The 115,343-nt window shown below is 44.1% G+C and carries 97 protein-coding genes (2 of these 97 cut by a window edge); 43 read left to right on the top strand and 54 right to left on the bottom strand.

Features of this window, described 5'->3' with window-relative positions:
• The 3 genes from G3570_RS10720 to G3570_RS10730 form a co-directional block, all read right to left on the bottom strand.
• On the bottom strand, positions 1-656 hold the 5' portion of the coding sequence (locus tag G3570_RS10720; protein WP_165142134.1) for a PepSY-associated TM helix domain-containing protein. It extends 523 nt beyond the left edge of the window; 656 of the gene's 1,179 nt are visible here — the first part of the coding sequence; its start codon is at positions 654-656; its stop codon lies beyond the left edge, outside the window.
• A gap of 69 nt (positions 657-725) precedes the next feature.
• On the bottom strand, positions 726-3,083 hold the full coding sequence (locus G3570_RS10725) for a TonB-dependent siderophore receptor (protein WP_165142136.1): 2,358 nt from the start codon (positions 3,081-3,083) through the stop codon (positions 726-728).
• Between the two features lie 364 nt (positions 3,084-3,447).
• Positions 3,448-4,185 carry a hypothetical protein gene (locus G3570_RS10730; RefSeq protein WP_165142138.1) on the bottom strand — a complete coding sequence of 246 codons (738 nt, stop codon included), beginning with the start codon at positions 4,183-4,185 and terminating at the stop codon, positions 3,448-3,450.
• A gap of 470 nt (positions 4,186-4,655) precedes the next feature.
• Between G3570_RS10730 and G3570_RS10735 the strand changes: the two genes are divergently transcribed.
• Positions 4,656-6,989 carry a hybrid sensor histidine kinase/response regulator transcription factor gene (locus G3570_RS10735; RefSeq protein WP_165142140.1) on the top strand — a complete coding sequence of 778 codons (2,334 nt, stop codon included), beginning with the start codon at positions 4,656-4,658 and terminating at the stop codon, positions 6,987-6,989.
• 8 nt (positions 6,990-6,997) lie between these two features.
• Here G3570_RS10735 and G3570_RS10740 read toward each other — a convergent pair whose 3' ends face one another.
• Positions 6,998-7,660 carry a hypothetical protein gene (locus G3570_RS10740; RefSeq protein ID WP_165142142.1) on the bottom strand — a complete coding sequence of 221 codons (663 nt, stop codon included), beginning with the start codon at positions 7,658-7,660 and terminating at the stop codon, positions 6,998-7,000.
• A 682-nt stretch (positions 7,661-8,342) separates the two neighbouring features.
• On the opposite strand from G3570_RS10740, the gene G3570_RS10745 reads away from it, so the two are divergent.
• Entirely contained in the window at positions 8,343-8,564 is a 222-nt protein-coding gene (locus tag G3570_RS10745; RefSeq protein ID WP_165142144.1) for a hypothetical protein, read from the top strand.
• A gap of 152 nt (positions 8,565-8,716) precedes the next feature.
• Here the strand turns inward: G3570_RS10745 and G3570_RS10750 are convergent, their stop codons facing one another.
• Together G3570_RS10750 and G3570_RS10755 are read right to left on the bottom strand one after the other, a co-directional pair.
• Positions 8,717-9,301 (bottom strand): hypothetical protein, encoded by a 585-nt coding sequence (locus G3570_RS10750; protein ID WP_165142146.1) that lies wholly within the window; start codon positions 9,299-9,301, stop codon positions 8,717-8,719.
• Positions 9,302-9,469: 168 nt separating this feature from the next.
• A complete protein-coding gene (locus G3570_RS10755) occupies positions 9,470-10,612 on the bottom strand; it encodes a hypothetical protein (RefSeq protein WP_165142148.1) in 1,143 nt (380 codons plus the stop codon).
• Between the two features lie 195 nt (positions 10,613-10,807).
• Here G3570_RS10755 and G3570_RS10760 point away from each other — a divergent pair, with 195 nt between their 5' ends.
• Both G3570_RS10760 and G3570_RS10765 read left to right on the top strand, forming a co-directional pair.
• Positions 10,808-11,791: a hypothetical protein gene (locus G3570_RS10760; RefSeq protein ID WP_165142150.1), complete on the top strand. Its 984-nt coding sequence runs from the start codon at positions 10,808-10,810 to the stop codon at positions 11,789-11,791.
• Positions 11,792-11,794: 3 nt separating this feature from the next.
• Positions 11,795-12,655, top strand: a complete 861-nt coding sequence (locus G3570_RS10765; RefSeq protein WP_165142152.1) for a lipase family alpha/beta hydrolase — start codon at positions 11,795-11,797, stop codon at positions 12,653-12,655.
• Positions 12,656-12,690: 35 nt separating this feature from the next.
• Here G3570_RS10765 and surE read toward each other — a convergent pair whose 3' ends face one another.
• The 7 genes from surE to G3570_RS10800 form a co-directional block, all read right to left on the bottom strand.
• Positions 12,691-13,455 (bottom strand): 5'/3'-nucleotidase SurE, encoded by a 765-nt coding sequence (gene surE / locus G3570_RS10770; protein ID WP_165142154.1) that lies wholly within the window; start codon positions 13,453-13,455, stop codon positions 12,691-12,693.
• A 165-nt stretch (positions 13,456-13,620) separates the two neighbouring features.
• Positions 13,621-14,454 (bottom strand): 3-methyl-2-oxobutanoate hydroxymethyltransferase, encoded by an 834-nt coding sequence (gene panB / locus G3570_RS10775; protein ID WP_165142156.1) that lies wholly within the window; start codon positions 14,452-14,454, stop codon positions 13,621-13,623.
• Entirely contained in the window at positions 14,451-14,897 is a 447-nt protein-coding gene (gene fabZ / locus G3570_RS10780; RefSeq protein ID WP_249066971.1) for a 3-hydroxyacyl-ACP dehydratase FabZ, read from the bottom strand. The genes panB and fabZ overlap by 4 nt, the downstream gene beginning before the upstream one ends.
• Positions 14,898-14,932: 35 nt before the next feature.
• Positions 14,933-15,622: a bifunctional demethylmenaquinone methyltransferase/2-methoxy-6-polyprenyl-1,4-benzoquinol methylase UbiE gene (gene ubiE, locus G3570_RS10785; RefSeq protein WP_165142158.1), complete on the bottom strand. Its 690-nt coding sequence runs from the start codon at positions 15,620-15,622 to the stop codon at positions 14,933-14,935.
• Between the two features lie 135 nt (positions 15,623-15,757).
• The gene (locus G3570_RS10790) at positions 15,758-16,396 is read right to left on the bottom strand and encodes a histidine phosphatase family protein (protein WP_165142160.1); all 639 of its coding nucleotides are present in this window, start codon (positions 16,394-16,396) and stop codon (positions 15,758-15,760) included.
• 1 nt (position 16,397) lies between these two features.
• Complete coding sequence (locus tag G3570_RS10795) at positions 16,398-17,030, bottom strand: hypothetical protein (RefSeq protein WP_165142162.1); 633 nt, start codon at positions 17,028-17,030, stop codon at positions 16,398-16,400.
• Between the two features lie 136 nt (positions 17,031-17,166).
• On the bottom strand, positions 17,167-17,892 hold the full coding sequence (locus G3570_RS10800) for a ComF family protein (RefSeq protein ID WP_165142164.1): 726 nt from the start codon (positions 17,890-17,892) through the stop codon (positions 17,167-17,169).
• Positions 17,893-18,088: 196 nt separating this feature from the next.
• Here G3570_RS10800 and G3570_RS10805 point away from each other — a divergent pair, with 196 nt between their 5' ends.
• The 6 genes from G3570_RS10805 to mtnA all read left to right on the top strand — a co-directional run bounded on the left by G3570_RS10805 (position 18,089) and on the right by mtnA (position 27,752).
• Positions 18,089-19,174: a helix-turn-helix domain-containing protein gene (locus G3570_RS10805; RefSeq protein ID WP_165142166.1), complete on the top strand. Its 1,086-nt coding sequence runs from the start codon at positions 18,089-18,091 to the stop codon at positions 19,172-19,174.
• A 14-nt stretch (positions 19,175-19,188) separates the two neighbouring features.
• Positions 19,189-21,189: an NAD-dependent DNA ligase LigA gene (gene ligA, locus G3570_RS10810; protein WP_165142168.1), complete on the top strand. Its 2,001-nt coding sequence runs from the start codon at positions 19,189-19,191 to the stop codon at positions 21,187-21,189.
• 209 nt (positions 21,190-21,398) lie between these two features.
• A complete protein-coding gene (locus G3570_RS10815) occupies positions 21,399-23,840 on the top strand; it encodes an HD family phosphohydrolase (protein ID WP_165142170.1) in 2,442 nt (813 codons plus the stop codon).
• A gap of 13 nt (positions 23,841-23,853) precedes the next feature.
• Positions 23,854-24,762: a site-specific tyrosine recombinase XerD gene (gene xerD / locus G3570_RS10820; protein ID WP_165142172.1), complete on the top strand. Its 909-nt coding sequence runs from the start codon at positions 23,854-23,856 to the stop codon at positions 24,760-24,762.
• Between the two features lie 80 nt (positions 24,763-24,842).
• Positions 24,843-26,552 (top strand): gamma-glutamyltransferase, encoded by a 1,710-nt coding sequence (ggt, locus tag G3570_RS10825; protein ID WP_249066972.1) that lies wholly within the window; start codon positions 24,843-24,845, stop codon positions 26,550-26,552.
• A gap of 129 nt (positions 26,553-26,681) precedes the next feature.
• Complete coding sequence (mtnA, locus tag G3570_RS10830; RefSeq protein WP_165142174.1) at positions 26,682-27,752, top strand: S-methyl-5-thioribose-1-phosphate isomerase; 1,071 nt, start codon at positions 26,682-26,684, stop codon at positions 27,750-27,752.
• A gap of 46 nt (positions 27,753-27,798) precedes the next feature.
• Here mtnA and ytxJ read toward each other — a convergent pair whose 3' ends face one another.
• Genes ytxJ through G3570_RS10845 form a run of 3 tightly spaced genes read right to left on the bottom strand, consistent with a single transcriptional unit; the run spans position 27,799 to position 29,957 of the window.
• Positions 27,799-28,197: a bacillithiol system redox-active protein YtxJ gene (gene ytxJ / locus G3570_RS10835; protein ID WP_165142176.1), complete on the bottom strand. Its 399-nt coding sequence runs from the start codon at positions 28,195-28,197 to the stop codon at positions 27,799-27,801.
• Between the two features lie 9 nt (positions 28,198-28,206).
• A complete protein-coding gene (locus tag G3570_RS10840) occupies positions 28,207-29,283 on the bottom strand; it encodes a 6-phosphofructokinase (protein ID WP_165142177.1) in 1,077 nt (358 codons plus the stop codon).
• Positions 29,280-29,957 (bottom strand): L-threonylcarbamoyladenylate synthase, encoded by a 678-nt coding sequence (locus tag G3570_RS10845; protein WP_165142179.1) that lies wholly within the window; start codon positions 29,955-29,957, stop codon positions 29,280-29,282. Before G3570_RS10845 ends, G3570_RS10840 begins: the two co-directional genes overlap by 4 nt.
• 240 nt (positions 29,958-30,197) lie before the next feature.
• Here G3570_RS10845 and G3570_RS10850 point away from each other — a divergent pair, with 240 nt between their 5' ends.
• Complete coding sequence (locus G3570_RS10850; RefSeq protein ID WP_165142181.1) at positions 30,198-30,905, top strand: metal-dependent hydrolase; 708 nt, start codon at positions 30,198-30,200, stop codon at positions 30,903-30,905.
• Between the two features lie 165 nt (positions 30,906-31,070).
• Positions 31,071-33,473: a polyphosphate kinase 1 gene (gene ppk1, locus G3570_RS10855; protein WP_346267270.1), complete on the top strand. Its 2,403-nt coding sequence runs from the start codon at positions 31,071-31,073 to the stop codon at positions 33,471-33,473.
• Positions 33,474-33,838: 365 nt separating this feature from the next.
• Here ppk1 and G3570_RS10860 read toward each other — a convergent pair whose 3' ends face one another.
• Entirely contained in the window at positions 33,839-34,408 is a 570-nt protein-coding gene (locus tag G3570_RS10860; protein ID WP_165142183.1) for a DUF420 domain-containing protein, read from the bottom strand.
• 485 nt (positions 34,409-34,893) lie between these two features.
• On the opposite strand from G3570_RS10860, the gene G3570_RS10865 reads away from it, so the two are divergent.
• The 12 genes from G3570_RS10865 to G3570_RS10920 all read left to right on the top strand — a co-directional run bounded on the left by G3570_RS10865 (position 34,894) and on the right by G3570_RS10920 (position 48,155).
• On the top strand, positions 34,894-35,541 hold the full coding sequence (locus tag G3570_RS10865) for a cytochrome c3 family protein (protein ID WP_165142185.1): 648 nt from the start codon (positions 34,894-34,896) through the stop codon (positions 35,539-35,541).
• Positions 35,542-35,585: 44 nt separating this feature from the next.
• Complete coding sequence (locus G3570_RS10870) at positions 35,586-38,639, top strand: TAT-variant-translocated molybdopterin oxidoreductase (RefSeq protein ID WP_165142187.1); 3,054 nt, start codon at positions 35,586-35,588, stop codon at positions 38,637-38,639.
• An 18-nt stretch (positions 38,640-38,657) separates the two neighbouring features.
• Positions 38,658-40,088, top strand: coding sequence for an NrfD/PsrC family molybdoenzyme membrane anchor subunit (gene nrfD / locus G3570_RS10875; protein ID WP_165142189.1), 1,431 nt, complete (start codon positions 38,658-38,660; stop codon positions 40,086-40,088).
• 10 nt (positions 40,089-40,098) lie between these two features.
• Entirely contained in the window at positions 40,099-40,644 is a 546-nt protein-coding gene (locus G3570_RS10880; protein ID WP_165142191.1) for a DUF3341 domain-containing protein, read from the top strand.
• Between the two features lie 42 nt (positions 40,645-40,686).
• Positions 40,687-41,760, top strand: coding sequence for a c-type cytochrome (locus G3570_RS10885; protein WP_249066974.1), 1,074 nt, complete (start codon positions 40,687-40,689; stop codon positions 41,758-41,760).
• A 14-nt stretch (positions 41,761-41,774) separates the two neighbouring features.
• Positions 41,775-42,959 (top strand): hypothetical protein, encoded by a 1,185-nt coding sequence (locus tag G3570_RS10890; RefSeq protein ID WP_249066976.1) that lies wholly within the window; start codon positions 41,775-41,777, stop codon positions 42,957-42,959.
• 88 nt (positions 42,960-43,047) lie between these two features.
• Entirely contained in the window at positions 43,048-43,614 is a 567-nt protein-coding gene (locus G3570_RS10895; protein WP_165142193.1) for a hypothetical protein, read from the top strand.
• Between the two features lie 9 nt (positions 43,615-43,623).
• Complete coding sequence (locus G3570_RS10900) at positions 43,624-44,466, top strand: SCO family protein (protein ID WP_165142195.1); 843 nt, start codon at positions 43,624-43,626, stop codon at positions 44,464-44,466.
• On the top strand, positions 44,453-45,403 hold the full coding sequence (gene coxB, locus G3570_RS10905; RefSeq protein WP_165142197.1) for a cytochrome c oxidase subunit II: 951 nt from the start codon (positions 44,453-44,455) through the stop codon (positions 45,401-45,403). The genes G3570_RS10900 and coxB overlap by 14 nt, the downstream gene beginning before the upstream one ends.
• A gap of 1 nt (position 45,404) precedes the next feature.
• Positions 45,405-47,147, top strand: a complete 1,743-nt coding sequence (gene ctaD, locus G3570_RS10910) for a cytochrome c oxidase subunit I (RefSeq protein ID WP_165142199.1) — start codon at positions 45,405-45,407, stop codon at positions 47,145-47,147.
• Between the two features lie 27 nt (positions 47,148-47,174).
• Positions 47,175-47,831 (top strand): cytochrome c oxidase subunit 3 family protein, encoded by a 657-nt coding sequence (locus G3570_RS10915; RefSeq protein ID WP_165142201.1) that lies wholly within the window; start codon positions 47,175-47,177, stop codon positions 47,829-47,831.
• Between the two features lie 21 nt (positions 47,832-47,852).
• Entirely contained in the window at positions 47,853-48,155 is a 303-nt protein-coding gene (locus G3570_RS10920; RefSeq protein ID WP_165142203.1) for a cytochrome C oxidase subunit IV family protein, read from the top strand.
• Between the two features lie 106 nt (positions 48,156-48,261).
• Here G3570_RS10920 and G3570_RS10925 read toward each other — a convergent pair whose 3' ends face one another.
• Positions 48,262-49,179 (bottom strand): COX15/CtaA family protein, encoded by a 918-nt coding sequence (locus G3570_RS10925; RefSeq protein ID WP_165142205.1) that lies wholly within the window; start codon positions 49,177-49,179, stop codon positions 48,262-48,264.
• 174 nt (positions 49,180-49,353) lie between these two features.
• Between G3570_RS10925 and cyoE the strand changes: the two genes are divergently transcribed.
• The 3 genes from cyoE to G3570_RS10940 all read left to right on the top strand — a co-directional run bounded on the left by cyoE (position 49,354) and on the right by G3570_RS10940 (position 52,953).
• Complete coding sequence (cyoE, locus tag G3570_RS10930; RefSeq protein ID WP_165142207.1) at positions 49,354-50,256, top strand: heme o synthase; 903 nt, start codon at positions 49,354-49,356, stop codon at positions 50,254-50,256.
• Between the two features lie 226 nt (positions 50,257-50,482).
• Positions 50,483-51,661: a serine hydrolase domain-containing protein gene (locus G3570_RS10935; RefSeq protein ID WP_165142209.1), complete on the top strand. Its 1,179-nt coding sequence runs from the start codon at positions 50,483-50,485 to the stop codon at positions 51,659-51,661.
• A gap of 65 nt (positions 51,662-51,726) precedes the next feature.
• Positions 51,727-52,953: an FG-GAP repeat domain-containing protein gene (locus tag G3570_RS10940; protein ID WP_165142211.1), complete on the top strand. Its 1,227-nt coding sequence runs from the start codon at positions 51,727-51,729 to the stop codon at positions 52,951-52,953.
• A gap of 56 nt (positions 52,954-53,009) precedes the next feature.
• On the opposite strand, the gene G3570_RS10945 is transcribed toward G3570_RS10940, so the two are convergent.
• The 6 genes from G3570_RS10945 to G3570_RS10970 form a co-directional block, all read right to left on the bottom strand.
• On the bottom strand, positions 53,010-55,463 hold the full coding sequence (locus G3570_RS10945; protein WP_165142213.1) for an alpha-ketoacid dehydrogenase subunit alpha/beta: 2,454 nt from the start codon (positions 55,461-55,463) through the stop codon (positions 53,010-53,012).
• Positions 55,464-55,655: 192 nt separating this feature from the next.
• Positions 55,656-57,050: a class II fumarate hydratase gene (locus tag G3570_RS10950; RefSeq protein WP_165142215.1), complete on the bottom strand. Its 1,395-nt coding sequence runs from the start codon at positions 57,048-57,050 to the stop codon at positions 55,656-55,658.
• 231 nt (positions 57,051-57,281) lie between these two features.
• Positions 57,282-58,415 carry a GNAT family N-acetyltransferase gene (locus tag G3570_RS10955; protein ID WP_165142216.1) on the bottom strand — a complete coding sequence of 378 codons (1,134 nt, stop codon included), beginning with the start codon at positions 58,413-58,415 and terminating at the stop codon, positions 57,282-57,284.
• 5 nt (positions 58,416-58,420) lie between these two features.
• Complete coding sequence (locus G3570_RS10960) at positions 58,421-59,668, bottom strand: aminotransferase class I/II-fold pyridoxal phosphate-dependent enzyme (protein ID WP_165142218.1); 1,248 nt, start codon at positions 59,666-59,668, stop codon at positions 58,421-58,423.
• Positions 59,669-59,776: 108 nt separating this feature from the next.
• Positions 59,777-60,892 carry a glycosyltransferase family 4 protein gene (locus tag G3570_RS10965; RefSeq protein WP_249066978.1) on the bottom strand — a complete coding sequence of 372 codons (1,116 nt, stop codon included), beginning with the start codon at positions 60,890-60,892 and terminating at the stop codon, positions 59,777-59,779.
• Positions 60,893-60,895: 3 nt separating this feature from the next.
• Positions 60,896-62,041: a glycosyltransferase family 4 protein gene (locus G3570_RS10970; protein WP_165142220.1), complete on the bottom strand. Its 1,146-nt coding sequence runs from the start codon at positions 62,039-62,041 to the stop codon at positions 60,896-60,898.
• Positions 62,042-62,151: 110 nt separating this feature from the next.
• Between G3570_RS10970 and G3570_RS10975 the strand changes: the two genes are divergently transcribed.
• From G3570_RS10975 to rpsU, 5 genes are all read left to right on the top strand, one after another.
• On the top strand, positions 62,152-63,129 hold the full coding sequence (locus G3570_RS10975) for an NAD-dependent epimerase/dehydratase family protein (RefSeq protein WP_165142222.1): 978 nt from the start codon (positions 62,152-62,154) through the stop codon (positions 63,127-63,129).
• A gap of 16 nt (positions 63,130-63,145) precedes the next feature.
• Complete coding sequence (locus G3570_RS10980; RefSeq protein ID WP_165142224.1) at positions 63,146-64,699, top strand: putative Ig domain-containing protein; 1,554 nt, start codon at positions 63,146-63,148, stop codon at positions 64,697-64,699.
• Positions 64,700-64,767: 68 nt separating this feature from the next.
• Positions 64,768-65,856 carry an A/G-specific adenine glycosylase gene (mutY, locus tag G3570_RS10985; protein ID WP_249066980.1) on the top strand — a complete coding sequence of 363 codons (1,089 nt, stop codon included), beginning with the start codon at positions 64,768-64,770 and terminating at the stop codon, positions 65,854-65,856.
• A 4-nt stretch (positions 65,857-65,860) separates the two neighbouring features.
• Positions 65,861-66,703 carry a TIGR02757 family protein gene (locus G3570_RS10990; RefSeq protein WP_165142226.1) on the top strand — a complete coding sequence of 281 codons (843 nt, stop codon included), beginning with the start codon at positions 65,861-65,863 and terminating at the stop codon, positions 66,701-66,703.
• 133 nt (positions 66,704-66,836) lie between these two features.
• Positions 66,837-67,031, top strand: a complete 195-nt coding sequence (gene rpsU / locus G3570_RS10995; protein ID WP_165142228.1) for a 30S ribosomal protein S21 — start codon at positions 66,837-66,839, stop codon at positions 67,029-67,031.
• A 43-nt stretch (positions 67,032-67,074) separates the two neighbouring features.
• Here rpsU and radA read toward each other — a convergent pair whose 3' ends face one another.
• The 3 genes from radA to G3570_RS11010 all read right to left on the bottom strand — a co-directional run bounded on the left by radA (position 67,075) and on the right by G3570_RS11010 (position 70,782).
• Positions 67,075-68,439, bottom strand: a complete 1,365-nt coding sequence (radA, locus tag G3570_RS11000; RefSeq protein ID WP_165142230.1) for a DNA repair protein RadA — start codon at positions 68,437-68,439, stop codon at positions 67,075-67,077.
• Positions 68,440-68,441: 2 nt separating this feature from the next.
• Positions 68,442-69,536, bottom strand: a complete 1,095-nt coding sequence (locus tag G3570_RS11005; protein ID WP_249066981.1) for a lysylphosphatidylglycerol synthase transmembrane domain-containing protein — start codon at positions 69,534-69,536, stop codon at positions 68,442-68,444.
• A 169-nt stretch (positions 69,537-69,705) separates the two neighbouring features.
• A complete protein-coding gene (locus G3570_RS11010) occupies positions 69,706-70,782 on the bottom strand; it encodes a class I fructose-bisphosphate aldolase (protein WP_165142232.1) in 1,077 nt (358 codons plus the stop codon).
• A 160-nt stretch (positions 70,783-70,942) separates the two neighbouring features.
• Here G3570_RS11010 and dusB point away from each other — a divergent pair, with 160 nt between their 5' ends.
• From dusB to G3570_RS11025, 3 genes are all read left to right on the top strand, one after another.
• On the top strand, positions 70,943-71,935 hold the full coding sequence (gene dusB, locus G3570_RS11015; protein WP_165142234.1) for a tRNA dihydrouridine synthase DusB: 993 nt from the start codon (positions 70,943-70,945) through the stop codon (positions 71,933-71,935).
• Between the two features lie 84 nt (positions 71,936-72,019).
• Positions 72,020-72,949: a patatin-like phospholipase family protein gene (locus G3570_RS11020; RefSeq protein ID WP_165142236.1), complete on the top strand. Its 930-nt coding sequence runs from the start codon at positions 72,020-72,022 to the stop codon at positions 72,947-72,949.
• Between the two features lie 188 nt (positions 72,950-73,137).
• Positions 73,138-73,359 carry a hypothetical protein gene (locus G3570_RS11025; protein ID WP_165142238.1) on the top strand — a complete coding sequence of 74 codons (222 nt, stop codon included), beginning with the start codon at positions 73,138-73,140 and terminating at the stop codon, positions 73,357-73,359.
• A 214-nt stretch (positions 73,360-73,573) separates the two neighbouring features.
• Here G3570_RS11025 and serS read toward each other — a convergent pair whose 3' ends face one another.
• The gene (gene serS / locus G3570_RS11030) at positions 73,574-74,845 is read right to left on the bottom strand and encodes a serine--tRNA ligase (protein WP_165142240.1); all 1,272 of its coding nucleotides are present in this window, start codon (positions 74,843-74,845) and stop codon (positions 73,574-73,576) included.
• A gap of 256 nt (positions 74,846-75,101) precedes the next feature.
• Between serS and G3570_RS11035 the strand changes: the two genes are divergently transcribed.
• Both G3570_RS11035 and G3570_RS11040 read left to right on the top strand, forming a co-directional pair.
• Entirely contained in the window at positions 75,102-75,578 is a 477-nt protein-coding gene (locus tag G3570_RS11035; protein ID WP_165142242.1) for an Lrp/AsnC family transcriptional regulator, read from the top strand.
• An 85-nt stretch (positions 75,579-75,663) separates the two neighbouring features.
• Positions 75,664-77,118 (top strand): hypothetical protein, encoded by a 1,455-nt coding sequence (locus G3570_RS11040; protein WP_165142244.1) that lies wholly within the window; start codon positions 75,664-75,666, stop codon positions 77,116-77,118.
• 7 nt (positions 77,119-77,125) lie between these two features.
• On the opposite strand, the gene rpoN is transcribed toward G3570_RS11040, so the two are convergent.
• Positions 77,126-78,631: an RNA polymerase factor sigma-54 gene (rpoN, locus tag G3570_RS11045; RefSeq protein ID WP_249066983.1), complete on the bottom strand. Its 1,506-nt coding sequence runs from the start codon at positions 78,629-78,631 to the stop codon at positions 77,126-77,128.
• Positions 78,632-78,645: 14 nt separating this feature from the next.
• Positions 78,646-79,245, bottom strand: coding sequence for a DUF3109 family protein (locus G3570_RS11050; protein WP_165142248.1), 600 nt, complete (start codon positions 79,243-79,245; stop codon positions 78,646-78,648).
• Positions 79,246-79,414: 169 nt separating this feature from the next.
• Between G3570_RS11050 and G3570_RS11055 the strand changes: the two genes are divergently transcribed.
• Both G3570_RS11055 and G3570_RS11060 read left to right on the top strand, forming a co-directional pair.
• Positions 79,415-80,167 (top strand): MBL fold metallo-hydrolase, encoded by a 753-nt coding sequence (locus G3570_RS11055; RefSeq protein ID WP_165142250.1) that lies wholly within the window; start codon positions 79,415-79,417, stop codon positions 80,165-80,167.
• 71 nt (positions 80,168-80,238) lie between these two features.
• Complete coding sequence (locus tag G3570_RS11060; protein WP_165142252.1) at positions 80,239-81,765, top strand: aryl-sulfate sulfotransferase; 1,527 nt, start codon at positions 80,239-80,241, stop codon at positions 81,763-81,765.
• Between the two features lie 12 nt (positions 81,766-81,777).
• Here the strand turns inward: G3570_RS11060 and dprA are convergent, their stop codons facing one another.
• The 7 genes from dprA to G3570_RS11095 all read right to left on the bottom strand — a co-directional run bounded on the left by dprA (position 81,778) and on the right by G3570_RS11095 (position 91,348).
• Entirely contained in the window at positions 81,778-82,932 is a 1,155-nt protein-coding gene (dprA, locus tag G3570_RS11065) for a DNA-processing protein DprA (RefSeq protein WP_249066985.1), read from the bottom strand.
• Positions 82,892-83,902 carry a GTPase ObgE gene (gene obgE, locus G3570_RS11070; protein WP_165142254.1) on the bottom strand — a complete coding sequence of 337 codons (1,011 nt, stop codon included), beginning with the start codon at positions 83,900-83,902 and terminating at the stop codon, positions 82,892-82,894. The genes dprA and obgE overlap by 41 nt, the downstream gene beginning before the upstream one ends.
• Positions 83,903-83,955: 53 nt before the next feature.
• Positions 83,956-86,145 carry a S9 family peptidase gene (locus G3570_RS11075; RefSeq protein ID WP_165142256.1) on the bottom strand — a complete coding sequence of 730 codons (2,190 nt, stop codon included), beginning with the start codon at positions 86,143-86,145 and terminating at the stop codon, positions 83,956-83,958.
• A gap of 110 nt (positions 86,146-86,255) precedes the next feature.
• On the bottom strand, positions 86,256-87,107 hold the full coding sequence (gene accD, locus G3570_RS11080; RefSeq protein WP_165142258.1) for an acetyl-CoA carboxylase, carboxyltransferase subunit beta: 852 nt from the start codon (positions 87,105-87,107) through the stop codon (positions 86,256-86,258).
• 128 nt (positions 87,108-87,235) lie between these two features.
• Positions 87,236-87,895 carry a tRNA (adenosine(37)-N6)-threonylcarbamoyltransferase complex dimerization subunit type 1 TsaB gene (gene tsaB, locus G3570_RS11085; protein WP_165142260.1) on the bottom strand — a complete coding sequence of 220 codons (660 nt, stop codon included), beginning with the start codon at positions 87,893-87,895 and terminating at the stop codon, positions 87,236-87,238.
• Between the two features lie 103 nt (positions 87,896-87,998).
• Positions 87,999-89,948 carry a DUF3858 domain-containing protein gene (locus tag G3570_RS11090; RefSeq protein WP_165142262.1) on the bottom strand — a complete coding sequence of 650 codons (1,950 nt, stop codon included), beginning with the start codon at positions 89,946-89,948 and terminating at the stop codon, positions 87,999-88,001.
• A 107-nt stretch (positions 89,949-90,055) separates the two neighbouring features.
• Positions 90,056-91,348: a dihydroorotase gene (locus G3570_RS11095; protein ID WP_165142264.1), complete on the bottom strand. Its 1,293-nt coding sequence runs from the start codon at positions 91,346-91,348 to the stop codon at positions 90,056-90,058.
• Positions 91,349-91,499: 151 nt separating this feature from the next.
• On the opposite strand from G3570_RS11095, the gene xseA reads away from it, so the two are divergent.
• Positions 91,500-92,696 carry an exodeoxyribonuclease VII large subunit gene (xseA, locus tag G3570_RS11100; protein WP_165142266.1) on the top strand — a complete coding sequence of 399 codons (1,197 nt, stop codon included), beginning with the start codon at positions 91,500-91,502 and terminating at the stop codon, positions 92,694-92,696.
• A gap of 112 nt (positions 92,697-92,808) precedes the next feature.
• On the opposite strand, the gene G3570_RS11105 is transcribed toward xseA, so the two are convergent.
• The 17 genes from G3570_RS11105 to G3570_RS11185 all read right to left on the bottom strand — a co-directional run bounded on the left by G3570_RS11105 (position 92,809) and on the right by G3570_RS11185 (position 109,945).
• Positions 92,809-92,976 (bottom strand): zinc ribbon domain-containing protein, encoded by a 168-nt coding sequence (locus G3570_RS11105; protein ID WP_249066987.1) that lies wholly within the window; start codon positions 92,974-92,976, stop codon positions 92,809-92,811.
• Between the two features lie 291 nt (positions 92,977-93,267).
• Positions 93,268-94,422, bottom strand: coding sequence for a prephenate dehydratase (gene pheA / locus G3570_RS11110; protein ID WP_165142268.1), 1,155 nt, complete (start codon positions 94,420-94,422; stop codon positions 93,268-93,270).
• Between the two features lie 66 nt (positions 94,423-94,488).
• Entirely contained in the window at positions 94,489-95,607 is a 1,119-nt protein-coding gene (locus G3570_RS11115) for an ABC transporter permease (RefSeq protein ID WP_165142270.1), read from the bottom strand.
• Between the two features lie 233 nt (positions 95,608-95,840).
• Positions 95,841-96,950, bottom strand: coding sequence for an ABC transporter permease (locus tag G3570_RS11120; protein ID WP_165142272.1), 1,110 nt, complete (start codon positions 96,948-96,950; stop codon positions 95,841-95,843).
• A 183-nt stretch (positions 96,951-97,133) separates the two neighbouring features.
• The gene (locus G3570_RS11125; protein WP_165142652.1) at positions 97,134-97,877 is read right to left on the bottom strand and encodes an ABC transporter ATP-binding protein; all 744 of its coding nucleotides are present in this window, start codon (positions 97,875-97,877) and stop codon (positions 97,134-97,136) included.
• Positions 97,870-98,793: an ABC transporter ATP-binding protein gene (locus tag G3570_RS11130; RefSeq protein WP_165142274.1), complete on the bottom strand. Its 924-nt coding sequence runs from the start codon at positions 98,791-98,793 to the stop codon at positions 97,870-97,872. Before G3570_RS11130 ends, G3570_RS11125 begins: the two co-directional genes overlap by 8 nt.
• A gap of 65 nt (positions 98,794-98,858) precedes the next feature.
• Positions 98,859-99,767 carry an HlyD family secretion protein gene (locus G3570_RS11135; protein ID WP_165142276.1) on the bottom strand — a complete coding sequence of 303 codons (909 nt, stop codon included), beginning with the start codon at positions 99,765-99,767 and terminating at the stop codon, positions 98,859-98,861.
• Between the two features lie 7 nt (positions 99,768-99,774).
• The gene (locus G3570_RS11140; protein ID WP_165142278.1) at positions 99,775-101,070 is read right to left on the bottom strand and encodes a TolC family protein; all 1,296 of its coding nucleotides are present in this window, start codon (positions 101,068-101,070) and stop codon (positions 99,775-99,777) included.
• Between the two features lie 7 nt (positions 101,071-101,077).
• Positions 101,078-101,683: a TetR/AcrR family transcriptional regulator gene (locus G3570_RS11145; RefSeq protein ID WP_165142280.1), complete on the bottom strand. Its 606-nt coding sequence runs from the start codon at positions 101,681-101,683 to the stop codon at positions 101,078-101,080.
• A 164-nt stretch (positions 101,684-101,847) separates the two neighbouring features.
• A complete protein-coding gene (locus tag G3570_RS11150; RefSeq protein ID WP_165142282.1) occupies positions 101,848-103,560 on the bottom strand; it encodes an ATP-binding protein in 1,713 nt (570 codons plus the stop codon).
• Between the two features lie 134 nt (positions 103,561-103,694).
• A complete protein-coding gene (locus tag G3570_RS11155) occupies positions 103,695-104,969 on the bottom strand; it encodes a hemolysin family protein (RefSeq protein ID WP_165142284.1) in 1,275 nt (424 codons plus the stop codon).
• 65 nt (positions 104,970-105,034) lie between these two features.
• Positions 105,035-105,478: a four helix bundle protein gene (locus G3570_RS11160; protein WP_165142286.1), complete on the bottom strand. Its 444-nt coding sequence runs from the start codon at positions 105,476-105,478 to the stop codon at positions 105,035-105,037.
• A gap of 52 nt (positions 105,479-105,530) precedes the next feature.
• Entirely contained in the window at positions 105,531-106,307 is a 777-nt protein-coding gene (locus G3570_RS11165; RefSeq protein WP_165142288.1) for an enoyl-CoA hydratase/isomerase family protein, read from the bottom strand.
• A 9-nt stretch (positions 106,308-106,316) separates the two neighbouring features.
• Positions 106,317-107,201, bottom strand: coding sequence for a hypothetical protein (locus G3570_RS11170; protein WP_165142290.1), 885 nt, complete (start codon positions 107,199-107,201; stop codon positions 106,317-106,319).
• Positions 107,202-107,206: 5 nt separating this feature from the next.
• On the bottom strand, positions 107,207-107,683 hold the full coding sequence (locus G3570_RS11175) for a hypothetical protein (protein ID WP_165142292.1): 477 nt from the start codon (positions 107,681-107,683) through the stop codon (positions 107,207-107,209).
• 18 nt (positions 107,684-107,701) lie between these two features.
• The gene (locus G3570_RS11180) at positions 107,702-108,484 is read right to left on the bottom strand and encodes a PspA/IM30 family protein (RefSeq protein ID WP_165142294.1); all 783 of its coding nucleotides are present in this window, start codon (positions 108,482-108,484) and stop codon (positions 107,702-107,704) included.
• Positions 108,485-108,592: 108 nt separating this feature from the next.
• Positions 108,593-109,945 (bottom strand): thymidine phosphorylase, encoded by a 1,353-nt coding sequence (locus G3570_RS11185; protein ID WP_165142296.1) that lies wholly within the window; start codon positions 109,943-109,945, stop codon positions 108,593-108,595.
• Between the two features lie 84 nt (positions 109,946-110,029).
• Between G3570_RS11185 and G3570_RS11190 the strand changes: the two genes are divergently transcribed.
• From G3570_RS11190 to G3570_RS11200, 3 genes are all read left to right on the top strand, one after another.
• A complete protein-coding gene (locus tag G3570_RS11190; protein ID WP_165142298.1) occupies positions 110,030-111,151 on the top strand; it encodes a 4-phosphoerythronate dehydrogenase in 1,122 nt (373 codons plus the stop codon).
• A 297-nt stretch (positions 111,152-111,448) separates the two neighbouring features.
• On the top strand, positions 111,449-114,676 hold the full coding sequence (locus G3570_RS11195) for a SusC/RagA family TonB-linked outer membrane protein (protein WP_165142300.1): 3,228 nt from the start codon (positions 111,449-111,451) through the stop codon (positions 114,674-114,676).
• Between the two features lie 11 nt (positions 114,677-114,687).
• A protein-coding gene (locus tag G3570_RS11200) for a SusD/RagB family nutrient-binding outer membrane lipoprotein (protein WP_165142302.1) crosses the window boundary here: on the top strand, positions 114,688-115,343 show its start. It continues 811 nt past the right edge of the window; the window shows 656 of its 1,467 coding nt (coding positions 1-656); the start codon lies at positions 114,688-114,690; its stop codon lies beyond the right edge, outside the window.

Here is a 115,343-nt window from a genome sequence, read left to right on the forward strand (position 1 = left end):
TCGGCAAACCAGTTAAAGGCCATAACCAATCCGGTAATTGCAACAACAAGAGCTATAGCCGAAGCATAAAACCCAAGAATATTATGAAAGTCATAGTTTTTACGCTTCCATTTAGTCCGGTCGGCCCATGAAAATTTAACACGCTTTTTGGCGACTTTTTTATTTCTCGGCCACCAGAGTATCAAACCTGAAATCAGGATAAATAAGAAAATAAGTGTGGCGTAGGAAACAATGGTGTTCCCAAATTCTCCCATCCATAAATTGAGATGGCCATCCATCACAAAATGGAAGAAGCCTGATTCCTGGTCTACCGTTTTGATATGTTCACCTGAATAAGGGTTAATGTAAGCTATTTGGTAAAATTCAGGATCTACCTCATAGTATACAATCTGGACGGCTTCATTATTATCACCATAAATAGCGCCGTGCACGTGGCGTCCCGGCATGATCTCTTTGCCAATTTCCTGAACTTTTGATGGCGGTAGAAAAGCTTCATCCTGAGGTTCTACGTACTTATAATCATCATACAGTGATCGGATCTCTGATTCAAAGACCCACAAACAGCCGGTGAGTGCCACGATGAATACAACAAGTCCGGTTGCCAGACCGAGCCACAGGTGAATTTTTCCAATATATTTCTTCAGTTTACCTTTCATAAAATATTTTTATGAGTTTACCCTAATTTTGAATGCTGAAAATAGTTCTAAAAAGCTCTCTATAACTCATTACCAACGATAGCGAATACTTGCCTGCATGGATCGTACTGCTCCGTAGGTACCAAAATTTTGTGGCCCACTGGCAAAACCTGAGGCAACATATTTGTCATTAAATACATTATCCACGTTGACTTGCAGACGAAAGTTACTCCAATCGTAAAAGATCGCGGCATCGGCAAGAGTTACGGAAGGTATTTTCAACGTATTAGGCAGGTCACCATACATAGGGCCAAGATGCCGAACACCTGCACTAATACCGAAGCCTTCCAGGCTCCCCCGCTGAACCGCATAGTCAGCCCATAAAGAAGCCATAGTTTCACGTACCTGAGTCGGCCGATCTCCTACCTGTTCAGGTACAATGCTTTCGGTAATTTCAACATCCTGATAGGTAAAGCTTGCTGTAAGGTTCAGGCCGAAGTTAAATCCGGCTACCCCCTCAACTTCAATACCCTGAGAGTTCGCCTCACCGGTTTGTACTTGAGCAAAGGTTGCCGGGTCGGTTTGTAGGAAATTTTGACGTGTTAAATCATACAACGCTACCGTTATATAACTGCTGCTTCCTGCCGGCTCATATTTTATCCCTACCTCATATTGTTGGCCTGTTTCAGGATCAAATTCTACTCCTGATTGATCGGTACCGATGGCCGGGCTAAATGATTCCGAGTAACTCACATAGGGCGCTAAACCAAAATTCGTCTTATATATTAAACCTATACGTCCAGAAAATGCCTGATCGTCTTGCGAGCTTTCCGATTCGGCCAGGTTATTAAAGGTTTCAGTAAATGCCCAGTCATAACGCCCATTTAGTGTCAGGATAAGTTTTTCGTCAATGGACAGTTGATCCTGAAGATAGATCCCAGTCTGGCGTTGAGTTATATCATTATTTACAAATGAGGAAGGATCAGGTACTGCACTGCCATAATTGGGGTCATACAAATCTAAGGGCGGAGCTGCGCCAAAATTTTGCTCAGACTTTACACTAACATTCTGGTAATCAAAACCGACCAAAATCTTATGAGTAACCGGTCCCGTATCAGTATTTAGCTGTACTTGATTATCAATGGTAAGGCCATCCAACTCACCAAAGCTTTCAAATATTAACCGGTCCAAGGTTCGATTATCTGCTCGTAAAGCACTCCCAAAAATGGTGACATCATCCAAGTCAATAGCGTAATAGCGTAAATTCTGACGAAAAGTCCAGTCTCCGCTAGCATGCTGAAACTGATACCCGATTGAGCGCTGCAGTCGGTCGTACTGATCTACTTCAGGTTCTCCGGTAAACAGGTCAACCGGAATTGTTCCATTTGGATTGGAATCCAGTGTTCCGTCTTCCGGATACCGCTGTGAAGCCCGGCTGTCATCTGTTTGATAACGGCCTAAAATGGTAAGCGATGTTTGATTAGTCGGCTGCCAGGTAAATGACGGTGCAAGGAAAAAGCGATCATTATTTATGTAATCCACCTGCGTATCACTATTTCTGAAGAGTCCAATAAAACGGTAGGCGAAATTACCCTCAGCATCCAGCGGACCGCTAATATCAGTTTGGCCTTGCACCCGATTAAATGAACCGGTTTCCAATAGTATCTCGCCAAATGGTACCTGAGTTGGTTTCTTGGAAACAAAGTTAACCAAACCTCCCGGGCTTCCCGCTCCATAGAGCACAGAAGCAGGTCCTTTAGGCACTTCGATTCGCTCAGCCCCGTAAGGTTCAGGATTGTACCCTACAGCAAAATTGGGATTACGAAGTTGGAGTCCGTCGCGAAACAATCCGGAGGTAGTAGCATCAAAACCCCGGAAACGAACAAAGGTGGTTCGCGGTTCAAACCCAAAAGTTTCTCCTTGAACTCCCGATGAGTAGCGAAGCGCTTCCCCGAGGTCTTGAATATTTTGATTCTCGAGCTGTTGACCGGTAATAACCGATACCGATTGCGGTGTTTCAAGCAACGGTACACCAATTTTAGTGACCGAAGAAATCTCGCTGATCATATAACCGCTGCGTCGACCTGTTACGCTGATGTTTCCCAGTTCAACTGACTTTTGAGACAACAGTACTTCAAGTTTAGTTGTCTGATCGCTCTGAACCTGAATGTTTTGCTCTACGGTCTTGTAACCAACAAAACTTACCCGAATAGTATAAAAACCTTCGGGAACATTTGAGATCGAAAATTCTCCATTATCATTCGTTGCATCTCCTATGCGAGTATCAATTAAACCGACATTTACACCTGTGAGTGCAGAATTACTGTTAGCATCAAATACTGTTCCTGAAATTTTACCCGTCTGCGCAAAGCTTTCAATTGGGATGAATAAAAAGAAAAACATTGCCGATAGTAGAAAGGTAAAACAGCTAAGCTTCCGGGAATTCATGATGGATCTGAATAAATAAAGAGTTATTATTTTTAATTTAGACCAAGTATAAATAAGAGGGGAAAATATTTCAACTGTTATTTAGACAGGCTCTAAATAAAGAGGGCTCTAAAAATAAGTTTATACAACAGAAGTGTATTCAATTTCAACAAGCAAAAACTTGGTAAGGTGGGTGAACCGCTGAGGTGGTTTAGGCAGAAAAAGCTGAAAGCATTTTTAAATAGCCTTATTAATTAATGCTCCATCTATTAAAATATGAAGTTCCAAGAACTTAGTAAGATAAATAAGTAGGTTTGATAATAAATAAACAAAAAGCCCGCTTGCATGTGCAGGCGGGCTTTTCAAATATAAGAATTTGCTAGTTTTACTGGGTACTGATATCCATCAGCCTGTTTCTTAGACCGACTTCTGATTTATATACACTTAGTTCGTAATCATCCAGAAACAGCTGCCATGTATTATCTCCATGGGTAGCTTCAAAGCGCTGCCTGAATTCGTTAGCATCATCCAGATCTGCCAAGCCTTGGTCTAATGAACTTACAATAGCAATTTGTCCCTGCCCATGCAGCTGTCGCTGGTATACATTGTATCGGCCATCATACCCCTGTTCAGTATTGGCCTCCATCCAGTCATCCAGCATACGCATGAAGCGAGCCATTTCTCCGTTTTTAATATGATAAAGAGTTACAATGGAAGTTTCGGTAGGTTGATCCGATACATTCTGAGCATATTTGCTCAAATGCCTCCACCACTCTACATAGATAGGTTTCATCAACAAAGGCTGAACATTTTCCAACCAGTCCTGACCGTGTGCATCGGTATATTCCACGTTCTCATGACCGGTCCAGGTCATAGGTCCTTCTACGCCCTGATATGTACCGCTGTGGGGACCTGACTCCATATAAAAAGCATACACCGGTGAATCCTGATGGAATTCCTGGTTGTGTTTATCCCATGCCGTTTCAAACTGCATAATGTTGTCATTTTCAGGTACCAGTCGATACAGAACATAAATCTCATTCTCATTTTGTGTGTCTTGTGCTGATACGCCCAGTGCACCAAAAAGAAGAATCACTCCTAACATGCTTATTACTTTACCCATACTATCCCTCTAAATTTAGATTTTGATTGAGTAAGTAAATACTACTTTCCGCAATACCGGACAAATTATTTTGGTCATTATAATAAAAATAAACAGCTATTTAGGTATAAATACCGAAAGGTTATTGGGCATTATATCTGAGGTAAGTTAAACTCTCCATTTTGGAACTACATAACTTTTCAGGTGAAGAGTTAGCATCACATCATGCGAATAAAAGCTTCAAATGGTATTTTATAAAGAATATTACCACTTTACTGACCTATATTATGAAATAGCCATCTATTTTACTCCTTTCTCAATGATGTATTTTTAAAGATTCCGATTGGAAATAATTGCAAACTTATCGCAAGTAATTATTTATTGTGATATTATTGTAATTACTTCATTTAAGGATATTGCCGAAATCAAGCCTGTTATGATCAAACCGGTGAGATATGATTGTAACTTGGTCAACCAATCTCTAAACAAGAATGAGAGGTCTGACACATAACTTATCTTTTCGGACCTTTTTTACAATCGGGCCCTATGAAGATAACCATGCTTTTCAGGAACTCTTGGGATCCCTGGCCAAAAGAGGATTACTATTTGCAGGAATACTTGGAATTATAATTGTTACGATATTTGTATTCAGCCATACCGTATTCCTAAACAAAACAATAGTTTGGTATTATTCGGGTTCGAAGGCAGTAGATAAAATCATGTTCATTGATAAGCTGGTTTTAGTATCAATCAGTCTCTTCTTAATTCTCCTTTCAAAGTCTTCAATAACCCTATTCTGGAGTCGTCTGGTATTGTCGGTTATCGTCTGGTTTGCCACTCTTATCATACTGATTGAAGATATTGCATCAAATGATACTTCCTTTTCAGCAGCCTATATTATTGTAGGACTTATTATTGCTATAGGAACCATACCATTTAAAGGTTGGCAAATATTAAGTCTTTGTTTGCTTGTTATTTTGACCACGATCATTACCATACGCACAGCTCGTTTTTGGTTCAGTATGGCTGCCGTTGAACCGGAGCCTCATCAAGTTGTCTATCTTTATATCGTAACTTTACTTCTTACCGGTCTATCTTCCCATATTTACCTCAACCGTTATGACCAGTTTTTGGCTCAGATGAAAGCCAAAGAGTTAAGCGATAAACTCAAAGAACGATCAGAAGTTCTTCAAAAAATGAAAATGAAATCAGATAACCAAGCTGCTGAACTACGTAAAAATGAAGAACTGAAAAATAGTTTTTTCACCAATATAAGTCATGAACTCCGCACTCCTTTGACCCTGATTATGGGTCCTCTGAAAGACTATCTCAAAAGTTCTAGCAGTAACTTTAATGAGGTATTTCAGCCCGAGGTTATCGAATTGATGTATAAAAATACCGACAGGCTACATAATCTGATTAATCAATTACTGGATCTATCCAAAATTGAAGCCGGTGAAATTAAGCTGAACCCGGAAGAAATCGATTTAGCAGATTGGATACCGGAAGTCGTAGAGGTATTTAAACCGGCTGCCAAAGCAAAGAATCTCACTATCACCTGCATTATTCAGGGTAAGAATCTTGATATTCAAATTGATTCGGAACAATTGCAGCGTGTAATTAGCAACCTATTATCAAATGCCATAAAGTTTACACCGCAGGGAGGCAGCATTAGTGTTTCAGTCTTAAGGACAAAGGAATTGGATAGAGAGTACCAGATCCGGATCTCAGATACTGGACTTGGCATTTCCGAAGATGACCTGCCTAATATTTTTGATCGCTATTATCAGGTTTCGGGTGAACAGAACAGCATCAACCCGGGAACCGGTATAGGCCTGTCGCTGGTTAGAGAAATCATTCGCTTGCATGAAGGAGAAATCAAGGTAGAAAGTGAAAAAGGAAAAGGTACTACATTCACTATCAATTTATATAAAAATCCTGAGATTGAGAGCAGTTTGGATGATAGTCCTGCCCTAAGTATAACAGATAGTGAATGGATCTTACCGGAAGAATCGAATGATGAGGTTTTTGAAGAATATGAGCCGGAATCTATAAAAAGCCGACCTTTATTACTTCTGATCGATGACAATTTAGATGTGCTAAAATATTTACGGATGCATCTGGAAAAAAGATATCAGGTAATTGCACAGACAGCAAGTAATGAAGCTTTAAAAGTCCTTGAGCGTGAACCTGTTGATCTTGTGATTTCAGATGTGATGATGCCAGCACCTGATGGTTTCGAACTATGTGACATAATTAAGAAGCATCCAGATTGGAGTGAAATACCTGTGATTTTACTAACGGCCAGGGCTGACCAGGAAAGCAAAATTGAAGGATTGGAACAGGGAGCCGACGATTATCTTAACAAGCCGTTCAGTGCAACAGAGCTAATGATTAGAATTGAAAACTTGATTGAGATTAGAAGATTTCTTCGGAATAAATACCGTAAAGAGATACGACTCAAAGGAAGTGAAATTGAAGTAACCTCCGAGGATGCAAGATTTCTTGAAGGTGTGCAGGAAGTTGTAGAAAATCATATGCACCATAGTAATTTTGGAGTAGACTGGCTGGCAAGTGAAGTCAATCTGAGTGCACGTCAACTGCAACGAAAGATAAAAGCAACTACAAACCTCTCTGCAGGTGGCTATATTCGGATGTTACGTTTGGAACGTGCCCGCCAGCTGCTATCTCAGGAGTGGGGAAATATTTCTGAGATATCAGATAAGGTGGGATTCCAAAACAGAAAATATTTTTCGCGTCTGTTTAAGCAGACATTTGATGAAACTCCAACGGATTTCATTCAGAATAATCATTCAGATCAATAGTTTAGTAATCACCAACCGCCAATATCATAGGAAAAGTTAGAGTAACTGATTATCAAGAGAGCCGCATCCACTGCCAAGCCAAATGTACCAAGGACAAACTTATTATTTGTTTTTTGATTATTTATATGATTTAAAATACCCAGAGGCGCTCTATAGATGTTTCCATCCTTTTCATAAAGAAGTATTAAATTCTCTGACTCCGGAATCTCTGTCATAATTTTCCCATTCTTTAATCCAATCTTCTTTACAGCATCTAAAGACAAATACTTAATTTGATTGAATTCGTTTTCTTGAATCATAAATTGATAGGAGTCATTTGATTTCTGTATACCAGAGAATGTTCCTTTGATATTTCCTGAGGCGTCGCTATCAAAAAATATAGTAACCTCATCGCCAATAACCGGCAATTGCTGTTCCTTTGACGTAGTCTCTACACTATTGGTCATAAAAGTATCATTCCTAGAATTTTCCATTCGGTAAGCTATTCCGCGATACCTCGCTTTTATATTCTTGCCGTCTACAAACTCAAGAGTAATTTTCTGATTATTCGATAGTATTCTATCAACTTTTTTTCTATTTGCAGAGTCAATTGCGGTACCGGTTCCTAAGCCGACCAAAGAACAACCGGTCAGTAAAAACGTGTATAAGATGATAAATGCTAAGGTTTTCATACTATCCCTCCTTCTTATTCTTAATTGTCGCACTTTTAAACAGGCCATTGATATAATTAACCTGAGTAGATATAGTAGGGAGGTTAAAGGTCTCAAAACTGACATTTCAGGTCACAAAAGTTGACACCGACATTGAAAACCCGGGAAAATGACTTGGTTATATTTGCTCTCCTGTTCCGATATAATTCTTAATTGAAATGGCCTTATCTGTAAATATTAGAATTTATATTAAGAACTTGTAATGTTTGTAAAATAGAAGTATATATCTTCTGTAGATAACGAGTAATCCTTTAATGGTTACTTGTCCTTTTGCCCCGGTTATTGGAGTAGCCGGGGCCTTTTAATAGCTGCTGGTTTTATGACCTATCCAAAGCAATTCAGCCAAAAGGCTTTCTGATAGATCACTCGCCTACGGTTTGCTCCTTCCCAAATCAATGAGTTCATCTGTCAAGAGTTGGTAGTCTGAGTAGTAGTTAAATCTTCTTTTGATGATAATTGTATGATGAGAAGTCACCATTGCCTATTTTGGCTTAGTTTATATGGGTTTTGAAGTTTGTCTTCTATCATGCTTGGACCCCGGTTAATCATGTAACCATATCCCATTTCAGCAGTCTAATAGTACCTACTGAAAAGTGCACAAGCATTTATTAATAAATATCAGTCTACAAATTAATGTTTTACTATGGATGATTCCGGTAGTTCTCTGCCCCCTGAATGGAAAAAATTAAAAGTCCCGAACTTTTACTCCTATAAGGAGATCATAGTTAAACGTATTGATCATAAAAGTGGAGAGATTGAGCTGGTTGCAAGAGATTTCTTAGGGAAACCATGCAGATGTACTGCTCAACAGCTTGTCAGTGCAATGAAAAAAATGGAAGAAAGGTTAACTGTCACAGAACGTTGACATACCAATCTATACTATGGAGTGAGAATACATAGGCGATCTTCGCCTTTGTATTTGCCCCGGCTGTATTAATCTCAGCCGGGGTTTTTAACTTTTTAGAATGGTTAATTTTAAGTGTAACTGTGAAGTATCCCTTTAAAACTAACGGATCATTACATATTTGCCCGTCCGGCATTATGCTTTGGCATGGGTACCATAATGTGAACATAGGGCGTGTTTTTCCACATAACCCAGGGACCACCCAGATCAGGTTTATCCGGCAGACCTTTCAGCATACTTGCATCAGGCACTATAATCATTAGGTGAGGTACGGCATCCGTGATCCATTCATTATCGGGTGTGGGAGCTGTTGCATAAGGGTCAACATTACTTTCTGCTGAACCTCCCTGCAGCATATAGCCGAAACCCATGGTACTTATTTCTAAATCTTTCTTGTTCATCCAGGCATCAGCCCACTTCATCCATGGTTCATCCAGACACATGGGATCGTTGCCTGATGTAGCCGGCATATCGGGCAGACAGGTATAGCCATTGTTTCCCTCTTTCAGCAATACCATTTCTCCCCCTTCCTGTTGAGGCCAATCCATAATAGTGGCATTCTCGGAAACTGAAGCGGGTGCCGCACTTTGGGCGCTATTAATCTTGGCCTGTTTGCTTTTATTCGTTGAAGATTGAGCCTGTAATGTACCGGCAGCAACGAAACATACGAGTAGTAGTGAAGTTGTGATCTTTTTCATATCTCATCCCGTTTTTTTTAATGTTCGGGGTGACCGACTGAGTGACAGCAAATGAGATATAATATCTAAGTAGCCTTTTTATCTATTAAATATCAACTGTTTATCTGTAAATATGTTCCCTAAGCATATTGATTTTAATAAATCGTTAAGTGCCGAAAAACATAAGAACTAGAATTCCCACTTGTAGGTCCGATGTGTTTTGTGATGATGACAGCCCAAAGCTTCCAGGCTTCGCTGCATCAGCCAGTTCTTCTCACTCACCCAGGCTCCTTCCAGGTATTCCAGACTGGGAGCGGCGGCATGTGTATATTCAATCCCTCGAATAAATGTTAAGGCTTCCAGTCCCATTTTCCTGTATTGCGGGCGGGTACCGAACACGAGTGTGCGCAGGTGCCGGGCACGCCTTTTGAACCAGAGCAATTTTGGGTAGTGCCACCATTTTAGCCTCCCACCCGTTTCCTTGGATACCTCATTCAGATCCGGAACACAGACGATAAATGATGCCGGTTCACCGTCTACAAAAGCCAGTAAAACACTATCGGGTATCATAACAGGTTTAAGTTTTTTTACCATGGCTTCCACGGTATCACGGGTGAGTTCTGTAAATTCTTCTTCGCGTTCAACTATTTCCTGGTCGCTCCATGCGTCGTTATATATGGTACGTATGTATTCAGCATCCCGGTAGATATTTTTCATATCGATGGGACGAAGTTCTACACCCGGTCGACTTTCAATACGATCGGTAATCTTTACCATCCGTTCCGGAAGAGGCTTATCAAAACGGCGTTTGTAACTCCAGTGATCGTCCAGCTTTTGAGCGCCGGTCTCTTCAAGCAATTCCTTGTAGTAAGGTGGGTGATAAAACATGCCGTAGATAGGCGGTTCGTCGTAATTTTCTACCAACAGTCCCCAGTACATATCATTTTCACCAAAGTTGATTGGTCCACGCATAGCGCTGTAGCCCCTATCAGCATGCCATTCTCCGGCAAATTCAATAATCTTTTGGGCAAGTTTCTGATCCTCTTCCATCTCAAGGAAACCAATCCCCCCCATTTTGGGCTCCAGCACTTCATCACGCTCCGGCGTATTCATCAGTGCAAAACGAGCCACCACCCTGCCGTCTTTATGTACCAGGAAACGCTCACACTCACCCTTGTCGAAAAAATCATTCTTCTCAGGATCAAATATATTCTCTATCTCAAAACGAAATGGCGGAGCCCACGCGGGATAATCTTTATAGATTCTGAAGGGGAGCTCATGAAAAGCATCTATATCATTCTGGGATTCTACTTTGGTGACATGTATTTCCATTCCGTTCTGTTTATTTCAGGTGATTCATGAATTTAGGCAAACGGAGAATAAGCAATATCTGCAACTAGCCCAATTTTATATGGCTTACACCGGCTAATGACAAGAATGCAATTTTTCGCCCGAATAGAATAGATTTAATCCTCTATAACACCTATTATTGGTACTTGTAATTAGATTTAAATAGCATTCAGTTTAGTGAGCGAAAGGAATAAAAAGTACCTCATCGTTTTTCTTTTATTCGGAACCTGCCTTGCCAGCGCCTTTTTACTTCTACAGTCAACCGAATTCAGATCAAAAACCCTGACAAATCTGGCCGAAGCGGATTCTCTGCTGAACAACAGCTTCCGTACGTTTAATATATCTGAAAACCAGGTACGGGAAGATTTTGTAGAAGTAGATTCCGTAAACAAAAGAAAATTGTATCGTGTACGGGTTCCCGATGGGTTTTCGAAGACCCAGCTCCATTACGAAATACATAATACCTTCAAGGATTACAGCGTTGACTCTCCGACAAGGGTTATTTTTCCGGACAAAGATTTTCACATTCATCTGTTGAATAACCAGACGGTCTTTGCTACCGTCAAACTTCAAACGGACCCCGACTTGGTGCTTCAAAGAAGCTTTGGAAGTATACTGGTCGCTTTTGAATCAGAGCCTCCTGAATCCATACTCGAACAGATTAAAGCGATGGGTGAACCCATTTCTATCGTTATGATGATGGAAGATACCAAGCGCGCTTCTGATATATTTGAAATGCAGGAGGGACTGTTTTCCGACATATTGTTGTGGCTGAAAAACGAGAACGGGGAAAACATTCCCGGTAGCAACACCTCCCTGGGATGGCAAAAGCTTCAGAGCCTGCAGGAATATATTCCCAATGCCGATGTACTAAGTTTTCAAAAACTGGATGAATCGGATAACACCACCCTTATGCAGAATCTATCGGGAACTACTTTGAATTATATTGATGTAAGTGAAGCGAGCCTACTGCAGGACGATATGGGAAGGGCAGCTTTTAAGCAGGAACTGCAAAAATTTAGCCGACAGGCACAGCGAGGGGAATATCCCATCGCTATTGTAATGGGTGACGGACGCTCTGTTGAATGGCTCCGGCAGGAACTTGCCGGTTTAAAGAAAAGAGGGCTACGTATTATACCCCCAAAGAAGAAACGCTTTTGAGAGATGATTGAACAATTTGATACCAAGAAATGGCTTAAAAAATTACAGCTCAGTGAATTTCCGGAACCGGAACACGTTGAGCTAAAATATCCGGTATTGCTCTGTCACGGATACGGGGCTATTGCTTCCCTCGTGAAGCCCTCGCCACTCTATGATGTAGCAATGTTCCTGAGAGCTCATAATATTCAGGCCTTTGCCCCGAATATTGTGCCCTACGCCACCATAGAAATCAGAGCTGAAAACTGGGTCCGTGTAATCAACCGTCTGTTTGACCAACTTTCCCATCAAAAGCTCAATATCATTGCACACAGTATGGCAGGTTTGGATATTCGCTATGCCCTTTCTAAAATGGACATAACCGATCATGTGGCTTCTTTTACCACGATATCCACGCCCCACCGGGGTACCAGCCTGGCAGAGTTGAGTCTGAAGACTCCTGATGCTATAAAAGATAAGATGGCCGACCTGCTCGACTGGATGGGTAACAGGGTCTATCCCGGAACCAAGAGCGACTCTGTAGGATCTGCAGAACAGCTTACCCGTAGTTATGTGAATGAACAGTTCAATCCCAACATACCAGACGTAGACTCCATACCTTATTACTCTTTTAGCTCAGCTGTTGGAAAGGGAACGCCCCATCCCATCAAAGTAATCAGCCGCTACCAGAACAATTATATTTTCCAGCAGGAAGGAATCAACGACGGTATGGTGTCGGTAGAGAGTTCAATCTGGGGAGAACATTTCAAGACCTCAAATATATCTCACCTGGAGCAGATGAATCTGCGGGTAAAAGACGACCGAACGACTCTTTTTGAATCTTTCTGGATGGATGTAGTAAGAACCCTGCAGGAGAAAGGGCACTAACTTTGAACATAGAATACGGATCAATCCGTGTTCTATTACAGCTCGATGTCTTCGACGTTTTTCAGCAGGTTGTAGGCTGTCATATCATACTGAATAGGTGTAAGAGAAGCGAAACCCTTTTCCAGCACATTAATATCAATATCTTCACCCTCTTCCAAAAGCTCCAGCTTTCCGGTCAGCCAATAGTAAGATCGATTATTGGGATCTACCCTACCTTCAAACTCCTCAACATAACGGCTGTTGGCCTGTCTTGCCCATCTTATTCCTTTAAGCGGACCAGCGGGTACATTCAAATTAAGCGTAATGCCTTTAGGTAATCCCTGACTGAGTACGTAGCCTATTACCTTGCGCGCCGCATCCTTGGCACCGCTCAGGTCGGCATCCTCATCAAAATCGGTGCAGCTTATAGCAATGGAGGGATACCCCAGTATCGTGCCCTCCGTAGCCGCACTGACCGTACCGGAATAAAGTATATTTACACCGGCATTACTGCCATGATTAATGCCGCTGACTACCAGGTCGGGTTTTCGCTTCATCAGTTGGTCGTGTCCCAGTTTTACCGAATCGGCCGGTGTTCCGGTAACCGCCTGACCGTTGAAACGACCATCAATCTGAAATGATCGCGAACGCAACGGGGTAGATACCGTTATGGCGTGACCCACAGCACTTTGCTGTCTGTCGGGAGCAATGATATTTACATTCCCAAATTCATCTGCAACCGTTGCAAGTGCCCGGATGCCCTGAGAGAATATTCCATCATCGTTGCAAACCAGTATTTGCGGTTTTTCTGTTTGGCTCATCCTTTACTTTTAAATCTAGTATTCATTTCGGCTGTCTAATTCAACCACGGTCTTGGAGGTATTAGGTATAGGGTAGAAGGTATAAGGGAAAATAATTTCTGAAATTAGCTTAGCTTACGGTCTGTTCTTCCTTATACCTTATACCCTATACCTAATAACCCAAAATCAACCACCGTACTGCTCGTCTTCGTTGGGGAAGTCACCTTTCTTGATGTCGCTGATATAATGTTGTACAGCTTCAGTCATATCGGTATGCATATCGGCGTATCGTCGCAAGAAACGGGGATTGAACTCCTTATTTAAACCCAGCATATCGTGGGTAACCAGAACCTGTCCATCGCAATCCGCTCCGGCGCCAATGCCGATGGTGGGTATGGAGAGTTCAGCAGTTACTGCTGAGGCAAGTTTGGCAGGAATTTTTTCCAATACGATGGAAAAACAACCGGCCTCTTCAAGCTTTTTAGCATCTTCAATCAGTGCATCCGCCTCAGTTTCCTCGGTTGCCCTAACTTTGTAGGTACCAAACTTATAGATGCTTTGAGGGGTGAGTCCCAAATGACCCATGACAGGAATACCGGCCTCAACGATCTTTTTTACCGTATTCACAATTGGCTTACCCCCTTCAACCTTAATACCGTGAACACCGGCTTCCTTCATCATTCTTCCCGCACTGATAAGGGCTTCCTTGGACGTAACCTGATAGCTCATAAAAGGAAGGTCAGCTATTACCAGGGCACTGTCAACGCCTCGAACCACGCAGGATGCATGATAAATCATATGATCAAGTGTCATAGGCACTGTGGTATCATAACCTGCCATCACATTACTGGCTGAATCCCCCACCAGTATTACATCGATACCTGCTGCATCTATGATGCGGGCCATGGTATAATCATAGGCCGTCAGCATGCTGATCTTTTCACCGTTGCGCTTCATATCCACAACGGTCTGTGTTGTTACTTTGGCGGGCCGGTCGGATGATGATTTCTGTGTGCTCATGCTTCCTCTCTGGATACGATTGCAGCGGAAGCCTCCAGTTCGCAGGCTACTTTCCCGTCAACAGTGGCTTTTCCCTCCATAGTGACGAAGTTCCTGCGCATATTAACCAGCTGTACTTCCATCTTCAGTTGATCTCCGGGCACTACAGACTTGCGAAATTTGGCATTCTTGATCCCGGTAAATACCACCAGATTCTTTTCGGTATCCTCCACGTGTTTTTTCATCAGCATAATACAGGCACTTTGTGCCATTGCCTCGACCTGAAGCACCCCTGGCATCATAGGCGCCCCGGGAAAGTGACCGTTAAAAAACTCTTCATTGACGGTGACATTTTTTAGTGTGACGATCCGCTCCTCTTCCAGCTCCACTACTCGATCAACCAGCAAAAAAGGATAACGGTGCGGGATCAGTTTCTTAATCTCTTCAACTTCCATTACAGCCATACGATTAAATATTTCTTATTACAGTTTCAAAAGTGTTAAGCCACCGTGCCTATGTAAATATATGCTATACCTCCGGTGAGTTTTTCAAGATCTGTATGAGAAAAACTTTCAGCCTGATCCATCAATGTAATGAATTTGTCACCCGCAGGAAATGCCGCACTTGTTTTGGGAAGATAGGTATAAGCTTCCTTGTTACCGCTGATCCAACCGCCCACGGTCGGCATTATGTACTGGCTGTAAAGCTCATAAGGATACTTCAGCAGTCCCTTAGGCTGCCCGAACTCTAATACAATAACACTCCCACCGGGCCTGACAACCCGTGCCATCTCTTTAAGAGCAACGACAGGGTCATCAACATTACGAATGCCGAAAGCTATACTGGCGATATCGAAGCGATCATCTTCATAGGGTAAATTCATGGCATCCGCTACCTCGAAATCCACATCCAGGTCATTTTCCCTGGCTTTATCCGGGGCATGTTCTATCATTTCCTTGCAGAAATCAGTACCCAGCACGTAGCCCTCACTACCTACTTTTTCCTTAAACTCGATTGCCAGGTCACCGGTGCCAGTGGCACAATCCAATACCTTATCCCCCTTTTTTGCCCCGCTCAACTGAACGGTTCGGGCTCGCCATGCATGATGCACCCCAAATGAGAGGATGGAATTGACCCTGTCATAGTCGTCTGCTATATCAGCAAACATATTTCGAACTTTTTCACTCATCAGTGTAGCAATTAATTTTTATTTTCTTGTTTTCCTGTTGGGAGGTTTTGGGTTTAAGGCAGAAATTACCAAAAGATCTAATTGAGTAAGTAGAGATCAAGTTTAATCCAATCTCAAAACTCAACCTTCCAACCTCTAACCTTCCTCATCCATAATTCCTTCCAGGTGATCTGTTTTATGAAGGTAACCCATTTCTAAGCTGTTATCGTTCTTCAGGAAGTGATATAGGGCCCCATTGCTGTGTTCTATCCGGTGCATATCGGAAAGCGGATAACCCAGCCAGTGAGAAAGCACGATACGAATCAAACGTCCATGTAATACAAACAACAGGGTAGAACCGGAGTGGTTGTTTAGAATATTGTTCATACGTGAATTTACCCGCTCCAGCACCATAACAGGGCTCTCTCCTCCCCCGTCAATGGCATAGTCGGTATTTCCGTTCTGCCAGGTGCGATGTACTTCGTTGAGTTCTTGTTCAATATCTTTTGATGCTCTGCCTTCAAATTTTCCGAAATTCATTTCATCCAGTTCGGGATATGAGTGATATTTCATACGGAAGGTCCAGGCAACAATCTCTGCCGTTTCCATCGAGCGCACCAGACTACTGCTGAAAATGTGATCTATGGATTTATCCTTCAGTTCATCGGAAATCGCCCGGGCCTGCAGTCTTCCCGTCTTATTTAGAGGAGCATCAATCCCCCTGCCCTGCATTTTACCTTCGCGGTTATACTTCGTTTCCCCATGCCGTGCAATGTAGATATCAGTTGTGCTCAACTTACTTGCGTTTATTTTTAATTTTCATTGCGGCATCAGCTAATTCTTCTTCCATATTCTGTACTTCTTGCGGGGCTAGATTCTCACTCATAGCATACCTTACGATTAACATCTTCAGCATTCTATCGTTCAAAGTTACCTCTTTATTGGACGTCAGCTTTTCCCAAAGTTTATTGAGCAGGCTGAGGCGAAGGATAAAAAAGAATGTTATTCCAATACCCAATGCCAGGTATTGACCCCACATTCCAAGCAGGCTCAGAACCACCAGTGCAATTATCATTTGATAGCCATCGCCATTCATGATTGAAAACACCTTGCCTAACCACCGGTTTGCCAGCGCACTTTTATAATTGTACCACAGCCAGTGAAAAGCGAGTGTCGCAATTGCAGCCACCCAGGGATTCAGGTAAAGTATCATCCCAAGCAAGAGGGTGAGAGACAGGCTGTCTGAACTGCGAACCCATGCTCTTGCTTCTTTAATCAAGTCATGAAGCGATACCTCGTCGAGCAAACCGGGTACATACTCCTCGATCAGATCCGAGGTGATATGAAACCACTCCCCCGAACGGGTTACAATACCCATCTTGGTCTCCATAAATAACTGGTCTGTTCCTCTGGCCTCGTGTTTTACCATAAAGCCTAAAATATCTTTCTTTTGGGAAAAGTGAAAAAGGTTACCGAATGCTGGATGCTGGATGCTGGATGCTGGATGCTGATAAACTGATCAATATATTTTCAAACATCCAACATCCATCTTCCGACCTCTATTTTCAAGCTTGCGCGACCGTCGCAATTGCAATCTCCCGGCTGCCTGATTCTTTCAGGACGGAAGCCAGTTCAAAGCTGGTAGAACCGGTCGTGAACACGTCATCTATTATAATTATAATTTTGCCCTCAACAGCTTCCGGGCGACGAACACGAAATGCTCCCTGCATGTTTGCAACCCTTTTCTTCAGGCTGAAACCCGTCTGACTTCGGGTATTTTTTCTTCTCACCACATCCTTCAGGTTGCAAATAGGAATTCCAATAACAGATTGAATACCCTTTGTAATGTAGTAGGCCTGGTTGAATCCTCGTTTTCTAAATTTAAGGTAATGCAAAGGGACGGGAAGCAGCACTTTTTCTTCAGTTCTATTAAATAGCTCCCGGATCAGTGGGTGTCGGTGCATGCTTTCGCCGAGATTCGCACCCAGTTCTATACCAATACCCGTCAGTCTTTCATACTTCAGGTAATGCATCAGGTCCTGCAGGAGACCTCCTTTATCAAAATTCCAAAGCGCATGCTGAACCGTAACCGCGTCCGGCAGAATAACCCCGCTGCTGCAGCGTCTGTAATCCGGATTCGCCGCTTCGAAACGGTCCTGCCTGCAAAAAGAGCAGATTTGACGCTCTTCTTCGGTTGTCTCCAACCCGCAACAAAGGCATACTCTAGGAAAAGCAATGGAAGAAAGACCTGAGAAGAATACTTTGCTGTTATGGATGAGTTTTTTCATCATAGAACCGGTATTTAACAGTATGACCTCCGAAGAGATCCATCCTTACAACAGCTTGTACAAAAAATTTTTCACCTCAATGATATTTGATTAGATTAGCACCATTGCAGAACGCATTTGACAAGCAGTAGAGCAAATTCATTTTTATTATCTTTCAAACGCTATTTTGATTATCTCATAACCAATCACATTTGCTTTTATGCCTTCACTTGGTAATGATCTGGCGGCCATCCGTAAAAATCTCGATTTGAGTATCGAGGATATTCACCAGGCGACTAAAATCCCGCTTCATATACTTGAATCTATTGAGGACGACTCAATTTTTGAGGATCTCAATAAAAACGCCACCTACATTCGTAGTTATGTTCGCAGTTATGCAAAAAAACTGGAGATTGATGAAGAGCGGACTATCAGAGCCCTAGACCAGGTTGAAAGAGGAACATATACGGGGATTCTTCGTGATGATTCCGAGACCGGTACGATTCCGAAATTTACAGGCAAGCCCAAGAAGTCAAAGGCAGAAGAACCTGAGCAACAATCAGGACCTGAAGATAAACAAGTCCCGGAGCCTGAAGAAACGGTTGCGAAAGGACCTGCAAAAAGGCCGGAAGCCCCGAATAAAACTACGGAAACCCCTTCCGTACATTCTGTTGACTGGGTGGATATGGGGAAAAGGTTTACTCCGTTGAGGTCACCTTCACGCATGTGGTTTGGACTGGCTGTCATCTTCATAGCAATAGTCGTGGTGATAGGTGTTTATTATTTGTTTATACGCGGACCTGAGGATCCTCAATCCTCTAACGAATCGCAATCACCGGTAACTACGACGGAAGCGGTTGAACCCGATTCACTGCAATTAAATCTATCAGGACAGGAAGACGGCACAGACACCTTGCAGAGAACCCAAACCCAGCCTGCAGAAACCTTGTCGGATACCCTGAACCTGGTCATCTATGCCGCTTATGAAAAACTGGAACCGGTACGGGTGTATACCGATGTGCTCTCCAGTTTAAATCCCTATTGGATTGAGCTGGGTGAAGCCGTGAGATTCAAGTTTGTCAATACCATTCGGATAAGGGGCCCCTATGAGCGAATGGAGTTATTGCTGAATGGTCATCTCATCCAAAATTTTGAAGAACAATTTTTCAATCCTGAATCCGGGATGGTTGAAATTAACAGGAAAGCATTTGAAGGTGAAGCCCGGTGGCTGCAGCCCCCACCCGATTCGCTTGGACTTGACGTACCAGATCCCACTGTGATACGGAACCAACCCATATTTAATTAACAGCATATCCTTTCATGACCACCGACGATGTGAAGCAGCGCGTTCATGAACTTCGTGAACTGCTCAACAGGGCCAATGAAGCCTATTACCAGGAAGCACAGCCATTTATTAGCGATAAAGAATTCGATGAATATCTAAAAGAGTTGGAGCAGCTGGAGAATGAGTACGGTTTGGATGATCCCAAATCACCAACTAAACGTGTAGGCGGAGAACCGAGCAGCGATTTTGAAACGGTTGAGCATCCGGTCCCTCTTCTAAGTCTTGACAATACCTATAATGAGGAGGAGCTGAAAGATTTTGACCGGCGCGTGAAAAAGATCCTGGACCATTCGAATTTTCAATACCTGGCTGAATTGAAGTTCGACGGGGCTTCTATTCGGCTTCGCTACGAAAAGGGTGAACTGGCACTTGCCGCAACCCGGGGCGACGGTGAACGGGGCGACGACATCACCCGAAATGTTAAGACAATAAAGGATATACCCCTTCGGCTGAACGGTAATTATCCCGAAGTTGTGGAAGTTCGGGGTGAGGCCTACATGGAACGGGAAGCATTTGTCAGAATGAATGAGTACAGGGAGGAGCAGGGACTCTCCACTTTTGCCAATCCAAGGAATTCGACAGCGGGATCACTGAAAATGCAGGATCCCAGGGAAGTAGCACGACGGCCCATCCGCTATTTTGCCTTCGACCTGTTATTTGACAGCTATGAGATTGATCTCACGCAATCCAAGAAAATGGAACTCCTTTCAGACTTCGGGCTGCCGGTCTGCGATCATTATGTACTTTGTAATAATATCGAAGAGGTTTTGGATATTATCGATCAGTGGCGGGAACTGCGTCATGAACTTCCTTATGAAACTGACGGGGTAGTGGTTAAGATTAACGCTCATCACTTGCGAGAAGAACTCGGCTCTACCTCTAAAGCACCCCGATGGGCGATAGCCTATAAGTTTGCTGCCGAACAGGCAACGACGACCATCGATGATATCAGCCTGCAGGTGGGAAGGTTGGGGAAAATAACACCTGTTGCAGAACTGGAGCCTGTTGAACTCGCGGGTACAACCGTGAAACGAGCCTCCCTCCATAACGAGGATGAGATTCACAGGAAAGATATACGAATCGGGGATCAGGTAATCATTGAAAAAGCAGGTGAAATTATTCCACAGGTAGTTCGTGTGGTTAATCCGGACCGTCCTGACCGAAGTCCAAAATTTGAAATGCCCACTTCATGCCCGGCTTGCGGGGAGGAACTGGTAAAACTGGGAGATGAAGTGGCGTGGCGTTGCATAAACCACGAATGTCCGCCGCAGATCAGGATTCGCATTGAACACTTTGCCTCACGCGATGCCATGGATATCGAGGGACTTGGAGAAGCTGTCGTAGACCAGCTGGTTTCTGAGAATCTCATCAAAACCTATGCGGATTTATATGATCTGACCAAAGAACAGCTAATTCCACTTGAGAGGATGGGTGAGAAAAGTGCTCAAAATCTCATCGATGCCATTGAGCAGAGCAAAAAACAATCGCTGGACCGCGTAATCTATGCATTAGGCATTCGTTTCGTGGGTAAAACCGTAGCACGCGATTTGGCGGGAGCTTTCGGGAATATGGATAAACTGGTATCGGCATCCGAGGAAGATCTTACCTCAATTGACTCCATTGGTCCCAAAATAGCCCAGTCGGTAGCCGCTTTTTTCAGCAAAAACCATAATATCCATATCATAGAAACACTTCGTGACCATGGATTGAATTTTGAAATGGAACAACAGGAAGGAGCATCCTCCCTGCTGGAGGGTAAGAAATTCGTGCTCACCGGCAGTCTGCCCACTTTTACCCGAAAAGAGGCTACCGAATTGATCCGCAAACACGGGGGTGACACCACATCCTCAGTCAGCAGCAAAACTGATTACCTCCTGGCAGGCGAATCAGCGGGCAGCAAATACGATAAAGCCGTAGAACTCGGAATTCCCATACTTGATGAGGATAGCTTCCTAGAAATGATCGGTGAGGCATAAAAATAGGGTAATCGTCGAAAATAAACGTATCTTTGCAATATATACTGCTCAAAAAGGTTAAAGTGATCGCAAGTTACTTCAATAGTATTTATTTGGTAAAACCAATGTACGTTGGTATCATTTCCTAACTTCAAAGCGTTAGATATTGAAAACTATTGGTGAATCCGTTCTCAGGTTCCTGAAAGGCATTTGAGAAGAGTATCAAAATCATGAGTATTCTTGAAAAATTGGGCTTGGCCCGTAAAAAGAACCCCGGCGCACCTATCATCGGGGAGAAGAAAAAAAAGCAAGAAGAGTCATCTACGCTGCAGCAGAACATATATATAAGAATTGCCATCATATTCGGCTTCTTTCTGCTTCTTGTGTTTTCCGTTCCTCAGGCTTCGTTTAAAGAACCCAGTAACTACGAACTGAAAGAGCCCTGGCGAGCCGATGATCTCACTGCTCCATTCAACTTCCCCATTCAGAAGACTAAGGAACAGATTGAAAGTGAGAAAGATGCGATTCGAAACTCCATACCGCCCATATTTCATGAAGAACCGAATGCCGATATCAGTATTAAGACCCGTATAGACTCACTTTTCAGCAACCTTCAATCGGTGATGAGAGTATATGAAGAGTGGCAGCTTTCTGAGCAATCAAATGGCAATCCGACACAGGACAGCCTTGAATTTATTCAGGCTAAAAGGACTTCGGACCTGAATCTCTCGGAATCATCCTGGCAGGCACTTCAGGAGAACTACAGGCTTACAGAAATTGAGAATAGTACCGTAGCAACAAAAACGGCTCCGGGCAATCGGTTTATAGCAGATAATCTCAAAGGATCCATTACAAATATCTCATCCGAACTCCTTGACGATGGAATCATTGATAGGAATAAGCAAGAGCTTTCCTATGATCAGATTACGGTTAGAAATCTCAGAGACCGAACCGAACGCACTCAAAATTTGGCCAACGTACGCGATATGCAGCAAGCCCGTGATTATGCTACATACCAGCTTACACAGCGATACCGGGAAAATATCGCCGGTGCCGGTTTTGAGATCTTCAATCAGGTTATTGAACCAAATCTGACTTATAGTGCAAATGATACCGAGTCAAGAATTCAGGAGGCCATTTCCGATATCTCCAAAACAAAAGGTATCGTCGCCCAGGGTCAGGTCATTATCAGAAGAGGCGACATTGTCACGCAGGAGAAATTGAATATGCTGAAAAGTCTGGCCGAGGCCAGGTCTCAAAATGCCAGTGATCTTGAACGCTGGCTTCGTTATGGTGGAGATGTCTTGGCAATTATTGCCATACTCAGCATTTTCTTCTTCTATCTCTACCTCTACCGAAAGTCTATTTTTGAGGATAATGCGATGTTGCTGCTGGTGATCATTGCCATGAGTCTGATTTGTGTAGGCAGTGCCGTTGTTTACGAGCTCGAAAATATTTCGCCCTATATCGTACCGGTAGCGATCACCCCGATTATTCTTACCATTATATTTGACTCGCGGGTAGGACTACTGTCTACTTTCACCCTTGCCCTGCTCACCGGTCTCATAAACGGCAATAACTACGAATATGTCGTTGCCACCACTGTTGCATGTAGCCTGGGTCTTTTCTCAGTACGGGATATCAAAAAGCGCTCGCAATTTTTCTTTACTACCCCGGGTATTGTTTTTGCCTGTTACGCACTGGTCATTCTCAGCTTCAATATGACTGCCTACCAGGCCGGTGAGGAATTGCTAAGCGATCTCTTTTATGTGGCTATCAACGCCATCTTTATACTGTTCACCTATCCCCTCATTCTACTTTTTGAGAAGTCATTTAATGTCACTACCGACTTCACCCTGATTGAGTTAAGTGATAATAATCTGCCTCTTCTAAAACAGCTGATGAATCGTGCACCGGGTACATTTCATCATAGCCTGCAGGTAGCGAACATGGCAGAAGCTGCAGCAAGTGCCATCGGGGCAAACGGACTGCTGGCAAGGGTTGGAGCATTGTACCATGATGTAGGCAAAATGGAGAAACCGGGTTATTTTACGGAGAACCAGACCGGATCCAACGAACATGAGAAGCTAAAGCCGCGAATGAGTGCCCTGGTAATCAAGGCCCATGTAAGCAATGGAGTTAAGATGGCCAAGGAGCACGGACTGCCGGAAGTGATTATTGATTTTGTAAAAACACATCACGGTACCTCACTTATTAAATATTTTTTCGTCAAGGCAAAAGAAAATGCTGATGAGGAAAAAGATGAGATCCAGGAAGAAGATTTCAGATATGACGGTCCTCTGCCCAGAACCAAGGAGACCGGCATCCTGCTCCTGGCCGACGGCGTAGAAGCTGCTTCCCGCGCCATGAAAGATCCTAACTACCAAAAGCTGGAAAACCTCATAAACAAGATGGTTGACAACAGGGTATACGAAGGCCAGCTCAGTAAAACCCCACTCACTTTCCAGGATTTGCGGGTCATAAAGGAGACATTCCTAAATATTTTGGTTGGAATCTATCACAGCCGCGTAGAGTATCCTGACAAAGATCAAGGTCAGAACGGCAAAGAGAAAAAAGAAGAGACGGCCCAGGATTCGAATAAAAATTTCGAGGTTAAAAAAGAAGACTCTACCGAAGGACCGCCAACAGTGGATGAGTATCAAAACACCTAGTACACCATAATCAATGCATTTTGAGCAGGAACTAAAACGTTATCTTCAGTTTGTCAAACTTGAAAAAGGTCTCTCTCAAAACTCCATCGTTTCTTACAAAAATGACCTGCGCCGCTACCTGAAATTTCTTGCCCGCGATTTGCAGCTTAAAGATCTGGGTGGTGTCACACTGCAACATATAGAACAGTATCTGGAAGAATTGAGTGAAATGGATCTTTCAGTCAGCTCGGTTGCACGTAATATTTCCAGTATTCGCAGCTTTCATGAATTTGCCGTTGTTGAAAAACTGGCCGAAGCAAACCCGGCCGAGCTCATTGAACTCCCAAAGAAAGCACAGAAGCTTCCCGAAGTGCTAAATCCTACTGAAGTTTCTGCCATCCTGGATATCCCCAACCGGGAGACCGATGCCGGCATACGTAATGCTGCCATACTCGAAACGCTCTATGCTACCGGCATGCGCGTCAGCGAACTGGTGAATCTGGAGCTGGATAACCTGATCTTTGAGATTGGCTTTATCCGAGTAATCGGTAAAGGAAACAAGGAGAGGCTGGTTCCTGTGGGTGAACTGGCTCAGTCGGCACTCGAACACTACATTGAAGTGGTTCGCCCAAAATTCCAAAGTGACAAAAATCCCCAGAAAGCCAAGAATAAAATCTTTCTCAGCCAACGGGGAAATCCCCTGTCACGTATGAGCATCTGGAACATCGTAAATGATGCCGCAGAGCGCGCCGGTATTGAGAAAAATGTATATCCCCACATTTTCAGGCACTCCTTTGCCACTCACCTGTTGGAAGGCGGCGCTGACCTGCGGGCGGTACAGGAGATGCTCGGTCACTCTTCCATTATTACCACGGAAATCTATACGCACGTTGACCGATCGCTGCTGCATCAGGTCCATAAAGAATTTCATCCCCGAGCCTGATCCAAATTAGAAAATGCAGAAGGATACAACATTTCATATAATTGACTGAATTTTCTCAGTACATATAATCAACAATCAGCATGAAATTGCTCATTAGATTCTTATTTGTAGTTATACTCTTCCTCTACTCCGGTCTTCAAAACCCGGCAATTTCCCAGGTAGGCTGGACCAAGGCTTACGAAAATGCCGCCGTAGTGACTGCCGAAAGCCATGCTTCCAAAGCAGGCAAGCAGATACTCAGCGAAGGGGGAAATGCTGTTGATGCAGCCGTCGCCGTTCAATTTGCCCTGGCAGTGACCTTGCCCCGGGCTGGTAATATTGGAGGAGGCGGATTCATGGTTATACAAAAAGCTGACGGGACTTCTATATCCCTGGATTTTCGGGAGAAAGCACCCCTTAAATCTTCCCGAGATATGTACATCCGCAATGGCGAACTGGTTCCTGAGCTAAGCAGGGAAGGTGCTCTGGCCGTTGGAGTGCCCGGCGTAGTTGACGGCATGATAAAAGCACTGGAGAGATACGGGAACCTGCCATTGGAAACGGTGATGAAGCCTGCCATAAAATTGGCCAGTGAAGGTTATCGGTTGTCATGGGTTCAGGCGGAGGATTTGAATGCCCATGCTGAGGATTTTAGAAATTACGATTCATCTTCAGGCTATTTTACAAAACCTTCCGGGGAGCAGTTTGAGGAAGGAGACCTGTTTGTACAAAAAGACCTGGCTAAAACACTCCGCAGAATATCTACCATGGGGCGAAAAGGCTTTTATTCGGGTAAGACCGCAGATCTCATTGTAGGTGAAATGCAGAAGCTAGGAGGACTGATTACGTATAAGGATCTAAATGAATACGAATCCGTTTGGAGAAAAACTGTAAAAGCCCACTATCAAGACTATGAGCTGGCTATCATGCCCCCGCCCAGCAGCGGCAGCATAGCCATAGCCCAAATCATGAAGATGCTGGATAGCTATGATCTGAAAGAGCTCGGGTTTAACTCAGCCGATTATATTCACCTGATTACCGAAACCATGCGCAGGGCCTTTGCCGATAGAGCCTATTTCCTGGGTGATCCTGATTTTGTGGATATACCCGGTGATACCCTGCTAAGCGATGCTTATAATGAAAATCGCATGGAGACATTCAACTGGGATGCTTCCACCCCCAGCAGAGAGTTGGATCATGGTGATATTCCCACATTTCAGTATTCAGAATCATCAGAAACCACCCATTTTTCGATAGTGGATGCTGAAGGAAGTGCCGTAGCTGTAACTACCACGTTAAACGGTTCATTCGGCAGCCATGTCAGTGTAGGCGGAGCCGGTTTCCTTTTAAATAATGAGATGGATGACTTCACTGCCAAGCCCGGTGAGCCCAATATGTTCGGACTTATACAAGGTGAAGCAAATGCAGTTCAGCCCGGCAAGAGAATGCTAAGCAGCATGTCGCCCACCATAGTCACTAAAGACGGCAAAGTTAGAATGGTACTGGGTGCTGCAGGTGGGCCCCGAATAATTACAGCCACTTTTATGAGCTTTCTCAATATGGCTGTCTTTGGCATGAATGCCCGGGAAGCCATATCTGCTCCGCGTTTTCACCACCAGTGGATGCCCGACAAACTCTATTATGAAGCATTTGGAATTAGTCCTGATACTCGGGAACTTCTTGAAGCAAAAGGCCATGAGCTGGAAATGAGGCCTACCGTTGGAAGAGGCCACATTATTTATGTTGATGAAAATAACCGAAGGCACGGGGCAGCCGATCCAAGAGGCAACGGAACCGTGGAAGGGTATTAGATGCCGGATGCTCACCTACGTATATAGCTGCGGTGAGTAAACTGGATGCTGGAAAAATGTGTGTTATCGACCGTTTGAACAATTTTTTTAAAATTTTGAATAGTTTTTAATAAAAGAAGAACTGCTTTTATGGGGAAGAACTCAGACACAGATACCGATACAGCCATTCAATCGATTGAATGGCGCGAAGATCATTTGCGAATATTAGATCAGACTTACCTTCCGAAACGTGAAGTTTATAGCGATATAAGAGATGTCGGAAGGGTTTGGGAGGCTATCAAAAAGCTGAGAGTCAGAGGCGCACCTGCTATCGGTATCGCCGCAGCTTATGGATTTTACATGGGTATCAAGGAATTGCCGGAGAGCACCTTCGACAGCTTCTTAGTAGAAGTAGAACGAGTAGCTGAATACCTGGAGGGAGCACGTCCCACTGCCATTAATCTCAAATGGGCTCTGAATCGTATCAAGACGACCATTCAGGCTCACAAAGATAAGCCCATTGATGAGATCAAGGAGATCGTATTGAAAACCGCGAAAACGATCCATGACGAAGACAAACGCATCTGTAAAAAGATTGGCGAAAATGGAGTCTCCCTTGTTAAGAAAGATGCCAAAATACTGACTCACTGTAATACCGGAAGTCTTGCCACAGGTCAGTATGGCACCGCCCTTTCCGTCATTTTTCATGCCCATGAAGAGGGCAAAGACCTACAGGTTTGGGTGGATGAAACACGTCCCTTGCTACAGGGATCACGTCTTACTGCCTGGGAATTGATGAATGCAGAAATCCCCATGAAACTGATTACCGACTCTACGGCGGGATCTATCATGAGGCAGGGCAAGGTGGATATGGTGATTGTAGGAACTGACCGGGTAGCCGCTAACGGGGATACCGCAAATAAAATCGGTACCTATCCCCTAGCCGTGCTAGCTAAAGAAAACGATGTTCCCTTTTACGTTGCTGTTCCCCTATCCACAATAGATATGGAACTGGAAAACGGGGACGAAATTCCTATCGAAGAGAGAGACGACGAAGAGATTACAACCTTCAACGGATCCCAGGTCGCTCCCAAAAAAGTAGAAACCTATAATCCGGCTTTTGACATAACTCCACACAAGTATATTACCGGATTTATCACGGAGAAAGGAATTATAGAGCCACCTTTTAAAGAAAGTTTTGAGAAACTGTTTGAGGATTAGCTCACTAAAGCTTTACTAAACTGACAAAAGTTTAGTAAAGCTGCTTTTAATTCTTTCTTAGTACTTCCATCAAAGGCTCAGCCTTGACCGAGCCATGAGATGCGTGCCAAACCACCTCTCCTTCATTGAGTAATATAGCCTGTGGCGACTCGTGCCTCACATTTAGTTTATCAGCTATGTAGTTGGAGACGTCACGCGAAGAAATTACATCGACAAAGTTCATGTCTGTCGCTTCACTGATATCACCGGCCTGTTGCTCCAAATTTGATTTTGCAAAGATACAGACACTGCAGCGGTCACTGTGTTTATAAATAAGCTGAGGTGTGCTTTCTGATCTGCTCAGTAATTTATCGACAGAATCTTTGCCTTCTAAAATTTGCCACTCTTCCGCTTTATCCGCACCGGATTGGCTGAACATACCTTTTACTCCTTCAAAAAATCCCATAAATACTTTTCAATCACCTAAACAAATTCCTACGTCTCGTGCCGTCTGAACTGTATCACTGTCAAGAGGTACTGCCTTCATCTTGTTGGCGACCTCATTGATCGGAATACTGGTCAGCTTGTTATCCTGCAGCACCACCAGTTTGTTGAAATCTCTCTCCTGCACACAACGGATGGCAGCTGCCCCGAATCGCAGTGAAATCAACCTGTCGTAAGTAGTGGGAGAGCCTCCTCGCTGCAAGTGACCCAGCACAACCGATCGTGATTCCTGACCGGTTCTTTCGGTGAGTTCCGCAGCGACCTGCCGGGCAATTCCGCCAAGCTGCACTTCTTGTCCGATAGTTTTTCCTTTGGTCACCAGTTCGCCGCCTTTTGGCTTAGCTCCTTCGGCAACCACAATCATGGTATAGTGCTTATCTTTCGACTTGCGCTCTTCAATCTTTTCAACAATAGAATCGTATGTAAAGGGAATTTCAGGCAACAAAATAACATCTGCCGTTGAGGCAAGACCTGATAGAAGAGCGATCCATCCGGCATAGCGCCCCATTACTTCCACAACCATCAGTCTTTGATGGGACTCTGCCGTTGTTGTTATACGGTCAATGGCTTCCGTTGCAATACTGCGGGCCGTATCAAAACCAAGTGTGACATCGCAACCCCAGATATCATTATCAATTGTCTTCGGAACCCCGACGATATCCAAACCTTTATTGACCAGTTTATTGGCAATACGCATGGAACCGTCTCCACCGATGGCTACCAGCGCATCAATTCCGTAATCTTCAAATGTCTGCATGAGGTGATCGGATACATCTTTGGTATCCCAGCTCCCATCTTTCTTCTGGTAGGGCATTTCAAAAGGGTTTCCTTTGTTGGCTGTACCCAGAATAGTACCGCCCAACAAGGTGATACCCCTCACCTCTTTTTCGGTCAGCCTCACAAAAGGTTCATCCGTATAGATAGACCCGTATCCGTTTTCAATACCGTAGACTTCCCAGCCGCGACGAAGCGCCGCCAGAGTTGCTGCACGTATAGCCGCATTCAATCCCGGTGCGTCACCGCCACCTGTGTTGATAGCTATTTTCATGATAATTTTGCCTCCGCCAGGTTTTCGCCTTGCATTCTGAATACTTCCTCGGCCTCTTCAATACCGAGACCCCGTCGAATAATCATGGCTTCCTCCTCTGTCATGTCAATTATAGTTGTTTCCTGTGATGGCAAATCCTGCTGGTTATCAATGATAACATCCACCAGCTTATCAAATTCCCTCAAGAAAGGTTCCCTATCGAACTTCTCCAGGGCGCCTTCTTTCATTTGAGGCTTTTTTGCGGTAATTGCCAGAAGAGGATCTCCCACCTCCTCAACAAGTCCCTGGCAGATCGGATAGTCAGGAACGCGAATACCTACCGTCTTCTTTTTGGGATGTACCAGCAATTTGGGTACCTCTTTGGTAGCTGGAAGTATAAAAGTATAAGGGCCGGGTATCAATCGTTTGATCAGTTTAAAATTCCTGTCAGAAATGTGTGCAAATTTGGCGATCCCGGAAAGCGAGTCACACAAAATACTCAAATGATCATCATCGCCCAGGTTCCTGATTCTCCTGATTCGCTCAATTCCTTTTTTATTGGTATAGGCACATCCCAGGGCATACTGACTATCGGTTGGAAATAACAGTACTGCACCGTCAGCAACCATATCTGCAATTTCAAAAATACGTTTCACATGCGGCGTTTCAGGATGTAATTTAATTCGTTCTGCCATATTTCAAATCCTTCGATTATGATTTTGGTGATAAATAAGAAGTAAACTATAGGTAGGTTAATACCTTGAAAAGGAATGATTCAATTCAAATAGTTGTGCTATTAGTATACAAGATGGGCGAGATTGTTTCATGATATTCAACGTTAAGATCTTCATAAATCCTTGAAAACATTAATAACATATTGTGTGAGGATAATCAACTCATATTTAAATAATCATTAATAAAAATTATTACTCATTATGGAAACAGAAGTTCAAGCACACTGGCTGGGTCACTCCGCTTTTAAGCTGGTGAGTCCGAAAGGCAACCATATTCTGGTTGATCCCTTTCTGAAAAACAACGGTGTAACTCCCGATGACTGGAAGGAGCCGGAAGAGGTCGACTATATTTTTCTAACACACGGCCATGAAGACCATGTCGGTGACACCCTCGAGATTGCCGAACGTACCGGTTGCGAAGTTGTTGCCCCTGTAGAATTATCCCGTATTCTGGTAGGCAAGCACGGGCTGGGAGAAGATCAGGCAACGGAATTCAATAAAGGCGGTACCGTGCACTATGATGATTTTTCCGTTACCCTGGTTTCTGCAAATCACAGCTCTTCATTCAACGGAGATTATACCGGTGAGCCGGGCGGACTGGTTTTCTCTTTTGAGGATGATATCTGTATCTACCATCTCGGTGACACCAATATCTTTACCGACCTTGAGTTATATGGACAGATGTATGTGCCTCATTTAACACTGGTTCCAATGGGGGATCACTACACGATGGGTCCCCAGGAAGCTGCATACGCTGTAGAAATGCTGAATCCGGAAGTGGCGATACCCATCCATTACGGTACATTCCCCGTTCTTACCGGAGATCCCGAAGACTTTAAAACTTTCGTTGAGGATATATCCGATACCGAAGTATGGATTCCGGAACCGGGAGATAATTTCCTCGCCTAGTACCGGCTCTCCAATACTATTATTTACTGACCTCGACGGTTTTCCGTCGGGGTTTTTTAATTAAATCGCCATATTAAGCTAATGTTAATATCATAGTGAGCGCCCTTATATTATTATTTTTATCTTATTTTAAGATAAAGCAAAAAAGATTAGGTGAGAGTTATAGTGAAAGAGAAAAATTCACAAAAAGTAGCGGTTTGGCTGATTAACGAGATCAATCGAAAAGGCTTTCTGAAAAGAAGTGATGCCGTCGATTCCATTGAAACTGCATTCAGTAAAGACTATGTCACGTTTACCTCCAGTGGCAATAGAACTATCCATGAGAAAGTCCTTAAGAATTTTAGGGACTTGAAGGATGATTCCATCTCCTGGAATGTCGGAGAACAAGCCTGGATCTCTAACTCAAATGGCAGTGAAAAGAAGAGTGAAAAATTAAGAAACCCGAAATTACCCACTGCAGTAAAACCCAGTGAGGTCCCCGAAGGTGCCGGGGAAGATCACCCTTCCCTCTACCTGAACCGGGAGCTGGGCTGGCTCGATTTTAATTGGCGGGTACTCTATCAGGCAATGGACGAACGTACTCCTTTGCTGGAGCGGGTGCGATTTATTGCTATAACTGCAAGCAACCTGGATGAGTTTATCCAAAAGAGAGTGGGTGGATTGAAACGGCAGGAGGCAGCCGGAGTGGATCATCTTAGTCCCGACGGCCGAACGCCTGACACTCAGATTGACCTTGTGAGGGATCAGGCTGCAAAAATGCAGTATAGAATTTCTGAGATTTGGAATAACGAGTTACTGCCCTTACTGGAAAAAGATGCTTTTATAAAAATATCCTACTACAAGGATCTCAAGAAGAAACAGAGAGAGCAAATGGATGAATATTTTATGGACCATATTTATCCGACCCTCACCCCTCTGGCTGTAGATCCCGGACATCCCTTCCCTTTTATATCAAACCTAAGCTTGTCACTTGCGATAAAGCTTCGCAAGCCCGATCGTGACGCGTTCAATTTTGCCCGCGTAAAGATTCCCACAAACCAACCGCGCTGGCTTCCAATAGAGTCAGGTGACTCTGAATTGAACTTTATCCCAATTGAGGAACTCATACGTCAAAATATTCACAAGCTTTTCCCCGGCATGGAGATTGAAGGAGCCTGCCTGTTTCGGATAACCAGGAATGCCGATATTCGAAGAAACGAGGAGGAAGCTGAAGATCTCAAGTCAATGATTTCTGAAGAACTTCGTGAAAGAAGATTCGCAGAAGTCGTAAGGCTGGAAGTTGAAAAAAATATTGACGAGAATGTACTGAACCTGTTAATGAATGAGCTACACCTTAATGATGATGACATTATTAAAGTGCAAGGCATCCTGGATCTTACGGCTTGTTTTAAGCTTGCCAACCGGAACATCCCGGGACTTAAGTTTGAGAAATGGAATCCGGTAATACCCAAGCCACTTTATCATGAGGGGGAAACCGAGGAAGAGCAATCGATCTTTGACATTATAAGTAAAGGAGATTTACTGGTTCATCATCCTTATGAATCATTTTCAGCCAGTGTTCGCCGGCTTATTGAGGAGGCCGCAGACGACCCCGATGTGTTGACCATCAAGCAGACCTTGTACCGCACTTCTGAAGATTCACCCATTGTAAAAGCTCTGATTCGGGCAGCCGAGAAAGGTAAGCAGGTTGCCGTTCTTGTAGAGGTGAAGGCACGCTTTGATGAAGCCAGCAACATCGAATGGGGCAGAATTCTTGAAAATGCCGGAGTGCATGTAGCATATGGTTTGGTAGGACTGAAGACACACGCCAAAGTTGCGATGATTGTGAGAAGAGAAAAAAACAAACACGTAACCTACTGCCACATCGGTACAGGTAACTATCATGTGGAGACGGCCGAGATCTATACCGATCTCGGTCTGCTCACCAATGATCCCGAAATAGGTTATGACGTCACCAACCTGTTCCACTATCTCACGGGCTACGCACCAAGTCAAAATTACAAGAAACTGCTTGTTGCTCCACAGATACTTCGTTCTTCTTTTTATGAGCTGATAGACCAGGAGATTGCTTTTGCAGAGAAGGGCAAAGAAGGCAGAATCATAGCCAAAATGAACGCTCTGGATGATGTTGAAATCATCAAACGACTCTATAAAGCATCGCAGGCCGGAGTGGAAATTGATCTGATCGTAAGAGGTCACTCAAGACTCAGGCCACAGCTGAAGAAGTTCAGTGAAAACATAAGAGTCATAAGCATCATAGGACGATTTCTGGAACATGACCGAATATTTTATTTTGGCAACAACGGCGATCCGAAAATGTTCATAGGCAGTGCCGACTGGCGATTCCGCAATTTGGATGAGCGTGTCGAAGCTATTGTACCCATCACCCTTCCGGGATTACAAAAGCGAATCATTTCCATTTTGAAGAAAGCATTAAAAGACAACCGCCTTGCCTGGGATATGCATGCCGATGGCAGCTATACCCAACGGCGCCCAAAGAAAGGACAAAAAGAGCGAAGTTTTCAGAACATGATGATGAAAAATGCACGGAAGAGGGCGATACGTTAGGCAAAAGTAAGAAGTGAAAAGTGAGAAGTGAGAAGGGAAAAGGCAGTTGGCAGTTGGCAGTTGGGAGTTGGCAGTTGGCAGTTGGCAAAATAAATGTGTTTCAAGGGAGTTGCACTCAGATAACTAAAGTATATGTGGATATAATATTCAGGCTCATTCAAGCGTCCACGCTTGAATGGTTAATGGCCTAGTGCAATATATTTTCAGGAATCCGTGAAAGGCCGAAGGGGCATTGATATAGATCCCTTCCTATTGTATCAGCAATATAGTTGGGAGTACAACTCCCTCAGAGCCCACTTTAAATTTTTTTATCTACTCTCGTCTCCCTTCTTGCTTCTACCTTCTACCTTCTACCTTTTCTCATCCTACACATAGGCTCTTAGAAGAAAGAAAATCATCACTCCTGTCACAGAAACATAGAGCCACACTGGGAGCGTAAATTTTGAAACCTTGCGGTGAAGTTTGATCCTCTCTGAAAATGCCAGGTAGAAACTGGTTAAGATCATCGGAACAACAAGGGCCGACAATATGATATGGGATATTAGAATAAAGAAGTAGATCGGTCTGATAAGCCCCTGCCCGGGAAATGGCGTACTACCGTGGAAGTTATGGTAAATCACATAACTGATCAGGAACAATGTGGAAGTAAAAAATGCGGTCAGATTAAAACGCATATGACTCATATATTTGTCTTGCCTGATAGCACGATATCCGAAAATAAGTAAGACAGCGCTTGTACTATTTAGCAGGGCGTTCAGGGCGGGCAGACTGGTAATAATATTGGAACTGTAATCGCTTCCTCCCTTGTAGTAGATCAGCCATATTAGAAAGGCAAAAGCAATTCCGCTTATTAATATTATAACACCCAGTGCTTTGGGAAGGCTTATCTCTTTCAGCAAATCAATAGAGAACTGCTCGTCGTATTTTGTCTGCATGTCGTAGAGTAATCGGTAAATTAAAGTAGCAATCGGTTCATGTGAAGATAACGGTATTGACCCGGCATTAACTAAAATTTTTATCCCGGAGTTCTTAAATCATTCAGAAAATTGGAGACCTACCCGGCGGTATTGTATTAAAGTGTCATACTGATCTGATCTTTATGGATTTATATTTAAGCCTAAGTACTGAGAATACAATCCGTTACCCAAGGCACAGCAGGCATGCCAAGTTTTCAGTAAAATTTGAAAATAAAATGGGCGATTAATTACGCATTTGACTCAAATAGATTATATCTTGGTCACTAATTTTATTTGAGCTCACGCTCGGTTGCCACTTAGCTATTTAGATTTGGTATAAATATCCGATATCCTATTTTAACGGGTTCTAAAAAAGCGTGAATTTATATACCTTCATGCCGTTCTAAATATGTGGCTGAAAGGACAAATTGCATAATCAGCAACGACAAACTATTTAATACACTATGGCTCAGATTTTTCCCAAATGGGCAAATGAAATACCCGGACGTATCTTACTTGGGCTTATCGTTTTTGCAACAGCTTTGGTAGCAGGAGTTTGGTACTATTTTTCCCCAGAATTTACTGACGTTGGTTATGCACCTACACAACCTATTGAATACAGCCACAGAATTCACGCAGGACAACTCGGGCTTGATTGCCAATATTGCCACACCAGCGTAGCCGAATCAAAGCAGGCCAATGTACCTCCTACTCAAACCTGTATGAATTGTCACAGCCAGATTGATTCCCAGAGACCGGAAGAAGTTCAGAAAATCCGTGATAGCTGGGAATCCGGTGAAGCCATTGAGTGGGTGAGAGTCCATAACTTACCGGATTATGCCTATTTCAATCATGCCGCTCATGTCAATGTGGGTGTCGGCTGCGAGTCATGCCACGGCCGCATAGATAGAATGGATGTTGTTTTCCAGAAAGAACCGCTGAGCATGAGCTGGTGCCTGGACTGCCACAGAAATCCCGAGCAGTACCTCAGGCCTGTCGATGAGGTCACTACCATGGGCTATCAGGTTGAAGATCAGATACAGAAAGGACGGGAACTGGTAGCAAAACATAACGTGAGTCCACCAACCTATTGCCAGGGTTGCCACTATTAACATTGAATTTCTTTAGGAATTTAGAATTAACTGAATCGTAAAGCATGAGCGACGAAGTAAAAAGTCCAAATTACTGGAAGAGCTTAAACGAGCTTGCAAATAATAAAGAGTATAAGAAGTTCGCTGAACGTGAATTTCCGGAGAATGCTACCGAGCTGGGAGACCAGGTTTCACGACGCAGCTTCCTTCGTGTCATGGGTGCTTCAATTGCACTTGCCGGATTTGCTTCATGCCGGCGCCCGGTACAAAAGATTTTACCATATACCCAGCAGCCTGAAGAGGTAACACCGGGTATACCTTTATATTATGCATCCGCCATGCCTTTTCAGGATGCGCTCACCGGTGTTGTCATTGAGAACCATGAAGGACGTCCGACCAAAGTTGAAGGTAACGAGATGCACCCGGCAAGCCTGGGTTCAAGCAGCAAGTTCAACCAGGCTTCCATGCTGCAGATGTACGATCCCGATCGTTCCCGATATGTAAGCAGAGATGGCGAGCGTACTTCTTTTGAGAATTTTGTGAATTTCTGCAACGAACATTTTTCAAATACCGGCCGAAATATTGCATTTATTTCAGAGGCCAACTCTTCTCCTACCTACAACAGGATCAAGGAGCAAGCATTAAACAAGTTTTCGAATGCCCAATGGGTAACCTATGAGGCCTTCAGTGAAGATAATGCTCTTGAAGGAACGAATATCGCTTTCGGCGAAAGGCTACGTACGGTAAATCACTTTGACCGGGCGGAAGTAATTGTCTCTTTTGATGATGATTTTCTGAACCCGGCCGCCAATAAAAATAGTGTTGAGGCAACACGAAGCTTTTCAGAAGCACGTAAAGTTACCTCAGAGGAAGACGATATGCTTCGTCTCTACTCTGTTGAAAGTACTTTTACGGTTACCGGTTCAAATGCCGACAACCGTTTGAAGATTAAATCCAGTGAGATACCGCTGTTTATACATGCTCTTGCCTCTGAACTATCGGGAAGCGTAAGTGGACTTTCTGCTTTCAGCGGACACAGCAATAAATTTTCAGACCATGAGTGGATACCGGTACTTGCAGAAGACCTATTAAATAATAGAGGCTCTTCTATACTTACCGTCGGCAGTGAGCATGCTGCTGAAGTACATGCTGCTGTAGCCGCAATCAATAATGCACTTGGCAATGCGGGCAACTCAGTGACATATCACAGTGTTTCCCATATAAATGACGGCAGCGACAGGGAAGCCTTCCGAGATATTACCGAAAGTCTCAGTAATGGTGACATCGATACAGTTGTATTTATAGGTGCTAATCCTGTGTTTACGGCCCCATCCGATCTGAATTTCAGCGAAGCACTTTCCAATGCTGAAACCACCATTCACCTTGGAGAATATACCGATGAAACAGCAAGTCAGTGCAACTGGCACGTAAATCGTGCGCACTATCTTGAAGCATGGGGCGACGGTTTTGATTACACCGGGACACGTTCCATCATTCAGCCGCAAATTGAACCGCTTTTTTCAGGCATAAGTGAAATTGAATTCCTGAATGCAGTTACTACGGGAAGCAATGCCAAGGGATATGATCTGGTTCAAGAAACCTGGAGAGGTTATCACTCAACAAATTTTCAAAGCAAGTGGGAAAAGATACTGCATGACGGACTCGATGAGGCCGGCAGTGCTTTCCCCGCCCAATCCGTAAATATTTCCAGCGGATTCTCATCCAGAATGAGCCAATTTATATCAAGCGAAGCTGAATCTAGCGGTACCGAATTGGTAATCCGTCCCGATTCTAAGTTGTTTGACGGGCGCTATGCCAACAACGGTTGGCTTCAGGAGCTTCCCGACCCAATGACCAAAGTCACCTGGGATAATGTAGCCCTGATGAGCAAAAATACTGCTGATCGACTGGGTGTTGAAGCCGCCGGGCTCGGTGTTGCCAATGTGGATGTATTGGCCATAACGGTAAACGGTACAACTATTGAAGTACCTGCCTGGGTTCAACCGGGACATGCCGATGACAGTATTACCATCACAGTAGGTTACGGCCGCGAAGGTATCGGAAAAGTGGCAAACGGCACCGGGGTTGATACCTATCCCCTCCGTTCTACCTCTACCATGCTTTACGCAACAGATATTCAGGTAGAAAACACCGGAAAGAAATTTGAAATAGCTTGTACGCAGGATCATAACAGTATGGAGGGACGTTCCCTGCTGCGTTATGCCACCCTGCAGGAATACCGTGACAACCCGGAATTCTCAAGCTATGACTCGGCTTATAACGCTGAATTGCCCGGAGAAGCGTATGCCGGCGAACAGGGAGCAGATCAACCGCTTTCTATTTTTGACGCCATTGATGAAGCCGATTATCCCGACTATGAACCGCAATGGGGAATGACCATTGATCTGAACTCCTGCATCGGCTGTGGTACCTGTACCATCGCCTGTCAGGCAGAAAACAATATTCCGGTTATTGGTAAACGCGAAGTCAGCAACGGACGTGAGATGCACTGGATTCGTACCGACCGCTATTTTGAAGGCGATGTCGATGATCCAAAAGCACTTCACCAGCCGGTTCCCTGTATGCATTGCGAACTGGCTCCCTGCGAGCAGGTTTGCCCTGTTGCGGCAACTACACACAGTGATGACGGTATGAACCAGATGACCTATAACAGGTGTATCGGTACCCGTTACTGCGCCAACAACTGCCCTTATAAAGTTCGAAGATTCAACTTCTTCAACTACACCAAAGAGTTTTTAACGACCGGCAGTGATCCTGAAGTCGTACAAATGGCGATGAATCCCGAAGTAACCGTACGTTTCCGAGGTGTTATGGAGAAATGTACCTTCTGCGTTCAGCGGGTTAATCGTGCGAAAATCAATAAGAAAATTGAGACCGACGGAGAAAGTTTAAAACCTGATGATGGTTCTGTGAAAACCGCGTGCCAGCAGGCATGTCCGGCAGATGCCATCTATTTCGGTGACCTGACAGATCCGGAAAGCAAAGTGGTACAGACCAAGAAGAACAACCGCAACTACCTGTTGCTGGAAGAGCTGAATACAAGGCCCAGAACTTCGTACCTTGCTAAACTTCGCAATCCAAATCCAAAATTGGCCTAACTACCAACCGAATATAAGATGAGTACAGATTATAAATACGTACCAGAGCCCGCATTAGTTAAAGGCGACCATACCTTCGGGAGTATTACGGATATCATTGCCAAAACACCGTTATCTCCCACCCCAAAGTTGTGGTACCTTGCTTTCGGCATCTCAAACTTATTGCTGATAACCTTGCTGGGTTCTGTGGGATACCTTATATGGGACGGTATCGGAATTTGGGGATTGAATAACCCTGCAGGCTGGGGTTGGGCTATTATTAACTTTGTATGGTGGGTCGGTATCGGTCACGCCGGTACGTTGATTTCTGCTATTCTATTCCTGTTCAGACAGGGCTGGCGTACTGCTATTAACCGTTTTGCAGAGGCCATGACCATTTTTGCCGTAATGTGTGCCGGTCTTTTCCCGGCTATTCACGTCGGTCGTATCTGGGTTATCTACTGGGTATTCCCGGTTCCGAACTCCATGGCGGCCTGGCCTAACTTTAGCAGTCCGCTGCTTTGGGACGTTTTTGCGGTAAGTACCTACTTTACTGTTTCACTATTATTCTGGTATGTTGGTCTGGTTCCTGATTTCGCCACTTTGCGCGACAAGGCAAAGAGCAAAATTGCTAAGATATCTTACGGCATTGCCGCCCTAGGGTGGACGGGGAGCTTCAGAAACTGGTGGAATTACGAGAAGGCCTACATGATTCTGGCCGGTCTTGCCACTCCGCTGGTGCTTTCAGTTCACACTATTGTATCCTTTGACTTCGCGGTCTCCATGATTCCGGGCTGGCACAGTACCATTTTCCCGCCCTACTTCGTTGCCGGTGCTATCTATTCCGGTTTTGCCATGGTATTGACCCTGATGATTATCGCAAGAAAGATTTATGGTCTGGAAGACATTATGAATATCGACATCATGGAGAAAATGAATCTCGTGATGATGGTGACCGGAAACCTTGTAGCCTTTGCATACCTGATGGAAGGTTTTATCGCCTGGTATAGCGGTTATATTTATGAGCAGGGTATTTTCTGGTTATATGCAACCGGACCTTATGCCTGGGGCTTTTACATTCTGATGTTCTGCAACGTGGTAACACCGCAGTTCCTATGGTCAAAGAAAATTCGCAGAAATGTAGCGCTCACTTTCGTGATTTCTATTATTGTTAACATCGGTATGTGGTTCGAACGCTTTATGATTGCTGTTGGATCACTGGCAACCGATTTCATGCCCTCTAACTGGGATTATTTCTCTCCCACTTTCTGGGATATCATTATTTACATCGGCACTTTCGGACTGTTCTTCACTTTCTTCCTGCTATTCCTGCGCTACCTGCCAATGGTCGCAATTGCAGAGGTGAAAGGTGTGATGCCGCAAGCCGATCCGCACAACTACGATGAAGAGACCAAAGAATTTGTAAACACAAAAGCTGAACCTGCTGTCGTTGATCAGCAAACCGCTTAGTAAGAATACCATGGAATCAAACGAAAAAAACATTCACGGCGTACTGGCTGAGTTCAGAAATCCAAAAGAACTCATTGATGCTGCATCAGCCGTAGAAAAATCAGGTTATAACAAGTACGATACTTATGCCCCCTTCCCCATTCACGGAATGGAAAAGGCGATGGGGATTAAGGAATCTCCTTTGGGCTGGATTGTACTTGGCGGGGCTACAGTAGGGCTTGTAGGAGCAGTAGTGCTTATGGTTTGGGTGATGGCCTATGAGTATCCCATGAATATTAGCGGCAAGCCCTTAATCAATATACCTATTTATGTACCGATTGCTTTTGAGCTGACTGTTTTACTTTCAGCTTTTGCTGCAGTATTCGGCATGTTTAAGCTGAATAACCTGCCCAGACTCCACAATCCTTTATTTAATGTAGAACGCTTTAAGAAAGCTTCCGATGACGGATTCTTCATCTGCATCGAAGCTAAAGATGATTTGTTTTCTGAGGAAAAAGTTACATCACTTTTAAACGATGCCGGTGCAACACATATTGAAACGGTATATGATAAGTAAACCCATTAATTAATTCTTAAACTTTGCCTCTTAGATCCATTCATGTTTGATAAATTGGATGAAATGGAAAAAGGCAGAGGAAATGAACTTACTGAGGAGATCGACTCCAAAATCACGAATAGAATACAAATGACCAGTAGATTCTTTAAATCTTCGTTATTAGTAGCAATAACACTGCTTTTTATCTCCTGCCGCGGAGAAAAATTTGACCACCAACCGGTCCATCCCAATATGAATATGGACCAACAGGAACGCTTCGAAGCACAGGAGCAAAACAGGTTCTTTGCTGACGGCAGAGGCATGCGTATGCCTGTTGAAGGTACCGTTGCGCGGGGTAATCTGCGAGAGGATAAAGCATTTTACCAGGGAATCAGCGAAGACAGCTCATTTGTGGATGAAATTCCGGTAACAGTTAACCGCTCCTTTCTTCAGAGAGGACAGAAGCAATACGAAACATATTGTACGCCTTGCCACGGTTCTACCGGAGACGGACAAGGAATCATCATGGTCGGACGATACGGCTATGTTCCCGCTCCGAGCTATCACATTGATCGATTGAGAAATAGTGAAGACGGATATATCTATTCAACCATAGCCAATGGTATTCGTAATATGCCGGCTTACGCCCACCAAATTGACGTTGAAGACCGATGGGCGATTGTAGCCTATGTCAGGGCCCTGCAAAGAAGTCAGTACGTTCCCGAGAACGAGATGCAGCAGTACGATGTAGATCTTGCTGCCCTCGATCAGCAGTATCAGCAAGCCCAAGAGGAAGAGATGGCTCGACAGGAAGCACAGTCCGGCGGTGGTGGAGAAGAAATTTCAGCAGCCAGAGGAGAACAGATTTACATGCAGAATGCCTGTCAGACCTGCCACTCACAAGACGGATCTGACGGTATCGGGCCGACACACCTGAATATTTTTGAAAGAACCAGGCAATTGGCAGATGGAAGCACGGTTACTGCTGATGAAGAGTATCTGAGGGAATCTATTGTAAATCCCAATGCCAAAATTGTTGAGGGTTATGACCCGGTTATGGCACCCTACAGTTACCTGAGTGATGCGGAAGTGCAGTCACTGATAGAATACATGAAAACAATAAGTGATAACCAGTAAGTCTTTAAAGAATAATGAGCAAAACCACTATAACTGATTCGCTGGAGTTCCCTTCCGACCTGAATATAACCAGAACACTGTTCGGTGTCGGAATTGTGGGTCTTATTGCCACTGCAATAGGCTATTTTATCAATCATGACCAGTTTTTCTTTTCTTACCTGGTTAGTTTCTCTTTCTTTTCCAGCATAGGTCTCGGCTGTCTCTTTTTTGTGATGCTTCAGCATTTGACACGATCACATTGGAGTGTGGCATTGCGCAGAATTCCTGAGAGCATCTCATCCAATCTTTGGATCTGGGGTCTATTCCTGATACCCGTTCTACTGGGCATTCATTCCCTGTATCACTGGTCTCATGCCGACGCAGTTGCGGCCGATCCTGTCTTGCAGGGCAAAGAACCCTATCTTAATACAACATTCTTCATTATTAGACAGGTCGTTTACTTCGCTATCTGGAGCTTTTTAGGCTATCGCATGTACAATAAATCTGTTGAAATGGATGAGACCGGCGACTGGGGTTTGCAGACCCTGCTGAGAAGGACCAGCGGACCCGGGATTTTTATATTTGCCATTACTTTGGCTTTCGCCTCTTTTGACTGGATCATGTCACTTGACCCGCACTGGTACTCAACCATGTTTGGGGTGTACTATTTTGCAATGAGCTTCCAGGTTCTGTTTGCAACCCTCATACTGGTGATTATGTACCTCTGGAAGAAAGGGCTGTTAAAGAACACCCTGCAAAAGGGACATATTTATGATCTCAGCGTTCAGATGTTCGGCTTCACAGTGTTTTATGCCTATATCGCTTTTAGTCAGTTTTTGCTGATTTATTATGCCAACATCCCCGAGGAGACAGTGTGGTTTTTGGAAAGACTTAACGGAGGTTATGAATACCTGGCTTATTTCTATTTATTTGGAAGGTTTGTAATACCATTTATTGTTCTGCTGAGTAAGCGAGCCAAAACTAATTTCAAAATCGTAGCAAGTATTTCTGTACTGATACTGGTTTCACATCTTGTGGAACTCTACTGGTTGGTAATGCCGGTACTGAATCATCACGGCGTTCACTTCAACTGGATGACCCTTACCGCATTCTTGGGTATGGGCGGAATTTTCATGGGACTCTTTTTCTATCGGTTTAAACAACAAAAAATGATTCCGATCAATGATCCGAAATTGGCAGAATCGTTAAACAAGCACTGATATAGAAATTTATATACCGTTAACATTAATCAGCTAAATTAACCAGGCATTTTGCTTTGCCTGCTGCAAACTTAAGCGTACTTATTTCATGGCGAACGAAGAACAAAATTATACGTCTGAATTTAAAACCAAGGTAGCCACCAAAGCACTGGAACAGGATAAGCAGAACCTGGACAGACTATCAGACAAGTACGAAGTGCCCGTTTCTCAAATTCTGAAATGGACCGTACAACTCGAGAAAGAAGGTGCGGATGCCTTTAAGGAAGAAGTACAGCCTGAAAGCAGTGATAGTGAGTCCCATATTGAAGACCACGAGTCGGTAGACGTTGAGGTTGATAATCCCGATATTGCCGAATCTATTTCCTTCGGGGTAATGCACGATGACCTCAACTACAAACGCCTGATTTTTTGGAGCGTTTTGGGAATGATTTTGGTTGCGATATTTGTGAAAGGTCTTGTTGAAATGTACCAGTATAATACGACTGTTAGTCGAGACCGAATATCCGAAGAGAGTCAGTATTACCAGATCAAACAGCTCAATGAAGAAGCCCAAGAAACGTTGAATAGCTTCGGAGTTGTTGATCCGGAAGCAGGTATTTACAGAATACCGATAGATAGTGCTATGAATGACATAGCCAACAGTAACGATAACTAATATGTGCGTATGAAATCCGTAGGACTTGCCGTCTTTGTTGCATGCATGCTCCTACACCCCATTTCGGCAGAAGCACAGTTAAATAAGCAAAAGCCGAAAGATGTTCAGGATGTAGGTATTGAAGAACATCTGGGAGATAAGATACCTCTGGACCTGATGTTCGCTACTTCCGAGGGTGATTCTGTTACGCTGGCATCTTTGATGAAAGGGGATAAACCGGTATTGTTAAATCCGGTTTATTACGAATGTCCCATGCTTTGCTCGATGGTTATTGAAGCGGTCTATTCCGGGGTCAGTGATTTAAAATGGACCCCCGGTGACGAGTATAATATCATTACATTCAGTATTGATCCGGAAGAGGATAGCAAACTTGCTGCTTCAACCAAAGACTCGATGATTACAAAGCTCGGTAGAGATAATGCCCGTGAAGGGTGGTATTTTCTCACCGGTAATGAAAAATCAATCAGAACACTTACTGAGGCAATTGGCTTTAAATACAAGAAAGTTGAAGAACAAGACCAATTTGCTCACAGTGCGGCAATCATGTTTTTAAGTCCAGACGGCACGCTGACGCGCTACCTCTACGGTATCGAATTTGACGAATTTAACTTACGTAATGCACTTTATGAGGCGGCCGACGGTGAAGTGGGCAGTGTTACAGAAAGGGTATTACTTTATTGCTATCAATACGATCCTGACTCAAACAGTTATGTGGCGGTAGCCTGGCGAATCATGCAGCTGGGTGGCTTTGCTACAGCACTTATTCTGGGTATATTCATCGGTTTATTGTGGCTGAAAGAAAAGAATTCTAAAAACGATAAGAACATAAAGATAACGAATGGAAGCTCTTAGAGATTTTATCCTCCCCCCTGCCAAATCAACGGTGGCAAGCGAAGTCGATGCCTTGTTCTGGTTTGTTCACCTGAGTAGCCTGGTACTGACCATTGGTATATTGGTTGCGCTGGCTTACTTTTTATATAAGTACCGCCGCAAGTCGGAAAACGACGTCACACCGGTCATCACGCACAATAACAAACTAGAGGTAACCTGGTCGGTAATCCCGTTGATTATAACACTCGTGGTATTCGGATGGGGTTTTCAGACCTATGTAACGATGACTACTCCTCCCGATGATGCCTACGAGATAAATGTGACTGCACAGAAATGGCTATGGAATTTCACCTATGAAAACGGGGCCAGATCAACCGGCGAACTGCATGTGCCCGCCGACCGGCCTGTCAAGCTTATTATGAGTTCAAACGACGTCATCCACTCTTTCTTTGTTCCTGACTACAGGATCAAGCAGGATGTGGTACCGGGAAGATATACCGAAACATGGTTCCGTGTACCTGAAGCAGGTGAATCGATTATATTCTGTACGGAATATTGCGGTACAGGACACTCCGACATGTATGGTAAAGTGATTGTCCATGAACAGGGAGAGTTCGAAAACTGGCTGGCCAGCAATCAGGGCGGCGGATCAAAGCCCGATGACCTGGCACCTGCCGAATGGGGCGAACAGCTGGCCCAGGAACAGGCATGCGCTACCTGTCACTCCGCCGACGGCTCCCAGATGACCGGACCTACCTGGCAGGGACTATTCGGTTCGAACCGGCAATTTACAGATGGAAATAGTGCTGAAGCCGATGAAAACTATCTTAGGACTTCAATACTAAACCCCAACGATGAAATAGTTGAGGGTTATCAGCCTGTCATGCCTTCGTACCAAGGCCAATTAAATGACGAGCAAATCAATGCAATTATCGAATACATAAAGACGCTGAATTAATATGGCAAGTGCAGAAGCTAGTTCTAATTTATCCAAAAAAGTTCAGGTTCAACGGTATAAGCCGGTTGACTATCTGAAAGAAAACTACCTGAATGTCCAGAAAGGCCTCTGGTCTTGGCTTACTACCCTAGACCACAAGCGTATCGGGATTCTTTACCTGATTTCGCTTACTGTTGCGTTTCTGATAGGTGGAGTAATGGCACTGGGTATCCGCATGGAGCTGTGGACACCGGCCCAGACCTTCATTGAAGCAGACACTTATAACCAGCTTTTCACCCTCCACGGGTCAATCATGATCTTTCTCTTTCTGGTGCCTTCGGTACCGGCCGTATTGGGTAACTTTATCCTACCCATTCAGCTCGGAGCGAAAGATGTGGCCTTCCCCAGGCTGAACCTTATGAGCTGGTATTTATATATGGCTGGAGCTGCTATTTCCATTTATTCTATACTTGCCGGCGGTATTGATACCGGATGGACTTTCTACACACCATATTCGTCATCCACTGGAGGTGCCGTTACAGCAATGACCTTCGGGGTCTTTATTATTGGTTTTTCCTCCATATTAACCGGTGTAAACTTTATCACCACCATACACAAAATGAGGGCGCCCGGCCTTAGCTGGGATAAACTTCCCCTCTTTTGTTGGGGCTTATATGCAACCAGTATCATACAGATTCTTGCGACTCCGGTTCTTGCTATCACAATTCTGCTGGTTGGTATGGAACGGATATTGGGCATCGGAATCTTTGACCCGGCACTGGGCGGAGATCCAATTCTTTACCAGCACTTTTTCTGGTTCTACAGTCACCCGGCTGTGTACATTATGATTGTACCTGGTTTTGGTATTGTTTCAGAAATTATTTCAACATTTTCGAGAAAGACCATTTTTGGATACTGGGCTATTGCGCTCTCTTCACTGGCCATTGCATTTATCGGTTTCCTGGTATGGGGACACCACATGTTCGTTTCCGGTCAGGCATCTCTGGCTTCCATGGTCTTTTCTTTCCTGACATTCCTGGTAGGTATTCCAACAGGTATTAAGATGTTTAACTGGCTCTCTACGATGTACAAAGGGTCAATAAAACTGGATACCCCATTATTGTATATACTGGGCTTTTTCTTCCTGTTTACCGTGGGCGGACTTACCGGTATTGCACTGGCCACGATCGCCATCGACGTTCACCTACACGATACCTATTATGTTGTGGCACACTTCCACTTTGTAATGGTCGGCGGTATGGTAATGGCCTTTATGGGTGGACTTCACTACTGGTGGCCGAAAATGTTTGGCGTGATGTACAACCAGAAACTGGCCAAGCTAGCCTGCTTCCTGATTTTCGTAGGATTCAACGTAACCTTCCTGCCTCAATTTGTGATGGGGTCTCAGGGAATGCCGCGACGCTATTTCAATTATATCGACCAGTTTCAGTCATTCCATCAGATCTCAACGGTGGGTTCTTTCATTCTCGGTATCGGTTTCATATTGGCAATCGGATACTTTATTCACTCCATTTACTATGGCAAGAAAACTGTTGCCAATCCCTGGGGAAGCCGGGCTACCGAATGGCAAATACCTTCACCTGCTCCGCCTCATAACTTCGATTACACACCGGTTATGATTCACGGTCCTTATGACTACCACAAACCTATGGCTGACTTCCAGCTGGGTCTGGTACAGTCGGGCAACGGACACGACGCGGAACATTCGGGAGAGATTGACAAGAAAGTAGAAGCAGATAATTAATATAAACTGATAAACCGAACGTAAATCATGGCAAATCATTCAAGCGCAACTACGCACGCCAGCCACGTGCAGCATCATTTTGTTGACTCCGATCAACAGTTTGATGCGGCCAAATTCGGGATGTGGATTTTTCTGGTCACAGAGATCCTATTTTTTGGCGGACTTTTCGCAGCTTATATAGTATATAGAGCCTGGTATCCTGAACTCTTTACGCTGGCATCGGAAGAGCTTAACACACTATGGGGCGGGGTAAACACGCTGGTACTTATCGGCAGTAGCCTGACGGTTGCCATGGCGATCAAATCTGCCCAGCTGAACCAGAAGAAGAATATCATCATCAATCTGGGCATCACCATAGCTCTTGCCTTTGTATTTATGGTGATCAAGTATTTTGAATACACCCACAAATTTGAAATTGGAATCTTCCCCGGTCAATTTTACGCTTTTGAAGGAATCGACCATCCGAAGGCTAATATCTTTTTCAGCCTTTACTACCTAATGACGGGACTGCACGGAATTCACGTGTTGGTTGGAATCGGCTTAATGATCTGGCTGGTTAAAAAAGCAATGAACCAAGCTTATGACAGCGAATATTATACACCCTTGGAAATTACCGGGCTTTACTGGCACCTGGTGGATATCATCTGGATATTCCTGTTCCCCTTATTCTATCTAATTGATTAACTCTATAAAACACTCTGATCCATGAGCGGACATCACATATCAACAGATAAAACGTTACTCTCGGTCGCCGGAGCATTATTTGTCCTGACAATAATAACAGTTCTAGTTCATTACCTGGCGCTTCCTCATCCATGGTCAATACTGGTTGCTATGGCTGTAGCTGTAATGAAAGCTACGCTTGTAGCTATGTTCTTTATGCACCTTTATTGGGACAAGAAGTTCAACAGCATGCTTCTCATAGCATCTTTTGTGTTCCTGGCACTGCTGGTAGGCTTTACCATGCTAGACACCATGTTCAGAGAATTGCCGGTGCCTTCTTTCTAGAACAAGACACCTTATAATAATTTCAAAAAATGCAGTGACTCTTAATGATGAGTCACTGCATTTTTTTTCATCCAATTTTTATGCAACCTGACCTGTTTGGTAATCTCTACTTATTCTTTACCACAAGCAGCAGTAAAAATTCCAGGCAGATTAAAACCGCCACTCCCACCAAATGAAATACCTGATAGGCCGGTGGCATCCCCAGATAATAAAGTCCCGCACCTAACGCAATTTGGAAAAGAATAACACCCAGGATGGCCAAGCTTAATTTCTTTACAAGCGTGGATCCCGACTTCCAACCTCCGAGGTAACCGATCAACAATCCGGGAAGAAATACCGACCAGGATAATGTTCTGTGATATTCATCGATCGATCCGATGAGATCCAGCCATGCTTCTCTGGGAGCAGATTCCTCGGCATTCTTAACCAGGTCGATAGCCTCTCTCACCTGAGTTCCCAGTACGGTTTGTCCCAATGTGCAGATCAGTAATACGATACCAGTCCAGAAAAGCCATCTTCTAAGATTTTGGGAAAGGTCAACGGTAAGAAATTCACTGGTCGCCTTGTAGGCGGCAAAGAGCAATACAGCCATGATAGACATCGCCAGCATCATATGCAGGGTTATAAGCCACTCGCTGAGACCTGTGAGCACCACCTGTCCACCAAGCCAACCCTGAATCAGAACCATCACGAAAGCAGCAGCCGAGCTATAAAAAACAGCGGGCTTGCTTTTGCGATACCTGAATGACAATACAAATGTTGAAAGTATGAGTATCCCTATTACTACACCGATCAGACGGTTAATATATTCCGTCCACGTTTTGATGACATTGAATTGATCGGCATTGAACCCTGCAGGCAATTCCGTTACAGAAGTTGGCGGTATCCATAACCCAAAACATTTAGGCCAATCAGGACAACCGAGTCCGGCACCGGAAGCACGGACCAACCCACCCACAAAGATTAGAAAAATGGTGGCCAACACCGTTGTAATCGCAACTTTTTGATAGGTATTTAAGTTCATGATATTGAATTGACTCTACAACTGAGCAGTCACTTTAATTTTTTGAAAAATTTAGTAAACCGGCATTTGGTCAGTCCCACATGGTTTAATTCCAGTGGGAATTTGTAATATTGACAGGTAACAATTTTAATAATATTTCAGTACCTTTAGTGCCTGCAAAACAAGCGAATGCGCATGAAGTTAAGTACAGATTTTACCCTTTCAAAGTTCATTGATACCGAAAAGCTGGCGGCTTATTACGAGCTGACCAAACCGGGCATCACGTTTTCCGTTCTAGCCAGCATGCTTGTAGGCTTTTTACTGGCTTCCGGTAACAATATTGACTATGTGCTTATGCTGCATGCTGCTATCGGTACCTATCTGATAGCAGCCGGTACATCCGCCCATAACCAATTTCTTGAATGGCGTCTGGACGGGAAAATGAAGCGAACTCAAAAACGCCCCGTACCGTCCAATAAGATCACACCTCTGCAAAGTTCTGCGTTTTCTCTTTCATTTATAATACTGGGATTGGTCTACTTGCTGTTTGTCGTGAATTTTGTCGCCGGATTGGTTTCACTGGCAACGACGCTGCTGTATCTTGGCGCTTATACTCCTATGAAGCGAGTATCCGTGGCTAATGTGTTTATCGGTGCCATACCCGGGGCACTACCTCCCGTTGGTGGCTGGGCAGCGGCTGCCGGACATCTCGGAAGCCTGGACATGTGGCTCCTTTTTGGCATCGTATTTTTCTGGCAGATCCCACATGTAATGGCAATTGCCTGGGTTTGTAAGGATGACTACAGTAACGCTGGCTTTGTGATGCTTCCTAAAAATGATGAAAACGGCACCAAAGCGGTTGCTTTGATACTGGGATGCCTTATTGTCTTGCTTCCCATCTGCTGGGGGCTTTTTGCCAGCGGTATGAGCAGCTGGATCTATCTTTCCGGTGCCCTGCTCAGCACATTGGTTTTTCTATTCTACGGAGTTCATTTCGCCCTATCACGCAGCAAGGAATCGGCGAAACAACTCATGTTTGCCTCCTTCGGCTACCTCCCTTTGATCTGGATCTTTATCTTCATTGATATCCTGTTCTAGGCTTTAAACATTTCCTTTTTCTCTTACAGGATTCATGAGGCAAATTGATTTTTCAGCCAGCTTTCCGGCACACCCTTTCTGATTAGTACTTCCATTTAGTTTTAGAGGTAAGAGCCGAATCTTGGATATTTATATCTACTCCATATGTAAAAACTCTGGTATTTCTTCCCTCACTCTTATTCTTTTTGTACTATTTAGCCCATTTGAAGCTAATTAATACTTAAATATGACACGCAGAAATCATTTTCTAAGCGGAATCATCTGGCTCTTCGCTCTTACTTTTCTGATTACCGGCACGCTTCCGGCCCAATCATCTGATATCTATTATCCCTCCCGGTTCAGTTGGGAGAAGAAAGCACCCGAAGAAGTGGGAATGAATGCCGGTGCCATTGAGGAGGCCATAGAGTACGCCAAAGCCAATGAATCGACCAACCCTAAAGATCTCAGTCTACACCTGAATAGCAGAACCGGAGAACCGTATAATAATATCATCGGCCCGGTAAAAGAACGGGGACCTATGACCGGTATGATTATTAAGGACGGGTACCTGATTGCCGAATGGGGAGAGCCGCATCGGGTAGACATGACTTTCAGCGTTACCAAAAGCTTTTTATCTACAATCGTTGGTGTTGCATGGGATAAGGGAATGATTCAGAATATAGATGATAAAGTACAGCAGTATGTGCCTGTACAGCATTTTAATTCGGAGCACAACGCTAAAATAACCTGGGATCACCTGTTACGGCAAACGAGTGACTGGGATGGAACGCTTTTTGGAAAGCCGGATTGGGCTGATCGACCTACCGAGGAAATCACCCCCGAGGTTATCAATCGCAAGCGCAATGAACCGGGCAGTACCTGGAAATATAACGATGTAAGAGTAAATGTACTGGCACTTGCTGCAATGAAGGTATGGCGAAAGCCTCTACCAACAGCTCTCAGGGAACATGTTATGGATCCTATAGGTGCTTCGAATACTTGGCGATGGTATGGTTATGAAAATTCATGGGTAAATATTGACGGACTCAGAATGCAGTCGGTAAGTGGAGGCGGCCACTGGGGTGGCGGAATGTGGTTGAGCGCCTATGACCAGGCAAAATTCGGTTATCTCTTCCTCCGGGATGGACTATGGGAAAACAGGCAAATCATTTCCAGAGAGTGGATTGACATGGCTAAAACACCAACCGAAGCCAATCAAGGTTATGGTTTTATGAACTTTTTCCTGAATAATGATCAGGAGCGAATGCCTAGCGCACCGCGCAGCGCCTATGTGTTTCTTGGCAGTGGAATCAACATGGTATATATTGACAAAAGTAATGATCTTGTAATTGTAGGCAGGTGGATATCTGACTATGAGGCTATGGATGGTATTATCAAGAGAGTAATAGGGGCTATTGAAAATTAATTTCACCTAAACAAATACTTAACGTAATTTGTATAGCAACTACAGACTATAAAGACATTATTCCCATGAGATTCCTACATATACTGATTCTTATACTACTGGGAGGAGTGCTCTCCTCCTGCTGGATAGAAGCTGCTGAGGATTCACCGAATGGACCGGAAGAACCCGACCCCATTCCCTATGAAAACGTGAGCAATTCAAACCTCCCTACTGCCAGCTTATCAGGCAACAGCAATAGCGCCCTCGCAGTCGATATTGAACAAGACGGCGACCTGGATATTGTAATTGCAAGTCAGGGACCGAATAAAATCTTGCTCAATAACGGTTCAGGTGTATTTTCCCTGCTTCAAAATTCCATCCTCGATCGCTTTAGTTATAATTCGCAGGATGTGGCTGTAGCTGATTTTAATGGCGATGGACGGTTTGATCTCTTCTTCGGTAATGCTGCAAACCAATCCAACCAGCAAATTAATGAGTTTTATATCAACCAGGGTAATGTCAGTTTTAGTAACGACATCGGGCTCATCCCTGTATCCGGTATCTCTAATGCCACCGTTGCCCGGGATATAAATAATGACGGTTTCATCGATATTATAATCGGAAACAGCGGTCAAAATATTTTATTGATCAATAACGGAAATGCCCGCTTTTTCGATGAAACCGGACAGAGGCTGCCTTCTCGTTTTGACCTTACAAGAGACGTTGAAGTAGGAGATATTTCCGGCAATGGTTTTCCGGATATCATAGTGGGCAATGAGACCGACGACAACCGGATATTGGCAAATAACGGATCCGGCATCTTTCTGGATCAGACCGGCTCACGCCTGCCGGCTATCAGCGCTATTGAGGAGACGCGGGAAGTTGAACTTGCAGATGTTGATGGGGATGGAGACCTGGATATGTACTATTCCAACGTCCGCATATTTGAGTCAGGAGCAGATCCTCAAGACCGCCTACTGATAAACAATGGACAGGGTTTATTTGCGGATGTCACCTCTTCACAGCTTCCGGCAAAGACGTCAAATACTTTTGATTCCGATTTCGTGGATATCGATGGGGACGGAGACCTGGATATCGTAACCGGCAATTTTAATGGCGGGATACAGGTCTTTATTAATAACGGTGCCGGTACTTTTAGCGATGATACCGAAAACTGGCTCCCCGAAGGACTGACGCCGCAGGTAGTTGATTTTGAGATAGCCGATTACAATGGTGACCAGCTTCCCGATATCTATATCGCTGCCTATAACGGACCTGATGTGCTGCTACTCAGAAAGGACCTACAAGAGTAAGATCTGTATTCGTATTTCTGCCCGTTTTACGAATCATGATTAGTTGTTGTTTTGTGTCAGTCGTAAATAGCGGGATATTTCTCCGGATCTGCCTCATGCATGATATCATAAACGGCATCGAAGATATCCTCCTCGTTAGGTTTGGAAAAGTAATCACCGTCAGACCCGTAGGCACCGCGATGGGCCTTGGCAGTCAGGCACAGCGCTTCGGAATCGAGGTAATAATATCCACCATAATCATCTATTACTTTTTGCATCATATAGGCCGTTGCGCCACCCGGAACATCCTCATCAACAAATAGGATTCGATTGGTCTTTTTCAGGGATTCAAGGATATCACGGTTGCGATCGAAGGGAATAAGAGTTCGTGTATCGATCAGCTCGACAGAGATACCTACCTCCTCCAGTTGCGGAAGGACCTCTTCACAGATGTTACAGGTAGAACCGTAGGATACGATAGTGATATCGCTTCCCTCTGAAATCTTGTTGGGGATACCCAAAGGAACTGTAAACTCGCCGAGGTTTTCAGGTTTATCCTCTTTCAGCCTGTAGGCGTTCAGCGGCTCAACTAACAGGGCAGGATCATCACCCTGCAGAAGGGTATTGTACATACCCGCTGCATCAGTGAGGTTTCTTGGCACACAGACGTGTACACCTCGCACACCATTCACAATCATACCCATAGGAGAACCGGTATGCCATATCCCCTCGAGTCTGTGGCCTCTGGTGCGAACAATAACAGGAGCTTTCTGGCCGCCCGCGCTTCTATAACGAAGGGTTGCAAGATCGTCACTTAAACCCTGGAAGCAGTAAAGCAGGTAATCAAGATACTGTATTTCAGCGATGGGTCGCAGACCTCTCAGGGCCATACCAATACCCTGCCCCAAAATAGTAGCTTCACGGATACCGGTGTCACTGACACGAATTTCACCGAATTTATCCTGCATATTTTCAAGCCCCTTGTTGACGTCCCCCAGCTTGCCGGTGTCTTCTCCGAAAACCAGGGTTTGCGGATACTTCTCAAAAATTTTGTCAAAATTATCCCTCAAAACTACACGTCCGTCCACCTGCTTAGGATCATCACCGTACTCAGGCTTCACCTCTTCTACATTCAAGGGAGAATAATCCGTTTCGGAGTAGAGATGAGAATCGTAGCGCTCACGGTTGGCCTTCATGTTCTCATCCAGCCAGTCCATCAATTCTTCCTTCGCCTGATTTTGCTCGCCACGAACTGCTCTTAATGCTTTCTTAGCCGCCGAAATAATATCCTTTCTCAGGGGTACCATCGGCGCCTTCATCTCACTCTTTATCTTATTGATTTCATCACTCTTTTCGCTTGATGATGCCAGTTGATCAAGCAGATCGGCAACTGTGTTAAGCTCTTCTTTCATCTCACCCGTAAAAGCTTTCCATGCCGCCTGTTTTTCGCTTTTTACGTGATCCTTGGCCTCCTTTTCGATGGCATCCAGCTCTTCTTCATTTGCTATGCCTTCTTCTAAAATCCAACTACGTATCTTGTTATTGCAGCAATATTCTTCTTCCCACTCCAGGCGTTCTTCATTCTTATAGCGTTCATGGGAACCCGAAGTAGAATGCCCCTGAGGTTGGGTGACCTCCTTGACATGAACCAGTACCGGTACATGCTCTTCACGTGCGATCTTGGCAGCTTTTTCATAGGTCTCAAGCAGAGCGGTATAGTCCCATGCTTTCACGGTAAGTATCTCCCATCCTTCTTCATCTTCGGTTCGCTGAAAACCTTCAAGAACTTTAGAGATGCTTTCCTTGGTAGTTTGGTATTTTCGTGGCACCGAAATACCGTAACCGTCGTCCCACACCGACATGACGATAGGGACCTGCATGACACCGGCTGCATTGATAGTTTCCCAGAATATTCCTTCTGAAGTGCTGGCATCACCGATTGTTCCCCAGGCAATTTCATTACCGTTTTCTGAAAATTTGCCGAACTCCTCTTTCTCTTTTAATCCTTCATGGTTCCGGTACACCTTAGAGGCTTGGGCCAGTCCTAGTAATCTGGCCATTTGTCCAGCCGTGGGAGACATATCCGGAGAGGTATTTTTCATTTTGGTAAGATCTTTCCACTCCCCGTTTTCATCCAGGCTGCGCGTACTGAAATGGGCGTTCATTTGACGGCCGCCTGAGTGTGGATCGGCTTCCACATTGGCGTGGGCATAAAGCTGGGCGAAAAATTCCTGAACTGTCACCTGACCTATGGCCATCATAAACGTTTGATCACGGTAATATCCCGATCTGAAATCGCCTTCCCGAAAGTGTTTCGCCATAGCGATTTGTGGAATCTCTTTCCCGTCTCCGAATATTCCGAATTTGGCTTTGCCGGTAAGCGTCTCCTTCCTTCCCAGGTATGAAGCTTCTCGGCTGGTCACAGCAAGCTTGTAATCATCCAGTATTTCCTGCTTCTGTTTTTTAGAATATTTCTTTTTAGAAGCTGATGATTTGGATGCGCTTTTATTCTTTGTTTTTGTACTTGCCATAGTATCAATTAAATTCGGTTTGACCGCCGTTTAGACAGTTTTAAAACAGTAAAAGATCGGAATACAACCAGTTCAGAATGATAAGGGCTTCAGCCTTTTTTTACAAAAAAGGTCGGCTATAAAAGTGTAGTACACCTCGATTCAATTAAAAGTTTAAAACTATCTCAAGGTGTACTACACTTATTTAAGCCTCTATTCCATAAAACCGCCTTTGGTCATTTTGATTGGATCCAGTGCCTTATCAAGTTCTTCATCAGACAGATCTGTCATCTCTCTTGCTACGTCCTTGACAGGCCTGTTTTCCTTGAAGGCCTTTTTAGCGATTTTTGCGGCCTGGTCATAACCGATCAGCGGATTCAATGCCGTTACGAGCACCGGATTTCTTCCCACCATATCTTCAATTCGCTCTTTATTGGCGGAAAGCAGTTTTACAGAGCGATCGGCCAGATTGCGCGCCGCATTTGCAAGAATATCTATAGACTCAAGCAGATTATGAGCTACCACCGGCAGCATCACGTTCAGTTCAAAATTCCCGGATTGGCCGGCTACGGTAATTGCCGAATCATTGCCGATCACCTGAGCGCAGACCATAGTAAGTGACTCTTCAATAACCGGATTCACTTTCCCGGGCATAATCGAAGAACCGGGCTGAAGTGCTTTCAACTGTAATTCGCCAATACCGCTGTTAGGTCCTGAGTTCATCCAGCGAAGATCATTTCCGATTTTCATGAGTCCAACAGCAATAGTTTTCAGCTGTCCGCTCAGTTCAACCGGAGCGTCGACGGTAGCCTGCGCCTCGAAATGATTTTCAGCCTCACGAAAATCGATCCCGGTCGCTTCAGAAAGTGATTCAGCCATTTTAGCACCGAAGTCGGGATTGGTATTCAACCCAGTTCCGACGGCTGTTCCTCCTTGCGGGAGTTCTTTAACTCTATCCAAAGCAGATTTCAATCGATCAACACCCAGTTCCAGCTGACGTGCATACCCGCTGAACTCCTGCTGAATGGTGACCGGCATAGCGTCCATCAAATGGGTACGGCCGGTTTTTACTACCTCTGAAAGCTCTTTGCCTTTTTCTTTGAAAGCCTTACTGAGATGTTCCAGTGAGGGAATCAAATGGTTACTAACGGCAAGGGCGGAAGCAAGACGAATGGTTGTCGGGATTACATCATTGGAACTCTGTCCGTAGTTGACATGGTCATTGGGATGAATTTCCACTTCCGTACTGTCATCCTTCAGCTCATTAGCCCTCTTTGAAATAATCTCATTGGCATTCATATTGGTAGAGGTACCGGAACCCGTCTGGAAGATGTCAATAGCAAAATCATCATCAAACTTACCGTCAATAACCTCCTGGGATGCTTCTTGAATAGGGCCGGTTATTTCTTCATCCAGCATTCCCAGTTCGTTATTCACTTTGGCAGCGTGTTTCTTAACCATACCCAAAGCTTCGATAAAGGCACGGCTGAACATGATACCGCTTACCGGAAAATTGTCCACCGCACGCTGGGTCTGCGCACCGTAATATGCATCTTTAGGAACCTTAACTTCACCCATTGAATCTTTCTCCGTACGAAATTCACTCATAACGTCATTAATACTTTATTTGAAGACTTGTTAACTCAATAACATCCAATTTGTAAATGGAATTCAAAGGTAGGAATTTTTCGTATCAGCCGCAGATTTTCACGGATGAATTGGCGGATTTTTGGGCGATGCATTGCATCACTCATTTTGAGGGCGGAGGCTAGTAATATGAACATATTGGGCCGTCAGGCCCATTATGTAAATCTCAATTATATCAGTGCAAATCTGCAGCTATAATTCTTTGCGGTACATGCGGTAGGTTTTCTCGATTTTAGCCCCGAGTCGCTCCGCTACGCGTATCATATTGGTGTTGGTTTCAAGGACCCAGCTCATTTCAGAAGATTTATATCCAACCTCGCGTCCGTTTAATATAGCCTCTTTGTGTAGCAAGGCATCAATTCCTTTCCCCTGGTACTGCGGCATGACGCCCATCAGTGCAGTACGAATACGATTGATATTTCTCTTGTGCCATAAAAGCTTAAAGATGCCGAATGGAAATAGCTTGCCATCCATTTTCTTAAGAACCTGGTTTAAGTCGGGTAAAGCAATGGAAAAGGCGATAGGTTCTCCCCCAATTTCAGCGATATGGGCTACTTTGGGATCCAGAATCATCTTGAAATCATTTGCTGTAGCAGCCAGCTCTTCTTTTGTCAGTGGTATAAAGCCCCAGTTATCTTTCCAGGCTTCATTGAAAATGTTTCTTACAATCTCGACTTCCTCTTCTATATTCTTGAGATCCACTTCACGTATTCTCAGTCGAGGATAACGCCTTTTGACGATTTCTTCTGCCCGGTACATCCTGTCGAAAGAAACGGTTTCCTGCGTAACCCGGAAAGCGAACATGTCCATTTCCTTTTCAAGACCCGCGCTTTTGATGAGTTTATCGTAGTAGGGTTTGTGGTAAGGCATCATGATGCCGGGATCATATTGAAAACCGTCAATCAATATCCCTATTTCGTCCATCATACTTGGATTTGACGGGCCTAAGACATCATCGTAACCCTTCTCTGCCAGCCAATCGGTTGCCACTTTGAATAACAGCTTTGCGACCGACTCATCATCGATACACTCGAAGAAGCCAAAAAAACCGATGTTGGAATCGTGAAAATCATTAAAACGATGATCTTCAATTGCAGCTATTCTCCCGCACACCTTTCCATTCTGTTCCGCGAGGAACATGGCAATGTTTCCGTTGTTGTAAAAGGCGTTTTTATCTTGATCGATCAGCTTTTTTTGCTCCATGCGAAGTGGAGCAATCCAGTGCTCATCGCCTTCGTAATGAGAGTAGGGAAATTCGAGAAATTGCTTGCGTTCTTCCCTGGTAGTTACCAGTGTAACCCCATTCGTCTTAAGAGCTGTTTCCACCTATGTTAGTTGTCTTGATCTAGTAATGAATGGCCATTTTGATCAATAATACCCATTTGAATACCCACTTTGCGGAAGGCTTCCAGAATCCTATTGAGATGTTCATCCGTATGTGTAGCCATATAACTGGTTCTTACCAGAGACTGACCCTTAGGTACTCCCGGTGGGACTACCGCATTCACGTAAACCCCGGCTTCAAAGAGTGCTTTCCAGAATTTAAAGCATTGGGTCATCTCTCCTATAACAACAGGAATGATTGGCGTCTGGCTGGACCATACATTGAAGCCCATCTCACGGAGTTCCGTACGCATGTAATTTGAAATTTCCTCTAGCCTATCCAGTCTCCAGGTTTCTTCCTGAAGTATCTCAAGAGCCTTCAACACGGTCGCCACGTTAGCAGGAGGCATAGATGCGCTGAAAATGTGTGCCGGGGAGTGGTGTCTGATATACTCAATAACCTGATGATCACCGACAATAAATCCGCCTAGAGAGGCAAAAGATTTTGAAAAGGTGCCGCTGATAAGATCTACTTCATCTTTTAGTCCGAACACAGAGGCTGAACCTCTACCGCCGTCACCGACAACACCGATAGCATGGGCGTCATCCAGATAGAGGCGTGCATTGTACTCTTTAGCCAATTCTACCAGCTCCGGTACTTTGGCAAGTGTACCCGACATCGAAAAGACGCCGTCACTCACAATCAGCTTTCCTGCTGATTCATCGGCTCTTTCCAGCAATTTACGAAGCTGCTCCATATCGTTATGGGTATAACGCATGGTTTTGGCATTTGAAACCAATGTACCTGTCACAATACAGGCATGATTGTCTTTATCAGAAAAGATAACATCGTTACGACCTGCAATAGTCTGAATAGAACCTTCATTGGTCTGGTAGCCTGTAGAGAATAAAACGCAGGAGTCCTTGCCCATGAAATCAGCAAGTTTCTCCTCCAGCTCCAGGTGGAGGTCGAGTGTACCGTTGAGATAACGAGAACCGGTGCATCCGGTTCCATAGACCTGAAGTACATCTTGTGCAGCTTTGATAACTCGGGGATCATTTGTAAGTCCCAGATAGTTATTCGAGCCGGCCATGATTACTTCTCTGCCTTCAATCTTTACAGTAGTACCGTCGGTAGCCTGCAATGGCTTGAAGTAAGGATATAATCCTTCTGCCTTCACTTCATCGGCTTTTGTAAAATCATAAGCCTTCGTAAAAATGTCGTTTTCTGCTAGTTCGGTTTTAGATTTGGGCATTCTTTATTTTTCGGCTTTACTTAGTGTGCTTATCAAGGTAAATATACTTTCATATGAAGCATCAATCAAATTATCAGTAATATTAAGTTAATATTAGCTGATTTAGTTTCACTGCTCATCAATTACTTTTTCGAGGTAATTCAAATACTCTTCCGTTACTGTTTGCCAGCTGAACTTTTTCTTCACAAAATTACGTGTATTCTCAGAAAACACAGTTAAATCACCCCTGAGAACCTCATCCACTTTCTGTGCAAATAATTCCGGTTCAAGTGCAGGTATTCGATATCCGTTCTCGCCATTGGTTATCACATCCTTGATACCTTCCAGGTCAGCTGCAACGGCGGGGGTTCTTGCCATATTGGCTTCCAGCAAAACTATGCCAAAACCTTCCATATCACCTTCTACCGGAATATTTGGCATCACAAACAAATCGGAAGCGGAATAAGCTTCCTTTAAAATCTCATCGGGCTGCCGCCCCAGCAGAAATACCTTATCTTGCTGCCCACTATCAGCCACCGCACGCTTTACATTTTCAAATTCCGGTCCGTCACCCACTACCATATAGACTACCTTAGACTCTATCCGTGGTAAAACGTTCCGGATAAACCATTCATGACCTTTTCTTTTAACCTGCCTCCCAACGGTCAATAGAGCAAATTTCCCTTCAAAAGGAATTTGAAATTGCCTGTTCAAGTCAGTTCGGGAAGTCTGCTTGTCAGGAAAATTTTCCAGCTTATCCAAATCAAAACCATTAGGAAGGGCCACTCCCTGTTCAGGTTCCATACCCCGCTTGATACATTCTTCGCGTGTGGCGCGGGAAACTGAAATAACGCCATCCAGATGCGCAAAAATTCTAGGTACAAACCACTGGTAGATAGTAACCGGCAAGGTAACATCCCGTCCGTGATTTATAGTTACCATCGGAATGGAAACCCTGCTGTCTATTAAATAGGAAAGACTTGCGGTAACCATAGATGAAAATAAAATTACATCAGCCCCGCTCTCCCTGGCTTTTCGGGGAAGTTCAAACAACTGCTTTACTAAAAAAGCGAAGGTCTTCAGGCCTACATTTCCCGATACATTTACAGTTTCTTTAATGACGGTGACCGATTCCTTCTTCTCCATCTCCTTGATCATTTGCATACTAACTCTTTGCATGCCGCCCACATTTTCAAGGATGGCATCTTCAGGCGGATGGGTATGTGAAACGTAAAGTATACGCAAGCCTTAAAATTTTAGCATTGGCCGAGGAGACTCAAGAGCTTCCCTGTAATTCTCCAGCAGCTTGTTATTTACGTTGTCCCATGAATAGGCTATAGCCTTTTGCCGGGCCGCCTTTCCCATCTTCTCCCGAAGTTTATCGTCCTGGGCAATCTTGTTTACCCGCGCTGCAAATTCCTTGGTATTGCGAGGCGGTGCCAAATACCCGTTAACTCCAGACTCCACAAGCGAACGACTTCCGGTGGCATCGGCAACTACGCAGGGAAGACCACTCGACATCGCTTCCAGGGTTACATTTCCAAATGTTTCTGTATCCGAGGGAAACAAAAAAATATCACTGCTGGCATATGCACGGTGCAACTCATCGCCTGTAATAAAACCGGTGAAATGCGCCCCAGGGAGCATCGTTTCCAGCTCTTTTCTTGCCGGACCGTCGCCCACAACCATCGGCTTGATACTGTCACCTAACTTTTTAACCACATCAACAAAGGTCTGTAGATCTTTTTCCCAAACCAGGCGGGACACAAAACTAACTATCAATTCATCATCCTCGATACCCAGAGAGCGTCGCCATTCCATATCACGTTTATCGGGATGAAAACGGTCGGTATATACCCCGCGGGCCCAGATTCGAATGCCATCACTGATGCCCTGTTCATTGAGTTCATCAGCCATAGAAGGTGATGGTACATAGATATGCTTGCATTGACTATAAAACCATTCAAGGTATTTCCAGCCCAGCATTTCCAGCATATTCAGATTATAATACTTGAGGTAACTTGTGAAATGGGTATGATAGGAAGAGACAATCTGTATCTCATTTGCCTGCGCCCAGCGCATAGCTCTGAAACCCAGAAGATCGGGAGTAGCTATATGAACCAGTGTAGGACCGAACTCTTCCAGGCGGCGTTGTGCCGAGTCCGGAAAGCCTACCGTCACCCTATATTCCGGTCTTCCCGGCATAGGGACAGACGGCACTGCTACGAGTTCCCCCTTATGTTCAAAAGCAGGTTCCTCGACAGTAGGCCCAAATACAATGTTGGGTACATCATTTCTTTCCAGAAAGTCAACGAGCCGGTTCAGGGTCAGCGATACACCGTCCCTGATGTGGTTATAATTTCCTGTAAAAATTGCTACGCGCAGTTCACTCATAAATTTTCCAATGCATCTTGCAGATTTGTATCTTTACCCGGGTCAACAAAAAATTAGCCTGAAGACCTTCAGGAAGAAATTCATTTAAGCCTTCAAATATACAAATTTTAATGAAAGCCTTTATAACAGGTGGCACCGGTTTTATTGGAAGCCACTTAGCAGACACCCTGATTGATCATGAAGGGTATGAAGAAATTCGCTGCCTGGTACGTAATAATGAAAAATGGCTCAAGGGTAAAGACTATGTAAAAATCAAAGGTGATCTGGACGATCTCCCCGTATTAAAAAAAGCAGTTAAGGATGTTGACGTCATTTTTCACCTGGCAGGGCTGGTTATGGCTCCTACCTACCAGGAGTTTGAACATGCCAACGTGGATGCGACCGAGAATTTATTGCGAATTGCTTTTAAACAAGGTGTAAAAAAAATTGTGGTGCTTTCTTCCCTGGCAGCGGCAGGACCCAGTCAGGGCAGACCTGTTACGGAGGAGGATCCCATGCATCCTATCAGCATGTATGGAAAATCTAAGAAGCAGATGGAAGAGATGATTCATCGAATCCATCCCGGCGATGATACTTCGATCACCATTTTGAGACCGCCGGCAGTGTACGGGCCCAGGGAAGATCAGATTTTTACGTTCTTTAAAGCCGTTTCCAAACATATATGTCCGATAGTCGGGGATGGCAATCACCCAAAAATTTCGCTGGTTTACGTATCAGATGTAATTCAGGGTATCCTGAAAGCGGCTAAGCATCATGAGTCAGGCGTTAACACCTATTTTATAACAGGGGAAAAAATACACACCTGGAATGAAATCAGGGGAACTACTTCGAAGGTACTCGGTAAAAAAACCATTCCCATTTATGTCAAACCGAAGTTCGTAAAAAAGATAGCGGGATTAATTGAAAAAACTGCATCATTCTTTGGTACTTATCCCGTTATCAACAAGGATAAAGCCAATGAAATGATCATGGAGTGGACCTGCAAGGCAGATAAAGCCGATAAGGAGTTAGGTTACGAACCCGAGTATACCCTGAAAGAGGGGTTGTCTCGAACCATACATTGGTATCAACTGCATCACTGGTTATAATCAACAGATGAATAATATGATTTCAAAAAGAATTCTGAGTATAACGTTACTATTGATTTTTGGAACCTTGCTAGCAGCTCAAGGACAGCCCAGTCTCACGAAAGACTACACTACTACCATGGAAATTCCTTCGGTTATTGCTATGGAGAGCTCTCCGGCTCACCTGTATGTTCTTTCCAACTCGGAAGGGATGGTTGTTTTTCGTGCTCATAATGACAGCTTGCAGTGGTTATACTCTTCAACCGGCATGGAACAGCGCGGCAACAGGGTTACTGCCGATATACGATTTGCCTACCTATTTGGTTATAACCGTAGGCTAACAGTGCTTGAACCCACTTCAGTACTTGGTGTATACTCATCCACCCTTCTACCTGAAAAACCTCTCGATGCCCAGCGTATTGAACAGAAGCTCTACCTGGCTCTTGGTTCCGGCGGGCTGGCACGAATCTCCCTGCGTAATCCGGCTTCAGTAGACAGCACTGCAGAGGTCATGGCCACTCAAAATCTGCAGGGTGAGAACATTATTGATTTGGAAGGCACAGACAACCAGCTTTTTGTACTGTCAAATGAGAATAAACTATACGTCTTTCAATCCGGTGAAAACGGCATTACCCTAAGCCGCGAACTATCACTGCTCAGAAACATGGATCGTATTTTCCTGTTGAATCAGAATTTGATCGGTTCTGATAAAGATGGAAATATTTATGAGATCAATCGTGAGGGAGACCTTTCAAAGCTTGGATCTATAGGTGAAGAAATCCAAAAAATTAGGATTTGGAAGGATTGGCTGATCATAAAAGGAACCTCGAATCGTATTTGGACCTCTTATCAAAACCGTGCACCGGTACTGTGGAAAGATGACGCCGATGCAGGTAATTATTTTACCGTAACCAAAGACCAGTTTTGGCTGAGTGAGTACAACCAAATCAGCCGCATAGTTGCCGGACAGCCTGCTGTTGCCAGCAATGCAACCGAAAATTCACCTGCACTGCCTTCAACAATCAACATGAAGCCGGTCAATGACCAGGTAGTTCCCTATCCGAAGCCTTTGCTGCTTGATCTCGAACTGGAAGGCAATATTCCGGCCGAACAAATTCAGTATGCTTACCAGTCGGATATACAATCGGCGAAGATAAGGTCCAACGGCTTTTATTGGCAGCCAAAGGCTGATGACGTAGGCGAACATCGTTTTAAGGTGGTAGCTACAGCCAGCAATGGCGCAACAGACAGTACTACCTTTTCGGTTGATGTACGATCGTTTAATGCACCTCCAAGGTTCGCACCCTTGCGACCTATTTCCATACCGGTTGGTGAATCATTTACCCTGCCCATAAAAGCCACCGATCCTGATGGCATGCACCAGGATCTGGTTAGATACCTGGGGGTTGACCTTCCTGAAGGAGCAACAGTAAATGAACAAACTGGTGAGTTTAGCTGGACGCCAACCGCGCGCCAGGTAGGTGAGAATAATTTCAGGGTTATCGCTACCGACCAGTATGGAGCTGCCTCCTCTGTGGATATCACCATTCGTGTTGTCAATGCCCAAAGAGGTTCGGAAAACGGCAACTAACAAACCCTGTTTTCTGTTAGGCTCTTGAACAACTGAATAACGCATCACCACAAAATCAGAAGTAAACCTTGACTGATAAAGAATTTCGTTCTCGTCTGCTTGCCTGGTATGATGACAATAAAAGAGACATGCCTTGGCGTGATTGTGAGGACCCGTATAAGACCTGGATTTCTGAAATTATGCTGCAGCAGACAAGGGTTGACCAGGCAACTCCCTATTTCAATCGCTTTATTGAACACTTCCCGGATGTTTATGCGCTTGCAGAAGCCGATCAGCAGGAAGTCTTAAAGGTTTGGGAAGGCTTGGGTTATTACAGCCGTGCCCGTAATATGCACCATGCCGCCAAAACCGTAGTCAAAGATTTTGATGGCAAAATACCCGACACCGAGAAAGAGATTCTAGAACTGAAGGGGGTCGGACCCTATACCGCATCGGCAGTGTTAAGTATAGCTTTTGCTAAACCCCATGCGGTTGTAGACGGTAATGTTCTGCGCGTGCTTACACGTTACCTGGGTATCGAAGATGATATTCGTAGCTCGAGTACCAAAAATACTGTTCAGGAGGCTGCAGATGAACTTCTGGACAAAGAACGTCCCGGCGACTTTAACCAGGCCGTGATGGAGCTGGGAGCTACTGTCTGTACACCGACAAACCCAGATTGTAGTCAATGTCCCCTAAGTAGCGATTGTGTGGCATATTCCACATTGAAAACGGATTCCATACCCTACAAATCCCCGGCAAAAAAGCGACCGCACCATCAGATAGGGGTGGGAATAATCCGGGATGAGGAAGAAGTACTTATTGCGCTTCGTCCCGAAGACGCTATGCTGGGCGGTATGTGGGAATTCCCCGGTGGCAAGCAGAAAAAAGATGAAGACATACAGCAAACCGTAATAAGAGAACTCAAAGAAGAGCTGGGAGTAGATGTTGCAATCACCAAGCCGTTTATGAAACTGGATCACGCATATTCTCACTTTAAGATTACGTTGCATGCCTACCTATGTGAACTGAAGAATGGTGATCCTCATCCGAAAACAAGTCAGCAACTGAAATGGGTATCCATCTCTGAGCTCGACCGTTATCCCTTCCCAAAGGCTAATCGTAAGCTAACCGAGAAACTCATGAAGTCGAACGGACAAAAGGAGTTAGATCTTTAACACCGTGGCAAAGAAACTCAAGCAAGCGAGCCGGAAGGAACTCCAAGAGCTTAAACCTTACCTGGAAGAGTGGGTCGATCGTACTGAAAAATCTGAGTACATCGATGAAGATCCCGTACAGTTTATGCACGCCTATGAAGATAAGGAAGACCAACTACTGGCCGGATTTTTTGCAGCATTGATGGCATGGGGTCGCAGGGATATTGTAGTCAATAAAGTCGGGGATTTGCTCAATCGAATGGATCATCGGCCGGCAGACTTTATAAAGAATTTCACAGAAGCTGATGCCGCTCGATTTGAAGGATTCAAACATCGAACATTCAAACCGGTTGACATCTACTGGCTCACCAAAATTCTTAGCAGTATTGAAAATAAATATGCGGGCTTCGAAAATTTCTGGAAACATTGTTATTCCCACGCCGAAAATAAATCCAGGGAATTGATCAGTGTATTCCATGAAGAGTTTTTTGCCATGCATCCGGAAGCTGCCCAAAGAACTCGCAAACACATCTCAGATTCTGAAAAGAACAGCTCCTGTAAACGCCTGTATCTCTTTCTGAAATGGAGCATCCGTGAAGGAAGTCCTGTCGATCTTGGGATTATGGATTTTATGCCGGCCTCAGAGTTGATGATACCGATGGATGTGCATGTGGGCCGTCAAGCCAGGGTATTAGGCATGCTTGGAAGAACATACAACGATTGGAAAGCTGTGGAAGAGCTCACAGGAAAGTTACGCCAGCTTGATCCCGAAGATCCATCCAAATATGATTTTGCACTTTTCGGTATCGGTCTTTCCGATGAAGAGATCCCTGAACGTTTTGTGAAAAACCCGGAATACCTTGGCTAAACAATGAAATAAGCTACTTTCTCAACTTCAGGATGCTAAGATTTATTTTATTAGTCGAGAAGTTACATTAATGATTTAAAATTCTTATATTAGGCGTCCATTAACAAAGAGCAAAATAATTTTTTGATACAACATGGTTGGAGTAAATGTAAAAGATAACGAAAGCATTGATCGTGCAATTAACCGATTCAAAAAATTGGTTACCCGTTCACGTATCCTTAATGAATACAAGGAGAACCAGCAGTATACAAAGCCATCTGAAGAAAGACGGGAAGCACTGAAGAAAAGCATTCGTGAGCAGCGCAGACGTCAGCGTAACAACTACTGATATAAAGCGCTTTTATAAAGATTTTATTAGCCCTTTGGCCATGCTAAAGGGCTATTTTTATGGCTTCAACAACGTTCTGTACCCTTTCCAGGTTGAGAGCCGACTTGCCGTTCAGCGTATTCGATTTTGGTACCAACGCTTGTTTAAATCCAAGTTTTTCCACTTCCGCCAGTCTCTGCCTAAGCTTGTTCACTGTTCTAATCTCTGCTCCAAGCCCAACCTCCCCCAGAAATACGGTATTAGCAGGTAAGGTTTTATCCAGCAGGCTGGAAACCAGGGCACAAATTACGGCTAGGTCACCGGCTGTATCATTTAGTTTCATACCCCCTGCCACATTCAGATAGACATCCTGTCCCGAAAACTGGTAACCTCCCCTCTTTTCCAGAACTGCAAGCAGTAGTGAGAGCCTCCGCTGATCGAAACCGTTTGAGGTACGTTGGGGTACCCCGTAATTACTGTTTGTTACTAATGCCTGTACCTCAATAAGCAATGGGCGAGACCCTTCAATCGTGCAAACTACTGCGTTTCCACTGACATTGCTGTTATAGTCGGAAAGAAACAGTTTCGAGGGGTTTAATACATCTTTGAGACCAGTTTCCACCATTTCGAAAACACCGACCTCCTGAGCAGGACCGAAACGATTTTTAATACTACGTAGAATACGATAGGTGTTATTATTGTCTCCTTCAAATTGCAGTACTGTATCTACCATATGCTCCAATACCCGTGGACCCGCGATATCGCCCTCCTTGGTTACGTGACCAATAACCATGGTAGTAATATTCTGTTTCTTGGCTACCTGTTGCAGTAAAGCAGCACACTCTTTTACCTGCTGAATACTGCCGGCCATGCTCGAAAGTTCGGTGCGATAAACCGTTTGAATGGAATCTACGATCAGGAGGTCAGGGTTTAGCTTCCGTGCTTCATCAATTACATTGTTGATAATGGTATCGGTATAAATGTAGAGATTGTCTGAACTGACACCCAAACGTTCGGCACGCTGCTTAATCTGACCTGCCGACTCCTCACCGGCACAATAGAGAATCTTTAAATCCTTATTCGATTTGGCTATTTGAAGAGTCAGGGTACTCTTACCGACTCCGGGTTCTCCTCCTATAAGAACAAAAGAACCGGGCATGAATCCACCTCCCAGCACCCTATCCAGTTCTACAATGTTACTGGTGAAACGAATTTCATTTCTATCCTCAATTTCCTCCAGCTTCTGAGGCGGTTCCGACTTATCCAGCCCCTCCACTTTCCCTTTGTGATCATCGTCTGATGATTTATCTCTTTTAACTTTGAACTCCTTAAAGGTATGCCAGCTTCCGCAATTCGGACAGTTTCCAAGCCATTTTGTGGAAGTATGACCGCACTCGTCACATAGGTATTGAACTCTTGTTTTAGCCACTATCAGTGTTTATTTCCTGCTGAAATATCTTCATTAATTTCTGCACCGGCTTCCTCAGTTTGAAGTTTATCAATGACCGAACGATTGATATACCAGGTAGTTGCCATCATTCCCAAACCGACCGTGATATAGTAACTGATGATGCGCCAGGCAAAAACTGCCAAACCGATGAACGCTTTTCTATCCATCAAGGGCCCCTGGAATATGGCAAAGAGACCCTCAACACCACCGCTACCGCCCGGAGTAGGCATTATGAGGAAAGCAAGGTTCATTGCCAGACTGCGGAGAACTGAAAGCACTACATCAGCCGGCAGCAAACTCAATACAACAATCGTAGGTAAGGCAACCCGGGCCATCCATGACATAAACGTGAGAAAAAAGGCTTTTAACAGGAAGCTCTTGGGTTTTTTTCTAAGTTCGTGCGAATACTCTTCCAGATTCTTGGCCTCTTCCGCAATTTTACCGCGCCATCGCCGTAAAAAAGGCAGTTTAAAAAGCCCGTTCAGTACTTTCGTAATAGCGGAAGGATTTTTAAGCACCCCATAGGCCATAAGTCCGGCATAGGATAACAAGCCCGCATACAAGAGTAGCATGGAAGCTTGCCCTACCATCCCGATATTATCGGGAACCACTTCGTAATAGAGACCGGTTACTAGCAGTATGGGTACTGCCAGTGCAAACCAGAGCTGGTCGAGCAGTACACTGTATAAAATGATGGCACTTGATTGTCCCAGCCTGAAACCTTCTTTGGTCATGGCAAAAGTTGCCATCGGGGCGCCGCCTATAGTGGATGGAGTAACTGAAGAGGTAAAGTCCCAGCTGAGCATCACGCGAAAAGAGGCAATCCAGCTAAGCTTTTTTTCAGAGAGATAACGGATCCTAGCAGCTGAGAACCACAATCTCATAAAGGACACTATCAGCGCTATAAAGAGGCCGGGTAATCGTTTTGGCTTGAGATGCTCGAGCACTCCCGGAGTGTAGGTTAGATACACCACAACAGCCATACCTGCAATACTGAGCGCTATTGAAATAAACAGGTATTTTTTTGAAAAATACTTGTCAGGATGTTCTTGTATTTTTTCCTCGTTATCTGCCAAAGAAGAGTATTTCTAACTCAATAATAGATTATCAGATTTCGGTGATTAAGGTACTATGCAATAGGTAGTAAATCTAGCACTTTTTGTACACGACTGACTGACTCCCGGAAATGAATAATAAAAAAGCCTTACGGAGACTATCCATAAGGCTTTTTCATCAAAATAGTGCTTAAGCTACATTGATTTTGTCATCGAGATAAACATCCTGTATAAAGTTCAGGAGTTTAACCCCTTCTTTCATAGGACGCTGAAATGCTTTGCGGCCGCTGATTAAGCCCATACCGCCGGCTCGCTTATTGATAACAGCTGTTCTCACTGCCTGAGCAAAATCATTGTCACCGGATCCGCCGCCTGAGTTGATCAAACCGGCACGTCCCATATAGCAATTAGCTACCTGGTAACGGGTCAGATCAATTGGGTGATCCGTAGCCAGCTCCGTGTAAATACGCTCATCGAGCTTTCCATAGGATGAGTCACCCATATTAAGAGCTTTATATCCCCCATTGTTAACAGCTTGCTTTTGCTTGATAATATCTGCCTGAATGGTAACACCCAGATGATTAGCCTGGCCGGTCAGGTCCGCGGAGGCATGATAGTCGGTCCCGTCTACCTTAAATGCCGAATTCCTTGTGTAACACCAAAGAATAGTAGCCATACCCAGTTCGTGCGCTCTTTCAAAAGCTTCAGCCACTTCCTGAATCTGACGATTAGACTCCTGTGAACCGTAGTAAATGGTAGCCCCTACCGCGGCAGCTCCCATGTCAAATGCCTGTTCCACAGATCCGAACATAATTTGATCGTAATTGTTCGGGTAGGTCATCAATTCATTATGATTTATTTTCACCACGAATGGAATCTTATGTGCATACTTTCGTGAAACCGATCCCAATACGCCGAAAGTTGAAGCTACGGCATTGCACCCACCTTCAATTGCCAGTTCAACAATCTTTTCAGGATCGAAATATTCCGGATTAGGAGCAAAAGAAGCGCCCGCAGAGTGTTCGATACCCTGATCAACCGGTAGTATGGAAAGATAACCTGTTCCTGCGAGCCGGCCGTTGTCGAACAGTGATTGTAAATTCCTGAGTACCCGCGGATTCCTATCGGATTGAGCCCAAACATTATCTACATAATCAGGACCCGGAAGATGCAGGTTTTTCTTAGAAATAGTTTCACATTCATGTGTCAATAAATCTTCGGCTTCCTTGCCGAGCAGTTCTTCAATACTTTTAGCAGCTAATGCCATAGCGTTACTCCAATTTGATTTCAACTTTGTTTAAAAAATTTCTCAGAAGAAGCCAATATACATTATAAAAGAGGAAATGACTAGCGAATGCCCTCATCGAGGTTTTTGGATTATATTGTTATATTTGAAGCTTAATTTCAATTCAATCACTTACTGCTAAATGAACATTGGCTCAATAGATCTCGGTGACAAACCTTTGCTTCTGGCACCCATGGAGGATGTCACGGACTCCCCTTTTCGCACAATTTGCCGGAGAAAAGGTGCGAATGTGGTATATACCGAATTCATAAGTTCCGAGGCTATCATCAGAGATACAGATGCTGCCATCCACAAGATGGATTTCAGTGATGAGGAGCGACCCTTCGGTGTACAGATTTTTGGCGGAAGAGAAGAGGCTATGGAGGGAGCAGCCAAAGTAGCAGAAAATAACAATCCGGATATAGTCGATATCAATTTTGGCTGTCCTGTCTACAAAATCGTAAAAAAAGGTGCCGGTTCTGCCTGCCTGAAAGATCTCGACATGATGGAGCGCATGGCCGGAACGGTAGTGGATGCAGTAGAAACTAAACCGGTTACGGTGAAAACCCGATTAGGCTGGGATGACAGAACTATTCGCATACAGGAGGCTGCGCTCATGCTTCAGAGTATCGGTGTTAAAGCACTGACGGTTCACGCCAGAACTCGCTGCCAGAAGTATAAGGGAGAAGCGCGCTGGGAATGGCTAAAGAAATTAAAAGAGACACCCGGGCTTGAAATTCCCATAATCGGTAATGGAGACGTAACCTCCCCCGAAGACGCCAAGCGCATGTTTGATGAGACCGGAGTGGATGGAGTAATGATTGGCCGGGGCGCCATTGGGAATCCATGGATTTTTGAGCATTCCCATCATTACATCGAGACAGGTGAATTACTGCCCGAGCCCACAGTTGAGGAACGTTTGGAGCTTTGTGCCGAGCAGCTGCGTAGATCCGTCAAGCATCACGGTGAACGATACGGCGTGATTATCATGAAAAAACATTACGGGCAGTACCTGAAAGGCGTTCACAACAGCCGTCACCTGCGCGGGAAAATAATGAAGGAGAGTGAAATGCAGCCTATTCTTGAACTGCTGCTTAATTTCAAAGAACAGGAGCTGTTTGCTGTAGCTACCTGATTTAAACTGGCGTTACTTTTTTCTAGAACGAACCTGTTAACATCAGCCGGCCTATATCAATAACAAAATCTGGGGAGAAGTTGTATGCAAACCGATAAAACAACAGCGGTAGTATTATCCGGCGGCGGTGCCAAAGGAGCTTTCCAGGCCGGGGCCCTTCAGGTTTTGAGGGAACAAGGTTACCGGTTTGATATTGTAAGCGGGGTAAGTGTCGGTACCCTGAACGGCGCGATGCTCGCGACCGATCAGATGTCAACGTTGATTGAAATCTGGGAAAACCTGAGCCCTGATCAGGTTTTAAGAGAACAATCTCTATTCAGCATCGCAAGAAAATATCTCACCTATAAAATAGGCATTGGCAAGCCTCCGCTTTCAAAATTCAGTAATGCTCCCTTGCAACAACTCTTGAGGAAGTACTTGTTGAACAAAAAAGTGGCAATCCCCTTTCATTTCGGTTTTGTAAAGCTTGAAACAGGTGAATACATTCAGGCTGTGGTTCGACACGATAATGACCACCGCATCGATGACGCGGATCTCAACCGTATATTGGCCTCTACTGCCATTCCGGTTATATTTAATCCGGTTATTCAGGATGATTCCATATGGGTGGATGGCGGTCTTCGCAACATATCACCCATTAAAGAAGTACTCCCGTTTAATCCAGACCAAGTTGTTATCATCCCTACCGAACCGATTGATGAGGCTCCAGATGCTGTGGAGGTACGCGATATTATCCAAATCGCCTTCCAGGCTATTACTATTATGCTGGATGAAATTTTTGAAGAGGATATCGACCGGTTTCTGAGTATAAATAGTCTGGTTGAACAGGCAGAAGAGGCAGGATTAATCCTGAAAAAGTCGAACGGGAGTCCCTACAAGTACATCGACCCAATTATCATTGCACCTCAAGAAAGTCTGGGTAGTGCTGTTGATTTTGAGAATAATCGCCTTAGAGCACTATTGGAACTGGGAAGAGAGCGGGCTTCGAAAGTATTATCCGAAATAGCGAAGTAAGTTATTCCTTTTCAATGCTTACAACACTTTCAAGAATATTCACTACCCATGAATAACTCTGAAATGAGACCTCATTTCGTTAGAGGTGCTATGTTTGGGAAATACTTCCCTTTTTCCTTTCAAAATGAATCAATTCTGAAGAAGTCTCGTATAGGGAATCAGGTTATCATAAATTTAATACCAATACTATGTGGCAGCGGATAATACGATTGCTTACTGCGGGATTGAATATGTATAGCTTCTATGCAAACCCGCTAAAAAATATACTCAGCCTATTGATGATTCTGCTGGTTCCCTATCTGGCATATATCTTTTGGGGCAGTCTGATTATAATCATCCTCAGCTGCCTGGGCATATACATGCTCTACAAGCTCATCTCAAATGCGGCAAAGGGAAGTTCATATAGCTGAAGGTAGCAACCTTTGGTATTTGGTACGGTAAGTCGGGTTCGAATTAGAAAACTGGAATCCCACTTTGGCAAAACTTTACCGAAAAATTTTTATCCCGCAGATAGCGCAGATGTTCACTGAAACTTTATGCAATTCTGCGCAACTCAGCGTAATCCGCGGGATAAATAAATAGACTCCAGAGACTTTTTCATTTCATAGTATATGCTTTCCTACCTTAGTCGAGGTATTCGGTACCTGTATAGGGCTGCAAAACGTCCGGCACTTTAATTCTTCCGTCTTCCTGCTGGTAGGTCTCCAGAATTGCTGCCACCACACGCGGCAGTGCCAGTCCGGATCCATTCAATGTATGCAATGTTTCCGTATTTCCTTGATCGTTGCGGTAACGCAGCTGCATTCTTCGTGCCTGGTACCCCGCAAAATTTGAGCAGGAGCTTACCTCCAGCCAACGCTTCTGACCGGGACTCCAAACTTCCAGGTCGTATTTTTTTGTCTGTGTGAATCCCATATCGCCGGTGCACATCAATAGTGTTCGGTAAGGCAGCTGAAGAGCTTCCAGCAGTGATTCCGCATAGGCTCTCAGGCTTTCCAGCTCATCATAAGCAGTATCCGGGTGCACAATTTTTACCAGCTCTACTTTATCAAACTGGTGCAGGCGGTTCAAACCCCTAACATCTTTTCCATAAGAACCGGCTTCCCTACGCCAGCAAGGAGTGTAAGCCACATATAATAGGGGCAGGTTTTCCTTCTCAATTATTTCATCCCTGTGAAAATTTGTTACCGGTACCTCGGCAGTGGGGATAGCAAACAGCTCATCGCGTTCAATCACATACATCATGTCTTCCTTATCAGGAATTTGCCCCGTACCTCTCGCCGAGTCTTCATTTACAAAATAGGGCGCCTGTATCTCCTTAAATCCATTATCACAAGCATTATTGATGAAGTAATTAATAAGTGCACGCTGCAGCCTGGCTACAGGTCCCAAGTAAAAGGGAAATCCTGCGCCGGTGACCTTCGACCCGCGACCGAAGTCAATCCAACCTTTTTCATCCGCCAAGTCCCAGTGCGCTTTGCGCCAGTCATCTTCAACTGTTTCACCCCATGTCTTAAATATTTCATTATCCGCCTCGCCTTTACCAACAGGCACCGATTCATGCGGGGTATTCGGAATTCTGAGCAAAAGATCGTCACGCCGGCTTTTGTAATTTTGAAGATCATCTTCAAGCTTTTTGATCTTTTCTTTGAGCAGGCTGGTGTGCTTGATAATCTCCTGAGCCTCTTCTTTCTTGCCCTGCCCCATAAGCTGACCAATTTCCTTGGCCTTGGTATTGCTTTCACTGCGCAGTTCATCAACCTCTTGGACAAGAGAACGCCACTGTTCATCTGCTTTTAATACTTCATCGACCGCTTCGGTGTTCGACTCTCCCTTATCGATCATACCTTGTTTAACTTTCTCGGTATTCTCGCGAATAAAATTTATATCTAACATCTAGAATATGAATATTTGGTTGCTATGAACAGAGCCCAAAGATAATAGAGTTTACCAAAGGTATACAGGACATTTTTAATCTCTTTTGAGATAGTTTTATGATCAACATCTATTCCTGACCTGCATGATTTTATGTTTCATAGCTGCGGATCTTTCAGAAATATTTTTACTCATACGAACAATAAATGCTTGATCTCCTAATTAATTAAGATTATTTTTAAGCTTACATCAAAAATTTAGGCAAGTATTAAAAATTATGGCTCACAGTTTAGATGAAATTGACATAAAAATACTCAAGCATCTTCAAAAGGATGGGCGTTCACAGCGCAACAAACTGGCTGAAATTGTACACCTTTCGGTACCTTCTGTGTCAGAAAGAATGCGCAAGCTGGAAGAGAAAGATCTCATTAAAGGTTATTATGCAGTGCTCGACTCGAAGCGCTTCAATTTCGATATAACCGCTTTTGTATTTGTTGAGGTAGATGGTTCTGACAACTATAAAAAGTTTGTTGATAATATTAAGAATGAACCGGAAGTATTGGAATGTCACTCAATTACCGGAGATGGCTCTCATGTCCTCAAAATACGAACTGAGAACACCGAATCGCTCGAGAAGCTGCTTTCCAGGATTCAGTCATTTGATGGTGTACATAAGACACGATCGAATGTCGTGCTAAGCAGTTTTAAGGAAACCCAGGAATTACCGATTGAAAAAACCATAGACCCCAAATAAAAAGGACTAATCTTATTCTCAGCCATCTTTAATGCGCTCAACACTCAGATCGGTTCTCCTTTTTTGCGTATTTCTTAGCTATGGTTTGGCAAATCAATGCATTGCCCAGGGTACTATAGGTGTCAAATGGAATATCCCCGATAATCCCGACCAAGCTTTTTCGCAGCTTAAGACTTTTGACAGCCTGAATGTATCAGTCATTGAAATTGACAAACTGCCCGATGATCAAATATGGGCTGTCTTAGACAGCTTGGATTTTGAGGTTTTCGGGCAAGTACCCGTCTATTTCCCACTGGTCAGCACCTTTTCGGAACCTGACTCGAGCCTTATCAATCTGATCAGTAAACATGTAAGAGTGTATTCTTCTCATCCTTCTGTTGGCGCATTAGGACTATTTCGCTATGGCGCTGTTCATAAAGCAGCTTTTGATTCAACCCTTCGACCCATAATAGAACAAATCAGAGAAGAATTTAATGGGCGATTATACTATGCTTCCGCCGATGCGGCGCCTGTTGCCATAGATGAGCAATTTGATTTTAAAATAGTAGAGAAACACGTCAATGGAGCAGATGCAGCAGAACTGACAAACCCTGATTCAAGCTCCATTACTACACCCTATCTTTATACGCCTGAAAGCGATCTATATGAGTATTTAAATCCGTTTAAAACTTTTCTTGCTGATGCCTCCGAAAAAGACATTACGGTTTTAGTGAATCCCGATTGGTTGTTTGACATGCTGGATAAGTATCCGGAATTCGCTGGCACCATCGAGCTATACAATTCGGAAGCTGAGTTCATATTTCCGGTACCCAGCGAACAGATTAAACGGAGTACTAAACATAGCCTGATTGTCCTTCTATTGATCATGATATGGGGACTCTTCGCTGTCAATTATCACTTAAGCCCGGTCTACCGAAAATCACTGGTCCGGTATTTCAGCAGTCATGTGTTCTTTGTCGAGGATGTAATGAATAGACACATCCGCTCCATGGGACCGTCCATCATTGTTTTAATTCAGAATGTGTTGCTATCCGGGATCTGCATATACAGTCTGGGGTCGGTGTTATTCTCAAAGTTGGGCTACGAAGCACTTTTTTATCATTATCCTTACCTGCTACTTTTTGGAAACCCTTCCTTATCGCTATTTCTAACAGGATTTATTTTTGCATTAATACTGACTCTGGTTTGTGTCATTTGGCTGCGAATCAGTAATAAAAGTGTCACTCAAACACGTCAGGTTCTGAATCTGTATGCCATGCCCTTGCAGATCAATTTCATAATTGTCACTGTAATGACTGCTTTAGTGACAACCGCCAATCGTCCGGGAGTACTGGTATTTCTGGGCTTGCTCTTTGCCTTAACTCACTTTTCCGCATTTATTACTGCCGCGCTGGATACATCCCGATATCTTAAAAAACATAAGTATCTCTTTTATACTCTCAGTATAGGTCTGTATTGTATACTATGGATTGGTGCAGGAGTCTGGCTGCTTACGGGCAAGTTTCCAAAAGTGATTCAACTGGCTCTCTCGTTATCCTAAATCCAGGCTACATAATTTGCTTTCTAAGGCGTGCTACCGGGATATTGAGCTGTTCCCTATATTTACTAACCGTACGTCGGGCAACTTTATAGCCTTTGTCTTTTAGCTTATCGGCAATTGCCTGGTCGCTGAGTGGATTCTGCTTATCTTCGTTATCGACAATCTCCTGAACAATATTTTTTACTTCTGTACTTGATACTTCTTCACCGCTCTCGGTTTCAATCCCCTCACTGAAAAAATACTTAAGCTCGAATACACCGAAGCTGGTTTGAACATATTTACCGTTTACCACCCTCGATATGGTGGAGATATCCAAATTAACCCGTTCAGCTATATCTTTGAGAATCATCGGTTTGAGACCTTCCCCATGCTTAAAGAAATCCTCCTGGAGGGCCACAATCGTCTTCATCGTATTCATCAGGGTATTTTGCCGCTGCCGGATGGAATCGATAAACCACTGCGCCGAATCAATTTTATTCTTTATAAAATCCTTCGTTTCCTTCGCTTCCGGATTCGAATTCTTTTTCTTCTTCAGGTCATCCCACATCTTTTTATAGCGTGGTGAAATTCGCAATGGCGGTACGTTACGGTCATTCAGTTTGATGATAAAATCGCCTTCCCCTGCATCCTCCCCATTTACAGTTTCTCCCGGTTCATAACGGACCTCAAAATCAGGTTCGATATAGTTTTTAGTGTCATCAACCACATTGCCGCTGCCTCCGGGTTTCGGGTCCAGCCCTTTTATACATTCAAAAGCGTCCTGGAGTCCTTCATCATCTACATCCAGTTTTTTCTTCAGCTTGCCAAAGTGCTTCTTCTCAAAGGATTTCCAGTGCTTTTTGAGCATTTCCAATGCGGTATCTCGCCCGGTAACGCCCTCATCCATCATTTCAAGCTGTACTATGAGGCAGTCTTTGAGATCCTTGGAAGCAATGCCGGGAGGGTCCAGCTGCTGTATCTGTTTGCGAACTCGTTCTACATCCTCTTCTGATATCAGCACTCCTTTGTTGAATGCTATATTGTCAACTACTGCTTCCGTTTCTCTTCTGAAATACCCGTCTTCATCCAGCGACCCCAATATCTGATCGGCAATCATCTCCTCTTCTTCATCGAGGTCCAATAATCCGACTTGCTGCTCCAGCTCTTCAAGTAGTGATTCATGGTAGGGATCCGGCAAATCGCGCCAGTCCTCATTCCCAGAAGAACCCGAATAAGAACTGCTGTAATCATTACCGTCATATTCGGTATTATGCATAAATTCATCCCAGTCGATATCTTCATTTTGATCAACAGGATCTACGTCTTCCTTATTTTTATCTTCCCACTCTTCTCCCGGATTTAACTCTTCCTGTTGATCAACCTGATCTTCGGGTTCCGCCTCTTCGAGCACCGGATTCATTTCCAGCTCTTCTTCCACTCTTTGCTCCAGAGCAAGCGTCGGTAACTGCAACAATTTGATATACTGTATCTGCTGGGGAGACAGCCGCTGTTGTTGCGACTGTTTTTGACTCATCTGTTGTCCGGTTTTTAGCATGTGCCTACCCTCGCTTCCTCTCTGCTTCGGATTTCCTCACAGGCTTTGGCAAACTCTTTATACCACTCTTGCCCGTACCTGCGAACAAGGGGTTTTTCTAAAAACTCTGATAGATAGGTTCCTTTTTCCTTGCCGCTTTCACACCCGGAAGAGCATAATTCAGGTACATACTCAAAATTTGCATAGTCGAAATCGACTACTCTTTTTAGACGAACAGGAAAGAGGTGACAGCTCAACGGTTTTTCCCAATTCAGTCGTCCCTCGAAGAAGGCTTTTTGGATGGCACATATGGCCACATCATCATCTATATATTCCACAAACACACACTCTTTATCATCGGTGCAGGCGAGTTCATAGCCCTGATTATTATTTCCTTTTACCAAGCCTTCTTCTTCAACAACCTCGCGGGCTCTTGGTCGCAGATCATCTTTCAATAACTTATAGGCCTTTTTTAACACCGGAATTTCATCCTTGCTTACGGGAGCACCGGCATTCCCCACAACACAGCATGCCCCTTTACAGCGGCTGATATCACAGGAAAACTGCGTTGTGGCAATATCTTCTGACAGTATGGTATTTTTCACTTTGAACATAACTTTTGCAAGATACTCTTTCTGTTGCCGAATTTAAATGATGAATTGGTTCATTTCACCAACTTCGCATTGCTCCTGATCTAGCCTGTAATAACTTGTGTGATTATTGGATTATCACTGCTACAGTTGCTACCATAGAGTGAACTGACAACGATTTAAATATAATTTCATGAAATTACTGAATTTTGTCCTGCCGATAGTTCTACTGATGGTGTTTCAAACAACTGCAGAGGCACAAAGGCCGAAGCCCGATCAAATTTCTGCCGAAAACGGAGCTATTACTATTCAACCCATACATCACGGCACCCTGGCACTCAGCTGGAACGGCACTTCCATTTATTTGGATCCCACAGGTGGCAAGGAAGCATTTTCAGGATTAGACAAACCCAACCTGATTTTGATTACGGACATTCATGGCGACCACATGAATATAGAAACACTGGAAGCACTGGATACCGAAAGTGCTACCGTAGTTGCACCTCAAGCTGTCAAGGAGCGCTTACCGGCACCCCTTTCTAATAAAGTTACTGTTCTTTCAAACGGTGAGAATATCGATTTAATGGGTATGGGAATAAGAGCGATCCCAATGTACAACTTACCCAAGGACGAGGACTCACGGCATCCTAAAGGCAGAGGTAATGGTTATATCCTAACGATGGGCGGAAAAAACGTCTATATCTCTGGCGATACAGAGGATATTGAAGAAATGCGGTCACTAACCGATATCGATGTAGCATTTGTCTGCATGAACCTTCCCTATACTATGGATATCAATCAGGCAGCCAGCGCGGTATTGGATTTCAAGCCTTCCATTGTTTATCCCTTTCACTACAGAGGGCAGGATACGGAAGTCTTCAAAGATCTGGTAAATAGTGAAAATGAAGACATTGAAGTACGGTTGAGAAATTGGTATTCAGAGTAATCAGGTAAACCCCTTTAAATTTTTTTCTTGTTATGATCTTCAGATCAAAGCTCCTTTTTGCAATTATCATAATGTCATTAACTATCCTTGCTGCCGGCTGTAAGGATAACAGCTCAGGTCCCGAAGGACCCAATCCCGGTATTATAAGTGAAGAGGTGACAGTAAATCCTTCAGGATACGCACCCCTCACTGCACAGATTGATCTTGAAACTGAAAGTGAAGTCACTATTAGCGTAAAAGTAACTGGGATAAACGGACCGGAATCAGATATCAGCTACACTCTTAACCAGTCGGGAAACGTTTTTGAGATTCCGGTTCTTGGCTTGTACCCGGATATTGAAAATACCGTTGAACTGAGCTTTACCGGGAGCAGCGGTACTAGCCTGGGCAGCAGAACCTACAACATTCGAACCGGATCACTTCTGGCGGATCTTCCTTCTATTGAAATCAACGTGGCCGATCGCTCACAAATGATCGAAGGGCTCAATTTTGTCAGTTATTTCGGCCATATAACTGATGGGAGTCCGACTCCACAGAGACCATTTATGTTCGACTCCTTTGGCGATATTCGCTGGTACCTGAATTTCAGTTCACATCCCTCACTATCCGGTCTGTTTTACGACGATGGAATGGAACGGCTACAGAACGGAAACCTCTACTTCGGAGACGGTAACACCAATATGATCTATGAAATCAACATGCTGGGAGAAGTTCTTAATACCTGGGAAATGCCGGGTTACGGTTTCCATCATGAGGTTAAGGAGAAACCAAATGGCAACTTTATCGTGACCGTAAACAAGTTTGGCCTCAATACGGTTGAGGATCATATCATCGAAATTGATCGAAATTCAGGTCAGATCGTGAATGAGTGGGATTTGAGGGAGTCTCTGGATCAGAACCGTACTGCCTGGGACACCAATCTGGCTGATATTTCCGTAGACTGGTTCCATGCCAATGCGCTCTATTATGATGAGACGGACAACACCATCGTCGTTTCGGGCAGAACGCAGGGAGTCGTAAAACTGACCGAAAATAACGAAGTAGTATGGATTATAGCTCCGCATAAAGAATGGGGTACCTCGGGCAATGGTACAGATCTCACACAGTTCCTGCTGGATCCCTTGGATGCAAACGGTGACCTGATAACTGATCAAAGTATACTCTCGGGAGATGCCAACCACCCGGACTTTGAATGGTCATGGTACCAGCATGCTCCCCTAAGAATGCCCAATGGCAATGTTATGCTATTTGACAACGGTGATAATCGAAATTACGGAGCCGGTTCAATTTATAGCCGTGCTGTCGAGTATGAAATTGATGAGAATGCTATGACCATTCAGCAAACCTGGGCCTATGGTAAGAATCGCGGCAACGAAACCTATTCCAGGATCGTGTCGGATGTAGATTATAATCCCGAAGCTAATCATGCCTTCTTCATTCCCGGTGCAGTAAATTCCGGAAAAAGGTACGGTAAAACCATTGAGCTGGATTATGACCAGCAACAGGTCATTTTTGAAGCTACCATAACACCACCGGTGGCCGCTTTTGGATTGATAACCCTGCACAGAACAGAGAGAATGCGTATTTATCCGAATTAGGTTTTTTTTGGATTAGCTGAGCTCAAACTTTTTACCTGCGATCTGCCGAACACAATCCATCATCTCCAGTTCCAGGAGTTTGGGCAGGAGACGGAAAGTAGGCATCTCAAGCTTTTCACTTAGATCGTCAATATGAATGGGGTAGGTACTTTCATGAAGCACCCGGCAGATGGTCCCTGATACCTCATCCAGTTCTGCCATTTCCCAATTTCTCTTTTGGATCCTTGGCTCTTGATCCTCCCTTACACGGGTTACCGTTAATTCATCCAGTATGTCATCGATATGCTGTACCAGCTTTCCCCATCCTCGCTTTATGATGGCATTGCAACCTCTCCCATTCTCATTATCCAGCGAATGTGGTATGGCAAACACTTCGCGGTTCTGGTCCAGGGCCGAACGAGCAGTGATCATACTTCCTCCCTCAAGTCCCGACTCAATAACCAGTGTACCAAGGGTCAATCCGCTCACTATTCTATTTCGTACCGGGAAATTGCCGGCATCGGGTTTGGTACCCGGCGGAAACTCAGAAATAACAGCTCCTCCTGATTCCCAAATGTCTTTTGCCAAATCCTTGTGCTTTCCCGGGTAAATAGTGTCAATTCCAGAACCCAGGACCGCCACTGTCTTGCCTCCGTTCTCTATGGTAGTCCTATGAGCTATCGCATCCACCCCATAAGCCAGACCGCTTACTACTGTAAGATGTTGAGCGGTCAGGTCAGCTGTAAATTCTTTGGCTTTTCTGATTCCGTAGCTTGTAGCCCTGCGTGTTCCGATTACTGCTACTCCCGGCAAGTCGAGTATAGCCGGATCTCCTTTAACCCATAAAAGAATAGGCGGGTCAAAAATTTCTTTTAACAAGGCAGGGTAATTATTATCTCGAAAGCTGATTATCGATGCACCGCATACTTCCGTCTGACTGAGCAGTTTGTCGACCTCATCCCAATTGTTGAATTTTTGAATGGCGTTGGCAACGACCGGTCCGATTCCATCTATGGAAATGAGCTCCTGTGTATTAAGCCGAAAAATATCCTGGGGATGATCAACCTTCTGCATCAGTAGTTTGATGCGGTAGGCGCCCAAATTAGGAACCAGACAAAGAGCCAGATACTCCCTTATCGTATCCTCGCTACTCCTGCTTCTTCTCTTTTTCTTTTCTTGATGATTCAACGTTTTGCAGTTGCTCCCAGATGGCTTCTTTCAGTTTATCCATGTTGTAGCCTGTGGCAGCTGAAATTTCCACAACCGGGATATCAATATCAATATCCTGCGCAAGTTTATATTCATCCTGCAGGTCCATCTTGGTTATAGCCAATAGGCGTGGTTTGTCCAGCAGATCTTTACGATAGGATTCAAGCTCTTTAAGCAAGGCATTGTATTCATACTCCACATCCTGCTGCGAACTCACCATGAACAACAAGAGATTATTTCTTTCGATATGCCTCAGAAACTGAATACCCAGACCCCTGCCCTCATGCGCCTCTTCAATAATCCCGGGTATATCGGCCATTACAAAAGTGCGATAATCAGGAAGTGTAATAACCCCTAGGTTGGGTTCCAAAGTAGTAAAGGGATAAGAAGCAATCTTGGGCTTGGCCCCGGACATTGCGGAGAGCAAGGTACTTTTACCGGCATTGGGAAATCCGACGAGGCCTACATCCGCCAGCAATTTCAATTCAATTTCTATGGTGCGTTCTTCACCATCTTCCCCGTCTTGTGCATGACGTGGAGTCTGATTCGTTGAACTTCTGAAATGCCAGTTTCCAAGTCCGCCTTTACCCCCTTTGGCAATGACGATCTCTTCTTCATGCTCGGTTATTTCTCCCAGACGTTCCTTGGTATCAGCTTCATAAACCACACTGCCAAGAGGAACCTCCAGGATTTCATCTTCGCCGTCCGAACCTTTACGTTTGCTGGGACCACCATTTTGCCCGTGGGTTGCTTTCACATATTTACGATAACGCAGGTCAAGAAGGGTATTAAGCTGTTCGTTTCCCCGCAGGATAACATCCCCTCCGTCTCCACCGTCTCCGCCATCGGGCCCGCCTTTGGGCACGTACTTCTCTCTTCGGAAGTGAACTGAACCTGCTCCACCGCTTCCTGCAGTTACATAAATTTTAGCATAATCGGCAAAACGCATTTCGGTAATTTTTGAATGTTTACCGAAGGGATCCCTTCGGGAGAATATTTCAATTATAGGTTATCTAATATAAATTGATTCAGCATCTTGAACAGGTGCTGGCGTGTATTTCCACCGGATATTCCGTGGGCACGGTTTGGATAATACATAGTTTCAAACTGCACACCTTCTGAAACCAGTTTGTTCACCATTTCAACCGCATTCTGGAAGTGCACATTATCATCTCCTGTTCCATGCACAAGCAGGTAGTTGCCTTCAATTTGCCCGGCATAAGTTAGTGGAGCCCCCTTTTCGTATCCTTCGGGATTCATCTGCGGAGTTTGCATAAATCGTTCGGTATATATCGTGTCATAAAAACGCCAGCTGGAAACCGGTGCTACCGCAATTGCCGTAGAAAAAACATCACTGCCTTTTGCCAGAACCAGGCTCGACATGTATCCGCCGTAACTCCAGCCCCATATTCCTACCCTGGCAGTATCAATGAAGTCATATTGGTCCAACAAATATCTTGCAGCATCAATCTGATCCTGAACTTCATACTGTCCCAGTTTTTTGTATACCTGCTTTTCGAAATTCCTGCCTCGGGCTCCTGTGCCCCTGTTATCCACACTAAATACGATATAACCCTGTTCCGCAAGATAGCGGTGCCATATTGGTCGCTGACCGGAATCAAATCTCTTGCTGACGGTCTGACTCCCCGGCCCACCGTATACGTAAAATAATACCGGATATTTTTTAGTTGAATCAAAATCCGATGGCTTCAACATATAGGCGTTTAACTCAGCTTGTGGTAGCGGGATCTTCATGAATTCTTTCTCAGGCATCCGGTATTCTTCCAAGGTTGTTTTCAGTTCATTGTTGTCTTCGAGTACCCTGACTTCCTTCCCGCTGCCTTCATGAAGAGTATAAACAGACGGCATTTCAGGGCTCGAATATGTCTCAATATAATATTTGTGGTCGCGGCTCATATTAACACTATTCCATCCCTCTCCGTCACTCATCTTTGTTTTGTCATCGCCACTGATATCTATGCTGTAGAGATGTCTTTGAAGCGGAGATTCTTCTGTACTTATATAGTAAATCCGTTCATTTTCTTCATTGTAACCAAGATAGTTGGTTACTTCCCAATTGCCTGTGGTTACCTGCCTGACCAGCTCACCGCTCATATCATATAGATATATGTGGTTATAACCGCTTTCCTCGCTCAGGTAAATAAATTGCTCACCGTTTTCCAGGAACGTCAAATCGTCATTAATATCGATCCATGCATCACTATCTTCCGTTTTTATTGTTTGGGTTTTTCCGGAGTTTACATCTGCAAGCATCAGATCCTGTTTATTCTGTAACCTGTTCATTCTTCTGATGGCAAGCGTGCCTGAGTTTTCTGTCCAGTTTATCCGTGGAATATACTGGTCAGTCTCCTCCCCGATATCAATCCAAACCGTATTTTGAGACTCCAGATCATAAACCCCGATTTTAACTATAGAATTTTTCTCCCCCGCTTTAGGATACTTGAAACGAGTTTGATCGGGGTACAAACTGCCCCACTCAATCATAAAGAACTCCTTCACTCGTGACTCGTTAAATCGATAAAAGGCAATCTTGTTACCGTCCGGTGACCAGTACCATGCCTTGGCAAATCCGAACTCTTCTTCGTAAACCCAGTCCGTTGCACCATTGATGATCTTATTCTCTTCACCGTCTGTAGTAATAGCTTTCTCCTCTCCCGATTCAAGATCGACCAGGTAGAGATTATTATTCTGGACAAAAGCGGCCTTTTCACCGGTTGGCGAAAGCTGAGCATACTGCTGTTTTTCATCTGACTGGGTTAACTTGGCAGTCTTCCCGGTCTCCAGATTATGGACAAAATAATTCTCCTTTGTGCTCCTTCGCCATATTCGTTCAACATCTGTTTTGATAAGCAGTTTATTTTCGTCGGCCGAGAACTGGTAATCCTGAATTATGATAGCTCTATCCCTGTCCTCTACACGTAACCCGGAAGAGGCAACCAACACTTCATAGTCACCGGTGAGAATGTCATATTTCCTCAACTCAATATCATTATTGGTTCGCACCAGGGCCGTATAGTACTGGCCATCTTTCATCCAGTTTACGTTTTGTATTCCCTCAGGTGAGAAAGTGCGATCAAAAATATGACTGAATGAGATAGATTTTTTTTGCTGAGCCTGGACCGGCTGAAATAGCCAACCAAGCATAAGACCAAGCAGCAGAAGTCTTTTCATGGTAGAAATATTAGTTAAGATGATTGAAATCTAAATGCAGTACTGTGAGGGACTGATAAATAAGCGTAAAAAACTAACTTCAGACAGAGGAGACAAAATGGAATTGTCTATTAGGCCTCAAACTTATGAAGTACGAGCTTCAAGACTTTGGTGAGTTTTCCTTTCATCTGCGTGCGCGGTGTGATGAAGTCCAGAAATCCGTGTTCCAGCAGATATTCTGCAGTCTGAAATCCTTCGGGCAAGTCCCGTCCGATAGTCTGTCGAATGACACGGGGACCGGCAAAACCAATCAGGGATCCGGGTTCCGCAATGTTGAAGTCACCCAACATGGCAAAGCTGGCTGTAACACCTCCGGTTGTTGGGTTTGTCATTAATGAAATGTAGGGAACGGCAGCTTCTTCGAGCTGTGCCAGCTTGGCCGAAGTTTTGGCCATTTGCATCAGACTGAGCACACTTTCCATCATCCTGGCTCCGCCGGATTGTGAAATGATAATTAAAGGCTTTTCATTTTCCCGGGCATAATCGATAGCAATACCGAGTCGTTCACCAACTACGGATCCCATACTTCCGCCGATGAAATCAAAGTCCATACAGGCTATCACTACATCCAATTCATTCATTTTGCCTGTTCCAACCCTCACAGCATCAGTGTGACCGGTTTTTTTCTGGTACTCTTCAAGCCGGTCACTGTATTTTTTTCTGTCCTCAAAGTTCAATGGATCGGAGGGCACAATTTCCTGGCCAAGCTCTTCAAACTTACCTTTGTCGAAAAGAAAAGAAAAATACTCTTCACTGCCGATACGGAAGTGGTAACCGCTTAGCGGATCAACCCATAAGTTGTCTTCAAGCTCCCGACGATGTACGGTTTCACCTGTAGTGGGAACCTTAACCCAGACGCCTTCAGGCATCTCTTTACGTTCATCGGTCTGAATATTTTTGTCTTTTCGCTTAAACCAGGACATAAGATTTCATTTAATTTAAATGGACTCAAAAATAACGAATCTACAGCGAAGGGAAAATGTTTTTATTTCTGTGAAATCCCGTATAAGCTTGAAATGTATATGTGTCTTATATCTCACACTTTCACTCGCTACACTTGGTTTGAAGTGTAGTACTTTGGATCAAAATCACGGGGATCGACTTCTTTGGCAAAACTGTGTTCGTCATCTTTTTGGTAAAGGTTGAGTAATGACTTTGCAGAAATATAAGAACTGTCAAAAACATCCATTTTTTCCAATATTTTGCTGTTTAAACGTTTTAGTCCGGTACCGACGATGGCATCTCCTTCCTGCAGTTGTTCTTCAAATTCTTTAATTGGAATCACCTTCACCGAATCAATGCTTTCCAATTTTCCTGATCGAATCACAAAAGACTGGTGATATACATGAACGCGACGAGCATCAATGATGCTATGGATATTTTGTACTTCTTGCTTTGTATTAAAAACCGACTCTGCAAACCCGGCCAGGGTATTTACAGCATAGAGTTTTATATCCGAATCGAAGAGGAGCCCTTTTACCGCACTTGCACTGATGCGTAATCCGGTATATGAACCCGGACCTTCGCTCACAACTACAGTTTCAAGATCACTAAATTTCACATCCTGTTCCTTAATCAGCTCGTCGATAAAAAGAAAAAGCTTTTCAGAGTGTGAGCCTTTAACCTCTGTTCTTTTTTCGTGTACCTCGCCCTTGCTGTCTCTCAGTGCAACAGAACAAATATTCGTAGACGTTTCCAGTGCTAGCTGCATGTTATAAGGTTATTATCCATTACAATTTTCCTGATTTAAATAAGTGGTGTGAGGAATAAGGGTTACAAAACTTATACCCTTATTCCTTATACCTGCCACCCACCTAACGTCGAATCCGCCAAGAACTGTTACTGAGTTCTACCCAACGCTCATATAAATTCAGCAGCTGGGGATAGAGCTCGGGCTCAAACTGTTTGCGGGAGATATCAATATGGAATTCGTAGCGCAAGGTCCTTCCCTCAAAATTATAACTTTCCGTCAAGCTGGCTCCGGGCAATTCGATAGTACGATTCTGACTTCCCTGTTGTATAGAATAACCGCTTGGAATTTCAATTTCATAGACGAGATCCAGTTTTTCAGGAGCATCCAGAGTGACAGGAAGTTCCCGGCTGGGTTCATTAAATGGGTTGCTCATCAAGTATCCTACTATCATTGGCCTGTACTGCAATCCGTCGGTAAAACTGGTGGCGTAGCTTTCCAGTTCGAAATCAGAGTCAAAAGTTATAGGCTCTTCAAAACTCCAATAATTCTTAAATTGCAAATTGCTGATGCCGGCATTGGTGTACCCATCAAATACAGCCCTTCTGAAGATTTCCTGAACCGGCTGGCCGTTGGAATATCTCTGTCGTACAACCTGAGCGGGGTAGCCCGAACTTTCCGCATGTATATCGCCTGAAAGATTTCCCTCACGATCTAACCGGGCATTTACCCTGATATCGATCGCAAACAGGCTTTTGGCAGGAACAATATCCTTCCATTCATACCCATCAGGCTTAAGTAACAAACCGGTTTCGTTATAGGTATCAACGGGTATGAGATTGGGCTGACTATAAGGAAAGCTAGCATCCATAAAATAGGTTTCGCCATCGATAATGGAATAAGTCAGCTGCCCGTTAAACTGAAAAAATGAGGGAAAAGATTTATTGATCTGTCCAAATTGACGGGTCGAAATCAGCAATGGGTAAGCCTCAATACCAGCCCCGTGTAGCATCGCCAACAGAGTTTGATTGATAGCCGCCTGGTTTGACGGCTCGCCCGTAAGTACGGTGCTGTCTGTTACCTCACTGTATGGGCTTTTGCTGCCGCTAAAGTTAGCTGTGCTATTAATATATCTGAAGATGCTATCCTGAACAGCTTTTTCGCTCTCGTAAAGCCTCGCAATCTCTCTGCCTAAGGCTTTTGCTTTGGTATTGCGGTCTGCTACTGCAAGCACATTCTGGTTGCGTCTCAATTCGGCCACTACCAGCTTCCAGCTATTCTCAAGTTTTTGGCGGGGTATACCAAACTCGCTCAATTTAAATTTCAATTTACCCCGGTAATCATCTATGGAAGATATGTAAGCCTCTTCCTCTAAAGCGGGGATATCCCGGGCAACATAAGTCTCTTTTAGTATCGGGTCAGGTTGAGGTACCGTAAAGATCTTGGCAGCAGAACTGGTATCGATTTGCTGGGTAAACCGGTTAACCTGCCCGTCAAAATTCTCTTCAATGGTCTCATATCTCAAATAACCTGGATACGTAATGGTGACCTTCGCCAAGTCAGTTGGAGCCTGATTCGCAAGATAGAAATCAGGCAGTTCTTCAATATACCTCCGCTTCACACGGTAGGAATACTCCAATATTGCGCCATCCTCAACCTGCGGCATGGTAAATTCAATTACATTATACCGGGAGTTTATATTGATCCTGCGAATGGAATCATCCGGCAAGGGTACTTCTTCCCCCTCCTGTGTGTGAGTTGCTGCCCGTATATTCACAACCTCTTCAATATCCCTTTCAAAATAGTACGGAATAGCAACAACAGAGGCTTCCCTGGCAGAAGCATCAAATACCTTGATCCTTACATAGTAATCGAGAAGAGCCACGATTGCGTTTTCATCGTTCTCAAAGTTCACCTCCAGCTCTTTAACGGTATAGATGAAAGGAGCATCCGGTTGAAGAGCATACTCGTTCATGCTATACAAAGAATCCGGTATCTGTCCGAATTCCGCATCAGGCACCGGCATGGTATTGCGCTGCCCCAAAACATCAGTGGGATGAAAAAATATTCCCACAGAAATGCAGAAGCACGCTAATATTGTGCGATGGGACAAAGTCTTAAACATCTAATTGCTTTTTGAAACAGATAACGGATCGATCGGCCTTTTAATTCTGTAGTGACTCACTCATTTACGATAAACTGACCATTATTGTAAATGGCTTCGGCTTTTCCAACCATCTGCGAACCTACATACGGAGAATTCTTCGATTTTGATTTGATGTGTTTCTGCTCAAAGGTCCACTCCCGGTCGGTATTAAATAATGTCAGATTAGCGAATGCGCCTTCCTCAATCTTGGGAATCTCCAGGTTCAGTATATTTCTCGGATTATCTATCAGCTTGGTGAGCACCTCTCTTAGTTTCATCTTGCCGGACTTGAGCAGTCGCCTTCCGGTTACCCCCCAAGCCGTTTCAAGACCAATAATTCCATTCGGTGCATAGATAAATTCTACCTCCTTCTCCTCAATGGCATGCGGGGCGTGATCGGTACATATGGCGTCGATAGTACCGTCAGCCAAACCTTCAATCATGGCATCCACATCTTCCTGTGTTCTCAGAGGGGGGTGCATTTTAAAGTTGGTGTCAAAGTTCTGTCTTTCTATCTCTTCATCCGTCAAATCGAAGTGATGTGTGCATACCTCTGTGGTAACATGGATGCCATCAGCCTTTGCCTTTCGAACCAGGTCTACTGCTTTTGCTGTGCTGATATGTGCTACATGCACATGTCCTCCCGTAAATTCAGCAAGCAGGATATCGCGGGCTATCATCACCTCCTCTGCTATACCCGGAGTACCGTCGAGCCCGAGACGTGTTGAGACTTTTCCCTCATGCATATGTCCGGGTCGAGAGAGCTTAAGGTCCTCTTCATGGTTAATAATCGGCATGCCGAGCATGGACGAGTATTCAAGAGCAACCCGCATAAGTTCTGAGTTATAGACCGGATCCCCGTCATCGCTGAAAGCAACGGCTCCTCCATCCTGCATGTCGGCCATTTCGGCTATTGACTCGCCTTTCCTGTCTTTCGACACACAACCGATTGGATGAACATTAACGGGAAGACCTTCCGATTTCTTTTTAATGAATTCTACCACATCACGGGCATGGATAGGTGGATTGGTATTGGGCATGCAGGCCACTTCTGTGAAACCTCCGAATGCGGCAGCACGACACCCTGTTTCTATAGTCTCCTTATGCTCGTAGCCAGGCTCACGCAAATGAACGTGCATATCCATCCAGCCTGGGGAAATGTATGAGCCCTTGGCATCATGAGCTTTTTCATTGTCTTTCTCTTCAAGGTCTTGTCCAATTTCTGCTATCTTACCTTTCCTGATGCGTATATCCACCTCTTTGCTACCATCATGGCTGGTGCTTACAGGCTTCACATTTTTGATCAGTAAATCGGGAGTATGACTCATACAAACTTTCTGTTATTTTTGTTTTAGAATATAATTGTTTTGATGTGAATTCAATAACTGTTCGTGCTAATTCAAAATTTTAAACTTAAAAATAGGCCATCGGCATTCAGCTAACAGTTACTGATGTCAAACAGCCGATAGCTGCTTTATTATGACCCAACCTGACTTATTCAAACCCTCCGTACTTTCAGTTTCTGAGCTCACCGGAGAAATAAAAACAATGCTCGAAGGTAACTTCCTGGATATCAAAGTCGAAGGTGAGATAAGCAATGCCAGCAAGAGCCGCAGCGGACATATCTACTTTACCCTTAAAGATGAAGATGCACAGCTATCATGTGTCATCTGGCGTGGCATCGCACAGCGTCTTGAAGCTGATCTTGTGGATGGGCAGCAAATAGTAGCGGGGGGTGATATTCAGGTATATCCACCACATGGAAAGTACCAGCTGATTGTTAGATCCGTAAAACAGGCCGGCATCGGGGCTCTTCAGGAGGCTTTTGAAAAACTCAAAGCCAAATTAAAAGATGAAGGGCTCTTCGATGAGGTCCACAAAAAATCTTTGCCCAAATTTCCAATGCGCATCGGGGTAATCACTTCGGCCACCGGGGCTGCCTTTCACGACATACGCGATACCCTGGAACGTCGCTGGGCTCTGGCTACTGTATTATTGCACCATGCCAGTGTGCAAGGAGTGAATTCAGCACCGGAACTCGTGAAAGCCATCAACTGGTTCTCAGAAAAACAAAATGTAGATGTACTTATTGTAGGGCGCGGGGGCGGCTCGCTCGAAGATCTCTGGCCCTTTAATGAAGAAGCTGTAGCACGGGCTCTTTTTAAGTGCAAGGTGCCAACCATCAGTGCCGTGGGCCACGAGGTTGATTTTAGCATATCGGATTTTGTTGCCGATGCCAGAGCGGCGACACCGACCCAGGCAGCTATACTTGCAACTCCGGATATTAATGAAATCAAGATGTTTGCCGATGACTTAACCAACCGTCTCTCTCGTGCAACAGATGATAAAGTCACCGACCGCAAGGAACGGGTAAAACAATTGCTAAAATCGCACGCTTTGCAGGCTGTAAAACAAAAAGTAGCCGGTAGTCACGAGCATTTGAACAATCTTATTGAGCGATTAAAGCATAAAAAAGAACTCTCATTTCTGCAGAAAAGAGAAAAAATAAACGGACTCATCCATCGTCTTGAACAGCAAAATCCCCAAGGTCCGCTGGAAAAAGGATTTGTGAGAGTTGAACAGGAAGAACAGTGGGTTCGACAAGCTTCGAACTTTGAAAAGGAAAAAGACTTCCAGTTAATCTGGAAAGACGGGAAAGTTAATGTTGAGTTTTGAATTCATAATAGTGAATTATCCATTCTGACTCCTGAATTCTGTATTCATTTATGTAGCCACAGATTTACACAGATTGAGAGAATTGGGTAAGTTAAATACTTAGAACATCCATTCAGATCAGCAACCACGCCAACAGCAGGATAACCATCAGCCATACCATGATCTTCATCCCAAGAGACTGTTTCGGAAATTCATAACCGCATATCGGACATACCTCGGCATCGGCATCCACCTCCATCGCACAACCGGGACATTCTCTTTTTTCCATAGCAATTAGCAATTAGCAATTAGCAATTAGCAATTAGCAATTAGCAATTAGCAATTAGCAATTAGCAATTAGCAATTAGCAATTAGCAATTAGCAATTAGCAATTAGCAAAGGCTGATCAACTCTGGATTCGATTGCAACTCCATCTTTTAAAAGTTTCAATTCTTTTTTTAAGATGGGAATGGACGCGGAGTGTCTAGCGCACCGTCAACCGCAGAGCTATTGAAGAGGCCTGATTCTTCATTGTTAATTGCTAATTGTTCACTGACACACTGGTCACTGTAAACTGTTCACTGTAAACTGTTCACTGTTCACCGCCTTTTCCAACCTGCGCAGGATAACAGCCCAACACTTTAAGAGAATCAGCCTGTTTTCTCAGTTCGTCGAGCGCCGTAGCCGTTTCTGGCTCATCTGTATTGGCTTCAATGTCAAGGTAGAACAAATATTTCCATGGCTCATTGGGCTTTGGGCGAGACTCCAGCTTAGCCATATTGATACCGTGCTCTTCCAGCACTTTCAGGCAGCTTATAAGAGAACCTTTGTCATGAGAGGTAGTCATCAGCAGGGACGTTTTACATGGAATTTGCGTATCCACTGAGATCTCATCCCTGCTCACAATCACAAAACGGGTGAAATTCTTTGACTGGTTCGCAAGATCGCGTTTCAGTATCTCAAGGCCGTACAGCTGTGCTGCATAACTACCGGCAATGGCAGCCTGAGAAAGATCACCATCGTCCACTACTTTCTTGGCTGACATGGCTGTATCGAGATAAGATTCTACCTTGCACCTATGCAGTTTTGATAAAAAGTGGCTGCATTGCGCAAGTGCCTGTGGATGTGAAATAATTCTTTTAATACGCTCGATAGGTACCTTTTCGATAGCCAGCAAACAATGAATAATTCGTATGGCTTCTTCCCCAACTATGTGAAGTTTTCCCTCACCGAGAATGTCATAAGTCTGATTTATAGATCCTGCGGTGGTATTTTCAATAGGCAGAATGGCATAATCTACCTTCTCATTTTCCACAGCCCGAGCCGCTTCTTCAAAGGTATCGTATCCTATACATTCAACTTCACTGTATCTCTCCTCAAAATGACGATAAGCAGCTTGGTGACTAAATGCTCCATCCGTGCCTTGATAGGCCACACTGACCGTTTCGCGTCCACCTTCCAAATTGTGGTGATCAACCAGTGAATGAGTCTGAAATCGCACGGAATGATGAATAATATCCTTGAAAATCTGCTCGGCAAAATATCGATCCAGACCTTCCTCGCGAGCGAGTTCAGTAATACGCTTCAGAAGCTCTTCTTCACGGTTTTCATCACGAATAGTGGTTTTTTCGTCAATCTTAAGATCAGAAATGGCTTGAATCAGCTCCTGCCGTTGGGCCAGGGTCCTGACAATCCTCTCATCAGTCTGATCCAGTAATTTTCGAAGTTTTTCCAGTTTGCCTGCCATAGTTGGTAAAACAAATATTTATTGAACACTTAGGATATTGGATTCCATCCGATTATGAAAACAAAATTAACCGGTTGATTTTCGATAACGCAGTATGGCTGCCGGCAGTATCACAACTGACATGAGAAACAACAAACCAACCAAGTTTTGAACCTCTGCCCAGCCGGCTCCCTTTAAGAGTACCATCCTCATGATTTTAATAAAGTGAGCGATGGGATTCGCAACAGTCAGCTGCTGAGCCCAGCCAGGCATACTTTCAATAGGAGTAAATAGACCACCCATCAAAATAAATACGACCATCAGGAACCAGGCGATAAACATAGCCTGCTGCTGGGTGTTGGTAATGGTGGAAATAAATAATCCTAAACCCTGAACTACCAGCAGATAAATTCCCGCTATCCCAAAAAGCAACAGCACACTGCCAACAAAAGGTATTTCAAAACCGAAATGAGCAATGATAAGTCCAATTGCCAGTTCAAACATGGCTATGATCCAAAATGGTAAGAGCTTTCCAATGATAAACTGGTACCGTTTTAATGGGGTAACATTAAGTTGCTCAATGGTTCCCATTTCCCGTTCTCTCACAATATTCATTCCCGATAAAAACATCCCGATCATCGAAACCAGAACTACAAGTATACCGGGTACCATGTATTTGATATAGTCGAGATTCGGATTATACCAGCTAGCAGGTATGATGGCTATGCCCGGTGCAGTTGCATTGGATACTTGATTGGCACGAACTGAAATTTCGGACCCAAAATCCTGTATTATAGACCTGCCATATGCTTGTATGAGACCTGCCGTTGATCCATCTACCGCATCAATATTCATTTGAACCGAGACCGGCTGTCCGGATTTCAAGTCTCGCTCGAAACCCTCAGGAATCACCAGTACCAATCGGACTTCATTCATTTGCATCTGTGATATCCCTTCATTCACATCCTGGGAGTGGTCTTGCAGATTAAAATATCCGGTTGCCTGAAATTTATTTACAAGCTGTCGCGATGCAGTGGAATGATCAAAATCTACCAGATGGAAATCTACTTCACGCAACTCATAGGTAGCTGCAAATGAAAGAACGACCAGCTGTATCACCGGCATTAGAAATATAATGGGTAACATTCCTTTGTTGCGGAATATCTGCAAGAATTCTTTCTGTAATAAAAATTTGATCGACCGCATTTCAGTTAGCAGATAAAAATTATAAGATAGAAGTTAGAAGTTGGAAGAGGCATCAGAGTTTTGTGTGCGAGTTCAGATTCAGAAATTTTACTTTCTTAATTGAAATTGGTCTCAGAATGGACGCGGAGCGTCCAACCTACCGTCTACACCAGAGCGATTGACGAGAAAGCAGGCTTTGTTAGATGGTTGACACATTCCTAATTGTTCATTGTTAATTGCTAATTGATAATTGTTCACTGTAATCTTTCTTTGAAACTTTTGACGCTGAGCAGAATGAATCCCAGTGTCATAATCACCAGAACGAGGGTCTCCTTCCAGATAAAGAAAAGGCCCGAATCCTTGAGCATAATGCTCCGAACAATAACCAGGTACCATCGTGCCGGTATGATGTTGCTAATCAGTTGAAGCGGAACCGGCATACTGGATATCGGAAAAATGAATCCTGACAGCAACACAGTAGGCAGTAACAATCCCGCCAGGGAAACCATCATGGCAGTTTGCTGGTCGTCGGCCTTTGTTGAGATAAAAACACCCAATGCAAGCGCAGTGAAGATAAATAGGAGCGACTCGGCAAGGAATAGACTGTAGGAGCCTCTAAATGGAACCCCAAATACCCACTTAGCCAAAGCCAGTACAGTTAGTACATTTACAAAAGCCAGTACCAGGTAGGGCAGCACCTTTCCAATAATGATCTGTCCCGGACGCAATGGAGAAACCAGAAGTATTTCCATATTCCCCATCTCCTTTTCCCGGGTGATGGAAATGGAAGTCATTAAAGCAGAAATAAGCATCAGTATCACAGCTATAAGACCCGGGACAAAAAGGTTTACACTCTCCAGCTGAGGATTAAAAAGCATATTCACATTTGCTGTGAGTCCTCCTCGCTGTACCTTCCCGTCAGCCCCGTTCTCAATCTCGTAATCAATTACAATAGAAGTAGAGTATTGTTGGATGAGTTGGGCGAGATTCGGATTTGACGCATCGGTGATAATATTAATCGCAGGCCTTTCTCCACGATGAAGCTTTCGGGCAAAATCCGGCTCAAAAACAAGCACTTCGTCAATTTCACCCTGTTGGAATAGTTCTTCAATTTCATCATAGCGTTGTATCTGCCCCTCAACAGTAAAATAGTTGGAAGCGTCTATTTTGCTGATGATCTGACGGGTAACTTCATCATTGGATGCATCCAGCACCGATACCTTGGCATTTTCCACCTCATTGCGGATTGCAAAGCCGAAGAGCAGCATCTGTATTATCGGCATACCAAAGAGAACAACCAGCGTGCGCTTATCACGATAGATCTGCTTGAACTCTTTTACGATAAAACCTATAAAGGCATCCATTTTGGAAGTTAGAAGTTAGAAGTTGGATGTTGGATGTTGGAAAATGGTGGACAGTTCTGTTTCCAATCCGAATGCTTAATTTTAATTAAAATTAGAACTTGCAGTGGAAGTGGAGCGTCTGACGCCTCGTCAACCGCAAATCGATTGACGAGGACTAATTGTTCATTGTTAACTGCTAACTGTTCACTGATCACTGCGCTCCGCTCCTCGTGCCAGTTTTACAAATACGTCCTCAATATTATTGGCATCATATTCCAGTTTCAATTCTTCCGGACTACCCAAGGCATCAATTCGCCCGTCGACCATAATGGTTACCCGGTCACAGTATTCCGCTTCGTCCATGTAGTGGGTCGTCACAAAGACAGTAGTGCCCTCTTCCGCTACTTTATAAATTTGCTCCCAAAACTGACGACGTGTGATGGGGTCGACTCCCCCGGTTGGTTCATCCAGAAATACTATTCCCGGATCATGAATCAAGGCCACCGAAAAGGCCAGCTTCTGTTTCCACCCAAGTGGTAGGGAACCGATCTTCTTGTTCTTCAAATCCTGCATCTCCAGCATATCCAGCAGCTGCTCCGTCTTTTCCCTGATGAGCTTATCAGACAGGCCGTAAATGCCGCCATAGAGCCGGATGTTCTCTTTTACGGTCAAATCTTCGTAGAGCGAAAACTTCTGACTCATATAGCCTATGCGTCGTTTTATCTCTTCAGCTTCATCATAGACATCAAACCCGGCCACCGTTGCCTCACCCTCTGTGGGTTTCAATAATCCGGTCAGCATGCGCATGGCCGTTGTTTTTCCCGCGCCGTTGGCTCCCAGAAATCCGAAAACCTCCCCTTTTTTTACATCAAAGGAGATGTGATCTACAGCCGTAAAATCCCCAAATTTGCGGGTCAGGTTTTGGGAAGAAATCATCAAATCAGCCATCATTTACCTCCTTCTCCATAAGCCTTATAAAGGTATCTTCTATGTGAGGTGTAATACGATGCATTTCAGGTCTGTTTATCCCATTCGAATGCAGATAGCTGGTTAGCTCCTCTTTGTCGAAATCATCTCTTGCATCCGAGTAGTGTACACTGTCTCCAAATGGCTGCACTGATCTCGCATGTTCATACTTGCGTAAGACTTGTATGAGTTGATATTTGTCCCTGCTTTTAATGGCCCATAGGTCACTATCAAACTGATTTGTGATAGCTTGCGGAGTGTCAATAGAAAGCAGACGACCTTCTTGCAAAAGTCCGATCCTGTCACACTGTTCGGCTTCATCCATATAGGGAGTAGATACCAAAATGCTAATTCCTTGCTCCCTAAGGCGATGCAACATTTCCCAGAACTCTTTGCGGGATACTGCATCCACACCTGTAGTCGGCTCATCCAGGAACAGCACTTCAGGTTTATGAATTAGTGCACAACTGAGAGCCAGTTTTTGTTTCATCCCGCCGGATAAAGCACCGGCCAAACGGTCCCGGAAGGGTTCCAACTGACTATATATGGGCTTGATCAAATCATAATTTTCATCAAGAGTCGTGCCGAAGACGGAAGCAAAAAATTGAAGGTTCTCCTCAACTGTGAGATCCTGATACAGTGAAAATCTTCCGGGCATATACCCCACTTCAGAACGAATCTTTCGATATCCCAATACCACATCTTTTCCAAGAACTTCGGCTTTACCTGAATCCGGCTTAAGAAGCGTTGTAAGTATCCGGAATACCGTTGTTTTCCCTGCGCCGTCCGGCCCAATTAGACCGAATATCTCCCCCTTCTGTACCTCAAAGGAGATATCCTTGAGCGCTTTTACCGCCCCATAAGCTTTAGTAATATTTTGAACACTCAGTACACTCATAAACTGAATTTTAAAACCTGATCTTCAACAAATTGGGAAAAAATTAAATCTGTGTAGATCAGTGGCTAAAAATTAACTTCTCCAGGCATGCCGATTTTTATCATCCCATCAGTATTCGGCACTTTTACTTTTACAGCATAAACTTGCGTGACCCGCTCTTCTTTGGTCTGTATCATCTTGGGAGTAAACTCAGCCTCAGATGCAATCCAGCTAATGCGACCACTTAGACTGCTGTTCTCCTCCGCATTTTTATCAATTAGAACTTCGACTTGTTGGCCAAGTTTGACAGATGGCAGCTGTGCGCCGCTTACATAGATTCGTAATTCAAGAGTATCGAGGTTGGCAATCTGATACAGCGGCTGACCCTGCCCCACCAGTTCGAAAGGCTCCACATAGGTGGTGAGAACCGTTCCCATTACCGGATTGACCACGTATGCGTCATTCAATTGCTCTTCCAATTGCTCAAGACGGGAGCGGGTTGCATTAATTTCTGCTCTCACTGATTTTTTCTGAACCTTGAGTGCTTCAATCTGCTTTCGTAGTGTGCGTACCTTGCCCTCTGTATCATCCAATTGCTGCCTGGTTCCGGCCTCATCCTTAACCAGGTTTTCAATTCGTTGCAAATTGATGGTTGCCGTCTGTAACTGTTCGTTCAACACCTCGGCTTCGGCATTTATTTGATCAATTTTAGCTTCGGTTGAGGAAAGTACTGCCAGCAACTCATTTTTTTTTAGCTTAAGCTGAGTAGTGTCAATGAGCCCGACCTGCTCTCCAGGTTTCAGATTTGATCCTTCATAAACAGTGAAAGCAAGAAGTTCGCCCGATGCCTGCGACGAAATAGTAGTTTCCGTAGCCTCAAACTGACCGTAGGCATCGGATTTATCATTATTTGAGCAGGATAGAAGAAAAAAAACCGGGAATACTGCCCAATATAGGAACTGTTTTTTTGTGAGGTGATTCATTTTCGCTTTCATAATGTGTCTATTTACTGTTGATATTTCTATCGCCGGCCCCTAACATCGTTTCATATTCAACTCTGGCCTGTGAAAGTCTTGTTTTATGCATTTTCATCGACAGTTCGGCCTGGGTCTTCTTGTTGAGCTCGGTTATATATTCCGTTGCAGTAGCGGTTCCGTTTTCCAGTTGGCTTTCTACGGTTTTTACTACTTTTTGTCGTAGATCAACAATCTGTTGATCCTCTTGAATCTTGCGTTTCAGTGATGCAATTTCTTCTTCAATCTTACTAAGTGAAGCCTTTAGCTGTCTTTCAAAAGCTCTCTCTTCTTCATTTACACTTTTCTGCCGGAGTCTTATAACCTCTTTTCGTGTCCCGGCATTTTTGGCTGCCCAGAAATTCCAGTTCAGTTTAAGTCCTATTATGTAGTATTCATGCAGATCATTTTCAAAAACATTGAATCCCGGCCTTCCGTAAGCTGCGGTTCCAAAGGCAGAAAGTGATGGTAGCAGCCCGGTGCGGGCCAGCTCTTTTTGATAACTTAAATACCTTCGGTTACTGTCAAATAATTTAAATTCAGGTCTCATGCGAGTAAGTATTTCATCAGCTAGATCCAATGAATTGACTTCCGGTACAGCCAGACTTCTTCTCCCGGTTAGTTCTTCACCGATTAACTGTCCCAAAATTTCATAACCCGCTTCGATATTGGCATCTATTTCTATCGAATCTTGCTTAATTTTGATTAGCTCTGCTTCAAGAATGTATCGCTGGCTGGGAAGCAATACCCCGTTTTCAACTTTAGCATTGATATTTTCAATCTGGGCTCTAAGGCTTTCACTTACCGATTGTAGAATTTCTGACTGATTATGAGCCAGCATTATGCCGTAATAGACACTGTTAACCTGATTCTTGAGCTGGTGCATCTGTACCCGAATCGAATTGATTTCCTGCTCTCCTTTTGCCTCTTCAAGATTCTTTTTGATTCCAACCACTCCCCCATTATAAATCGGCTGAATTACATCAAGTGTAACTTCGTAGTGATCCTTGCTTAGATCAGGTCCAATGGGTTGGGCGCCACCGGCAACCTGAAATTCAGTGACTTCCGACTGGTAGGTTACTTTGGCTCCTACATTCAACTGCGGATAATAACCGGTGTGAGCGATTTTTTTATTCAGAGTGGTGATTTCATTCTGAAGCTTCAACTTTTCGGCTATGGGATAGTGATTTTCCAGTCTTGAATAGCAATAATCTAAAGTCAGAGTATCAGTTGAATCAGTAGCAAAACTTCCCACTATCAGGAATAGGATAACTGTAATTGTCATGAGTCCTTCACTTTTTTATAGCATTAAGTATGAATACAGGCAATTCTTTCTTTCTGTGTTCCAGGAAGTCATTAAACTGTTTATCGTCCATTTCAAAGACAGTTTCAATCATTGGTTTTGCTATCACCGGAAATACACACAAGCCGATAGTGTTTATTATAAACTGTCTCGGATCGATCTTTTTTATTCTTCCTGACTTTACCTCTCTTTCAATCTGTTCAATGAACCGCGCCGGAATTTTTATACCGATGTTTCTCATGAAATATTGGAATCTCTCCGGATGCTGATTCATTTCATGAATTACAAACCTGGGTAGATGTGGGTGACTCCGGAACATCGTATAATAGGTCTCCACCAATTTCTCGATCTTGGCTTCAAACTCCATCTCACCATTCAGCACTTTGAAAATTTTTGGGAAGAATTCCCTTATGCTTTGCTGAAACACTTTTTGAAAGAGCTTGTCTTTGCTTCTGAAATAATAGTGAAGCATCGACTTATTGATTCCTGCTTGATCAGCAATAGCCTGCATCCGTGCGCCCGAAAAACCCTGCTTTTGAAATACCTCTTTGGCGGCATGTAAAATTTGTTCTTCTGTCTCTGCTTCTTCAGTCATTGGTTCTTTTCAATTTGATTTAACAGTAATCTAAATCATTCAACCAATTTATTCAACCATTTGGTTAAATTAATTGGTTGAAATTATAAGTAGCGATTATGATCATAAAAAAAGCCCGTCAGAATTGCTTCTAACGAGCTTTAAAAGTTTATTGATCAGCTATTTTATCCGATGCGCAGTTTCAAATCCTCAATTTTTTCAAGGATTTCACCTCGATCCATCTCCTGGTAGCGTTCGGGCAACAGCTCTTTGGAGGTACACTCAATGACTGCGCTTAGGGTTTGTAGTTCGACTTCTTCCGGATAGGTTGGTGGGAGAAAATCATTCAATGCCAAATCCAGAATCTCGGGGGAGACCTTTTTCTTTCCCTCAGCTGCAGCACGGAACTTGGCCCTTGTTAAAGCGGCCTCCATGTCGGCACCGGAAAAGGTTTTAAGCCCCTGCTCGATAACCTGTGGTACATATTCTTCGGTTAACTGGAGTCCGGTTTTTTTGCTCATGGCCTCAAACAACTCCACACGTTCTTCCTTGGTATGAGGCGGGAACAGGGCAAGGTGTTCTTCCGCCCTTCCCTGTCGCTTAAGGTCAATGGGCATAAGGTCCGGTCGGGCAGTCATAAGGAACCAGATAATTCTGCCGCGATTTCGCGTATCGCTCATAAAAGTTGCAATCTGTGAGAACACCCGGCTCGATACACCGCTGTCGCCGCTGGCATCGCGATCACCAAGATAGGCATCCGCCTCATCAATCATTACGGCAACCGGAGCCATAGCCTTCAGAAGACCCAGTATTTTTTCAAGATTCCCTTCGGTTACACCCTGCCATTGGCTTCGAAAATTTTTAAGCTTCACCATGGGTATGCCTACCTCGCTGGCAAAACAGGTAACCATAAAAGTTTTACCGGTTCCAACAGGTCCACAGACAAGGTATCCCATGGGCAGCACATCTTGCCTGCCTTGTTTGAGTGCTTTTACCGCCTGGCGTAAATGCTTTTTCACATTGGTATGCCCGGCTACATTATCAAGGGTATAATCCGTTTCAACAAATTCCAGCAGACCATAAGCTTCTGCCTCAATCAGCTCTTTTTTAACTTCAGAGAGACGGCTATGTGTTATCTTCTCCTTATTTTCCCGCGCATTGGAAAGGATACTTCTCAGGTGGATAAAATTGAGTCCGGCTGTTTGCTGGGCCAAAACCGGACGGCTAACTGCTGAAAGATCTTTATAGGTCTCCTTATCCGTCTCATATTTGATGAACTCGGTTCTCTGCTGTTCGTTCGGAATGGGAATATGAATATCACTGGTATAGGGATTCTGCACCAGAGTCTTGTTCAGATCCGCCAGATTCTCTGTGATGAGAACCGTAGTGAAATCAGCAGCCAAAAACATGGGATCGTGCGCCCACCGGGACAGATAAACGAGGGCGGTTCGATCGTCCGAGCCTGTGGATCCCGCCTCATTCATTGGAACAATGGTTTCCGCATAATCGATGATAAGAGCGATACTCTTTTTGTCATCTACACGAATCCGAAAATATTGCTCCAGGAGTGAAAATACCCTTACCGGATCCTTCGGCAGCTTATTGGCATAATCGGTTCCAAGCAGGGAGTCACGTCCCGCAACGGCACGGTTAAAATCTTTTTGAGATTCCTTATCCCTGAAATAGATGCCTGAAGAACGATCATAAAAGACAACAAAATCTCGAGCACCAAAGAATTCTTCCGAAAGAAAGGTCTTCAACCGTACAAAATCGGTCTTATCTTTTTTATTGAGGCAAACCATGTCATGGACATTGCCATGCAACAAGAACTGGTTGATGGTACGACTCAGGTATTTCTGAGCAAATTCTTGTCCCCAAGACGGATAGTGGTCAAACATCTCTTTTGTTTATTTTTAGAATTTTTCTTGGTTGCATGTTTTAGGGACCTATGCTAAGTGTAGAAAAAATATTTCTACTGCTTTATACTATTCATCTACTGTAATTCAAGTACTTGATCACAGTTAAAAAGCACTCAGTCAATCAGTACGATTTTCACGGTTTCGATCCTGCTTGGTGATGCTTTGCTTATTATGAATTTGTTATTGCCTATCAGCAACTCTTCATTAACCTTGGGAATACGTCCAAGGGAATCGATAATGTAGCCGGCCAGTGTTTCATAGTCTGATGTCTCCTCCGGCAAACTGATCTCAGGATATTGCTCCCTGAGGTCCTCAATTTCCACCCCTCCGCTAATCACAAAAGTGTTATTGGAAAGCTTTTTCATGATGTGATCTTCAGTATCGTACTCATCCTGAATATCGCCAACCACCTCTTCAAGCACGTCTTCGATGGTAATCATACCGGCTGTACCGCCGTATTCATCAATAACCACCGCTACCGAAATATTTGACTTCCGGAACTCCGAAAGCAGATCCTTCGATTTCTGAGATGAAGGCACCAGTTTAATGGGACGCATGATCTCAGTCAAGTTCTTCGGATTGTTAAACAGGTCATAGGCAAAAATTACACCGATGATATCATCAATAGATTCTTGGTAAACCGGCAGCTTGGAGAAGCCTGATGAGATAAAAACCTTTAATGTCTCTTCAATACTGGTATTTTTTTCAATAGCCACGATATCGGTACGCGGAATCATTGACTCTTTGACCCGTTTGTTCGACAGCTCCAGTACGTTGTGAAGTATCTCCGAATCTTCTTTATCCAAATCACTGCCTCCTGTATCACGAAGCTCTTTAAAAATGAGCTCAACATCCTGGCGGCGGAATACCTGGCCCGACCGGTCGATTTCAGGATTAATCATTCTGATAAGGAAATCTGAAGAGAGATCGGCGAGATAAATGAGGGGTCTAAAAATCCAATTACAAATCTGTTGCGGTATGGCAATAATCTTCACCCACCAGTCGGCGTGTATGCGGAAAAGAGCTTTGGGCAAAATCTCTCCGAAAATCATAATGACGACTGAAGCAATGATGGTCTGTATCACTAACAAGGTTACCGGAGAGGGACCAAAACCTACCCATGATTCGAAGATATTGGTGATGGGAGCCACCAAAAAGAGGGTCATCAGTGTAGCGTAGACCACGTTGACAATGTTATTTCCTACCAGAGTTGTTGTCAGAAAGGTCTCCGGATTACGGACAAAGTAGTTTACAACCCTACCGGTCCAGGATGTTTTACGTGATTCAATCTCAAGCTTAAGCCGGTTGGCACTGACAAAGGCTATCTCAGAGCCGGAGAAAAATCCGCTGAGGAGTACGGTGAGTAAAATTAGTAATAGTTCGATCATTATTGGGTATAAGGGAAAAAGGTATAAGGTATAAGGTTAAATAGGATTTATTTATTAACCTATATTTATTTCAGATTCGGTTTTTGCCTTTTCACAAATCCAATATAGCCATTAAGTGTTTTTTTCGATTCTTCGATATGTTCAATTCCTTTATCAAAAATAGGTCTGCTAATATACTGTAAATCAAGTGCACTTATTAAATGGTCTTTCAATTCATATAAAGAAGCCCGGGATATTCGGTAAAACTGTAATCCTTCCTGGTAATGAAATCTGCCATACCCCTCAGCTATGTTTGCCGTCGTACTGATAGCAGCTTTTCGTATTTGGGTATCTAGTCCAAACTTTTCCTCTATAGGAAGAGAAGGCAAGACAGAGTTATAGAAGTATAACTTTACGGTTCTGGCTTTCTTCCAAGCTTCAAGAGTAGTGAAGTCTTTCCCTGAATCATATGAGGCTGATTCATCCTCAATTGAATTAACAACTTTCTTAATTCCAGGTTTACTCTTCATCAATTAATAGTTCTTATTTGAAACTCCCTCCTTATACCCTATACCGTATACCTTATTTTCCTTTGAAGTTGGGTTTTCTTTTTTCGAGGAATGCGCCGGTGCCCTCTTTGAAGTCTTCTGTGTCGCAAAGCAATCCGAACAGATCAGCTTCAACCTGGTATCCATTGGAATCATCGGAGTGATAAACGGCCGCAATCGCTTTGCTGATGGCTATCGGTCCATTTTTCAATATGGTCCCCAGCAAATTTTTGGCCTCTTCTTCAGCATTTTCCGAAATATTGTTGACCAGGCCCATTTCAAGCGCTTTCTCTGCCGATACCTGTTTGCCCGTCAAGATCATTTCCAATGCACGGGCGTTGCCCACAATGTGTGATAAACGCTGGGTACCGCCATAACCGGGAATGAGCCCGAGACCTACTTCAGGAAGTCCGAATTTAGCATTGGGAGTGGCAATGCGCAGGTGACAAGCCATTGCCAATTCGGCTCCGCCCCCAAGGGCATATCCGTTGACCACAGCAATAACCGGTTTCCGGGTGTCTTCAATAGCCTGAAAAATCTGCTGGCCTTTTTGAGAAGCCATTCTACCCGATCGCTCGTCCAAATCAGCCAGCTCCTTGATATCGGCACCGGCTACGAATGCTTTCTCTCCCGAACCGGTCAGTAGTACCGCTTTAATCTCATTATTAATCTGAATGTCCTTAAATACTTCTGCCAACTCATTTAACACTTGGTCATTTAAAGCGTTTAACTTTTCCGGGCGATTGATGACAACTTTAGCTATTCCATGATCATCAATTTCAACAGAAATCGTCTTGTAAGACTGGCTCATATGTATCTTCTATTCTTTAACGCGTTTTGAAGTGTTTATTTGCTGCTCAGTTTCCTTGGCTGCCTGAGCTTCCTTAAGTTCGGCATCCAAATCAATTTCATCAAGACCGGAATAGGAAGGGAGTATATCCTGGTCCAGATCATCTATGAGCTGGGAAGTTTCTTCAACCTCTTCTAAAAGGTTGTCGAGCTGAAAACCGATCTCTTCCGGATTGCTCATCGTCATAGACTGTTCGTAGATATAACGGATGGCATCCTCAATAGTTTCCAAATGGGTTTCACAGATCAGATACTTCTCTTTGGCAATTTCAAATTTTTTGAGACGCTTTTTAAGTATGGCAATCCTGCGTAATCGTGTCTTTTTAAGTCTTTCGGACTTCAGCGTTTCAAGCTTCTCCTCTTCGTTATTAACTTCTCTTTTCAAACTTTCTTCAACAGACGTGTCCATGTACAGCTTGTAACGCTTGTGAAGATCCAGAAGCGTAAGATAATTGGAAATTAATTCTCCAATTTTTTTCCTGATATTTTCCAATAGCCCTTGTGAGCTGTAGGGAAGCTTGTCGAAATTTTCTTTGATAAGCTTTGTGAGATGTTTCAATACCAGGAAGCGCTTTTTACTTTTCTGATCAAGTTCCTGAAATACGGTCTTCTCTTCATCTTCAGAATTCCGGTCTCTTAGTTTCTGAAGCTTGACATTCTTTCTGAACCGTGGCAGCCGCGGCACGATACCGAGATACATCAGCTCCGTACCGAAAGCCATGGAGAGTATCACGTTCGAAATCAACCCGACATCACTGAGTGTGAAAGCCGTTACGGTTGCAACCAATAAAAAACCCATATTTATCGGGTGCAAAAACGCTTCTCTTGTATAATTAATAGAAGTATCCTTGTCCATAGAGATTAATTCTCCTTCTTGCTATTATCTGTCTCTTCTGCCGTCGAGCTTTCAGCCTTTTCTTCAGTAGATTTTTTCGTACCTATCGTTTTTTCAACACTTATAGAATCCGCTTGCTGTTCGATCTCAGTATAGAGCAAGCCCATCTCGATCTTAGCCTGGCGGAGCGTCTCTTTAGCTTTGGCTTTTTTCAGCTCTTCGTCGCGTTCTACCTCAGCTATAGCATCATCTTCCGACATGGCCAGGCTATCCATTGCCACATCGAGCCGGGCTTCCACATTGGCAATCTTACTCTTAACCTTATAGAGAAACTCATCAAAGTTGTCAGTAAGTTGGGTGGTGTCCATGTTTTTAAGAGCATCTGAAATGTTCTGTGTCTTTTTAGACCGGGCAAGACGCTCTTTTACCTCACGTATCTTGCGATAGTGCTGCTTGTACTCTTCCTTTAGTTTTTCACGTTCTTCGCGACTGTCGCTACTCATGGTTAGTCCCGCTTACGTTTAGGATTTAGATTTTTCCTTCTTGCCCACTGTTTTGCCCTTATCTTTTTCACCGGTGCTTTCTTCTTCCTCAATTTCGATCTGCTTGCCAACCTTCTTCTCCTGCTCTTCCACTCCATCGGCAAGACCCATTTCAGATTTGAATTGCTTCACCAATTCTGAGGCGCGCAGCTTCTCTGCATTGGCTTCAATTTCCATGGTTTCCGTATCGATACTATCTAAGGCCAGTTCCATGCGGGCTTCATTTTTAGCTGTTTGCTCATTGAGCCTGTTAAGCATTTCATCATGAGTCTGGTCAAGTCCGCCAACTTCAAACTGTTCCATGGCATCTGCCACTTTACCTTGCCATTCAGCCCGTTCACTCGCGCGGAGAGCCTCCTTGGCTTCCTGGATTTTACGATCTTTTTCTCGGACAAACGCTTTCTTCACTTTCAGAGATTTTTCATAAGCCTGTTCGGCAAATTTCAGCTGCTCTTTGGAACTGCTCATACTCTCCTTTGCCTGTTCAAGCTGCAGGGCATAGCCTTCGGCAATGTCATCCCTGTCTGCCTGAATAGCAGATTTTATCTTTGCGGTAAGGTCCTGTATGCGTTTTTCATACTTGTTTACCTCTTTCTGAAGCATCATCATATTGGCCTTAACGGTGGCAATATTTTCGTTCATTTGAGGGATCTGGTCATTCAAGTCCCGAATATTCTGCTCCAAAATCAATTTTGGATCTTCCATGGAACTGATAAATCCACTGAAAATAGACTTGATTGCGCGAATGAGTCGTTTAAACATTGTTTTTGTACTTTTATTAAGATTGCCCTGCCCTAACACCCACTGTTTTAAGGGGTATAATGCCTATTAAGATAAAGTTATGTTATTTTATCGTTATTGCAATTTTTATCACGAATTATGTGAAATTTCATGAATGCCCTTTTTGTCCACTTTATGAGTTAACATTAGAATGGGTTCAGGTTTTTCATCGCCAATAGTTACTGCCTGTGAAAAAGATTCAGTCACAGCATCTATAGCTTGTTTGTTGTTCGTAAAACCGGTAGCAATTGTTTCACCTTTTTTTACAGAATCTCCAATCTTCTTTTTAAGAACAAATCCTGCCGCCGGATCAATAGTATCTTCCTTGACTCTCCTTCCCGCACCCAGTTCAACGGATGCCATCCCAATTTCATAAGCATCCATAGCGCTCACGAAGCCATCACGCTTCGCCTTGATGGTGAAATCATGGTCTGCTTTCGGGTATTTACCGGGATTATCCATCAATCTGCGATCACCCTCCTGGGCATCCACCAGTTTTTTCCAGGTCTCCATAGCCCGCCCTTTTGTAATGGCCTGTTTGCTCTTTTCAATACCTTCCGAAACAGTTGAAGCTTTGCCACCCAGATAGATCATCGTGCCGGCCAATTGGTGAGTCACTGTCATTACATCACCCGGACCCTTGCCATTTAAAGCATCAATTGACTCTTCCACTTCCAACCAGTTTCCAATCTTATAACCAAGCGGCTGATTCATATTACTCAGATAGGCAATGGTCTCCTTGCCAAAGCTTTCGCCGATATTCACCAACGTTTCAGCCAGCTCTTTAGCCTCTTCTATGGTTTTCATAAAGGCACCCGACCCGAATTTTACATCAAGTACCAGTGCATCAATGCCTTCTGCAAGCTTTTTACTCATGATACTTCCTGCGATCAGTGGAATAGATTCCACAGTGGCGGTAACATCACGAAGGGCATACAGCCGCTTGTCAGCAGGGGCAATATCTTCAGTAGCACCCGCCATTACCATATGACACTCTTTTAATATGCTGCGATATCTCTCTAGACTGATATCGACCTCAAAACCTGTAATGGATTCCAGCTTGTCCAATGTACCACCTGTATGCCCCAGCCCTCGACCTGAAATCATGGGAACCGGAACGCCGCAGCTTGCCACAATCGGGGCGAGGATAAGAGATAACTTGTCCCCCACGCCCCCTGTCGAGTGCTTATCCACTTTTTTGCCGGGGATATCGCTCAAATCCAGCACCTTGCCCGAGTGCAGCATCGCACCGGTCAAGGCAGAAGCTTCGTCATTGTTCAGCCGGTTCAGGTATGCCGCCATCAAGAAAGCGCTCATCTGATAATCGGGCAGCTCATCACGGGTGTACTGTTTCACAAGGTATTCAATCTCTTCTTTGGATACTTCCTTGCCTTCTCTCTTTTTACGAATTATGGATACGGGATTAAAGCTCTTTTTCGACATATAGGCTAATGAAAAGGATTAAAATTCGATACAAATTGAGGTATATTGGGAGCAAATGTACAAATGATCTGCCAAAATATTATCATGATTACCGTATTTGCTGATAAGTACCTTTATAACATTGAACAACTTCTCCCTGAAAGCTGTAATCTAAAATTATACAACCCTTCACAAGGTATTCCTGAAGACCTGGATAATGCTGATGCACTGCTTATCCGAACAGTCAACAAAATTGACAGAAACCTCATTGACCGGCTTCCCAAAAGTCTGCAGTTCATAGCCACCGGTTCAGCAGGAACAGACCATGTTGACCTTGAGTTATTGAAAAAAAGAGATATTGCATTTGGCGATGCCGCAGGCTGCAACAGTCGTTCCGTTGCCGAATATGTTGTCACATCCCTTTTATTGTGGATGGAAGACATCGCGAAAACCCCGAAATCCCTTACTGTCGGTATTATTGGTAAGGGAAATGCAGGAACAGAAGTTGACCGGTTATTAAATAGTCTAGGCGTAAGCACGATTTGTTATGATCCTCCAAAAGAAAAAAGAGAAGAGAATTTTACTTCAGCAAACCTCGAAGATGTACTCTCGGCTGATGTTCTATCTTTTCACACCCCTCTGGAACACCGAGGGGTTTTTGCCACCTATCACTGGCTGGATGAAGACAAACTGGACTCAAATCACTATGACCTTATAATTAACACCTCAAGAGGGGGAGTAATTGACGAACAGGCATTACTCAAAGCATATATAAAGGGATCTGTAGAAAATTTCATCATCGACGTGTGGGAAAATGAACCCCTCTTTAATGACCTCATCGCCGAAAATGCATTCCTAAAAACCCCTCACATCGCCGGATACTCCAGACAGTCAAAATTGCGAGCCACGCAAATGATTGTTGATTCGATGTGCAAGCACTTTGGACTGGAAGTTCCTGATACCGATTCAAGTTCGAACAATGAGGGCCTTAAACTCACAAATAATTCACTAAAATCGGCACAGCTATCCGATGTACTCTGTAAAATTCATCCCATCAGGGAATATGAAAAGAGGTTGAAGCGTCTGATCGGACTCCCTCCTCAAAAGAAAGAGCCCGGTTTTAACACTCTACGCTCAGAATTCCCACTAAGAAACGAATACAGATACCTTTCTCTTCCCGATTTTCTGCTTAAAGAGTTTCCTCTGATCCGGAAACTCAGCAGCTGAATCCCTCTCAAAACTTATATTTTAAGGTAGATTTTAGCATTAAGCTCAATTTCTACAATAATATATAAGACTATTTGCCATAAGCATTGCATTTATATACCTTTGCGCGTAGGTATTACTACCTAGATATTATACGCTAGGTATAAAAGGAGTCATAATAAGTAACTGAGGTTATTTTTAAATCCCCGAAGCATCTTGCCCTTCACTCACGCGATGGGGGACCTCTATATCTACTTAACTCTTTTCTACGCCCATCTAACCACTTTATCACTAAAACATTAATTAAATGGAGTCATCATGTTACATAGGATACTAAAATCAGTATTACTGCTGGTGGCGGCCTTTACATTTGGTGCATCGAGCATCATGGCCCAAACCGGTACCATTGAAGGAACAGTCACTGACGAGCAGACCGGCGAAGTTCTGCCCGGAGTGAATGTTTTTATTCCCTCTCTAAATAAGGGGGCTGCGACAACCTCGGAAGGTACATATACCATCGAGGATGTCCCCTATGGTACTTACGAGCTACGATTCAGCTTTGTAGGATACCAGGAATTAACCCAATCAGTAACCGTAGACGAATCAACGGAAACCATAGATGTTTCGCTGGCATCATCCGAGCGCATGCTTGGTGAGGTTTTTGTAACGGCTTACGGTATTGAGCAAACCGAAAACGAACTGCCTTATTCCGCACAAAAAGTGGACGGAGATGTAATTTCCGAAAGCAGAAGCGATAATTTTATGACTTCGCTCAGCGGACGCGTTGCCGGTCTGAAAGTGAATCAGACAAACGGCATGGGCGGTTCAACAAATATCGTAATGCGCGGTTATAAATCAATTTCCGGTGATAACCAGGTACTTTTCGTCGTTGACGGAGTGCCCTATTCCAACCAGGAATTTAACGATGCCGGTGTCGAAGAAGGTTTTGCCGGTTATGACTACGGTAACACTGCCGTTGATATCAATCCCGACAATATTGCATCGGTCAACGTTATGAAAGGCCCTGCCGCTGCAGCATTATACGGATCACGCGCTTCCAACGGTGCTGTGGTTATTGAAACCAAATCCGGTCAAAAAGGCCAGCGTCAAGTTGACGTAACCGTTAACTCAAGTGTCGGTATCAGCCGTGTTGACCCAAATACCTTCGTTGATTACCAAGACAAGTATGGCGGAGGTTACATTCCTGTGTTTTCACAACAGGATGTTGACGGTGACGGTACGGACGATAATGTTGTACGTCATCAGGATGATGCCTCATTCGGACCGCGTTTTGACCCTAATTTGATGGTTTACCAATGGGATGCTTTTGTTGAAAGCAGTCCTAATTTCGGTCAGCCGACCCCTTGGGTTCCTGCTGAAAACGGACCGATGAGTTTCTTTGATACGGGTTTCAACACCAAGAATAGTATCATGATCGACGGCGGTTTTGATAGAGGCCACTATTCTCTTGGTTATAATCAGTCGAACACAACCGGCATACTACCGAACAGTAAGCTTGATAATCACAAGCTCAATTTTGCTGCCGGTTATGATGTAAGTGAAAAACTGACGGTGGATGCTTCCATCCAATATACTAAGACGGAAGGCCGGGCGAGACCTTCAACCGGTTACGGTACCATTTTTAGTGAATTCCGTCAATGGTGGGCAACCAACGTTGATATTGAAAAGCAACGTCAAGCTTATTTCAGAAATCGAAATAACAATACATGGAACTGGGCCCCGGGGCAAGCGGGAGACAGTCCCATTTATTGGAATAATCTTTTCTGGGATCGATACGAGAACTATGAAACTGATGAGCGGGATCGTTATTTCGGTTACGCCGAAGCCCGATATGACGCAGCCGACTGGCTGAGTTTCACCGGTCGAGTGGCTATTGACAGTTATAGTCAAATGATCGAAGAGCGTCAAAATAAGCAGAGTGTAGGAGTACCAAGCTACACGCAACGACGCCAGAACTTTACGGAATACAATTATGACTTGCTGGCTAATTACAACAAACAGCTTACCGAAGCACTCGGTATAAGCGGTGTAGTCGGTATGAATATCCGGCGAAATAAAACTGTAGGAATTACCGCTCAAACAAATGGCGGATTGGTCGTACCGGGACTGTATTCCCTGGATAACTCCATTAACCAAATCCAGTATCCCAACGAGACCGATCGGCAGCTTGGCGTAAACGGTTACTTTGCCAGCTTGAATATTAATTACAATGACTACCTGAATATTGAGCTTACAGGCAGAAGAGATAAATCTTCCAGCTTGCCGGATGGTGAGAATATCTATTACTATCCTTCAGCTTCAGCCGGATTCGTATTTAGCGAATTCCTGGATATAGAGTGGCTGGACTTCGGTAAAATTCGCGGTAGCTGGGCTGAGGTAGGTAACACCGCACCACCTTATAGTATTGAGGACACCTTTGGGCGTCCTGCAAACTTTGGTAATGCGGCGCTTTACACCCTGCCTACAACCAAGAATAATCCCGACCTGAAACCTGAGCGTACCAAGAGTTGGGAAGTTGGTTTACAGATGAGCTTCTTCAACGATCGATTCAGATATGATCTCAACTACTATGATCAGAATACACTGAATCAGATTCTCGCTACCGAGGTATCACGAGCTTCCGGCTACGAAGCTAAGTTCGTGAATGCAGGTAATGTTGAAAACCGAGGTATTGAGCTGACCATCACCGGTCGACCGATAGTTTCCCAGGATTTTGCCTGGACCACAACGGTTAACTGGAGTAAAAATATCAACAAGGTTAAAGCTCTCGCGCCAGGAATCGATAACTACCAGCTTGCTTCACCACAGGGTGACGTCACGATTAGTGCAGCACTGGGCGAGCCATATGGTGCCATTCGAGGTTCCGATTATATCTATCACGAAAACGGAGAACCCATTGTTGATCCGTCAACCGGATTCTATCAAACAACAAGTACCTCCAATAACATAATCGGTAACATGAATCCCGACTGGACCGGTGGTATTTCAAATCGATTCAACTACCAGAACTGGTCTTTCAACTTCCTTGTCGATGTGCGATGGGGAGGAGATATATTCTCGCTTGACCAGTACTATGGTCAAGGTACAGGACAGTATCCTGTAACCGCAGCGATAAATGACAACGGAATGAATGTTCGTGATCCGGTCTCAGACGGCGGTGGTGTAATCCTTGACGGAGTAAGTCCTGACGGATCACCAAATGACGTATATGCGCCTGCCAGTAATTACGCTGGTGCATTCGGATGGATCAATAACCCAAGTGCACACTTCATCTATGATGGAAGTTATGTCAAGCTTCGGGAAATGGGTCTTACCTATAACCTCCCGCAAAGCGTGATTAACAAGATTGGGGTACTTAGATCCGCTTCTGTTTCAGCAGTAGGGCGCAACTTGTGGATCATCCACAAGAACCTGCCGCACGCCGATCCTGAACAGGGAATTGTAGCCGGTAACGTACAAGGTTACCAGGGTGCCGTTCATCCGGCGACGAGAGAATTTACCTTTAATCTGAAACTGAGGTTTTAGAGATGAATACTATGAGAAAGCTTATAATACCACTAGTTTTATTTGCACTGGTATTAGGTTCCTGCGAGGATGAATTGACTAGCCTCAATAACAATCCTAAGGATCCTTCTGATGTACCAGGAGAAACGCTGTTTTCAAACGCCCAGGTAAGCCTGGGAACGTACCTGAACAGTCCAGATATCAACTCAAATATTTTCAAGCTGATATCTCAGTACTGGGCTTCCACTACTTACGCAACGGAGTCCCAGTATGAGTTGACTACACGAGCTATACCATCCAATCTTTGGGAAGAACTTTATACAAATGTTCTCAAAGACTTGGATGAAGCCGAAAGACTGATCGAAGAAAATCAGTTCATCGATGATGATGTTAAGGCAAATCAACTTGCCACAATAGAAGTGCTCAAAGTGATGACCTACTATGAGCTGGCAACTGTATTCGGTGATATCCCTTATTCAGAGGCGCTTGATCCGGAAAATACACAACCGGCTTATGAGGATGATCAGGCCATTTTTCAGGACCTGCTGACTCGACTGAATACTGCTATCGGCAACTTTAATACAGCCGCCGGTGGATTCGGTTCATCAGATGTCTTTTATGACGGCGATGTAGCTCAGTGGGTGAAATTTGCCAACTCCCTGAAGATGCGTCTTGGCATAACTATTGC

It is taken from the genome of Halalkalibaculum roseum (assembly GCF_011059145.1).
GTDB classification, from domain to species: Bacteria; Bacteroidota; Rhodothermia; order Balneolales; family Balneolaceae; genus Halalkalibaculum; species Halalkalibaculum roseum.

Excerpts from the sequence above, each read along its gene's own strand:
- G3570_RS11035 (WP_165142242.1), top strand. The coding sequence starts at position 75,102 with ATGGCTCACAGTTTAGATGAAATTGACATAAAAATACTCAAGCATCTT.
- G3570_RS10735 (WP_165142140.1), top strand. The coding sequence starts at position 4,656 with ATGAGAGGTCTGACACATAACTTATCTTTTCGGACCTTTTTTACAATC.
- ytxJ (WP_165142176.1), bottom strand. The coding sequence starts at position 28,197 with ATGGGATTTTTTGAAGGAGTAAAAGGTATGTTCAGCCAATCCGGTGCG.
- G3570_RS11135 (WP_165142276.1), bottom strand. The coding sequence starts at position 99,767 with ATGAAAGCGAAAATGAATCACCTCACAAAAAAACAGTTCCTATATTGG.
- G3570_RS11165 (WP_165142288.1), bottom strand. The coding sequence starts at position 106,307 with ATGAGCCAGTCTTACAAGACGATTTCTGTTGAAATTGATGATCATGGA.
- G3570_RS10950 (WP_165142215.1), bottom strand. The coding sequence starts at position 57,050 with ATGAGTGAATTTCGTACGGAGAAAGATTCAATGGGTGAAGTTAAGGTT.
- rpsU (WP_165142228.1), top strand. The coding sequence starts at position 66,837 with ATGGTTGGAGTAAATGTAAAAGATAACGAAAGCATTGATCGTGCAATT.
- G3570_RS10975 (WP_165142222.1), top strand. The coding sequence starts at position 62,152 with ATGAAAGCCTTTATAACAGGTGGCACCGGTTTTATTGGAAGCCACTTA.
- surE (WP_165142154.1), bottom strand. The coding sequence starts at position 13,455 with ATGAGCCAAACAGAAAAACCGCAAATACTGGTTTGCAACGATGATGGA.
- nrfD (WP_165142189.1), top strand. The coding sequence starts at position 38,658 with ATGAGTACAGATTATAAATACGTACCAGAGCCCGCATTAGTTAAAGGC.
- G3570_RS11075 (WP_165142256.1), bottom strand. The coding sequence starts at position 86,145 with ATGAAAAGACTTCTGCTGCTTGGTCTTATGCTTGGTTGGCTATTTCAG.
- G3570_RS10840 (WP_165142177.1), bottom strand. The coding sequence starts at position 29,283 with ATGAAAATAGCTATCAACACAGGTGGCGGTGACGCACCGGGATTGAAT.
- G3570_RS10845 (WP_165142179.1), bottom strand. The coding sequence starts at position 29,957 with ATGGCAGAACGAATTAAATTACATCCTGAAACGCCGCATGTGAAACGT.
- G3570_RS10925 (WP_165142205.1), bottom strand. The coding sequence starts at position 49,179 with ATGAACTTAAATACCTATCAAAAAGTTGCGATTACAACGGTGTTGGCC.
- G3570_RS11050 (WP_165142248.1), bottom strand. The coding sequence starts at position 79,245 with ATGTTCAAAGTGAAAAATACCATACTGTCAGAAGATATTGCCACAACG.
- G3570_RS10895 (WP_165142193.1), top strand. The coding sequence starts at position 43,048 with ATGGCGAACGAAGAACAAAATTATACGTCTGAATTTAAAACCAAGGTA.
- serS (WP_165142240.1), bottom strand. The coding sequence starts at position 74,845 with ATGTTAGATATAAATTTTATTCGCGAGAATACCGAGAAAGTTAAACAA.
- G3570_RS11150 (WP_165142282.1), bottom strand. The coding sequence starts at position 103,560 with ATGTTTGACCACTATCCGTCTTGGGGACAAGAATTTGCTCAGAAATAC.
- G3570_RS10960 (WP_165142218.1), bottom strand. The coding sequence starts at position 59,668 with ATGCCCAAATCTAAAACCGAACTAGCAGAAAACGACATTTTTACGAAG.
- G3570_RS10850 (WP_165142181.1), top strand. The coding sequence starts at position 30,198 with ATGGAAACAGAAGTTCAAGCACACTGGCTGGGTCACTCCGCTTTTAAG.
- pheA (WP_165142268.1), bottom strand. The coding sequence starts at position 94,422 with ATGGCAGGCAAACTGGAAAAACTTCGAAAATTACTGGATCAGACTGAT.
- dusB (WP_165142234.1), top strand. The coding sequence starts at position 70,943 with ATGAACATTGGCTCAATAGATCTCGGTGACAAACCTTTGCTTCTGGCA.
- G3570_RS10940 (WP_165142211.1), top strand. The coding sequence starts at position 51,727 with ATGAGATTCCTACATATACTGATTCTTATACTACTGGGAGGAGTGCTC.
- G3570_RS10860 (WP_165142183.1), bottom strand. The coding sequence starts at position 34,408 with ATGCAGACAAAATACGACGAGCAGTTCTCTATTGATTTGCTGAAAGAG.
- rpoN (WP_249066983.1), bottom strand. The coding sequence starts at position 78,631 with ATGAGTCAAAAACAGTCGCAACAACAGCGGCTGTCTCCCCAGCAGATA.
- G3570_RS10915 (WP_165142201.1), top strand. The coding sequence starts at position 47,175 with ATGGCAAATCATTCAAGCGCAACTACGCACGCCAGCCACGTGCAGCAT.
- G3570_RS10980 (WP_165142224.1), top strand. The coding sequence starts at position 63,146 with ATGATTTCAAAAAGAATTCTGAGTATAACGTTACTATTGATTTTTGGA.
- G3570_RS10725 (WP_165142136.1), bottom strand. The coding sequence starts at position 3,083 with ATGAATTCCCGGAAGCTTAGCTGTTTTACCTTTCTACTATCGGCAATG.
- G3570_RS10730 (WP_165142138.1), bottom strand. The coding sequence starts at position 4,185 with ATGGGTAAAGTAATAAGCATGTTAGGAGTGATTCTTCTTTTTGGTGCA.
- G3570_RS10945 (WP_165142213.1), bottom strand. The coding sequence starts at position 55,463 with ATGGCAAGTACAAAAACAAAGAATAAAAGCGCATCCAAATCATCAGCT.
- G3570_RS10885 (WP_249066974.1), top strand. The coding sequence starts at position 40,687 with ATGTTTGATAAATTGGATGAAATGGAAAAAGGCAGAGGAAATGAACTT.
- G3570_RS10800 (WP_165142164.1), bottom strand. The coding sequence starts at position 17,892 with ATGATGAAAAAACTCATCCATAACAGCAAAGTATTCTTCTCAGGTCTT.
- G3570_RS10890 (WP_249066976.1), top strand. The coding sequence starts at position 41,775 with ATGAGCAAAACCACTATAACTGATTCGCTGGAGTTCCCTTCCGACCTG.
- G3570_RS11195 (WP_165142300.1), top strand. The coding sequence starts at position 111,449 with ATGTTACATAGGATACTAAAATCAGTATTACTGCTGGTGGCGGCCTTT.
- fabZ (WP_249066971.1), bottom strand. The coding sequence starts at position 14,897 with ATGGCTGTAATGGAAGTTGAAGAGATTAAGAAACTGATCCCGCACCGT.
- G3570_RS11125 (WP_165142652.1), bottom strand. The coding sequence starts at position 97,877 with ATGGCTGATTTGATGATTTCTTCCCAAAACCTGACCCGCAAATTTGGG.
- G3570_RS11180 (WP_165142294.1), bottom strand. The coding sequence starts at position 108,484 with ATGTTTAAACGACTCATTCGCGCAATCAAGTCTATTTTCAGTGGATTT.
- obgE (WP_165142254.1), bottom strand. The coding sequence starts at position 83,902 with ATGCGTTTTGCCGATTATGCTAAAATTTATGTAACTGCAGGAAGCGGT.
- G3570_RS11025 (WP_165142238.1), top strand. The coding sequence starts at position 73,138 with ATGTGGCAGCGGATAATACGATTGCTTACTGCGGGATTGAATATGTAT.
- G3570_RS11145 (WP_165142280.1), bottom strand. The coding sequence starts at position 101,683 with ATGACTGAAGAAGCAGAGACAGAAGAACAAATTTTACATGCCGCCAAA.
- G3570_RS11010 (WP_165142232.1), bottom strand. The coding sequence starts at position 70,782 with ATGGCATTAGCTGCTAAAAGTATTGAAGAACTGCTCGGCAAGGAAGCC.
- ubiE (WP_165142158.1), bottom strand. The coding sequence starts at position 15,622 with ATGAGTGAAAAAGTTCGAAATATGTTTGCTGATATAGCAGACGACTAT.
- G3570_RS10935 (WP_165142209.1), top strand. The coding sequence starts at position 50,483 with ATGACACGCAGAAATCATTTTCTAAGCGGAATCATCTGGCTCTTCGCT.
- G3570_RS11170 (WP_165142290.1), bottom strand. The coding sequence starts at position 107,201 with ATGGACAAGGATACTTCTATTAATTATACAAGAGAAGCGTTTTTGCAC.
- G3570_RS10805 (WP_165142166.1), top strand. The coding sequence starts at position 18,089 with ATGCCTTCACTTGGTAATGATCTGGCGGCCATCCGTAAAAATCTCGAT.
- G3570_RS11115 (WP_165142270.1), bottom strand. The coding sequence starts at position 95,607 with ATGCGGTCGATCAAATTTTTATTACAGAAAGAATTCTTGCAGATATTC.
- G3570_RS11155 (WP_165142284.1), bottom strand. The coding sequence starts at position 104,969 with ATGATCGAACTATTACTAATTTTACTCACCGTACTCCTCAGCGGATTT.
- G3570_RS10900 (WP_165142195.1), top strand. The coding sequence starts at position 43,624 with ATGAAATCCGTAGGACTTGCCGTCTTTGTTGCATGCATGCTCCTACAC.
- G3570_RS10765 (WP_165142152.1), top strand. The coding sequence starts at position 11,795 with ATGATTGAACAATTTGATACCAAGAAATGGCTTAAAAAATTACAGCTC.
- G3570_RS10920 (WP_165142203.1), top strand. The coding sequence starts at position 47,853 with ATGAGCGGACATCACATATCAACAGATAAAACGTTACTCTCGGTCGCC.
- accD (WP_165142258.1), bottom strand. The coding sequence starts at position 87,107 with ATGTCCTGGTTTAAGCGAAAAGACAAAAATATTCAGACCGATGAACGT.
- G3570_RS10740 (WP_165142142.1), bottom strand. The coding sequence starts at position 7,660 with ATGAAAACCTTAGCATTTATCATCTTATACACGTTTTTACTGACCGGT.
- tsaB (WP_165142260.1), bottom strand. The coding sequence starts at position 87,895 with ATGCAGCTAGCACTGGAAACGTCTACGAATATTTGTTCTGTTGCACTG.
- G3570_RS10815 (WP_165142170.1), top strand. The coding sequence starts at position 21,399 with ATGAGTATTCTTGAAAAATTGGGCTTGGCCCGTAAAAAGAACCCCGGC.
- G3570_RS11060 (WP_165142252.1), top strand. The coding sequence starts at position 80,239 with ATGTCATTAACTATCCTTGCTGCCGGCTGTAAGGATAACAGCTCAGGT.
- panB (WP_165142156.1), bottom strand. The coding sequence starts at position 14,454 with ATGAGCACACAGAAATCATCATCCGACCGGCCCGCCAAAGTAACAACA.
- G3570_RS11120 (WP_165142272.1), bottom strand. The coding sequence starts at position 96,950 with ATGGATGCCTTTATAGGTTTTATCGTAAAAGAGTTCAAGCAGATCTAT.
- G3570_RS10870 (WP_165142187.1), top strand. The coding sequence starts at position 35,586 with ATGAGCGACGAAGTAAAAAGTCCAAATTACTGGAAGAGCTTAAACGAG.
- G3570_RS11095 (WP_165142264.1), bottom strand. The coding sequence starts at position 91,348 with ATGAGTCATACTCCCGATTTACTGATCAAAAATGTGAAGCCTGTAAGC.
- G3570_RS11055 (WP_165142250.1), top strand. The coding sequence starts at position 79,415 with ATGAAATTACTGAATTTTGTCCTGCCGATAGTTCTACTGATGGTGTTT.
- coxB (WP_165142197.1), top strand. The coding sequence starts at position 44,453 with ATGGAAGCTCTTAGAGATTTTATCCTCCCCCCTGCCAAATCAACGGTG.
- xerD (WP_165142172.1), top strand. The coding sequence starts at position 23,854 with ATGCATTTTGAGCAGGAACTAAAACGTTATCTTCAGTTTGTCAAACTT.
- mtnA (WP_165142174.1), top strand. The coding sequence starts at position 26,682 with ATGGGGAAGAACTCAGACACAGATACCGATACAGCCATTCAATCGATT.
- cyoE (WP_165142207.1), top strand. The coding sequence starts at position 49,354 with ATGAAGTTAAGTACAGATTTTACCCTTTCAAAGTTCATTGATACCGAA.
- G3570_RS10750 (WP_165142146.1), bottom strand. The coding sequence starts at position 9,301 with ATGAAAAAGATCACAACTTCACTACTACTCGTATGTTTCGTTGCTGCC.
- G3570_RS11020 (WP_165142236.1), top strand. The coding sequence starts at position 72,020 with ATGCAAACCGATAAAACAACAGCGGTAGTATTATCCGGCGGCGGTGCC.
- xseA (WP_165142266.1), top strand. The coding sequence starts at position 91,500 with ATGACCCAACCTGACTTATTCAAACCCTCCGTACTTTCAGTTTCTGAG.
- G3570_RS11175 (WP_165142292.1), bottom strand. The coding sequence starts at position 107,683 with ATGAGTAGCGACAGTCGCGAAGAACGTGAAAAACTAAAGGAAGAGTAC.
- ligA (WP_165142168.1), top strand. The coding sequence starts at position 19,189 with ATGACCACCGACGATGTGAAGCAGCGCGTTCATGAACTTCGTGAACTG.
- G3570_RS10970 (WP_165142220.1), bottom strand. The coding sequence starts at position 62,041 with ATGAGTGAACTGCGCGTAGCAATTTTTACAGGAAATTATAACCACATC.
- G3570_RS11190 (WP_165142298.1), top strand. The coding sequence starts at position 110,030 with ATGATTACCGTATTTGCTGATAAGTACCTTTATAACATTGAACAACTT.
- G3570_RS10755 (WP_165142148.1), bottom strand. The coding sequence starts at position 10,612 with ATGGAAATACATGTCACCAAAGTAGAATCCCAGAATGATATAGATGCT.
- G3570_RS11185 (WP_165142296.1), bottom strand. The coding sequence starts at position 109,945 with ATGTCGAAAAAGAGCTTTAATCCCGTATCCATAATTCGTAAAAAGAGA.
- G3570_RS11130 (WP_165142274.1), bottom strand. The coding sequence starts at position 98,793 with ATGAGTGTACTGAGTGTTCAAAATATTACTAAAGCTTATGGGGCGGTA.
- ggt (WP_249066972.1), top strand. The coding sequence starts at position 24,843 with ATGAAATTGCTCATTAGATTCTTATTTGTAGTTATACTCTTCCTCTAC.
- G3570_RS10745 (WP_165142144.1), top strand. The coding sequence starts at position 8,343 with ATGGATGATTCCGGTAGTTCTCTGCCCCCTGAATGGAAAAAATTAAAA.
- G3570_RS10865 (WP_165142185.1), top strand. The coding sequence starts at position 34,894 with ATGGCTCAGATTTTTCCCAAATGGGCAAATGAAATACCCGGACGTATC.
- G3570_RS10880 (WP_165142191.1), top strand. The coding sequence starts at position 40,099 with ATGGAATCAAACGAAAAAAACATTCACGGCGTACTGGCTGAGTTCAGA.
- G3570_RS11140 (WP_165142278.1), bottom strand. The coding sequence starts at position 101,070 with ATGACAATTACAGTTATCCTATTCCTGATAGTGGGAAGTTTTGCTACT.
- ctaD (WP_165142199.1), top strand. The coding sequence starts at position 45,405 with ATGGCAAGTGCAGAAGCTAGTTCTAATTTATCCAAAAAAGTTCAGGTT.
- G3570_RS10795 (WP_165142162.1), bottom strand. The coding sequence starts at position 17,030 with ATGGTAAAACACGAGGCCAGAGGAACAGACCAGTTATTTATGGAGACC.
- G3570_RS11160 (WP_165142286.1), bottom strand. The coding sequence starts at position 105,478 with ATGAAGAGTAAACCTGGAATTAAGAAAGTTGTTAATTCAATTGAGGAT.